The sequence below is a fragment of the Burkholderia sp. S171 genome, assembly GCF_009766085.1.
In the GTDB taxonomy this organism is placed as follows: Bacteria; Pseudomonadota; Gammaproteobacteria; order Burkholderiales; family Burkholderiaceae; genus Caballeronia.
The window spans coordinates 417,846-533,188 of the sequence record NZ_LMUF01000007.1; the positions used below are offsets into that span (position 1 = coordinate 417,846).

97 protein-coding genes (1 of these 97 only partly in view) are annotated in these 115,343 nt (G+C 61.1%); 65 read left to right on the forward strand and 32 right to left on the reverse strand.

What is annotated here, in order from left to right; translation table 11 throughout:
• Positions 1-342: 342 nt before the first annotated feature.
• The 17 genes from ndk to GSQ93_RS04945 all read left to right on the forward strand — a co-directional run bounded on the left by ndk (position 343) and on the right by GSQ93_RS04945 (position 20,293).
• Positions 343-768, forward strand: a complete 426-nt coding sequence (gene ndk / locus GSQ93_RS04865; RefSeq protein WP_089163832.1) for a nucleoside-diphosphate kinase — start codon at positions 343-345, stop codon at positions 766-768.
• Between the two features lie 99 nt (positions 769-867).
• The gene (gene rlmN / locus GSQ93_RS04870) at positions 868-2,010 is read left to right on the forward strand and encodes a 23S rRNA (adenine(2503)-C(2))-methyltransferase RlmN (RefSeq protein ID WP_158934471.1); all 1,143 of its coding nucleotides are present in this window, start codon (positions 868-870) and stop codon (positions 2,008-2,010) included.
• A 213-nt stretch (positions 2,011-2,223) separates the two neighbouring features.
• Complete coding sequence (locus GSQ93_RS04875) at positions 2,224-3,405, forward strand: helix-turn-helix domain-containing protein (RefSeq protein ID WP_158934472.1); 1,182 nt, start codon at positions 2,224-2,226, stop codon at positions 3,403-3,405.
• Between the two features lie 253 nt (positions 3,406-3,658).
• Positions 3,659-4,978 (forward strand): flavodoxin-dependent (E)-4-hydroxy-3-methylbut-2-enyl-diphosphate synthase, encoded by a 1,320-nt coding sequence (gene ispG, locus GSQ93_RS04880; protein ID WP_158934473.1) that lies wholly within the window; start codon positions 3,659-3,661, stop codon positions 4,976-4,978.
• 6 nt (positions 4,979-4,984) lie between these two features.
• A complete protein-coding gene (gene hisS, locus GSQ93_RS04885) occupies positions 4,985-6,331 on the forward strand; it encodes a histidine--tRNA ligase (RefSeq protein WP_158934474.1) in 1,347 nt (448 codons plus the stop codon).
• Between the two features lie 101 nt (positions 6,332-6,432).
• Positions 6,433-7,062 (forward strand): tetratricopeptide repeat protein, encoded by a 630-nt coding sequence (locus GSQ93_RS04890; protein WP_158934475.1) that lies wholly within the window; start codon positions 6,433-6,435, stop codon positions 7,060-7,062.
• Positions 7,063-7,223: 161 nt separating this feature from the next.
• Positions 7,224-8,363: an outer membrane protein assembly factor BamB gene (bamB, locus tag GSQ93_RS04895; protein WP_158934476.1), complete on the forward strand. Its 1,140-nt coding sequence runs from the start codon at positions 7,224-7,226 to the stop codon at positions 8,361-8,363.
• Positions 8,364-8,863: 500 nt separating this feature from the next.
• Positions 8,864-10,201 (forward strand): ribosome biogenesis GTPase Der, encoded by a 1,338-nt coding sequence (gene der, locus GSQ93_RS04900; protein WP_158934623.1) that lies wholly within the window; start codon positions 8,864-8,866, stop codon positions 10,199-10,201.
• A gap of 151 nt (positions 10,202-10,352) precedes the next feature.
• Complete coding sequence (hfq, locus tag GSQ93_RS04905) at positions 10,353-10,589, forward strand: RNA chaperone Hfq (protein ID WP_031356421.1); 237 nt, start codon at positions 10,353-10,355, stop codon at positions 10,587-10,589.
• A 74-nt stretch (positions 10,590-10,663) separates the two neighbouring features.
• A complete protein-coding gene (gene hflX / locus GSQ93_RS04910) occupies positions 10,664-11,899 on the forward strand; it encodes a GTPase HflX (RefSeq protein WP_158934477.1) in 1,236 nt (411 codons plus the stop codon).
• A 47-nt stretch (positions 11,900-11,946) separates the two neighbouring features.
• Positions 11,947-13,434 (forward strand): FtsH protease activity modulator HflK, encoded by a 1,488-nt coding sequence (gene hflK, locus GSQ93_RS04915; RefSeq protein WP_158934478.1) that lies wholly within the window; start codon positions 11,947-11,949, stop codon positions 13,432-13,434.
• A gap of 11 nt (positions 13,435-13,445) precedes the next feature.
• Positions 13,446-14,360, forward strand: a complete 915-nt coding sequence (gene hflC / locus GSQ93_RS04920; protein WP_158934479.1) for a protease modulator HflC — start codon at positions 13,446-13,448, stop codon at positions 14,358-14,360.
• Positions 14,361-14,404: 44 nt separating this feature from the next.
• Positions 14,405-14,596: a DUF2065 domain-containing protein gene (locus tag GSQ93_RS04925; protein ID WP_158934480.1), complete on the forward strand. Its 192-nt coding sequence runs from the start codon at positions 14,405-14,407 to the stop codon at positions 14,594-14,596.
• Between the two features lie 151 nt (positions 14,597-14,747).
• Positions 14,748-15,899: an ATP phosphoribosyltransferase regulatory subunit gene (locus GSQ93_RS04930; RefSeq protein ID WP_158934481.1), complete on the forward strand. Its 1,152-nt coding sequence runs from the start codon at positions 14,748-14,750 to the stop codon at positions 15,897-15,899.
• A gap of 174 nt (positions 15,900-16,073) precedes the next feature.
• A complete protein-coding gene (locus GSQ93_RS04935; RefSeq protein ID WP_158934482.1) occupies positions 16,074-17,420 on the forward strand; it encodes an adenylosuccinate synthase in 1,347 nt (448 codons plus the stop codon).
• A 103-nt stretch (positions 17,421-17,523) separates the two neighbouring features.
• The gene (locus GSQ93_RS04940) at positions 17,524-18,084 is read left to right on the forward strand and encodes a phosphoribosyltransferase (RefSeq protein WP_158934483.1); all 561 of its coding nucleotides are present in this window, start codon (positions 17,524-17,526) and stop codon (positions 18,082-18,084) included.
• A 325-nt stretch (positions 18,085-18,409) separates the two neighbouring features.
• Positions 18,410-20,293 carry a potassium transporter Kup gene (locus GSQ93_RS04945; RefSeq protein WP_367889734.1) on the forward strand — a complete coding sequence of 628 codons (1,884 nt, stop codon included), beginning with the start codon at positions 18,410-18,412 and terminating at the stop codon, positions 20,291-20,293.
• A gap of 129 nt (positions 20,294-20,422) precedes the next feature.
• Here GSQ93_RS04945 and GSQ93_RS04950 read toward each other — a convergent pair whose 3' ends face one another.
• Together GSQ93_RS04950 and GSQ93_RS37580 are read right to left on the reverse strand one after the other, a co-directional pair.
• Entirely contained in the window at positions 20,423-22,780 is a 2,358-nt protein-coding gene (locus GSQ93_RS04950) for a Tex family protein (protein ID WP_158934485.1), read from the reverse strand.
• 156 nt (positions 22,781-22,936) lie between these two features.
• Positions 22,937-23,194 (reverse strand): hypothetical protein, encoded by a 258-nt coding sequence (locus GSQ93_RS37580; RefSeq protein WP_174254572.1) that lies wholly within the window; start codon positions 23,192-23,194, stop codon positions 22,937-22,939.
• Between GSQ93_RS37580 and GSQ93_RS04955 the strand changes: the two genes are divergently transcribed.
• From GSQ93_RS04955 to GSQ93_RS04965, 3 genes are all read left to right on the forward strand, one after another.
• Complete coding sequence (locus GSQ93_RS04955) at positions 23,193-24,023, forward strand: colicin transporter (RefSeq protein ID WP_254073745.1); 831 nt, start codon at positions 23,193-23,195, stop codon at positions 24,021-24,023. The two genes, GSQ93_RS37580 and GSQ93_RS04955, sit on opposite strands and share 2 nt — an antisense overlap.
• 75 nt (positions 24,024-24,098) lie before the next feature.
• Positions 24,099-24,326: a DUF465 domain-containing protein gene (locus GSQ93_RS04960; protein WP_158934486.1), complete on the forward strand. Its 228-nt coding sequence runs from the start codon at positions 24,099-24,101 to the stop codon at positions 24,324-24,326.
• A gap of 183 nt (positions 24,327-24,509) precedes the next feature.
• Entirely contained in the window at positions 24,510-26,732 is a 2,223-nt protein-coding gene (locus GSQ93_RS04965) for an ATP-dependent DNA helicase (RefSeq protein ID WP_254073760.1), read from the forward strand.
• Between the two features lie 123 nt (positions 26,733-26,855).
• Here the strand turns inward: GSQ93_RS04965 and GSQ93_RS04970 are convergent, their stop codons facing one another.
• Complete coding sequence (locus GSQ93_RS04970; protein ID WP_158934487.1) at positions 26,856-27,317, reverse strand: hypothetical protein; 462 nt, start codon at positions 27,315-27,317, stop codon at positions 26,856-26,858.
• A 451-nt stretch (positions 27,318-27,768) separates the two neighbouring features.
• The gene (locus tag GSQ93_RS04975) at positions 27,769-28,554 is read right to left on the reverse strand and encodes an outer membrane protein assembly factor BamD (RefSeq protein ID WP_254073761.1); all 786 of its coding nucleotides are present in this window, start codon (positions 28,552-28,554) and stop codon (positions 27,769-27,771) included.
• Positions 28,555-28,699: 145 nt separating this feature from the next.
• Between GSQ93_RS04975 and GSQ93_RS04980 the strand changes: the two genes are divergently transcribed.
• The 6 genes from GSQ93_RS04980 to phaR all read left to right on the forward strand — a co-directional run bounded on the left by GSQ93_RS04980 (position 28,700) and on the right by phaR (position 36,369).
• The gene (locus GSQ93_RS04980; protein ID WP_158934488.1) at positions 28,700-29,950 is read left to right on the forward strand and encodes an RluA family pseudouridine synthase; all 1,251 of its coding nucleotides are present in this window, start codon (positions 28,700-28,702) and stop codon (positions 29,948-29,950) included.
• Positions 29,951-29,955: 5 nt separating this feature from the next.
• A complete protein-coding gene (gene pgeF / locus GSQ93_RS04985; RefSeq protein WP_158934489.1) occupies positions 29,956-30,849 on the forward strand; it encodes a peptidoglycan editing factor PgeF in 894 nt (297 codons plus the stop codon).
• Positions 30,850-31,239: 390 nt separating this feature from the next.
• The gene (gene phaC / locus GSQ93_RS04990; protein ID WP_158934490.1) at positions 31,240-33,234 is read left to right on the forward strand and encodes a class I poly(R)-hydroxyalkanoic acid synthase; all 1,995 of its coding nucleotides are present in this window, start codon (positions 31,240-31,242) and stop codon (positions 33,232-33,234) included.
• Between the two features lie 315 nt (positions 33,235-33,549).
• Complete coding sequence (locus tag GSQ93_RS04995; protein ID WP_158934491.1) at positions 33,550-34,731, forward strand: acetyl-CoA C-acetyltransferase; 1,182 nt, start codon at positions 33,550-33,552, stop codon at positions 34,729-34,731.
• A gap of 93 nt (positions 34,732-34,824) precedes the next feature.
• Complete coding sequence (locus GSQ93_RS05000; protein WP_158934492.1) at positions 34,825-35,565, forward strand: 3-ketoacyl-ACP reductase; 741 nt, start codon at positions 34,825-34,827, stop codon at positions 35,563-35,565.
• A 174-nt stretch (positions 35,566-35,739) separates the two neighbouring features.
• On the forward strand, positions 35,740-36,369 hold the full coding sequence (gene phaR / locus GSQ93_RS05005) for a polyhydroxyalkanoate synthesis repressor PhaR (RefSeq protein ID WP_158934493.1): 630 nt from the start codon (positions 35,740-35,742) through the stop codon (positions 36,367-36,369).
• Between the two features lie 181 nt (positions 36,370-36,550).
• On the opposite strand, the gene GSQ93_RS05010 is transcribed toward phaR, so the two are convergent.
• Positions 36,551-36,835, reverse strand: coding sequence for a DNA-binding transcriptional regulator (locus GSQ93_RS05010; protein WP_158934494.1), 285 nt, complete (start codon positions 36,833-36,835; stop codon positions 36,551-36,553).
• Positions 36,828-37,142, reverse strand: a complete 315-nt coding sequence (locus GSQ93_RS05015) for a transcriptional regulator (protein ID WP_158934495.1) — start codon at positions 37,140-37,142, stop codon at positions 36,828-36,830. Before GSQ93_RS05015 ends, GSQ93_RS05010 begins: the two co-directional genes overlap by 8 nt.
• 432 nt (positions 37,143-37,574) lie before the next feature.
• Here GSQ93_RS05015 and GSQ93_RS05020 point away from each other — a divergent pair, with 432 nt between their 5' ends.
• The 5 genes from GSQ93_RS05020 (at position 37,575) to GSQ93_RS05040 (ending at position 43,359) form a co-directional block, all read left to right on the forward strand.
• On the forward strand, positions 37,575-38,627 hold the full coding sequence (locus GSQ93_RS05020) for a tRNA-dihydrouridine synthase (RefSeq protein ID WP_158934496.1): 1,053 nt from the start codon (positions 37,575-37,577) through the stop codon (positions 38,625-38,627).
• A gap of 116 nt (positions 38,628-38,743) precedes the next feature.
• Complete coding sequence (gene rimO, locus GSQ93_RS05025) at positions 38,744-40,135, forward strand: 30S ribosomal protein S12 methylthiotransferase RimO (protein WP_158934497.1); 1,392 nt, start codon at positions 38,744-38,746, stop codon at positions 40,133-40,135.
• Between the two features lie 74 nt (positions 40,136-40,209).
• Positions 40,210-41,397, forward strand: a complete 1,188-nt coding sequence (gene bktB, locus GSQ93_RS05030; RefSeq protein ID WP_158934498.1) for a beta-ketothiolase BktB — start codon at positions 40,210-40,212, stop codon at positions 41,395-41,397.
• Positions 41,398-41,423: 26 nt separating this feature from the next.
• Positions 41,424-42,071, forward strand: coding sequence for a hypothetical protein (locus GSQ93_RS05035; protein WP_254073746.1), 648 nt, complete (start codon positions 41,424-41,426; stop codon positions 42,069-42,071).
• Positions 42,072-42,162: 91 nt separating this feature from the next.
• Positions 42,163-43,359 (forward strand): cystathionine beta-lyase, encoded by a 1,197-nt coding sequence (locus tag GSQ93_RS05040; protein WP_158934499.1) that lies wholly within the window; start codon positions 42,163-42,165, stop codon positions 43,357-43,359.
• 132 nt (positions 43,360-43,491) lie between these two features.
• Here the strand turns inward: GSQ93_RS05040 and serB are convergent, their stop codons facing one another.
• Entirely contained in the window at positions 43,492-44,334 is an 843-nt protein-coding gene (gene serB, locus GSQ93_RS05045) for a phosphoserine phosphatase SerB (protein ID WP_158934500.1), read from the reverse strand.
• A gap of 142 nt (positions 44,335-44,476) precedes the next feature.
• Here serB and GSQ93_RS05050 point away from each other — a divergent pair, with 142 nt between their 5' ends.
• The gene (locus tag GSQ93_RS05050) at positions 44,477-45,703 is read left to right on the forward strand and encodes a cytochrome P450 (protein ID WP_158934501.1); all 1,227 of its coding nucleotides are present in this window, start codon (positions 44,477-44,479) and stop codon (positions 45,701-45,703) included.
• A gap of 64 nt (positions 45,704-45,767) precedes the next feature.
• On the opposite strand, the gene GSQ93_RS05055 is transcribed toward GSQ93_RS05050, so the two are convergent.
• The 3 genes from GSQ93_RS05055 to GSQ93_RS05065 all read right to left on the reverse strand — a co-directional run bounded on the left by GSQ93_RS05055 (position 45,768) and on the right by GSQ93_RS05065 (position 47,500).
• Positions 45,768-46,061 (reverse strand): BrnA antitoxin family protein, encoded by a 294-nt coding sequence (locus tag GSQ93_RS05055; RefSeq protein WP_158934502.1) that lies wholly within the window; start codon positions 46,059-46,061, stop codon positions 45,768-45,770.
• The gene (locus tag GSQ93_RS05060; protein ID WP_158934503.1) at positions 46,009-46,314 is read right to left on the reverse strand and encodes a BrnT family toxin; all 306 of its coding nucleotides are present in this window, start codon (positions 46,312-46,314) and stop codon (positions 46,009-46,011) included. The genes GSQ93_RS05055 and GSQ93_RS05060 overlap by 53 nt, the downstream gene beginning before the upstream one ends.
• Before the next feature lie 226 nt (positions 46,315-46,540).
• Positions 46,541-47,500, reverse strand: a complete 960-nt coding sequence (locus GSQ93_RS05065; protein WP_254073747.1) for a LysR family transcriptional regulator — start codon at positions 47,498-47,500, stop codon at positions 46,541-46,543.
• Between the two features lie 120 nt (positions 47,501-47,620).
• On the opposite strand from GSQ93_RS05065, the gene GSQ93_RS05070 reads away from it, so the two are divergent.
• The 9 genes from GSQ93_RS05070 (at position 47,621) to GSQ93_RS05110 (ending at position 60,016) form a co-directional block, all read left to right on the forward strand.
• A complete protein-coding gene (locus tag GSQ93_RS05070) occupies positions 47,621-48,637 on the forward strand; it encodes a zinc-binding alcohol dehydrogenase family protein (protein ID WP_158934504.1) in 1,017 nt (338 codons plus the stop codon).
• A gap of 177 nt (positions 48,638-48,814) precedes the next feature.
• Positions 48,815-49,399: a DUF6013 family protein gene (locus GSQ93_RS05075; RefSeq protein WP_158934505.1), complete on the forward strand. Its 585-nt coding sequence runs from the start codon at positions 48,815-48,817 to the stop codon at positions 49,397-49,399.
• 219 nt (positions 49,400-49,618) lie between these two features.
• The gene (locus GSQ93_RS05080) at positions 49,619-50,545 is read left to right on the forward strand and encodes a Ku protein (protein ID WP_158934506.1); all 927 of its coding nucleotides are present in this window, start codon (positions 49,619-49,621) and stop codon (positions 50,543-50,545) included.
• A gap of 68 nt (positions 50,546-50,613) precedes the next feature.
• Positions 50,614-53,532, forward strand: a complete 2,919-nt coding sequence (gene ligD / locus GSQ93_RS05085) for a DNA ligase D (RefSeq protein ID WP_158934507.1) — start codon at positions 50,614-50,616, stop codon at positions 53,530-53,532.
• Positions 53,533-53,592: 60 nt separating this feature from the next.
• Positions 53,593-53,889, forward strand: coding sequence for a hypothetical protein (locus GSQ93_RS05090; protein ID WP_158934508.1), 297 nt, complete (start codon positions 53,593-53,595; stop codon positions 53,887-53,889).
• Between the two features lie 403 nt (positions 53,890-54,292).
• Positions 54,293-54,892, forward strand: coding sequence for a biliverdin-producing heme oxygenase (locus GSQ93_RS05095; protein ID WP_158934509.1), 600 nt, complete (start codon positions 54,293-54,295; stop codon positions 54,890-54,892).
• Positions 54,889-57,393 (forward strand): ATP-binding protein, encoded by a 2,505-nt coding sequence (locus GSQ93_RS05100; protein ID WP_254073748.1) that lies wholly within the window; start codon positions 54,889-54,891, stop codon positions 57,391-57,393. The genes GSQ93_RS05095 and GSQ93_RS05100 overlap by 4 nt, the downstream gene beginning before the upstream one ends.
• Before the next feature lie 81 nt (positions 57,394-57,474).
• Positions 57,475-57,939 (forward strand): response regulator, encoded by a 465-nt coding sequence (locus GSQ93_RS05105; protein ID WP_158934510.1) that lies wholly within the window; start codon positions 57,475-57,477, stop codon positions 57,937-57,939.
• A gap of 136 nt (positions 57,940-58,075) precedes the next feature.
• Positions 58,076-60,016, forward strand: a complete 1,941-nt coding sequence (locus tag GSQ93_RS05110; RefSeq protein ID WP_158934511.1) for a response regulator — start codon at positions 58,076-58,078, stop codon at positions 60,014-60,016.
• Positions 60,017-60,054: 38 nt separating this feature from the next.
• Here GSQ93_RS05110 and fetB read toward each other — a convergent pair whose 3' ends face one another.
• Positions 60,055-60,867: an iron export ABC transporter permease subunit FetB gene (gene fetB, locus GSQ93_RS05115; protein ID WP_158934512.1), complete on the reverse strand. Its 813-nt coding sequence runs from the start codon at positions 60,865-60,867 to the stop codon at positions 60,055-60,057.
• A complete protein-coding gene (locus tag GSQ93_RS05120; RefSeq protein WP_254073762.1) occupies positions 60,864-61,580 on the reverse strand; it encodes an ATP-binding cassette domain-containing protein in 717 nt (238 codons plus the stop codon). The genes fetB and GSQ93_RS05120 overlap by 4 nt, the downstream gene beginning before the upstream one ends.
• Before the next feature lie 187 nt (positions 61,581-61,767).
• Between GSQ93_RS05120 and GSQ93_RS05125 the strand changes: the two genes are divergently transcribed.
• The 10 genes from GSQ93_RS05125 to GSQ93_RS05170 all read left to right on the forward strand — a co-directional run bounded on the left by GSQ93_RS05125 (position 61,768) and on the right by GSQ93_RS05170 (position 75,672).
• Positions 61,768-64,185, forward strand: coding sequence for an AsmA family protein (locus tag GSQ93_RS05125; protein ID WP_158934513.1), 2,418 nt, complete (start codon positions 61,768-61,770; stop codon positions 64,183-64,185).
• A gap of 249 nt (positions 64,186-64,434) precedes the next feature.
• Complete coding sequence (locus tag GSQ93_RS05130; RefSeq protein ID WP_158934514.1) at positions 64,435-64,707, forward strand: helix-turn-helix domain-containing protein; 273 nt, start codon at positions 64,435-64,437, stop codon at positions 64,705-64,707.
• Positions 64,704-65,981, forward strand: coding sequence for a type II toxin-antitoxin system HipA family toxin (locus GSQ93_RS05135; protein ID WP_158934515.1), 1,278 nt, complete (start codon positions 64,704-64,706; stop codon positions 65,979-65,981). The genes GSQ93_RS05130 and GSQ93_RS05135 overlap by 4 nt, the downstream gene beginning before the upstream one ends.
• A 566-nt stretch (positions 65,982-66,547) precedes the next feature.
• A complete protein-coding gene (locus tag GSQ93_RS05140) occupies positions 66,548-68,173 on the forward strand; it encodes a methyl-accepting chemotaxis protein (protein WP_158934516.1) in 1,626 nt (541 codons plus the stop codon).
• A gap of 18 nt (positions 68,174-68,191) precedes the next feature.
• Complete coding sequence (locus GSQ93_RS05145; RefSeq protein WP_254073749.1) at positions 68,192-68,683, forward strand: chemotaxis protein CheW; 492 nt, start codon at positions 68,192-68,194, stop codon at positions 68,681-68,683.
• On the forward strand, positions 68,680-70,251 hold the full coding sequence (locus GSQ93_RS05150; protein ID WP_254073750.1) for a protein-glutamate O-methyltransferase CheR: 1,572 nt from the start codon (positions 68,680-68,682) through the stop codon (positions 70,249-70,251). The genes GSQ93_RS05145 and GSQ93_RS05150 overlap by 4 nt, the downstream gene beginning before the upstream one ends.
• 106 nt (positions 70,252-70,357) lie before the next feature.
• Complete coding sequence (locus tag GSQ93_RS05155; protein WP_158934633.1) at positions 70,358-71,092, forward strand: chemotaxis protein CheW; 735 nt, start codon at positions 70,358-70,360, stop codon at positions 71,090-71,092.
• The gene (locus GSQ93_RS05160; protein ID WP_158934517.1) at positions 71,089-73,467 is read left to right on the forward strand and encodes a hybrid sensor histidine kinase/response regulator; all 2,379 of its coding nucleotides are present in this window, start codon (positions 71,089-71,091) and stop codon (positions 73,465-73,467) included. Before GSQ93_RS05155 ends, GSQ93_RS05160 begins: the two co-directional genes overlap by 4 nt.
• Before the next feature lie 26 nt (positions 73,468-73,493).
• Positions 73,494-74,510 carry a chemotaxis response regulator protein-glutamate methylesterase gene (locus GSQ93_RS05165; RefSeq protein ID WP_158934518.1) on the forward strand — a complete coding sequence of 339 codons (1,017 nt, stop codon included), beginning with the start codon at positions 73,494-73,496 and terminating at the stop codon, positions 74,508-74,510.
• A gap of 208 nt (positions 74,511-74,718) precedes the next feature.
• Positions 74,719-75,672 carry a diguanylate cyclase gene (locus GSQ93_RS05170; RefSeq protein WP_254073763.1) on the forward strand — a complete coding sequence of 318 codons (954 nt, stop codon included), beginning with the start codon at positions 74,719-74,721 and terminating at the stop codon, positions 75,670-75,672.
• Between the two features lie 1,266 nt (positions 75,673-76,938).
• On the opposite strand, the gene GSQ93_RS05175 is transcribed toward GSQ93_RS05170, so the two are convergent.
• Genes GSQ93_RS05175 through GSQ93_RS05185 form a run of 3 tightly spaced genes read right to left on the reverse strand, consistent with a single transcriptional unit; the run spans position 76,939 to position 82,711 of the window.
• Positions 76,939-78,420, reverse strand: coding sequence for an efflux transporter outer membrane subunit (locus tag GSQ93_RS05175; protein ID WP_158934520.1), 1,482 nt, complete (start codon positions 78,418-78,420; stop codon positions 76,939-76,941).
• Complete coding sequence (locus GSQ93_RS05180) at positions 78,417-81,629, reverse strand: efflux RND transporter permease subunit (protein WP_158934521.1); 3,213 nt, start codon at positions 81,627-81,629, stop codon at positions 78,417-78,419. The genes GSQ93_RS05175 and GSQ93_RS05180 overlap by 4 nt, the downstream gene beginning before the upstream one ends.
• Positions 81,626-82,711, reverse strand: coding sequence for an efflux RND transporter periplasmic adaptor subunit (locus GSQ93_RS05185; RefSeq protein ID WP_254073751.1), 1,086 nt, complete (start codon positions 82,709-82,711; stop codon positions 81,626-81,628). The genes GSQ93_RS05180 and GSQ93_RS05185 overlap by 4 nt, the downstream gene beginning before the upstream one ends.
• Before the next feature lie 393 nt (positions 82,712-83,104).
• Here GSQ93_RS05185 and GSQ93_RS05190 point away from each other — a divergent pair, with 393 nt between their 5' ends.
• Positions 83,105-83,725 carry a TetR/AcrR family transcriptional regulator gene (locus tag GSQ93_RS05190; RefSeq protein ID WP_158934522.1) on the forward strand — a complete coding sequence of 207 codons (621 nt, stop codon included), beginning with the start codon at positions 83,105-83,107 and terminating at the stop codon, positions 83,723-83,725.
• Positions 83,726-83,764: 39 nt separating this feature from the next.
• Here GSQ93_RS05190 and GSQ93_RS05195 read toward each other — a convergent pair whose 3' ends face one another.
• The 4 genes from GSQ93_RS05195 to GSQ93_RS05210 all read right to left on the reverse strand — a co-directional run bounded on the left by GSQ93_RS05195 (position 83,765) and on the right by GSQ93_RS05210 (position 88,770).
• Positions 83,765-84,007 carry a DUF2795 domain-containing protein gene (locus GSQ93_RS05195; RefSeq protein WP_158934523.1) on the reverse strand — a complete coding sequence of 81 codons (243 nt, stop codon included), beginning with the start codon at positions 84,005-84,007 and terminating at the stop codon, positions 83,765-83,767.
• A 70-nt stretch (positions 84,008-84,077) separates the two neighbouring features.
• Positions 84,078-84,353 carry a hypothetical protein gene (locus GSQ93_RS05200; protein WP_158934524.1) on the reverse strand — a complete coding sequence of 92 codons (276 nt, stop codon included), beginning with the start codon at positions 84,351-84,353 and terminating at the stop codon, positions 84,078-84,080.
• A gap of 285 nt (positions 84,354-84,638) precedes the next feature.
• Positions 84,639-86,375, reverse strand: coding sequence for a ClcB-like voltage-gated chloride channel protein (locus GSQ93_RS05205; RefSeq protein ID WP_158934525.1), 1,737 nt, complete (start codon positions 86,373-86,375; stop codon positions 84,639-84,641).
• A gap of 121 nt (positions 86,376-86,496) precedes the next feature.
• The gene (locus tag GSQ93_RS05210) at positions 86,497-88,770 is read right to left on the reverse strand and encodes a cation-translocating P-type ATPase (RefSeq protein WP_158934526.1); all 2,274 of its coding nucleotides are present in this window, start codon (positions 88,768-88,770) and stop codon (positions 86,497-86,499) included.
• An 81-nt stretch (positions 88,771-88,851) separates the two neighbouring features.
• Here GSQ93_RS05210 and cadR point away from each other — a divergent pair, with 81 nt between their 5' ends.
• Positions 88,852-89,283: a Cd(II)/Pb(II)-responsive transcriptional regulator gene (gene cadR / locus GSQ93_RS05215; protein WP_158934527.1), complete on the forward strand. Its 432-nt coding sequence runs from the start codon at positions 88,852-88,854 to the stop codon at positions 89,281-89,283.
• Between the two features lie 92 nt (positions 89,284-89,375).
• Here the strand turns inward: cadR and GSQ93_RS05220 are convergent, their stop codons facing one another.
• From GSQ93_RS05220 to GSQ93_RS05230, 3 genes are all read right to left on the reverse strand, one after another.
• Entirely contained in the window at positions 89,376-90,179 is an 804-nt protein-coding gene (locus GSQ93_RS05220; RefSeq protein WP_158934528.1) for an aldo/keto reductase, read from the reverse strand.
• A 54-nt stretch (positions 90,180-90,233) separates the two neighbouring features.
• Entirely contained in the window at positions 90,234-90,968 is a 735-nt protein-coding gene (locus GSQ93_RS05225; protein ID WP_158934529.1) for a glutathione S-transferase, read from the reverse strand.
• Positions 90,969-91,135: 167 nt separating this feature from the next.
• Positions 91,136-92,221 carry a YeiH family protein gene (locus GSQ93_RS05230; protein ID WP_158934530.1) on the reverse strand — a complete coding sequence of 362 codons (1,086 nt, stop codon included), beginning with the start codon at positions 92,219-92,221 and terminating at the stop codon, positions 91,136-91,138.
• A gap of 106 nt (positions 92,222-92,327) precedes the next feature.
• Here GSQ93_RS05230 and GSQ93_RS05235 point away from each other — a divergent pair, with 106 nt between their 5' ends.
• The 8 genes from GSQ93_RS05235 to GSQ93_RS05270 all read left to right on the forward strand — a co-directional run bounded on the left by GSQ93_RS05235 (position 92,328) and on the right by GSQ93_RS05270 (position 100,058).
• On the forward strand, positions 92,328-93,218 hold the full coding sequence (locus GSQ93_RS05235) for a LysR substrate-binding domain-containing protein (RefSeq protein ID WP_158934531.1): 891 nt from the start codon (positions 92,328-92,330) through the stop codon (positions 93,216-93,218).
• A 224-nt stretch (positions 93,219-93,442) separates the two neighbouring features.
• A complete protein-coding gene (locus GSQ93_RS05240; RefSeq protein ID WP_158934635.1) occupies positions 93,443-94,243 on the forward strand; it encodes a sugar phosphate isomerase/epimerase in 801 nt (266 codons plus the stop codon).
• 55 nt (positions 94,244-94,298) lie between these two features.
• Positions 94,299-95,300: a sugar kinase gene (locus GSQ93_RS05245; RefSeq protein WP_158934532.1), complete on the forward strand. Its 1,002-nt coding sequence runs from the start codon at positions 94,299-94,301 to the stop codon at positions 95,298-95,300.
• Between the two features lie 56 nt (positions 95,301-95,356).
• On the forward strand, positions 95,357-96,655 hold the full coding sequence (locus GSQ93_RS05250; protein ID WP_158934533.1) for an MFS transporter: 1,299 nt from the start codon (positions 95,357-95,359) through the stop codon (positions 96,653-96,655).
• A gap of 45 nt (positions 96,656-96,700) precedes the next feature.
• Entirely contained in the window at positions 96,701-97,669 is a 969-nt protein-coding gene (locus GSQ93_RS05255; RefSeq protein ID WP_158934534.1) for an NAD(P)-dependent oxidoreductase, read from the forward strand.
• Between the two features lie 79 nt (positions 97,670-97,748).
• The gene (locus tag GSQ93_RS05260) at positions 97,749-98,840 is read left to right on the forward strand and encodes a LacI family DNA-binding transcriptional regulator (RefSeq protein WP_158934535.1); all 1,092 of its coding nucleotides are present in this window, start codon (positions 97,749-97,751) and stop codon (positions 98,838-98,840) included.
• Between the two features lie 20 nt (positions 98,841-98,860).
• Positions 98,861-99,688, forward strand: a complete 828-nt coding sequence (locus tag GSQ93_RS05265; protein WP_158934536.1) for a YhfC family intramembrane metalloprotease — start codon at positions 98,861-98,863, stop codon at positions 99,686-99,688.
• 1 nt (position 99,689) lies between these two features.
• Positions 99,690-100,058, forward strand: a complete 369-nt coding sequence (locus GSQ93_RS05270; protein ID WP_089163775.1) for a DUF3022 domain-containing protein — start codon at positions 99,690-99,692, stop codon at positions 100,056-100,058.
• 47 nt (positions 100,059-100,105) lie between these two features.
• On the opposite strand, the gene GSQ93_RS05275 is transcribed toward GSQ93_RS05270, so the two are convergent.
• Positions 100,106-100,543 carry a PGDYG domain-containing protein gene (locus GSQ93_RS05275; RefSeq protein WP_158934537.1) on the reverse strand — a complete coding sequence of 146 codons (438 nt, stop codon included), beginning with the start codon at positions 100,541-100,543 and terminating at the stop codon, positions 100,106-100,108.
• A 209-nt stretch (positions 100,544-100,752) separates the two neighbouring features.
• The gene (locus tag GSQ93_RS05280; protein ID WP_158934538.1) at positions 100,753-101,277 is read right to left on the reverse strand and encodes a Spy/CpxP family protein refolding chaperone; all 525 of its coding nucleotides are present in this window, start codon (positions 101,275-101,277) and stop codon (positions 100,753-100,755) included.
• 391 nt (positions 101,278-101,668) lie between these two features.
• Between GSQ93_RS05280 and GSQ93_RS05285 the strand changes: the two genes are divergently transcribed.
• Both GSQ93_RS05285 and GSQ93_RS05290 read left to right on the forward strand, forming a co-directional pair.
• A complete protein-coding gene (locus GSQ93_RS05285) occupies positions 101,669-102,130 on the forward strand; it encodes an Lrp/AsnC family transcriptional regulator (protein ID WP_031356349.1) in 462 nt (153 codons plus the stop codon).
• 173 nt (positions 102,131-102,303) lie between these two features.
• Complete coding sequence (locus tag GSQ93_RS05290) at positions 102,304-103,413, forward strand: saccharopine dehydrogenase family protein (protein ID WP_158934539.1); 1,110 nt, start codon at positions 102,304-102,306, stop codon at positions 103,411-103,413.
• 103 nt (positions 103,414-103,516) lie between these two features.
• Here GSQ93_RS05290 and GSQ93_RS05295 read toward each other — a convergent pair whose 3' ends face one another.
• Both GSQ93_RS05295 and GSQ93_RS05300 read right to left on the reverse strand, forming a co-directional pair.
• Positions 103,517-104,818, reverse strand: coding sequence for a sodium:proton antiporter (locus GSQ93_RS05295; protein WP_158934540.1), 1,302 nt, complete (start codon positions 104,816-104,818; stop codon positions 103,517-103,519).
• Between the two features lie 95 nt (positions 104,819-104,913).
• Entirely contained in the window at positions 104,914-105,462 is a 549-nt protein-coding gene (locus tag GSQ93_RS05300; RefSeq protein WP_158934541.1) for a cytochrome b, read from the reverse strand.
• Positions 105,463-105,703: 241 nt separating this feature from the next.
• Between GSQ93_RS05300 and GSQ93_RS05305 the strand changes: the two genes are divergently transcribed.
• Entirely contained in the window at positions 105,704-106,600 is an 897-nt protein-coding gene (locus tag GSQ93_RS05305; protein WP_216857576.1) for a LysR substrate-binding domain-containing protein, read from the forward strand.
• On the opposite strand, the gene GSQ93_RS05310 is transcribed toward GSQ93_RS05305, so the two are convergent.
• The 4 genes from GSQ93_RS05310 to aldA form a co-directional block, all read right to left on the reverse strand.
• Positions 106,567-108,231 (reverse strand): GMC family oxidoreductase, encoded by a 1,665-nt coding sequence (locus GSQ93_RS05310; RefSeq protein ID WP_158934543.1) that lies wholly within the window; start codon positions 108,229-108,231, stop codon positions 106,567-106,569. The two genes, GSQ93_RS05305 and GSQ93_RS05310, sit on opposite strands and share 34 nt — an antisense overlap.
• A 15-nt stretch (positions 108,232-108,246) precedes the next feature.
• A complete protein-coding gene (locus GSQ93_RS05315) occupies positions 108,247-109,464 on the reverse strand; it encodes a mandelate racemase/muconate lactonizing enzyme family protein (RefSeq protein WP_158934544.1) in 1,218 nt (405 codons plus the stop codon).
• Positions 109,461-110,792 (reverse strand): nitrate/nitrite transporter, encoded by a 1,332-nt coding sequence (locus GSQ93_RS05320; protein ID WP_158934545.1) that lies wholly within the window; start codon positions 110,790-110,792, stop codon positions 109,461-109,463. The genes GSQ93_RS05315 and GSQ93_RS05320 overlap by 4 nt, the downstream gene beginning before the upstream one ends.
• Positions 110,793-110,867: 75 nt before the next feature.
• Positions 110,868-112,292, reverse strand: coding sequence for an aldehyde dehydrogenase (aldA, locus tag GSQ93_RS05325; RefSeq protein ID WP_158934636.1), 1,425 nt, complete (start codon positions 112,290-112,292; stop codon positions 110,868-110,870).
• 249 nt (positions 112,293-112,541) lie between these two features.
• Between aldA and GSQ93_RS05330 the strand changes: the two genes are divergently transcribed.
• Positions 112,542-113,927, forward strand: coding sequence for an FAD-containing oxidoreductase (locus tag GSQ93_RS05330; RefSeq protein WP_158934637.1), 1,386 nt, complete (start codon positions 112,542-112,544; stop codon positions 113,925-113,927).
• 1 nt (position 113,928) lies between these two features.
• Here GSQ93_RS05330 and GSQ93_RS05335 read toward each other — a convergent pair whose 3' ends face one another.
• The gene (locus tag GSQ93_RS05335) at positions 113,929-114,672 is read right to left on the reverse strand and encodes an enoyl-CoA hydratase/isomerase family protein (RefSeq protein WP_158934546.1); all 744 of its coding nucleotides are present in this window, start codon (positions 114,670-114,672) and stop codon (positions 113,929-113,931) included.
• A 181-nt stretch (positions 114,673-114,853) separates the two neighbouring features.
• Positions 114,854-115,343, reverse strand: the 3' portion of a protein-coding gene (locus GSQ93_RS05340; protein WP_158934547.1) for an MFS transporter. It continues 26 nt past the right edge of the window; 490 of the gene's 516 nt are visible here — the last part of the coding sequence; the start codon falls outside the window, past its right edge — the gene reads right to left on this strand; the stop codon is at positions 114,854-114,856.

The window sequence follows — 115,343 nt, forward strand, 5'->3', positions numbered from 1 at the left end:
CGCCGCCACTGCTGTGCGAAAAACAAGACTTTTATCTGTCACGCGGATTCGCTCGATGATTTGCCGCGAAAACCTTTAGCTGCATTGTACGCTTTCGGCCCGAAGGGCCTTCCCAGGCGAAATATGCGTCTATCTTGCGCCGAATTCAACGATGCTGCTCTGCAGCATCAAGATCGCTAAAATTACCGCGCATTTCATACCCACGCTGCGATCCGCACTGCAATTCATTCTTCGGCTTTATGCTTACGAAGTAGTAAGGTTTCCATCGCAATCATACAACGCTTCGTGCTATAATTGTCGATTCATTTATATTCGTAACCCGTTCATTTTTTGGAGTTTTTCATGGCGATCGAGCGCACCCTGTCGATTATTAAACCGGATGCAGTGGCAAAGAATGTGATCGGCCAGATCTACAGCCGTTTTGAGCAAGCTGGCCTCAAGATCATCGCAGCTCGCATGGTCCATCTGTCGCGCGCTGACGCGGAAAAGTTCTACGCGGTTCACGCTGCACGTCCGTTCTTCAAGGACCTGGTCGAATTCATGATTTCCGGCCCCGTGATTATCCAGGCGCTGGAAGGTGAGAACGCCATCCTGACCCATCGCGACCTCATGGGCGCAACCGACCCGAAGAAGGCTGACAAGGGCACGATCCGCGCAGATTTCGCCGACAGCATCGACGCTAACGCGGTGCACGGTTCGGACGCGGCTGAAACCGCACGACAGGAAATCGCTTTCTTCTTCCCCGAAGTGAACGTCTACTCGCGTTGATTCGGGAGTAGATTTATCGCAGGAATTGGCGCGAAATGGCTGGAACGCGGCTCAGAACGCGTTCCATTTTTCGCTCAGCAAGGAAATGGCAGAATTGAAATGACAGCTGCAACAGTCAACCTTCTGGATCTCGACGCCGCCGGGCTTGTCGCTTATTGCGACAGCCTGGGCGAAAAGCCGTTTCGCGCCAAGCAATTGCAACGCTGGATTCACCAGTTCGGTGTCGACGATTTCGACGGCATGACGGACCTGGCGAAATCGCTGCGTGAGAAGTTGAAAGGGCGGGCAAGTCTTGACATGCCCGCTATCGTGCGCGATCACGTGTCCACCGACGGCACACGCAAGTGGCTGATCGACGTGGGCAATAGCAACGCAGTCGAAACCGTGTACATCCCGGAAGAAAATCGCGGCACGCTGTGCGTTTCGTCGCAAGCGGGGTGCGCTGTGAATTGCCGGTTTTGCTCCACCGGCAAGCAAGGCTTTTCGCGCAATCTGAGCACGGGCGAGATCATCGGCCAGTTGCGCATGGCTGAATTCGCGTTGCGCGCGTCTAAGGCCGGTACCTACGGCGCGCCGAACAACGGCAAGGCTGACCGCGTGGTAACCAACGTCGTGATGATGGGCATGGGCGAACCCCTGCTCAACTATGACGCCGTCGTGCCGGCCATGCGGCTGATGCTCGACGACAACGCGTACGGACTGTCGCGCCGCCGCGTGACCTTGTCAACCTCGGGCGTCGTGCCCATGATGGACCGGCTCGGCGCGGATCTGCCGGTCGCGCTTGCTGTGTCGCTGCATGCGCCAATCGATTCGCTTCGCGACATGCTGGTGCCGTTGAACAAGAAATATCCGCTGCGTGAATTGATGGCCGCATGCCAGCGTTACCTGAAGGTTGCGCCGCGCGATTTCGTTACGTTCGAATATTGCATGCTGGACGGTGTGAACGACAGCGAAGCGCACGCACGCGAGCTGGTTGCGCTGACACGCGATGTACCGTGCAAATTCAACCTGATTCCGTTCAATCCTTTCCCCGAGTCCGGTTTGACGCGTTCGAGCAATGAACAGATCAAGCGGTTCGCGCAGGTGCTGATGGACGCTGGTGTCGTGACAACCGTGCGCAAGACGCGCGGTGACGACATCGACGCGGCATGCGGACAGTTGGCCGGCGAGGTTCAGGATCGTACGCGGCTAGCCCAACGCATGGGCAAGGCCGCGAAGGTGATCGAGGTTCGCGCCGTCTGAGTGTCGGGCGGGATGGTTGCGCTGCCGACCTGCAGCGCCTCATTCGACGGAAAAACCGGAAAATTCGGCAATAAATGCTAGAAGGCGGCACACAATGCCGTGCATTTTGTTATAAAGCCGTCTGCGACGCCGACTCGGTTGTGTCCGCGGTGGCGCTAAGGTCAGCAACGAAGCTGAACAGCGACAAAAAAGAATCAATGCGAGGAAATTGGGATGAGTGAGCCGCAGCACCCGACGCCTTTCGGCGCTCATAAAGGTGGCCAATCAGGCAGTCAGGCCGGAGCTTTGCCCGGAAGTCAGCCCGAGAACGCCGCGAGCGCCGGTAGTACCGCGCCGGGCGGCATTCAGCAGGCAGCGAGTCTTGATTCGGTCGCCGCAGTCGGCGCGCGACTTACGCAGCTTCGCGAAGCGAAGAACTGGTCTCTGGACGACGTGTCCGCGCGGCTGAAGGTGTCGCCGCAGAAACTCCGTGCGCTCGAGAGCGGCGATCTCGGCCTTTTCCCCGACCGGAATTTCGCGACGGGCATTGTGCGTAGCTACGCGAAAATAATGGGCGCCGATCCGGCTCCGTTCACCGCCGCGCTGCGTCAGGCAAATGGTCCGGTCGAGCAAAATTTGTCGTTGCCTGCATCCTCGGGTGCGGGTTTGCCGCGCGGCCGCGTGTCGGTCCCGCTGGGCAGTTCGCCGCGACGCCGGTCCTGGTTGTGGGGCGTTGCTGCCGTGATCGTTGCCGTGATTGCGCTCGCAATGTGGCATACGGGTGGAGATTCAGCCGCGTGGTTTGCCCGGCTGAAGGCCAGTGCTAGCGGCGCAACCCTGGCAACGAACAGCGCAACCAGCGCGAGTTCGTCGGCGGCAGCTACCGATGAAGCAACGGCCAATACGGGTTCGGTCGCGTCGGGTGACGCCGTCACTGAAGCGCCGGCGAATGGAGCTGAAACTCCGCCTGCAACGCAGGCAGGTGCCCAGCCTATGCCAAGCCCGCTAGGTACGAACGCGCTTCCCGCGTCTTCATCCACTATTACGGCCGTGCAGGGCGCCGCCGCGCGTGCGCAAAGCGCGAGCGTGCCGGCGGCGAATGCAGTGAAATCCGTGCCATCCGCAGGTGCGGCTATGACGGCGTCGGCGGCTGCTTCAGCCGGTAGTGGCGCGAACGAACTCGAATTGAAGGTGGCGAAAGACAGCTGGTTCAGCGTGCGTCAAAAGGACGGCAAGGAAGTGTTTTCAGGCCTGGTCAAGGCTGACAGCGTGCAACGAGTGGCAGGCGACGCGCCGTTCAAGATCACGGTTGGAAACCGGGCGGGCCTCGATTCGCTGACGTTCGACGGACAACCTGTTGATCCAGCCAAATTTGGCCCTGCGAAGGGCAACGTCGCCCGTTTTTCGCTGCCTTGATTTCGCAGCCCCGAGTCGCCCAAGCGTTCACTCGCGTGTCATTAAGCCCGCGCCGTTACAGGACGCGGGCTTGAACAAAATACGCCCCACGGCGTGAAGGGCTTTGAGGTCGGTTCTCAGCCTTGACACGGAGTTGTGCGAAGATTTCATCAAGGCGTCGCAAAGGTAGCGGCGCCGCTTTTATGTCCTCGAGTCTTATTCATGTCCAGATACGCGTCACCGTGTGATAGCCGGCGGCGCAAAGGGTCTTTCGATGCAATCCGAAGCTCAACACCCCCTTATTGAAAGCAAGATTTGTTCGTCGGAGCCAGTCTTCGGCGGATCGTGGAAACGGCGGGCGTCGCATGCCGTCGACGTCCGTTGGGGCGGACAACTCGTGACAATCGGCGGCGATGCGCCCGTGCGCGTCCAGTCGATGACGAATACCGATACCGCCGACGCCATCGGCACGGCGATCCAGGTCAAGGAACTGGCGCAAGCCGGATCGGAACTGGTGCGGATCACGGTGAATACGCCCGAAGCCGCAGCAGCAGTGCCGGCGGTGCGCGAACAGCTTGACCGGATGGGTGTGACCGTGCCGCTCGTCGGGGATTTTCATTACAACGGTCATACGCTGTTGCGCGACTATCCGGCTTGCGCCGAAGCGTTGTCGAAATACCGGATCAACCCGGGCAACGTGGGCGCAGGGGCCAAACGCGACACGCAGTTCGCCCAGATGATCGAAGCGGCTGCGCGCTATGACAAGCCGGTCCGGATCGGCGTGAACTGGGGCAGCCTCGACCAGGATCTGCTCGCGCGGATGATGGACGAGAACGCGGCGCGTCCCACTCCGTGGGAAGCGCAAAGCGTGATGTATGAAGCGCTGATTCAATCGGCGATCGGGTCGGCGGAACGCGCGGTCGAACTCGGCCTCGGGCGCGACAAGATCATCCTGTCGTGCAAGGTCAGCGGCGTGCAGGACCTGATCGCGGTGTATCGCGAACTGGCCAAGCGCTGCAGCTTCGCATTGCACCTCGGCTTGACCGAAGCAGGGATGGGATCGAAGGGCATCGTGGCGTCGACGGCGGCGTTGTCGGTGCTGATGCAAGAAGGAATCGGCGACACGATCCGGATCTCGCTTACCCCGGAACCGGGCGGCGCGCGGACCGGCGAAGTAATCGTCGGCCAGGAAATCCTGCAGACCATGGGCCTGCGCTCATTCACGCCAATGGTGATCGCGTGCCCCGGCTGCGGACGCACCACGAGCACGTTGTTCCAGGAACTGGCGTCGCAGATCCAGTCGTATCTGCGCAACTCAATGCCGGTGTGGCGCGATCAATTCCCCGGCGTCGAGAAAATGCACGTCGCGGTGATGGGTTGCATCGTGAATGGACCGGGTGAGTCGAAGCAGGCGAATATCGGCATCAGCTTGCCGGGGTCGGGCGAAAATCCGGCGGCACCGGTGTTTATCGACGGCGTGAAGGTCAAGACGCTGCGCGGCGAGCATATCGCCCAGGATTTCCAGCAAATCGTCAGCGAGTATGTGACGCGGACCTACGGCAAGCGCGAAACCGCGCAGGCAGAAACACTTTAAAGACCGATGACTGAACAGAAGAAAAAGCTCGAGAAACTGAGCGGCGTGAAGGGCATGAACGACATCCTCCCGCAGGATGCCGCGTTGTGGGAATTCTTCGAAAGCACCGTCAAGTCGATGCTGCGCGCATACGGCTATCAGCAAATCCGCACGCCGATCGTCGAGCCCACGCAGTTGTTCACGCGTGGTATTGGCGAAGTGACGGATATCGTCGAGAAGGAAATGTATAGCTTCACCGACGCGCTCAACGGCGAGCATCTCACGCTGCGCCCGGAAAATACGGCTGCGGTGGTGCGTGCGTCGATCGAACACAATCTGCTCTACGAAGGCCCGAAGCGGTTGTGGTACATCGGCCCCATGTTCCGTCACGAGCGTCCGCAGCGCGGGCGGTATCGGCAGTTTTATCAAGTCGGCGTGGAAGCGCTTGGCTTTGCCGGACCGGACACCGACGCTGAGATCATCATGATGTGCCAGCGTTTGTGGGACGACCTCGGGCTCTCCGGCATCCGGCTCGAGCTCAACTCGCTAGGCCAGCCGGAAGAGCGCGCGGCGCACCGGAAGGAATTGATCGCGTATCTCGAGCAACATGTTGATGCGCTCGACGAAGAATCGAAGCGCCGTCTGTACACGAATCCGTTGCGCGTGCTGGATACCAAGAATCCGGCCATGCAGGAGATTGCGCAGAACGCGCCTAAGCTCGTCGATTTCCTCGGGCCGGAATCGCTCGCGCACTTCGACGGCGTTCAGCGGTTGCTGAAGGCGAACAACATTCCGTTCAAGATTAATCCGCGTCTCGTTCGCGGCCTCGATTACTACAATCTCACCGTGTTCGAATGGGTGACCGACAAGCTCGGCGCGCAGGGCACGGTGGCGGGCGGCGGCCGCTATGATCCGCTGATCGAGCAACTCGGCGGCAAGGCAACGGCTGCGTGCGGCTGGGCGATGGGCGTCGAGCGCATTCTTGAATTGCTGAAAGAAGAAGATCTGGTGCCGGCGCCGGAAGGAACTGACATCTACGTGGTTCACCAGGGTGAAGCGGCGGCGGAGCAGGCGTTTATCATCGCCGAGCGGCTGCGTGACACCGGCCTGGACGTCATCCTGCATTGCAGCCCCGACGGCACGCCGGCAAGTTTCAAGTCGCAGATGAAAAAGGCCGATGCCAGCGGCGCGGCATTTGCCGTGGTACTGGGTGAGAACGAGCTGGCGCAGGGCATGGTTGGTGTGAAGCCGCTCCGCAGTGCATCGATTGAGACCACGGGTCAAAAGAACGAGCAAGCCACGGTGCCGGTGGAAGACTTGACCGAATTTCTAATCAATGCGATGGTGGCAACCGCCGACGACGGCGCCGACTGAATTGTCGGGCGGCGCCGGGCGGACAAAGCCGTGCGGCGGCCTGAAACAATGGCGTGCAGCGTTGCGCGCGAACACAAAAGCAGTCAAGGAATACGCTGGGCATGAGCTATCACGAAGAACAAGAGTCACTTGAAAACCTGAAAGCCTGGTGGGCGAAATGGGGCAACTCCACGACCTGGATCGTCCTCGCGGTGCTCGTCGTGGCGGCGGGCTGGAATGGCTGGAATTTCTGGCAGCGCAGGCAGGCTACAGAAGCTGCCGTGCTCTACGATCAGGTGCAGCAAGCAGTGGCATCGAGTGACAAGGCAATGGTCACGCGAGCGGCAACGGACATGGAAGACAAGTTCGGCGGCACCGCATACGCGCAGATGACGGCGCTGGCCGCTGCCAAATCGCTGTATACCGCAGGCGACAGTGCAGGGGCTAAAGCCCAATTGCAATGGGCCGCCGATCACGCGAAAGACGCTGAATACAAACAGATCGCGAAACTGCGGTTGTCTTTGTTGCTGCTCGACGAAAAATCCTATGACGCTGGCCTGAAGGTGCTCGCCGACGCGCCGCTCGACGCGTTCAAGGGCGTGGTGTCGGACCGTCGCGGCGACCTGCTGGTGGCCGAAGGTAAGCGCGATGACGCGCGCGCGGCTTACAAGGTCGCGATCGACACGCTGCCGAAGTCCGATACGTCCGCCCGTCAACTGGTCCAGTTCAAGCTGGACGCACTCGGCGGCTAGCGCTTGCGGCCGGCCTTAAGGGCGGCCAGCCGACCTCGTCCTTATGCAGGCGCGTTGCTCACTAGGTTAAAGTCACCGGTTTGCGGCGGTGAATCCAACCTTGGCAAGCATCACGCCGCACACCGATCAACCGATTTCACTTATTCATGTTGCGTCCACCGATGACCTTTCTGAAACGCTACGCTCTCCCGCTCGCTTGCGCGATGACGGTTATGCTCACCGCCTGCGCCACCAAGGACGAGCGCCGCGTACCGACTCCGCTTGTAGACATCAAGCCGGTTCTCACCGTGGAACAGGCCTGGAAGGCGAGCGTCGGCAAGGCCGGGCGTTACCTGTTCTCGCCGGTGGCAGTCGGTGATTTCGTCTACGCGGCAGGCGCCAACGGCACGGTTGCGAAGATCGATGCCAAGACGGGGCAGGACGTGTGGCGCATCAAGCTCAAAGACGATCTGTCGGCCGGCGTGGGCACCGACGGTAACCTGACCGCGGTCGGTGGCCTGAAAGGCAACGTCTACGTACTGGGACCGGACGGCAAGCAACTCTGGACGGCCACCGCGCCGGGCGAAATCATCTCGCCGCCGCTGGTCGGCAATGACGTAGTCATCGTCCGGACGATCGACGGCAAGGTCATTGCGTTCAACGCGCAAACCGGCGAACAGAAATGGATATTCCAGGCGCGCGCTGTGCCGCTCAACCTGCGTGTGGCTGCCGGCATGACGTTCGCCGCTTCCCAGGCAGTCCTGGCGGGGTTCCCGGGCGGTACCTTCGCAGCAATCAATCTGCAGACCGGCGACGCCTACTGGCAGACGCCGGTATCGTTCCCGAAGGGCGTGACTGAGGTGGAGCGTATCAATGACGTCACCGGCGCACCAACGCTGGTGGGTTCGGAAACGTGCGCTGTGACGTTCCAGGGTCGCATTGGGTGTTTCGATGCGAATTCGGGCCGTCCGCAATGGGAAAAGTCGTTCTCGAGCGACAGCGGCCTGGCGCAAGACAATGAAATAGTCGCAGCCGGCGACGACTGGTCGATCGTCAACGCGTTTAGCGGGATCGACGGCGCACCGCTCTGGAAGAACGACAAGCTGAAGAATCGCATGGTCAGCGTGCCGTTTATCCTGGGCCGGGCAGTCGTGCTTGGCGACTATCAGGGTTACGTGCATTTCCTTTCTACGGCAAATGGCGAGTTCGTCGGCCGGGCCAAGACCGACGGCAGCGCAATTACTGCTGCGCCGGTGCTGGCGGGCGATACCCTGGTTATCTTGACGCATGACGGCGGCCTGTACGGTTTCCGTCCGCGCTGATTGGGTGGTTTGAGTTGATCTGACGTTCTGACGAACGTGCCGGTTTTGCCGGCCGTTCGTGTTTTTTCGGACTTTTTTGTTTTTTGAGTCCGCGCCGTGCGAATAGAATCGATTCATCAAGGCCGCGCGTGAAGGATCATCGTGCGGCAAATAAGCGCACAAGTAGCATATAAAGCAGTACAGAAGCAGTAAAGGCAACGGTACAAGTAACAACAGGCATCGGGATTTTGGCAGCAGCTTTGTGCAAGCCGGTCCACACCTTCGGGTGACGGTGCCCGATCGATCATGTCGTTTGGCGGAGCGCTCAGCGCGTTCCACATGCGCTTCAAACGCCATGAACGTGGAACATCGCTGCACGCCGCGGTCGCTCCGCTGGAACCGTGCTAATTTTCGACACATCGCCGGGCCACGCACACTCGCGGCTCGCCGTTTCCGGACTTTTATCCGGCGCGCGCCGGGCCGGAATCATCCGCCTTGCGTTCAACTGTGAACACCATCTGATGAAACCCGTAATTGCCCTCGTGGGGCGCCCCAATGTGGGGAAATCGACGCTTTTCAACCGCCTGACCCGTTCGCGCGACGCACTCGTCGCCGACTTGCCCGGCCTTACCCGCGACCGCCACTATGGCGAAGGCCGGGTCGGTGACCGGCCTTATCTGGTGGTCGACACCGGTGGTTTCGAACCGGTCGCGAAAGACGGCATCCTGCACGAAATGGCCCGCCAGACGCGCCAGGCAGTGGAGGAGGCCGACGTGGTCGTCTTCATCACTGACGGCCGCAACGGGCTCGCGCCGCAGGACAAGGCGATTGCGGACTACCTGCGCAAAAGCGGCCGGCCGCTGTTCCTCGTGGTCAACAAGGCCGAGGGCATGAAGTACAGCGCGGTCGCCGCTGACTTCTACGAACTGGGTCTCGGTGACCCGCGCGCAATCTCTGCCGCGCACGGCGACGGCGTCTCGGAAATGATCGATGATGCGCTCGAGATAGCGTATGCCGGACAGCCGGAAGAAGACCCCGAGGAAAAGGCGGCGCGGGGCGTGAAAATTGCCATCGTGGGACGCCCGAACGTCGGCAAGTCGACGCTGATCAATGCGTTGGTCGGTGAGGAGCGGGTGATCGCGTTCGACATGCCCGGCACCACGCGCGATTCCATCTATGTTGATTTCGAGCGAAGTGGCCGCAAATACACCCTGATCGATACGGCTGGGTTGCGTCGTCGCGGCAAGGTGTTCGAGGCGGTGGAAAAGTTCTCGGTGGTGAAGACGTTACAGTCTATTTCCGACGCTAACGTGGTGATTCTTCTGCTAGATGCACAGCAGGACATCTCCGACCAAGACGCGCATATCGCGGGCTTCGTGGTCGAGCAGGGACGTGCGCTGGTGGTAGGGGTCAACAAGTGGGACGGGCTGGACTCGCATGTGCGCGAGCGCACCAAGGCCGACCTGACGCGCAAGCTCAAGTTCTTGGACTTTGCTAAATTCCATTACGTGTCGGCGCTGGAAAAGACGGGTATCAGCCAACTCATGAAATCGGTGGATGATGCCTACGCCGCCGCCATGGCCAAGTTGCCCACGCCGAAGCTCACGCGCGCGCTGATCGACGCGGTTGAATTCCAGCAGCCGCGCCGCCGTGGACCGATTCGTCCGAAGTTGCGTTATGCGCACCAGGGTGGACAGAACCCGCCGATCATCGTCGTGCATGGAAATGCCCTCGACGCGATCACCGACACCTATAAACGTTACCTCGAAGGCCGCTTCAGAGAAACTTTTGGGCTCGTTGGGACTCCATTGCGCATAGAGTTCCGTTCAAGCGCGAACCCTTACGCGGACAAAGGCTGAATCCCGCGTGCACCAAGCGTTTCGCCGGGTTTTCGACGGCCGTGGCGCGCTGGTATGAAAATGAAAATCGGCTATAGTGTAGCGATTGACGGCGGATCTCTTTTTCTTCGTCGCAATCACGTCAACCTGCAAAAATAATACGGAGTTTGCTATGAGCAACAAAGGGCAATTGTTACAAGACCCGTTTTTGAACGCACTGCGAAAAGAGCATGTGCCTGTATCGATCTACCTGGTCAACGGCATCAAGCTGCAAGGCAATATTGAATCGTTCGACCAGTACGTCGTGTTGCTCCGGAATACGGTTACCCAGATGGTCTATAAGCACGCCATTTCGACGGTCGTGCCGGCGCGTCCGGTGAATTTCCACCCGGATGCAGAAACGCCCTAAACCTCGTTGCGTCCGGTGTCACGGCATGATTGAACGTGCTAATTCACCGGTCGCTTCAAAATGAAAACATTGATTTGATCAACGCAGCGCTTGTCGGTGTCGACTTCGGAAAAATCGATTTCGATGCCAGTCTCGAAGAACTCAGTCTGCTCGCACAAAGTGCGGGTGCTCATCCCGCCGTCACCCTGACCGGTCGCCGTTCCAGTCCCGATGCCAAGATGTTTGTCGGCAGCGGCAAAGTCGAAGAGCTGCGCCTCGCGTGCGAAGCCAACGACGTGGAACTTGTCATTTTCAATCACGCCCTCGCGCCCGCGCAGCAGCGCAATCTGGAAGGCGCGCTGGAGCGGCGCGTGATTGACCGCACCAGTCTTATCCTTGACATTTTCGCGCAGCGTGCCCGCAGTCATGAAGGCAAGCTGCAGGTCGAACTCGCGCAGCTCACCTACTTGTCCACGCGATTGATCCGTGCGTGGACTCACCTTGAGCGGCAAAAGGGCGGCATTGGCTTGCGCGGCCCGGGTGAGACGCAGCTTGAAACTGACCGCCGTTTGATTGGCGAGCGGATCAAGGCGTTGAAGGCGAAGCTGAAAAAGCTGCAGCGTCAGCATGGCACGCAGCGGCGCCAGCGCGGGCGCAACCGGACCACCTCGGTCTCGCTTGTCGGTTATACGAACGCGGGCAAGTCGACGTTGTTCAATGCATTGACGAAAGCGCAGGCGTATACGGCGGATCAGTTGTTCGCCACGCTCGATACAACCTCGCGGCGCGTCTATCTCAGCGAGGAAGCGGGGCAGGCTGTGGTGTCGGATACGGTCGGGTTTATTCGCGACCTCCCTCACCAGCTGGTCGCGGCTTTTCGGGCGACGCTTGAAGAAACCGTTCAGGCAGACTTGCTGCTTCACGTGGTGGATGCATCGAGCATGGTGCGGCTCGACCAGATCGACGAGGTCAACAAGGTGTTGACCAGTATTGGCGCCGATGGCATTCCGCAGATCCTCGTTTTCAACAAGATCGACGCGGTGCCTGAGTTGGCGGCCCGTGGCGACGCGGTTGAAAGGGATGAGTATGGTAATATTTTGCGCGTCTTTTTAAGCGCGCGAAACGGTCAGGGACTTGACGCGCTGCGCGCCGCCATCGCCGAATTTGCGGCTTCCGAACCCAAAGATAACAACGAGTACACGGAACTTCCGGACGGCACAATCGTGCCGGAGTCCATGGATAGCACATCCGACGACGGAACCACGCTACCGGAAGACCACCGGTCAGCCGACGAAAGTGATGACCGCAAGGTCCCCGAACACGGGCACTGATCTGTTCCGATTTGCATTGACCCGGCTGTCTAATGGTGAATCACCGAGTGAACGACTACAACGAGCGGAGTAACCGGCAGCTTTCGCATGCCGTCTTTTCGATCAACGATCCGCGCTGGGGGCGGGGCGACGGCAATGGCGACGCTAAAACCCAGGACCCGAAGCGTCCGCAGGAACCCAAGCGCCCATCGAAGGACAAGGATGGTGAAGGCCCGCCGGATCTCGACGAAATGTGGCGCGACTTCAACAAGAAGCTCGCGGGCTTGTTCGGCAAGAAACCGGCAGGCGGCGGTCCGCGTGCCGACAACGGCCGTGGCGCCAAGATCGGCCTGGGTATCGTTGTCGGCGTGTTGATTGCGATCTATCTGGGCAGCGGCGTATTCGTCGTACAGGATGGCAATGTGGGTGTCGTGTCGCGCTTCGGAAAGTATGAAGAGTCGGCGGATGCAGGCATTCACTGGCGCCTTCCGTATCCGTTCGAGTCGCACGAGATCGTTAATACCTCGCAGATTCGTTCGGTTGAAGTCGGGCGCAATAACACCGTGACGCAAGCCAACGTTCGTGACGCATCGCTGCTGACGCACGACGCGGATATCGTCGACGTGCGCTTTGCCGTGCAGTATCAGATCAAGTCGGCGACTGATTATTTGTTCCGCAATGTCGATCCCGATCAGAACGTGACGGAATCTGCGCAAGCCGCGATTCGCGAGATCGCGGGTACCCACAGCACCGACGACCTGCTTTTCAAGGATCGCGAAGCATTGCGCGCGAAGCTTGTCGACACCATCCAGGCCTCGCTCGATTTGTACAAGACGGGCTTGCAGGTGACGGGCGTGACTATCGAGAGCGTGCAGGTGCCGGCGCAGGTTCAGCCAGCGTTTGAAGATGCCGCGAAGGTACGTCAGGACAACGAGCGCGCGGTCGACACCGCGAAAGCCTACGCAGATCAGCTGTTGCCGCGCGCGAAGACCGACGCGGCGCGCATGATCGATGAAGCGAAGGGCTATAGCAACCGGGTCGTTTCGCAGGCGCAAGGCAATGCCGAGCGCTTCAAGCAGGTCTACGCAGAATATTCGAAGGCGCCGGCAGTGATTCGTCAACGCATGTATCTGGACACAATGCAGCAGATCTATTCGCGTGCGACGAAGGTGTTCGTCGACAGCAAGAGCTCGAACAACGTGGTGTACCTGCCGCTCGACAAGCTCGTCGAAGCAAACCGCCAGAATGCAAACGCAAACGCAGCCGCCGCTGGGACGGTGCCTCCGGGCGCGTCAGGCGTTGCCGCGGGGACCGTGCCTTCGGGCGCGAATCAGCCCGTTGGCGCCGCGCCTACGGGTGTGATCGGAGGGTCGATTACGCAGGATGCACGCGCCGAAAGCGCGTCGGCGGCTTCGGCCGTGACTGCGCAGGCCGCCGCTCCCGCCAGCGCTGCAGCTTCTGCTGCTGCCTCGGGCGCTGCCGCGCAGTCGTCGAGTGACCCAATGCGCTCGCGCGATGCGTTCCGTTCGCGTTCGCGCGAAGACGACACGCAATGAGGAGCGCGATCATGAATCGAATAATTGCGCTCGTCGTCGCCGTGGTAGTCGTGTTGTTCATCGGCTCGTCCATGATGTTCGTGGTTGATGAACGCCATGCGGGCGTTGTGTCTGCACATAGTGGCGGCACGCCCACGCTTGTCACGCCCGGTCTTCATTTCAAGTTGCCGCCGCCGTTCCAGACGCTGACGCTGATCGACACCCGTACGCTCACGCTCGACGAAGCAGGCTCGGACCGCTTCAATACGTCGGACAAGAACGAGGTGATCGTGAATACGGTCATCAAGTATCGTGTGGCTGATCCGCTCAAGCTGGTCGAAAGCAACGAGAAGAATACGCAGACGGCGCAGGACCGGCTGGCCGCGCTCACGCGCACGGCGTTGACGTCGTCGTTCACCAAGCGTTCGCTGACGGATGTGCTCGGCGAGCAGCAAGCAATTGCGAGCGAAGCGCAGAAGGTGATCGAGCAGCCGGCAGCGGCGTTCGGCGTGGAACTCGTCGACCTGCAACTGACGCGTATCGACTTTCCGCCGGCGGTGGCCGATTCGGTCTACAAACGCATGATCGCGGCGCGCCAGCAAGCGGCAGCCGAGGAACGCGCGAAGGGAACAGCCGACGCCGATGCGCTGAAAGCAAGCGCGGAGCGCCAGCAGGAAGGCATTCTTGCCGATGCCTACAAGGAAGCGCAGACCATCAAGGGTGAGGGCGATGGCAAGGCTGCATCCATTGCCGCCGATGCATACGGCGTCGATCCGCAGTTCTACCAGTTCTATCAAAGCCTCGAAGCGTATAAAAAGACCTTCAATGCCGGCGACGTGATGGTTGTCGATCCGAGCAGCGATTTCTTCCGCTTTATGCGCAGCCCGAACGGTGCTGCGCCGAGCGGCACCGATGCCACCACCCCGGCACTCGCGCGCAAGCGCTGAGTTTGTCCATGCGTCGCGGCGAAAGCCGCGGCGCTTTGAATCGAATGGATATGGCTGCATCGTTACTGCTCGCGATCGCGTTGATGCTGATTATTGAGGGGATGTTTCCGTTCGTCTTCCCAAACTCCTGGCGCGACACGTTCCGCCGGATCGCGCAACGGCCGCCGCACCAGATTCGTATCGGTGGCCTGATCGCCATGGCGCTTGGCGTGATCTTGCTGATTATCGCGACGTGACTCGCAACGTGACGCTTGCAACCTGACGCTGGCGATCTGAAATTTCAAAGCGGGCCGACTTACAGTCTCCAGTCGCCCTTAGACTCAAAGCTTGCGCTTACCCGCGGCGAGAATCCCCGCCGCGCTCAAACGCTCCGTAGGAAACGCATCGATGTCCACCTGGTTACTTCCCGAGAATATCGCCGACGTCTTGCCGTCCGAGGCTCGCAAGATTGAAGAATTGCGCCGTCGGCTGCTCGACCGTTTTCGTTCGTACGGCTACGAACTCGTCATGCCGCCCATGCTCGAGTATCTCGAGTCGCTGCTCACCAGCGGCGGCAGCGACCTGAACCTGCGCACATTCAAACTTGTCGATCAATTGTCCGGCCGCACGCTCGGCCTGCGTGCCGACATTACGCCGCAGGTTTCGCGTATCGACGCGCATTTGCTGAATCGGCAGGGTGTGACGCGCCTTTGTTACGCGGGCAATGTGTTGCATACGCGACCGCGCGGTCTGCACGCTACGCGCGAGCAGATCCAGATCGGCGCGGAAATCTACGGTCATGCGGGACTGGAAGCGGATCTCGAGATCCAGCAACTGATGCTGGATTCTCTGCGTCTGAGCGGCCTCGATAAAGTGCGCCTCGACCTCTGCCACGCTGGTGTTTTGTCGGCGTTGCTGGATCTGGAACCGGCTGCGGCGGCGCTCGGTGAAGCGTTGTTCGACGCACTCGGTGCCAAGGATGTGCCGCGCCTGAACGAACTCACGGCCAAGCTCGGCGATGTCACCCGCGACGCGTTGCGCGCGTTGCCTTCGTTGTATGGCGATGCTTCCGTGCTCGATGAAGCGCGGGCCCGGCTGCCGAATCTTCCGGTGATCGGCCGGGCGCTGGACGACCTCGCGTTCCTCGCGGCCCAGGCAAATGGAGCCGAGCTGATGATCGATCTCGCCGATCTCCGCGGTTACGCATACCACAGCGGCGTGATGTTCTCGGCATACGTTGACGGCGTACCGAACGCGGTGGCGCGGGGCGGCCGTTATGACGACGTCGGCCAAGCCTACGGCCGTGCGCGCCCAGCGACGGGCTTTTCGCTCGACCTGCGCGAAGTCGCCCGGATTTCTCCCGTCGATGCCCGCGGCAGCGCTGTCCTCGCTCCGTGGAAGCATGACGAACCGCTGCTCGCGGCAGTCGCGCAATTGCGCGATGCGGGCGAAGTGGTGATTCAGGCGTTGCCCGGCCACGACCATGATCTCGACGAGTTCGCGTTCGATCGCGTCCTGGTCGAGCGGGATGGAAAGTGGGTCGTAGAGGCCCGTTCCTAGCGGTTTTGCGGTTTGCCGGTGCGTTTTTCATCGACACATTGCGGCAAACCGCAGACAAAACTTCTGCCAGATCTGATCGATGCAAAATCGATACGCGTTCGCAAATACCGGGAAAAACTCGGAACCTTCCGCGAACATAGGTAAAATGCTTTTTTAACCAGCTATCAAATTGACATGTCTGCCAGCGCAGTGAATGTGAACCCGGGGCGCAACGTCGTCGTGGTCGGCACCCAGTGGGGTGATGAAGGCAAGGGCAAGATCGTCGACTGGTTGACGGACCACGCCCAAGGCGTCGTGCGCTTCCAGGGCGGCCACAATGCCGGCCACACGCTGATTATCGGCGGCAAGAAAACCATCCTTCGACTGATTCCGTCGGGCATCATGCGCGCCGGCACCGCCTGCTATATCGGCAATGGTGTCGTGTTGTCGCCTGAGGCGCTCTTCAAGGAAATCGGCGAATTGGAATCGGCAGGTGTGGACGTCCAGAAGCGTCTGTTCATCTCCGAAGCCGCCAACCTGATTCTTCCGTATCACATCGCTATCGACCAAGCCCGCGAAGCGCGGCGCGGCGCGGCGAAGATCGGTACCACCGGACGCGGCATCGGCCCGGCGTATGAAGACAAGGTCGGCCGCCGCGGTTTGCGCGTGCAGGATCTGTACGACCGTGAAGTGTTCGCTGAGCGCCTGCGCGAAACCCTCGATTTCCACAATTTCGTGCTGACCGGTTATCTCGGCGCCCCTGCGGTGGATTACCAGGAAACGCTCGACACCATGTTCGGTTACGCCGAGCGCCTCGCGCCCATGGTGACCGACGTCTCGCGCCGCCTCTATGACGAAAACCATGCTGGCCGCAACCTGCTGTTCGAAGGTGCGCAAGGCACGCTGCTCGACGTCGATCACGGCACCTACCCGTACGTCACGTCGAGCAATTGCGTGGCGGGCGCGGCGACTGCCGGCGCGGGCGTGGGTCCGCAAAAGCTCAACTACATCCTCGGCATCACGAAAGCGTATTGCACGCGCGTGGGCGCAGGCCCGTTCCCGAGCGAGTTGTATGACGCCGACAACGCCAATCGCCAGGAGCAGGTTGGCCTGACGCTCGCGACCGTCGGCAAGGAATTCGGCTCGGTGACCGGCCGTCCGCGCCGTACCGGCTGGCTTGACGCCGCCGCGCTGCGCCGCTCGATCCAGATCAACGGCATCTCGGGCTTGTGCATGACGAAGCTCGACGTGCTCGACGGCCTGGACGAAGTGAAGCTGTGCGTGGGCTACAAGCTCGACGGCAAGGATGTCGACATCCTGCCGCGCGGTGCGTCGGAAGTGGCGCGTTGCGAGCCGGTGTACGAGACGTTCGGCGGCTGGAAGGAAAGCACCATTGGCATCACGCAATGGGACAGCTTGCCGGCCACTGCGCGCAAGTACTTGTCGCGGATCCAGGAAGTGGCGGGCGTGCCTATCGACATGGTGTCGACTGGTCCGGATCGCGACGAAACCATCCTGCTGCGTCATCCGTTCAAGGTTTAAGTAGCCTGGACGGGTAGCATCGACCAAAGTGGCCGCGAATCAGCGGCCACTTTTGCATATTCAACAGACGTACAGTGCTGTACATATTTAATAGAGTTTCACCATGATCGCGATGAAAGATCCGCGCAACGACGACCGGAACCTGTGGGTAGGCTGGGACGAATATCACCGGTTGATCGAACTGCTTGCGCTCACTGTGCATGACTCGGGCTGGAAGTTCGACAATATCCTGTGCCTCGCACGTGGCGGTTTGCGGGTCGGTGACCAGCTTTCGCGCATCTATGACTTGCCGCTTGCCATCCTGGCGACGAGTTCGTATCGCGAGGCGGCCGGCACGGAGCAGGGCACGCTCGATATCGGGCAATACATCACCATGACGCGCGGCGAGCTGTCCGGCAATGTGCTGCTCGTAGACGACCTGGTCGATTCCGGCGTGACACTTTCGCGCGTGCAGCAGCATCTGAAAGAACGTTATCCGGCAGTCACGGCAGTGCGTTCCGCTGTGCTTTGGTACAAGGGCTGCTCCAAAGTGACGCCCGACTATCACGTGCAGTTTCTCGAAACGAACCCGTGGATTCATCAACCGTTTGAAGAGTGGGACACGGTCCGCCCGCACAACCTCGGCGCCTGGATCAAGCGCGGCGTCCAGGACGAGCGCAGCTGATTCGAGGTCTGAGCTTGTTCAAGTCGTGCGCGTGAGCGGTTTACGTGAGCGATCAGTGCTTACGCAGCACAACGAAACTGAAACGAAACGCCGTTCGATTCGCCTATCCGGTGCGATCGCCCGGCGTTTTTTTGCTTATTGTCGGTTAAAGCGGGTTAAAGCCGGAAAGCACCGGGCATGCACCTTCATGGCTTTGCCGCAATGCTAAACTGCCGTCTCGCTCCGGTCGTAGCGGTATCACAACAGGCCGGTCGGGCGCCGCACGCAACGTTAGAATGGCGTTCGTTTTTTCCGCTTCGGACGGCTTCCCGCGTTTATGAACAATATGACTCACGCGCACGAGCGCAAACAGCCGTTACCTGCCCTGGCACTTGCCGCAATCGGCGTAGTGTTCGGCGATATCGGCACCAGCCCGCTATACGCGTTGAAAGAGGCCTTCAGCAAAACGCACGGTATTGAACTGAGCGAAGCCTCCATCCTGGGGGTTATCTCGCTGTTGTTCTGGGCGATCATGATCGTGGTCTCCATCAAGTACGTGCTGTTCGTGATGCGCGCCGATAACAACGGCGAAGGCGGCGTGCTCGCGCTGATGACGCTTGCCTTGCGCACATTGAAGGGGTCCGGACGCGCTACCGGCGTGCTGATGATGCTCGGCATCTTCGGTGCATGCATGTTTTATGGTGACGCGGTCATTACACCGGCCATGTCGGTGATCTCGGCGGTGGAAGGGCTGGAAATCGTTTCACCGGCGCTTGCTGAATGGGTGATCCCCATCACCATCGTCATTCTCGTGATGCTTTTCTGGATCCAGCGTCGCGGTACGTCAGTGGTCGGCAAGCTCTTCGGCCCGATCATGGGACTGTGGTTCCTGACGCTGGCCGTGCTGGGCGTGTATCACATCGTTCAAATGCCCCGTGTGCTGGTCGCGTTGAATCCGTATTACGCGTTTTCTTTCATGGCTTCCCACGTGCTGCAGGCGTATATCGTGCTCGGTTCGGTCGTACTGGTCCTGACCGGCGCGGAAGCGCTATACGCCGATATGGGGCACTTCGGCGCCAAGCCCATTCGATACGCGTGGTATGGCCTCGTGATGCCGTCTCTAGTGGTCAATTATTTCGGCCAGGGCGCGTTGCTGATGCATTCGCCGGAAGCTGCCGAAAGTCCGTTTTTTCTCCTGGCGCCAGAATGGGCGTTGTTGCCGCTCGTCATTCTCTCGACGGTCGCGACGGTGATCGCATCCCAGGCCGTCATTTCAGGCGCGTATTCGCTGACGAGCCAGGCCATTCAGCTTGGCTACGTACCGCGCATGAAGATCCTGCATACCTCGGATCTGGCGATCGGGCAGATCTATATTCCAGTGGTGAACTGGATGCTGTTGTTCGTCATCCTGTGCATTGTGATCGGCTTCAAAAGCTCTGAAAACCTTGCTGCTGCATATGGGCTTGCCGTCACCGCGACCATGCTGGTCACGACTATTCTTGCGTCGGTTGTGATGACCAAGCTGTGGGGCTGGAACAAGTTTCTGGTGGGCGCGATCATCAGCGTGTTTTTTATCGTCGATGTCGGGTTCTTCGGCGCCAGCCTGCTCAAGATCGAGCAGGGCGGCTGGCTGCCACTGGGTATTGGCGGCGTGCTGTTCTTCCTGCTGATGACGTGGTTCAAGGGCCGCATGATAGTCAAGGACCGGACCGCCGCCGACGGTATCCCGTTGATGCCGTTCCTGCAGGGACTGCTTGCACATCCGCCGCATCGGGTGTCGGGGACTGCAATCTACTTGACGGGCAACGACTCGCTCGTGCCCGTTAGCTTGTTGCACAACCTGAAGCACAACAAGGTCCTGCATGAACGGACGATCTTCCTGAATTTCGTCACGCGCGATGTGCCCTATGTCGATGACGACAAGCGCGTGGAAGTGAAGGACGCGGGCGGCGGGCTCTTTCTCGTGAAAGCACAGTATGGTTTTAACGAAACGCCCGATGTGAAGGCGGTGCTCAATGAGATCGGCCGTACCCATGACATGACGTTCGAACTCATGGATACGTCGTTCTTCATGGCACGCGAAACGGTTGTGCCAACGCAGTTGCCGGGTATGTCGGTGTGGCGCGAACGGGTGTTCGCGTGGATGCATCAGAATGCCGCCAAGCCCACTGACTTCTTCAGTATTCCCGCGAACCGGGTGGTCGAGTTAGGGACAAAGATCGAGATTTGATGGGAGGCGTGCGGTGGTTTGTGTTTGAGACCATGCCGCACGCGTTGCCCGACTTGATCCCTCAAGATTGCTAAATAGAAAAAACGGCCCGATGGGCCGTTTTCGTTTAGATCGAAGCGTGTTGCGGGTTCACTTTTTCAGCTTGGCGAATGCCGCAGCCATTGCGCTGGCGGCTTCCGGTTCGCGCTTGCCGCCGTTATTGCCCCGGACATCGCGGGCACTGCCGCCACCACCCGCGCCGCCACGACGGTCTTGCGCACCGCGTGGCTGTTGTTGTGCCTGCCCGCCGTCGGGGGAGAAGTCATCGTCGAGGCGCATGGTCAGCGCGATCCGCTGGCGCTTCACATCGGTTTCGACCACTTTCACCTTGACGACTTGACCGGCCTTCACGACCTCGTGCGGGTCCTTGATGAACTTGGTCGACATCGCCGATACGTGCACCAATCCATCCTGATGCACGCCGATATCGATGAACGCGCCAAACGCTGCGACGTTCGTGACTACGCCTTCCAGGATCATGCCCGGCGTGAGATCGGAGAGTTTCTCGACGCCGTCGCGGAACGTGGCCGTCTTGAACTCCGGACGCGGATCGCGGCCGGGCTTCTCCAGTTCCGCGAGGATGTCGCGTACGGTCGGCAGACCGAATCGTTCGTCGACGAATTCAGCCGGCGACAAGCCCGCCAAGGCTTCACGCTTGCCCATGACATCGGCGGCGTGTTTCTTGATCTTGGCCAGGATCCGTTCGACGACCGGATAGGCTTCCGGGTGCACCGATGAGCGGTCCAGCGGATTCACACCGTTGTTGATGCGCAGGAATCCGGCGGCTTGTTCGAAGGTTTTATCGCCGAGACGCGGCACTTTCTTCAGTTGATCACGCGATGCAAACGGGCCGTTGGCATCGCGGAAATCGACGATATTGCGGGCGAGCGTCGCGTTCAAACCCGACACGCGCGCAAGCAGTGCAACCGATGCGGTATTGGCATCCACGCCGACCGCGTTCACGCAATCCTCGACCACCGCATCGAGCGAGCGGGCGAGGTCGCGCTGATTGACGTCATGCTGATACTGGCCCACACCGATCGCTTTCGGATCGATCTTGACGAGTTCGGCGAGCGGATCCTGCAGCCGCCGCGCGATAGATACTGCGCCGCGCAACGTGACGTCGAGATCAGGAAATTCCTTCGATGCCAGTTCGGACGCCGAATAAATCGATGCTCCCGCTTCGGACACCACGATCTTCTGCAGCTTCAGTTCCGGATGTTTCGCGATCAGTTCGCTTGCGAGCTTGTCGGTCTCGCGCGACGCCGTGCCATTGCCAATACTGATCAACTCAGCCTGCGTCTGCGCGGCGATCCGTGCGAGCTTGGCAAGCGAGCCGTCCCAGTCGCGGCGCGGCTCGTGCGGATAAATCACGTCCGTGGCGAGCAGCTTGCCGGTGCGATCGACTACGGCTACTTTCACGCCGGTACGCATGCCGGGATCGAGGCCGATCACGGCTTTCGGACCCGCCGGTGCGGCAAGCAAAAGATCCTTCAGGTTGCGTGCAAACACGCGAATGGCCTCGGCTTCGGCTTCTTCGCGCAAATTCGTCAGCAAATCATTTTCGATATTCGGCTGGACCTTCACGCGCCAGCACCAGCGGCATACGTCCGAGAGCCATTTATCGGCCGGCCGGCCCTGATTCGCGATGCCTACGTGGCGCGCGATCAGCGCTTCGCCGGGATGCGGCACTTGCGCGTCAAGCTCTTCGCCCAGTCCCAGCTTGACCATCAGGACGCCGGCATTGCGGCCGCGAAACAGCGCGAGTGCCCGATGCGACGGGACGGTCCGGATGGTTTCCGAGTAGTCGTAGTAGTCGCGGAATTTCTCGCCTTCCTCAGTTTCCTTGCCCAGCACGACAGTCGAAATCACGCTGCCTTGCTTGAACAGGTAGTCGCGAACCTTACCGAGAATTTCCGCCGTTTCGCCAAACTGTTCCGAGAGGATGTCGCGGGCGCCATCGAGCGCGGCCTTGATATCGGCGACGCCTTTTTCTGCGTCCACATAACGCGCGGCTTCTGTCTGCGGATCGAGCGTCGGGTCGGCGAGCAGGGCATCCGCGAGCGGCTGCAGGCCTGCTTCACGGGCGATCTGCGCACGCGTGCGGCGCTTCGGTTTGTAGGGCAGATACAGATCTTCGAGCACCTGTTTGCTGTCGGCGCCTTCAACGGCTGCGCGCAATTCGGGCGTGAGCTTGCCTTGTTCGTCGATGCTCTGGACAATCGTCGCGCGCCGGTCTTCCAGCTCGCGAAGATAGATGAGCCGTTCCTCGAGATTGCGCAATTGCGTGTCGTCGAGATTGTCCGTTACTTCCTTTCTATAACGGGCGATAAACGGAACGGTTGCGCCTTCATCGAGAAGCTGCACGGTTGCGGCGACCTGCCGCGGCTGCACATTCAACTCGGTGGCAATGCGCTGGACAATCTTGAGTGCTACGGTTTCCGTCATGGGGGTCTGCGTCAGCCTGCTGGCTCATCAAGGGCTTTTCGTACCGCGCATTTCACTCGCATTTCACTGTAAGCCGCGCGAACACGTTTGCCGGGTTGGTGAAGCGGGGCATTTTGCCATAAATGCCGGAGGGCTCCGGCGCGCGGTGATAGAATTTCAGGATCGTAGAAGCTGCTTTTCCACTACCTTGTCCGTCTCCTTGTTCGTTTCCTTGCCCATCACGCTGGCTATCACGTTGCCGACTTTCCGCCTTTCGCCCGCTTTGCCGACTGCTCCAGTCGATTCGTTCGCCTCGACCGGTCCGGCCGCATCGGGTGGCGGTGTTGCCATCGTACGGCAGGTCTCGCCGTTCGCCCGGTCCGTTGCGGCAATATTGTTCGCGTTAACCTGTGCGGGTGCCGGCACTGCCGCCATGGCGCAGACGCCGAAGCCCATCAACCCGGGTACGTCGGTCACGCAAAGGCCGCTTGACGAAAGCGGCGCGCAGGACAATGGCAATGCCGGACAAGCGGCGTCGGGCGCGCAGGCGGGTCAGATCGGTGCAATCGGTGCAATCGGCGTAAGCGATGCTGACGCAGGGCAAGCTCCTGCCGACCCGAATGGTTTCACCGCGCGCCAGAAGGCGTTGGACGTTCGCAGCGCGGAGAACAACTATCTCTACGGGGTCAAGCAGCACGATTGCTACAGCAATTTTTTCGTCAATCATTGCCTGGACAAAGCGCGCGACGCCAAGCGTGACGTAGCTCAGCAAATTCGCAAGGAACAACTGGCGCTCGACGACGAACAACGTCTGCTGCACGCGCAGCAGCGGGACCAGCAAACGGCGATCAAACGCGCGCAGTACGCGTCCGAGGCGCCGCAGCGCGCGGCGAACGAGAAGGCGAGCGCGGACTCGTTTGCAGAGAAGCAGCGCCAGAATGCCTTGTCGGAGGCGCAGCGAACGGCTGAAGCGCCGCAGCGCGCGGCGAACCAGGCCGATTACGACCGCAAGCAGGCGGATTACCAAAAGAAACTGGCCGATGCCGCCGCGCGCGGCGTGCAGGACGCGAAGGACCGCGAGGACAAGGCAGAACGCTTTGCGGCCAAGCAACGTGATGCTGCCGAGCATCAGACGGAAGTCCAGGCCCGCCAGAAGGAAGCCGCCGCCAAGCAGCAACAGCGTGCACAGCAGGACGCGGCAGACAAGGCGCATCAGCAAGAACTCAAGCAACAGCAACAACAGCAACAACAGCAATCCAAGTAAGCCGGGGCCGGACAGCAACCTCGGGCGACGCCGTCAGTGACCTGAAGCGGCTCGCCGCGACCAGGGGAGGCGAATATGCATGCGTATCCTGCAGCAGCAGTCGACACAGGCACGATCCTCGAACGGATTGGGCAGCTGGAAACGGAGCATCACGGCCTGGATAGTCTTATCGGCAAGATGGCTGAGGTTCCCGGCATCAACGACTTCGAGATCAGGCGCCTGAAGAAGCGCAAGCTCAAGGTCAAGGACACCATCATCCTGCTGCAATTGCAGTTGGAACCGGACGCGCAGCTCAATCCTTGATGCACATGTAATGCACAGGTGATGCAAGCGCGGGCCGGAAGAATTTTTACGCCAGCCGCCCTTGGCGCCTTATCGGCGAGGGTAGCCAAGCCTGGCTTACTGACACGCGTCATAAGCCGGAACACAAGCAGGAACGTCCCTTTGAATTCGCCCGACAATGCCCTCACAGAGAACGCGGAATCCGTGCTGAAGCCGGCCGCGAAGGCGGGTGTCGCCGACACTACGCTTTCCCTCTCGCTGGCACCGAAGCGCCGCACGGAACTCGACGCAATTTTCGCCGCCGAGGGTCTGTTGGCGCGGCAAATTGATGGTTATCGCTCGCGTGCTTCACAGGTCGACATGGCCCGCGCGGTTGCGGCCGCCATGGAGGCGTCCGGGCGCGCCATGCCTGAACCCGCGATGTTCGACGCGCAACGCCGCTCCGCACGCAAGCTCGGGCCATCGGATGCGCCCGTCGTTCATGAGGAAGGTGCGGACGAGTTGGGTGTGGCGTTGGTGTCGACTGGCATCGATGGTGGCGAAAACACGCTGATCGTGGAAGCAGGGACGGGGACGGGCAAGACCTTTGCGTACCTCGTGCCGGCCATGCTGTGGGGCGGCAAGGTGATCGTCTCGACCGGCACGAAGCACTTGCAGGACCAGCTATTCCAGCGCGACATCCCTACCGTGCGCGACGCGCTTGCCGTGCCGGTGTCGGTTGCCATGCTCAAAGGGCGCGCGAATTACCTGTGTCACTACTATCTGCAGCGCACGGCCGACAACGGTCGTTTGCCCACGCGCCAGGACACGTCGCATCTGCAGGAAATCATTCGTTTCGCCAAGATCACGCGCACCGGCGACAAAGCCGAACTTGCGAGCGTGCCCGAGAATTCGCCCGTCTGGCCGATGGTCACATCGACCCGTGACAACTGCCTCGGCCAGGAATGCCCGCAGTACAAAGAGTGCTTCGTGATGCAGGCGCGGCGCGAGGCGCAGCAAGCGGATATCGTGGTGGTGAATCACCACCTGTTTTTCGCCGACGTCATGTTGCGCGACACCGGCATGGCCGAGTTGCTGCCAACCGCAAATACCATCATCTTCGACGAAGCGCATCAGTTGCCCGAAACCGCGACGCTGTTTTTCGGCGAAACGGTATCCACCACGCAGTTTCTCGAACTGGCCCGTGACGCCGTAGCGGAAGGCTTGAGCCACGCCCGCGATTTCTCCGACTGGACAAAACTCGGCGCCGCGCTGGAACGTGCGGCGCGCGACGTGCGGCTGGCGTTTAAAGAAGATTCGGTGCGGATGTCGCTTGGCCAGCTTGCCGATGACCATCCGCTATTTGACGCGCTCGACACGCTTGAAGAGCATCTTGACGCACTCACCGCGGCGCTTGGCGCGCACGCTGAGCGGGCTGAGTCGCTAGGCGCACTGTTGCGCCGTGCGCGCGAATTGCAGGGCTTGCTGGGTGGCTGGACCGCACCGCCGACTGCTGTCGAAAAGGCCGTAGCCGAGGAAGCTGAAGCGGCGGCAAAGGCCGATCCAAACGAGATGGTGCGCTGGATAGAAGTGTTCTCGCATACGGTTCAGTTGCACGAGACGCCGCTTTCCGTCGCGCCTATTTTTTCGAAGCAGCGCGCCGGTGTGCCGCGGGCCTGGATCTTCACATCGGCGACGTTGTCGGTGCGTGGCGATTTCACGCACTACGCTGCGCAAATGGGCCTGAACGCGCGTCGTTCAATGACGCTGCCCAGTCCCTTCGATTACCCGACGCAAGGCTTGTTGTACGTGCCGCGTAACTTGCCGCAACCGTCGTCGCCGAATTTCACCGACGCCGTGTTCGATGGCGCGCTGCCCGTGATCGAGGCATCGAAGGGCGGCGTGTTTTTCCTTTGCACGACGTTGCGCGCGGTCGATCGGATTGCGATGCGGCTGCGTGACACGATCGAGCAGCGCGGCTGGGACTACCCGCTACTGGTGCAGGGCGATGCCAGCCGCACCGAATTGCTCGACCGCTTCCGCTCGTACGGCAACGCCATCCTGGTGGGCAGCCAGAGCTTCTGGGAAGGGGTGGACGTGCGGGGCGATGCGCTGTCGCTGGTGGTTATCGACAAGCTGCCGTTTGCGCCGCCCGATGACCCCGTGTTGTCAGCGAGGCTGGACGCGTTGACGAAGAAGGGGTTGAGCCCGTTCGCTGTGCATCAGTTGCCGCAGGCGGTGATTACGCTCAAGCAGGGCGCGGGCCGATTGATCCGCGCGGAAACGGATCGGGGTGTGCTGATGATCTGCGACACCCGTCTCGTCGATAAACCCTACGGCCGGCGCATCTGGCAAAGCCTGCCGCCGTTCAAGCGCACGCGTGAACTGGAAGTGGTGCGCGCTTTCTTCTCCGATCGGCAAGAGTTGACGGATCAAGACGACGAATGAGCGCGGCGTGTTAAGCGCCGCGCGCCCGTTGAACGTCTTGCCGTGCAATCCGTGGCGCGTTTCTTCCTCGTGAACATGACACCGGATCAGGCCGCGTTAATCAAAACCTGACCCGTTACGCAATCAGCCGCCGGGCGGTTGAGCCGGCACCGTCTGCCAACCTCCGGGACAGGCCTTGACGTACGGATAATAGCCGTCAGGCTTCCTGCAGTAATACCAGGAGCCTGCTTGCTGCGCGCCACTGCCCCCGCCAGTCATGTTCGCTTGTTGACCCTGCTCGACATACTGCGTCGGCAAAGCGGGATCAGCGACCGGCACCGGCCCGTAAGCGTAGTAGCTTGGGTAGTATCCGGAGTAGTACGGGTACGGATAGCCACCGACAAAACCCGGGCCGAAATAGACCCCGACTGACGTGCTGCAGCAACCACCGTGATAGTACCCGCCGCCGTGGTAATAGCCGCCGCCATGATAGCCGCCCCCCCAGCCACCGCCGCCACCGTGATAGTAGCCGCCGGCCGTGGCTGCGCCGCTCGCACCCAGGGCCGCCAACACCAGCAATAGCTGGCACGCTCTACGCCCATTCATGATGATCACCTCGACTGTCCGCGCTATTTCAGATTTGATTCGCCGAGCCGGATCTCGCACAGGGCAGGCTGTCCCGAATCAGGACCGGCTATTCACAAGTGTATGAATTTCGGAGACATTTTTCCGTCTTTGTGTAACGGCACATGACACGTGCCCCGGTCGCACCCGACAACAGAGTTGTTATTTCTGCTTGCCTGCGGCTAATCGTACGCCAAGCGTGCTTTTCATGTCAGGACGCAATGCGCTATCTCTTTGAGAGAGCGGCACTCGCAAGGCGTTGCCTGCGTGGAACCCGGTTCAGCTAGTGACGAGTGTGTTCGAAAAAAAGCCGCGCTCCGAATGGGCGCGGCTTCTTACAGGATCTAACTGAACTGCATGACGGCTTTCGCTGAGTGTTTTCGTTGCAGCAGTCAGCATGACCTTCAGCTTGACCTTCAGCGTGGAAAACCGCTTACCAGATCTGCCACCACGATTTGTTTTCCTTACCCGGGCGCGATTTGCCGGTGACATACGGGCTGTCGGGGAACGTAGCAGCCAGCACGCGCTTCGTGTCGCCTTCCAACTGCGGCTGGTCGAGCTTGCCGTACGACAGCATCATGATATGCAACGCGTCTTCCGTCGCAGGCGCATTCCGATATTCACGGATAGCGAGCTGCGCACGGTTGATGGCAGCCACATAAGCGCCACGCCGATAGTAATAATCCGCAGCGTGCACTTCGTGCGAAGCCAGCGCGTTCACAATGTAGCGCATGCGTTGAGCCGCATCGGGCGCATACTTGCTTTGCGGATATTTGTCGACCACGACCTTGAACGCGTCGTACGATTCGCGAAGCGACACCGGATCGCGCTCGCTCATGTCCTGGCCGGAAAAGCGGCCGAACAGTCCGAGGTCGTCGTTGAAGTGGATCATGCCTTTCAGGTAATACGCGTAGGCAATGTCCGGGTGATCCGGATGCAGCTTGATGAAGCGGTCGATAGCCGAATCTGCGGAAGCGGTTTCACTGTCTTTCCAGTCGCAGTAAGCCACGTTGATCTGCGCTTGTTGCGCAAAATGACCGAACGGGTCGCGACCTTCAAGGTTCTCGAAATACTTCGCACATTTGCCGAAGTCACCGCCCGTTAGCGCATCTTGCGCCTCCGAGTATAATTTGCCGTTATTCCACGTTGCCGTTTCGTCGGTTTTCTCGGGCAAACCATGACAGCCCGCAACAATGACGGCACTCGCAGCCAGCGCCATGACCTTGACAGACGTGTTCGACGATAGTCGGACCAGTTGACGGACAGGGTTCAAAACGGTTCTCAAAGCTTGATTCACGGCTCGCATCAGTGCTTGCATTTTCTAGCTCATGCCTTTCTGGCTAATTCCCAGCTTTTCAGTCTAAATGACCCGCTCAAGTACAAGTCGTACCAAAGATCGCAGCAAAGATTATAGCCCAAGCGCATCGGCCGACGACGCACGTCCGGACGATTTGACCGAACCGGCCGCTGCGCCGGACGCGGCAAGCGAAATTCACGGCAAACCCGTGCCCACCAACCTGCACGAGCGCCGCGCCGACGCTGAAACGCCGCGCACGATTCTCGTCCCCGACGAGTATGCCGGCGAGCGCCTCGACAAGGTCATGGCGCGGTTATTCCCGGAATTTTCGCGCAGCCGGTTGCAGACCTGGATCGACGCGCAACGCGTGGTGGTGGACGGCGCGCCCGCGAAGATCCGGCAGCCGGTGCCGCTCGGCGCGACCATCACGCTGATTCCTGATCTGCTGCCCGAACAGCTTGCGTTCACGCCGGAACCGGTGCCGCTCGAGATCGTCTATGAAGACGATGCGCTCGTGGTCATCAACAAGCCGGCGGGCATGGTCGTGCATCCGGCTGCGGGCAACTGGAGCGGTACGCTGCTCAACGGCTTGCTGTACCGGTACGGCGATGCCGCCGCCGGCTTGCCGCGCGCGGGTATCGTGCATCGGCTGGATAAGGAGACGTCGGGGCTGATGGTGGTGGCACGCACGCTCGAAGCGCAGACAATCCTCACGCGTCAGTTGCAGGCACGCACGGTGAAGCGCCGCTACGTCGCGCTGGTGTGGGGGACGATGCCAGACGAAGGCACGATCGACGCACCAATTGGCCGCGATCCGCGCGACCGCACGCGCATGGCGGTGGTGGAGAGCGCATCGGGAAAATACGCCCGTACGCACTACCGCACCATCGACCGCGCGATGTGGAATCAGCAGCCCGTGTCCGCGGTCCATTGTGATCTCGATACCGGCCGCACGCACCAGATCCGCGTGCATTGCGCGCATATCCGCCATCCGCTGCTAGGTGATCCGATTTATGGCCATGCGCGCGGCAAGCGTTCGGTCCAGCCGCTGCCGGATGGGTTCAATCGTCAGGCGCTGCATGCCTGGCGGCTCGGACTGATCCATCCGACCACGGGTCGCGACATCAGCTGGCGCGCTGACGTACCCGAGGATATTGAAGCGTTGGCGGCGGAACTGGGCCTGGGTCGCGACGAAGCGACGGATCTCGATCCGGAGGACGAGGATTTCATCGATGAAGACGATGGTGGCGTTCAGGCGCGCGGTGGCTGGGACGAGTCGCAGCCAATCGAATACGACGACGATGACGACGAGGAATGACGCCCATGGTGACGCCATCCGCGACTGATTTTGCGACTGACCCCGCCGCGAAATTTGCGGCTTACCCGCCGCTTCGCAACGACGATTGCCTGTGGCCCGGCTGGTCCATCGGTCCCAATGTGGTTTCGCCACGCGTGAAGGCGCTGGCGACCACACGCAATGGGGGTGTCAGCGCCGCGCCGTATGGCGGTGCGAACGGCCGTGGCGGCCTAAACCTCGGTCTGCATACGGGCGATGTCCCCGAAGCGGTGATGGAAAACCGTCGGCGCGTGGTGGAACTCACTGGCGCTCCGGTTGCGTGGCTCGAGCAGGTGCACGGCGCACAGGTCGAGGATGCAGGTGCGGTGATCGACCGCTGCGTCGGTTCTCCCGCGACGGTGGTGAAGGCGGACGCAGCGGTGACCGACCGCGCGGGAGTTGTGTGCGTGGTGATGATCGCTGACTGCCTGCCGGTACTTTTCTGCGATGCTGCCGGCCGGGCCGTCGGCGCGGCGCACGCAGGCTGGCGTGGACTTGCGGCTGGAATCGTGGAGCAGACGGCGCAGCGGGTCGCACATCTCGCGGGCGCCCAGACCAGCACGTTGCACGCGTGGCTCGGTCCGGCGATTGGCCCGGCAGCGTTCGAAGTGGGCGAGGACGTGCTCGACGCGTTCGCCGCAGCGGCCGATCCTGCATCTTGCAATGCGACCATTGCCGCTTTCGCCAAACGTGAAGAGAAACATAAATATCTCGCCAATCTCTATACGCTCGCGCGTTTGCGCCTGCAACGGGCTGGCGTGACGACCGAGAATATCCACGGCGGGACGTTTTGTACGGTGACTGACGAGGACCGGTTCTATTCGTATCGACGGGACCGGACAACGGGGCGCATGGCCGCAATGATCTGGCTAGAAGACTAGACCCGGACCTGATCCGCGCAAAGCGACTCAACCCGCCCATGACCTGATGTTCGCCTATGTCGTAACACACGCTTTTAGATGCTCAACTTAAACGTAGCTGGGCCACGACGGGCACGTTTTATGTTGCGCAACAATTCTTGACATTCATCATCGCGTCACATCGGGAAAACGATGATGACTAAAATATCGCACTGCGTCAAAATCAAGGCGACGCATTGACACGCCTCGCACCGTGGAGCAAGAATGTTTCACAAAAGCGCACGGCGTGGCAAGGTCACATCATCGCGGTCGGGCGTTTAGCAGCCCGGCACGACGATCACGACGACGCGGCTCCACGTCACGCCTGCATCAGCAACTCAGTCTCTCGGGACGCTTAGGTCAAACGCGGATATGGCTGCCTCCAGATCTTCATCTTCATCGTCACCGGGTTCATCACGTCCATCTGCTGCCAAGGCAGCGCCTGACGTACCGGGTGCACCGGGTGCGCCTTCTGGAATGGCCGCCGCCGATCCGGCAGCCGTGCAAAACATGTTCGAGCAATGGCTCAACACATGGCGCGCGGTATCCGATCCCGCGCAGTGGCAAAAACTTGCCGCGCAGGCAAATGCGGGACATACGGAATCGGCAGGATCCTCGCCGGTTAATCCGTTTGCGGCGCTGGGTGGTTTCCCTAACTTTCCGGGGTTTTCCGGTTTTCCAGGTATTAATGGCATTAACGGCGGCAGCGGCGGCGTTAGTGGCCAATTGCCCTTCGCGATGCCTGCGATGCCGAATATTCAGACCGCCGCTATCGCGCCGCAGCGCCTGCAGGAACTGCAGGCCAGTTTCTCGCGTGAGGCCGCGGAGCTGATCAAGCAGGCCAGCGATCAAAGCATCGACCTGGCGACGCTGAAAGATCGCCGCTTCAGCACGCCCGCGTGGCAATCCGCACCCGGTTTCGCATTCGCCGCTGCGTGGTATGTGCTGAACGCGCGTTATCTGCAGGAGCTTGCAGAGGCTGTCGAAGGCGATCATAAAACCCGTGAACGAATCCGCTTCGCGGTACAGCAGTGGGCAGCAGCGGCATCGCCGAGTAATTACATCGCGTTGAATCCCGATGCGCAAAAGGCGCTGATCGAAAGCCGTGGCGAGAGTCTGCAAAAAGGCATGCTGAATCTGCTCGCCGACATGCAGCGCGGCAAGATCCAGCAAAGCGATGAAGCCGGTTTTGTGGTCGGCAAGAACATTGCAACCACGCAAGGCTCGGTCGTGTTCGAGAACGACCTGCTGCAACTGATTCAGTACACGCCGCGCACCGCGACCATCAGAGAACGGCCGCTGTTGATCGTGCCGCCGTGCATCAACAAGTTCTACATTCTCGACCTGCAACCGGAAGGCTCGCTCGTCGGCCATGCGCTTGACGCCGGCCATCAGGTTTTCATGATCTCGTGGCGTAATGCAGATGCATCGATCGCGCACAAGACCTGGGACAATTACATCGAGGAAGGCGTGCTTACGCCTATCGATGTAGTCAAGCGGATCAGCGGCCGCGAGCAGATCAACACGCTCGGTTTCTGCGTGGGCGGCACGATGCTCGCAACCGCGCTGGCGGTGCTGGCGGCGCGTGGGGAACATCCCGTTGCATCCATGACGCTGCTGACCGCCATGCTCGACTTTTCTGACACGGGCGTGCTCGATGTGTTTATCGATGAACAGCATGTGAAGATGCGCGAGCAGACCATTGGCGGCAAGGATGGAAAAGCGCCTGCGCTGATGCGCGGTGTCGAGTTTGCCAACACGTTCTCGTATCTGCGCCCGAACGATCTGGTGTGGAACTACGTGGTCGACAATTACCTGAAGGGCCGCACGCCACAGGCGTTCGACCTGCTTTACTGGAACAGCGATTCAACCAATCTGCCAGGCCCGATGTTCGTCTGGTATCTGCGTAACACCTATCTGGAAAATCGCCTGCGCAATCCTGGCGAATTGACTACGTGCGGTGAGCCGGTGGATTTGTCGAAGATCGATGTGCCGACGTTTTTGTATGGATCGCGCGAGGATCACATCGTGCCGTGGACGGCGGCCTATGCGTCCGCACCTTTGCTGACCGGGCCGCAGACGTTTGTGCTTGGAGCATCGGGACACATTGCAGGTGTGATCAATCCGCCGTCGAAGAACAAGCGCAGTTTCTGGGTTCTCGATAACGCGGATAAAACCCTGCCTGAAGATGCCGATGCCTGGTTCGAAGGCGCGACCGAACATCCGGGTAGCTGGTGGCCCACGTGGACGCAATGGCTCGATGGTTACGCCGGCAAGAAGGTAAAGCCGAAGCCAGCGCCGGGGTCCGTCGATTTCCCGGTGATTGAGCCGGCGCCGGGACGTTATGTCCTGAAGCGGGATCAATGAAGTTTGCGCGTGACCTGCACGGCTGAATGACTTTTCAAATGACGGCCAAAGCGGGTCATGCGGATCGGACCCGATTGCATTTCGGGCGCGATCGGTCAACAGTATCCAACGCATCGTTTTATTGCAGTTGCTGAAACCCGAAGCAACCTGAAGAAACCCGAAGTAACCGTAACGCCAGCGCTGTTGAGAGCGTCACCTGCACCGGTTGAAAAGGGCGCAGGCAAACAAGGGGCAAGCGCGAACACGCATCCAGCCGGCCACGCAGTCCGCCGGCTAAAACCGGGCTACCACTTTCGATTCTCAAAGGAAACTGAAATGACAGACGTAGTGATCGTATCGGCCGCACGGACGGCCGTCGGCAAATTCGGCGGGTCGCTGGCGAAAATCGCCGCGCCCGATCTGGGCGCAATCGTGATTCGCGCGTTACTCGAGCGTTCGAACCTCAAGCCCGAGCAGATCAGCGAAGTGATCCTCGGGCAGGTCCTGACGGCGGGCTCCGGCCAGAATCCAGCCCGTCAATCGCTGATCAAGGCAGGCTTGCCCAGCGCGGTGCCGGGCATGACGATCAACAAGGTGTGCGGATCGGGCCTGAAGGCCGTGATGCTGGCGGCAAACGCGATTATCGCGGGCGATGCCGACATCGTGATCGCGGGCGGCCAGGAAAACATGAGCGCGGCGCCGCACGTGTTGCCGGGCTCACGCGATGGTTTTCGCATGGGTGACGCGAAGCTGATCGATTCGATGATCGTGGACGGCCTGTGGGACGCGTTTAATTCGATCCATATGGGCGTCACGGCGGAAAACGTCGCGAAGGAATACGGCATTACGCGCGCAGCGCAAGACGAATTTGCGGCGTTGTCGCAGAACAAGGCGGAAGCGGCGCAGAAGTCGGGCCGTTTCAACGATGAAATCGTGCCCGTCGAAATTCCCCAGCGCAAAGGCGAGCCGCTGCGTTTTGCCACCGACGAATTCGTGCGCCATGGCGTGACCGCCGAATCGCTCTCCGGCCTGAAGCCGGCGTTTTCGAAGGAAGGCACCGTGACGGCGGCAAACGCCTCCGGTCTTAACGATGGCGCGGCGGCCGTGATCGTGATGTCGGCGAAAAAGGCCGATGCGCTGGGCCTCACGCCCATCGCGCGCATCAAGGCGTACGCGAACGCGGGCGTCGATCCCAAGGTGATGGGCATGGGTCCGGTGCCGGCATCCAGGCGTTGCCTGGAACGCGCGGGCTGGGCCGCGTCGGACCTCGACCTGATGGAAATCAACGAAGCATTTGCAGCGCAGGCCCTGGCCGTCCATCAGCAGATGGGCTGGGACACGTCGAAGGTGAACGTGAACGGCGGGGCGATCGCGATCGGTCATCCGATCGGTGCGTCCGGCTGCCGGATTCTTGTCACGCTGCTGCATGAAATGCAGAAACGCGATGCGAAGAAAGGACTGGCGTCGCTGTGTATCGGCGGCGGTATGGGCGTGGCGCTCGCAGTAGAGCGGCCGTAGGGAGACAGTGTGCGACAAGCACCGCGCGCCGTGGCACGGGCTGGCAGAGAAGCCCGGCTCGCCGGGCGCGCATAACGATAAACGGAGCGAGCAATGACTAAACGAGTAGCGTATGTGACGGGCGGCATGGGTGGCATTGGTACGAGTATCTGCCAGCGGCTCTATAAGGATGGCTACACGGTCGTCGCGGGCTGCGGACCGAACTCGCCGCGCCGGGTCAAATGGCTCGAAGAGCAAAAGGCGCTGGGTTATGACGTCATCGCCTCCGAAGGTAACGTGGGCGACTGGGAGTCGACCAAGAACGCCTTCGACAAGGTCAAGGCCGAAGTCGGTGAAGTCGACATCCTGGTGAACAACGCGGGCATCACGCGCGACGTCGTGTTCCGCAAGATGACGCACGAAGACTGGACGGCGGTCATCGATACCAACCTGACGAGTCTCTTCAACGTGACGAAGCAGGTGATCGACGGCATGGTCGAGCGTGGCTTTGGGCGCGTGATCAATATTTCGTCGGTGAATGGTCAGAAAGGGCAGTTCGGCCAGACCAACTATTCGACCGCGAAGGCCGGCATTCACGGCTTCACGATGGCGTTGGCGCAGGAAGTGGCGACCAAGGGCGTGACGGTCAACACCATTTCGCCGGGGTACATCGGGACGGATATGGTGAAGTCGATCCGCCCGGACGTGCTGGAGAAGATTGTCGCGACCATTCCGGTTCGCCGGCTTGGGCGGCCGGAGGAAATTGGCTCGATCGTGGCGTGGCTGGCATCGGAGGAATCGGGCTTTTCGACGGGCGCCGACTTTTCGCTGAATGGCGGTTTGCACATGGGGTAGGGGTGTTTCAAGCGGCGCGCCATCTGACTGTGCGCGCCGCGCATCCCGTGTCGGAGCGGGACGTTGCAACTGGATGCCGGATCGTCGGCACCGACTACGAACCGGCGGCTTGCGTCGCTTTCAATCACGCGGAGTCCGTCGGCACAGTTTGAGTTTTGCGTTTAAAGGCGTTACATGACCACTACAAAGAAATCCGCCGAACGACTCATAAAAAAATATCCGAATCGCCGGCTCTACGATACCGAAACCAGCACCTACATCACGCTGTCCGACGTCAAACAGCTCGTGCTCGACCAGGAAGAGTTCAAGGTGATGGACGCCAAGTCCGCCGAGGACCTGACGCGCAGCATCCTGCTGCAGATCATTCTGGAAGAAGAAAGTGGCGGCCTGCCGATGTTTTCATCGGTCATGCTTTCGCAGATCATCCGCTTCTACGGCAACGCGATGCAGGGCATGATGGGCACGTATCTGGAGAAGAATATCCAGGCGTTCATCGATATCCAGCACAAGCTCACCGACCAGTCGAAGGGGCTGATCGACGGTAATGCGGTGCCGCTCAATCCTGAAGTCTGGTCGCAGTTCATGAACATGCAGGCGCCCATGATGCAGGGGATGATGACGAGCTATATCGAGCAATCGAAGAACATGTTCGTGCAGATGCAGGAGCAGATGCAGACCCAGGCGAAGTCGATGTTCAATACGTTCCCGTTTCCGACGCCGGGGACTGCTGGGGCGGCTGCTACGACCGCAACGCCGGCTACCTCTACGGCTACTCCGCCAGCCGGCACGCCGGAGAAGAAATAAGCGAGGCTGGCGCGGCGTTGGTCTGAAGCAGAGTTGCCGACGGCCTGGAAAGCCGCGCGGGTCGGGGTTGAACGGGCGACTTTTGAGCGCGCGGAAGTCAGCTTTGTTTCGTTTGGATCGAGAACGGAACGCCAATACATCGGCGCCTTCACTTTCAACCGAGCCTGGCTCCGCATTCCCATCACGCTGTTTGTAGGTCTCGCAATGCTTCCGGATGGAGAGCCGCGACCCGCAACAGCGTCTGCGCGGCCCCGGTAGGTTCGCGTCGACCTTGCTCCCAATCTTGCAGCGTTCGCGTCGATACCCCGAGCAGAGCGGCAAATGCGCTCTGTGAAAGTCCTACCTTGGCGCGGGCCAATGACGCCGTTGTCGGCGCGACTTTGGTGGTGCGTCCAGCACGTCCCGCTTTCATCTCGCGGACCGACTTCAACAAGTCCGCTTGGAATTGCTCCATTTCCTTATCCATTCTTCACCTCTTCACGCAACTGGTTTAGAAACGACGCTGGCAGATTGTCGAACTTCGCCTTTGTATACGCGATCAGCAACCAGATACAGCCGTCATCGAGCAGGTTGTAGTAAATCACACGTGCGCCGCCACGTTTTCCCATTCCGGGCCGTGACCACCGTACCTTGCGTAAGCCGCCGGTACCCGGAACGACATCCCCGGACAGAGGATTATTGGCAAGCCAGATGATAAACGCCTCTCGCTCTGCGTCGCGCCAGACGTCCGCAGCATAGCGCTGAAAAATTTCAGTTTCGATGATCGTATACATCGGACTGAATTATACGGCAATGCCGTATAATTCGCAAGAATGCCCGCGCGGCATTCGGGGCTGGAATCACTTGGACCAGAAGGTCCGGAAGCGTTCGGTTAAGGCTGGGTGCACGGCATTCCCCGGCGTTTGGTCACGGTACAATGTCGTTTTGCAACGTAGCGCCCAAGGCGGATCCTTGCCCTATGGCGGATGTCGCGCAGTTTTTCGCTTTTGAAACGTCTTTTGTCCATTTCGAGGGGCGACGCCGACGGCAGCATGCGCCGCTGCGCTCGTTAGCTTCGTGCCTGCCGGTGCCCAAACGCCGACTGGCACTTAACATCGCCAGAACACAACATGTCCCCTATTGCCATGCCCGCCGCTCATAAAGTCGATTTTGTTTCGCTCGGATAACCGTAAGTTTCGCAAAAGCAGCTCAGGCGCCGTTCTCCTATGAGCCGGCTGTTTCTTGCGCCCATGGAAGGGCTTGCGGACTACGTGCTGCGTGACGTGCTGACCAGCACGGGCGGTTTCGACGGCTGCGTGTCTGAATTCGTCAGGGTGACGGGCTCAGTGCTTCCCCGAAGTGTCTACGAGAGAGATACCCCCGAAGTTTTCCACGGAGGCCGTACATCCAGCGGCACGCCGATGGTGATCCAATTGCTCGGCAGCGATCCCGAATGGATGGCGCTGAATGCGGCTCAGGCGGCCAGTCTGTCGCCGCATGGAATCGATCTGAACTTCGGCTGCCCCGCGAAAATCGTCAACCGGCACGGTGGCGGCGCGATGCTTCTGGCACACCCTGAACAGCTGAACCGGATCGTATCGGCGGTTCGCGCAGCGGTGCCTGCGGGCATCGACGTGACAGCAAAAATGCGGCTTGGTGTATCCGATACGTCGCTCGCTATCGATTGTTCCACGGCGCTCGCCGAAGGCGGCGCCGCCTCTCTTGTGGTGCATGCCAGAACGCGTGAGGACGGCTACCGGCCGCCGGCCCACTGGGAGTGGATCGCGCGTATCGACGCCGCCGTGGACGTGCCGGTCGTGGCCAACGGAGAAGTCTGGACCGTGGCCGACTGGGAACGATGCCGGGCGGTCAGCGGCTGCGCGGACGTGATGATCGGGCGGGGTGCTGTCTCGGATCCGTTCCTGGCCTTGCGCATCCGTGGACTGATGGACCCGACGCCTTCCGGCGAGGAATGGCCGATCGTGCTCGGTCAACTCGCCGATTACCTGAGAAAACTCCAAGTCCGTGTCGGGGTCCGTCACGAGCACGGACGCGTCAAAATGTGGCTCAGCTATCTCAAGCGGACTTGGCCGCAGGCCACCGAGCTGCACGCAGCCATCCGGCGTCTGCATGATTCGTACGAAATTCTTGAAGTGATCGAGCGCGCTCCGGCTTTCAACGACTCGATACCGGCACACCAACGCGCAGGTTTCGGCATGCTCGATGCGGCAACGCCTTGCCGCTTCACCGGCTATGCCGCCGCCAGCGCGGTACAATAAGCGGTTGCGTGCGCGGGACGCTGTCCGGGCCGTGGTCCTTATGGACATCGGACCCTTAGCCTTGCCGCACCGTCCCCATTTGTCGCCATCGCCACCGCTATACGCCGGATCCACCTATGTCGCAGACCATTTCCCCCGCCGTACCGACCGCTTCGGCGCCTAAAGTCGGTTTCGTTTCGCTCGGATGTCCAAAAGCTTTGGTCGACTCCGAACAGATCATCACGCAATTGCGCGCGGAAGGGTACGAGATCTCCGGCTCCTATGACGGCGCGGATCTCGTCGTGGTCAACACCTGCGGTTTTATCGATGAAGCCGTGCAGGAAAGCCTCGACGCCATTGGCGAGGCGCTGCACGAGAACGGCAAGGTGATCGTGACCGGTTGTCTCGGTGCGAAGAAGAGCGCGAGCGGGACAGGCTTGATCCAGGAAGTGCATCCGAAAGTACTGGCCGTGACCGGGCCGCACGCGACCGCCGAGGTCATGAGCCACGTGCATCTGCATTTGCCCAAACCGCATGACCCATTCATCGATCTCGTGCCGCCTGCCGGCATCAAGCTGACGCCGCGGCATTACGCGTATCTGAAGATATCGGAAGGCTGTAACCACCGGTGCACGTTCTGCATCATCCCGTCCATGCGCGGCGATCTGGTGTCGCGCCCGGTGGCCGACGTGATGCTCGAAGCCGAGAACCTGTTCAAATCGGGCGTCAAGGAACTGCTCGTGATCTCGCAGGACACGAGTGCGTATGGCGTCGATGTCAAATACCGCACCGGTTTCTGGAACGGCAAGCCGGTGAAGACGCGCATGACGGAGCTGGTCGGCGCGCTGGGCGAGCTCGCCGTGCAATACGGCGCATGGGTGCGCCTGCATTACGTGTACCCATACCCGAGCGTGGACGAAGTCATTCCGATGATGGCCGAAGGTCCGTTGAAAGGCCATGTGCTGCCGTATCTGGATGTGCCGTTCCAGCACGCGCACCCCGAAGTGCTCAAGCGCATGAAGCGCCCGGCGAACGCCGAGAAGGTGCTCGAACGCGTGCAGAAATGGCGCGCGATGTGTCCCGACCTGACGATCCGGAGCACGTTTATTGCGGGCTTCCCGGGGGAAACGGAAGAACAATTCCAGACGCTGCTGGACTTCATTCGTATAGCCGATCTCGATCGGGTGGGATGTTTTGCTTATTCGCCCGTGGAAGGCGCAACGGCGAACGAACTCGATGGCGCGCTGCCGGACGAAGTGCGTGAAGACCGTCGCGCGCGTTTCATGGAACTGGCGGAAGAACTCTCGGCGGAACGCATGAAACGCAAGATCGGCAAGACGCTGAAAGTGCTCGTCGATGAACTGAGCAACGAAGGCGGCGTGGGCCGGACCGCGGCGGATGCGCCGGAGATCGACGGCGTGGTGTATATCGAGCCGGCAAAGAAGGCATCGAAGCGTTACAAGGCGGGCGATTTCGTGTCGGTGAAAATCACCGGCGCCGACGGCCATGACCTGTGGGGCGAAGTCTGAGCGTCTGGTTGTGATTTCTCGCTCGGCGCAACGGTTTGCATGGCAGGCAAAACAACTGAGACGAAGGAGCTTTCATGGCGCAACGTGAAGTGATGGTGGTCAGCGGCGTGCGGACCGCAATTGGCGATTTCGGCGGTGCGCTGAAGGACTTCAGCCCGACGGACCTCGGTGCACGCGTGGTGCGGGAGGTGTTGTCGCGAGCAAACGTGTCGGGTGAGGACGTTGGCCATGTGGTGTTCGGCAATGTGATCCAGACCGAACCCAAGGACATGTACTTGGCGCGTGTCGCCGCGTTGAACGGCGGCGTGGCGCAACACGCGCCCGCGCTGACCGTCAACCGCTTGTGCGGTTCGGGCCTGCAGGCAATCGTCTCGGCGGCTCAATCCATTCTGCTTGGCGACACCGATGTCGCCATCGGCGGCGGTGCGGAAAGCATGAGCCGCGCGCCGTATCTCGCGCCGTCGGTGCGTTTCGGACAGCGCATGGGCGACGCGCGTCTCGTCGACATGATGCTCGGCGCGCTGCACGATCCCTTCGATGCAATCCACATGGGCGTCACGGCGGAAAACGTCGCCTCTAAGTACGGCATTTCGCGCGAGACGCAGGACGAGCTTGCGCTCGAATCCCATCGGCGCGCGGCTCGGGCTATCGAAGCGGGATATTTCAAGGAACAGATTCTTGCCGTCACGCAGGCATCGAAGAAGGGCGACATTGTCTTCGATACCGACGAGCACGTCCGTCTGAACGCGACGCTCCAGGATTTCACGAAGCTCAAGCCCGTGTTTGCCAAGGAAAACGGAACGGTGACCGCAGGCAATGCGTCGGGCATCAACGACGCGGCCGCCGCCGTCGTGTTGATGGAACGCGGCGCGGCCGAAGCGCGTGGGCTGAAACCGCTCGCGCGGCTGGTTTCGTATGCGCACGCGGGCGTTGATCCGAAATACATGGGTATCGGCCCAATTCCGGCCACACGCAAGGCGTTGGAGCGCGCGGGCCTGAGCGTTGGCGATCTCGATGTGATCGAAGCCAATGAAGCGTTTGCGGCGCAGGCTTGCGCGGTATCTAAAGAGCTGGAGCTGGACCCCGCGAAGGTCAATCCGAACGGCTCGGGCATTTCGCTCGGCCATCCGATTGGCGCAACCGGCGCGTTGATCACCGTGAAGGCGTTGTACGAGTTGCAGCGCGTGGGCGGACGTTACGCCCTGGTGACCATGTGCATTGGCGGCGGGCAGGGCATCGCGGCAATATTTGAACGCGTATGAGCAGGGTAAGGACAGGAAACTATTCGATGACGCAAATGAAAGTGGCGGCGGTGGCGGCAGCGCTGTTGCTCGCCGGCTGTAATTCGGCCATGCCGCCCGACGGCTCCCGAGCGGTGTCGGCGGCACGCGCAGCGGCTACGCCAGGCGATCTCGGCCTGCAGGCGCCGGGTACGGCCGAAGCCATTGAGACGCTGGCGCTCCCGCCCGCTAAACCACTGACGCCGAATCCGGCGTATGCGCGTTTCCCGACCTATGTGGGGACGCTCGGCGACAAGCAGATCGAGATGAAGCTTGGCGCAAAAACGGATGAGCGCACAGGGGTGCACGGCGAATACCGCGTCGCGGGCGCGTCGACGGTGATTGTGGTCGCGGGCGACCGTGACGGCGATACGCTTGAGATCGAAGAGTCGAATGACGGCACGCATATCACGGGTAATTGGGTCGGCAAGTTTGCAGCCGATGGCAGCGTGTCAGGCGAACGCATGAATGCTGACGATTCCAATCCGCTGCCGTTCGACCTCAAGCCGGTTGGCTCAGGAGTTGTGCCTGCTGCGGGTACGGTTGCGCCGAAAGCGCCGCAATCCGTTGCGCCTTCGCTTGAACCCGCGCCGCCCGCTCCGCCGGCCGCAGGCCGCGCGTTGGGCGGAACCAGCAACGTAACGATCGGCGAGTGAAACACGAACTCGCCGTTCGATGTAACACGGCGTCATCGGCTTCCCGCGATGACGCTTTTTTTTCTTATAGCCTCGAACAAGCAGGACACTCATGACCGACTCCAGCAACTCGTCCAGTACGCGCAGCTTGCAGACCCGCATCGTTCATCCGGACGATCAGCTCAGCCCCGGTTTCGACTCGTTCTCGGTGCCGGTTGCACGGGCGTCGACCGTGGTGTTTCCGGATCTCGCCGCCATGCGCGCGCTCGTCTGGAGCGACGACAGTCAGTGGCGATACGGCCTTCACGCCACGCCCACGTCGCTTGCGTTGGCGCAGCGGCTGGCGGTGATCGAGGGCGGCAAGCATGCGTTGCTGCAACCGTCGGGTTTATCGGCTATATCGAACGTGTACTTTGGCTTGGTGAAGGCCGGCGATCACGTGATGATTCCCGACAACGCGTACTCGCCGAATCGCGATCACGCCGACTGGCTGGTCGCCGATTTCGGCCTGGAAGTGACGTATTACGATCCGCTGATCGGCGCGGGCATTGACGCGCTGATCCGGCCGAACACCAAGCTGATCTGGCTCGAAGCGCCGGGGTCGGTGACCATGGAAGTGCAGGACGTGCCGGCGATCACGAAGGTTGCTCGGGCACGCAAGATCCTGACCGCTATCGACAATACGTATTCGGCGGGTCTCGCATTCAAGCCGTTCGACCATGGCGTCGATATCTCGGTGCAGGCGCTGACGAAGTACCAGTCCGGCGCGAGCGACATCCTGATGGGCGCGACGATTACCGCCGACAAAGCCATCCATATGAAGTTGAAGAGCGCGCGAATGCGCATGGGAATTGGCGTGTCTTCGGACGACTGTTCGCTCGTGCTGCGCAGTCTGCCGACCATGCAAATCCGTTTCGATGCGCATGACCGGACGGCGCTTGCGCTGGCTCACTGGCTCAAGACGCGGCCGGAGATTGAAGCGGTGTTGCATCCGGCGTTGTCCGATTGCCCGGGCCATGAATTCTTCAAACGCGATTTCACGGGGGCGGGCGGATTGTTTTCGGTGGTCTTCGATAAACGCTACAGCCCGGCGCAAATCGATACCTTCGTCGAGGCGCTGGAAAACTTCGCGATTGGCTGGAGCTGGGGCGGTGCGAATAGTCTCGCGATGCCGTACGACATCAAGTCGATGCGCACGGCTGGCGACTGGCCGCATGAGGGCGTGTTAGTGCGGTTTTATATCGGCCTGGAAGATCAGGCGGATCTGCAGGCGGATCTGGAGCGGGCGCTGGCGGGGTTGGAGGGGTAAAGACGCCTTTGCTCGTTGACGCGTGCCGGCGCGTCGCCTCCTGAATTTCCGATGGGAGCATTCTGTAATGACAAGATTGTTCTTGCTGATCTTGGGCAAGGCGGTTAGCGAACTGCGCGTTCCCCGCCCCGCTCAAAACAGCCGCAGCAATCCGTCCAGCCCCACGAAGTTCAACGCCAGCCCAGCCGCTTCGCGAACCACCGGCTTCGCCCGGAACGCGACCGACAAGCCCGCTTCCGCCATCATCTTCAGGTCGTTCGACCCGTCGCCCATGGCGATTGACCGCTGTGGATCAATACCCAGTTGCGCGCAAGTTTCACGCAACGTGCGCGCTTTGACATCAGCGTTGACGATCTCCCCGGTCACCCTCCCGGTCAGCTTGCCATCGACTATTTCAAGCGTATTCGCGCGCGTGAAATCCAGCCCGAGCCGTGCCTTGAGCTTTTCGGTGAAGAACGTGAAGCCGCCCGATACCAGCAGGGTTTTCAATCCCGCCGCCTTCGCCCCCGCCAACATGATTTCCGCGCCCGGCGACAACCGCAGCCGTTCCTCATAAACCCGTTCCAGCGCGCTTGCGTCGAGTCCCTTCAGCAGCGCGACACGTCGCGTCAGGCTCTCGTTGAAGTCCTTGATTTCGCCGCGCATCGACGCTTCGGTGATTGCCGCGACCTCTGCCTTCAACCCGCAAAAATCGGCGATCTCGTCGATACACTCGATGGTAATCAACGTCGAATCCATGTCCATGGCGACGAGGCCGAAGTCACTCAGGCGCCACGCCGGGTCGATGAACGCGTAATCCAGCCGATGCGTGCCGCAATACGCATCGATATCCGGCCGCTGCAGAGGATCGGCGCCGCGCAGCTGCAACACCCGGCCGGCGTCCGCGCGGTCAGTATGCTGCGAGCGGGCGAGGGCGGTGAGCGGTTTCAAATGGGACTCGGCGATCGGATCGAGGCTTTGGATGACAAGGTTCATGACGGGCGGAGAGCGAGAAAAATAGCGATGGGAAAAATGCGAGACCCGCAGTGCGTGACCCGTCATTGTAATGGTCCCGACCGATGGCGGACGTGCGCGCCGCGCCGCTATGATGGCTGTCGATAAAACGACGGAGACACGCATGACCCCAACCGAACGCGCGCTCGGCTTCGATCTGCGCAAGCTCGATGCCGCGTTTTACGCCGACCCGTATCCGGTCTATGACGCGCTGCGCACCCAGGAGCCGATCAAGACCATGCCCGACGGCTCGCTGTTTCTCACGCGGTATCGGGACGTTCAGGCCGTGTATCGCGATCCGAAAACCTTCAGTTCCGACAAAACCGTTGAATTTGGCCCGAAGTATGGCGTCCATACTCCGCTGTTCGCGCATCACACGACAAGCCTCGTATTTAACGATCCGCCGCGGCACACGCGGGTGCGCAAACTGATCGCGGGGGCACTGACCGCCCGTGCGATCGCGGCAATGGAGCCGGGTCTTGTACGTCTGATCGATGGCCTTCTCGACCAGGCTGCGGTACGCCGTGAGGTCGATTTGATCGATGATTTTGCTTCGGCGATTCCAGTTGAAGTGATCGGCAATTTGCTCGACGTGCCGCACGATGAACGCGCGCCATTGCGCGAATGGTCGCTCGCGATTCTCGGCGCGCTGGAACCTTCGCTAAATCCGGAACAGGAAGCGCGGGGTAATCGGGCGGTAGCGGATTTCATCGACTATCTGGTGACGCTGGTTGCGCGGCGTCGGGCGCATCCCGGCGATCCGCAGCATGACGTGCTGACGCGGCTGATTCAAAGCGAAGCCAACGGAGAGCGTCTGGACGAAGCTGAACTGCTGCACAACTGCATTTTTATCCTGAACGCGGGGCACGAGACAACGACGAATCTGATTGGGAACGGCATCGTGCTGCTGGCGCAATGGCCGGAGCAGCGGGCGCGATTATTGGCCGATCCTGCGTTGATCGAGCGTGCGATCGAGGAATGTTTGCGCTACGAAAGCTCGAACCAGCTTGGCAACCGGATCGCGACGGCGGATACGGATATTGCCGGGATACCGGTGCCGCGTGGGACGCCGGTGACGTTGTGCATTGGGGCGGCGAATCGCGATCCGGAGCAGTTTGAAGCAGCGGATCAATTCGATATTGCTCGCGACCCAAACCGGCATCTTGCGTTTGGGTTCGGGATTCATCAGTGCGCGGGGTTATCGCTGGCTCGGCTGGAGGCGCGTATAGCAATAGGGCGATTGATTGCGCGCTTCCCGGATTACGGACTCGCGGGAGAGCCGGTGCGCGCGTCCCGGGCGCGGTTTCGAGGATTTGTGAAGGCGCCGGTGAGGGTGGTTGAGGGTGGATGAGGGTGGAGAGGGTGGTTGCAGGCGCCCTGGATGGCGCGCCTTTGCTCAGCCACTCATCCATCTTTCACCGCATCAATCCGTGCGATTTCGCGTAGTCGCGCAACGCGGCGTTCATTCGCGTTTGCCAGCCTTCGCCTTGGGCTTTATAGGCGTCGACCACGTCTGGGTCGATGCGCAACTTGATGGGTAACTTCGGATTGTCCAGCTTCGGTCGTCCGCGCGGACGCAGAATTTCCGTCGCTCGCTCTTGCCAGTACAACTCCGGCAAGACTTCCGACGCCGGTCGTGCGCGGGCGAATTCCGCCTCACCCCATTCGGGGTTCTCGTCCAGCACTTCTTCCTTGCTCTGCTTGCTCATACCGCTTTACCTCGCGAAGGTTCGCCTTCCGTAGACTAATAACGTGAATCTTGTTGCCACGTGGTGTGAATACCAGCATATGTAGCCGGTCGGCTATTAAACCGAGGGCCTGAAACCGGCGCTCGACATAAATGTTGCGACAATCCTCGACGATCAATGCACTCGCCATGACAAAGTCGCGAACCGCCTCGAACGACAGGCCTCGTTCTTGAATATTTGCTTCACTCTTTGGGGTGTTATACGAGATGCTCATGAATAATGTACCCCCAAAAAACAGTGAGTACAAGGATTATTTGTACACCCAAAATTTATAAGTGCTGTTGGCTGAAAAGCCACAAACACGAGGACAGCAGGATGAATTGCCGAAGGATGCACACGATTGGGCGCGCCGGCTCCAATTCGTCATTGCATTGCAATAATCCCGCTCCCGCAAGATTTTAAGAATACGTAAATTCCTATTTGCATTTACGGGATGACAACTACCGCATGACTCTTTGCGGGTCCACGTCCCAGTAGGGCGGATCGCCGAAATGCTCGGTCAGGAAATCGACGAATGCCGTCGTTTTTGGCGGCACGAATGCGCGGCTCGGATACACCGCCCAGATCGCCACCGTTTCTGCGAGCGGATAGCTATCGAGCACGGTCACCAGTTCGCCGCTGTGCAGAAACGGCGCCACGCTCCAGGTCGATTTCAACCCGATGCCAAAGCCGGCCAGCAATGCATCGCGGATGACTTCGCCGTTATCCGTCTCAAGCCGGCCGGACACGCGCACGTCGATAGTCCCGGTCGGCGTGACGAACGCCCAGTCGCGTTGGCCGGACAGAATCGCGCACTCGTGCTGAGCGAGATCGGCGGGGTGGCGAGGCATGCCGTGCTCAGCGAGATACGCCGGCGACGCGCACAGCACGCGCCGGTTGCTGGCGAGTTTTCTTGCGACGAGCGTCGAGTCCTTTAACGCGCCAAGACGCACCGCCAGATCAATGCCTTTATCGACGAGATCGACTATCTGGTCGGTGAGGCGCAAGTCGAGGCTCACGCCCGGATAGCGGCGCAGGAATTCAGGAATGGCCGGCGATACATGCTGACGCCCGAGCGAAGACGGCATCGTCACGCGCAAACGCCCCTGCGGTTGCTCGAACGCGCGTCCGACCGAAGCGCGGGCAGCATCGGCGGCGTCGAGCAACGCGCGGGCGTGCTCGATAAAAATCTCGCCTTCCTGCGTGACGCTGATGCGTCGTGTCGTCCGATGCAAAAGCCGCGCGCCAAGCTGCCGTTCGAGTTGGGCGAGCCTGGCGCTCGCGACGGCGGCGGACAACCCGAATTCCCGTCCCGCCGCAGACAGATTCGATAAAGCCGCCGATCGCACGAACAACGCGACGTCCAGCAGGTCGAGCTGCGCTTCATACGGTAATTCGCCCTGAACGTCCATTTTCGTCATCTTCGTGATTTTCAATAAAATGTTTCAGCGATTATGACGGTTTCACGCGAAGCTGAAAGCCCTTAACATCGGGTCCATGCATTGCATCAGCAACGCCTGACACCCCTGAAGGAGCTTTTTATGAAAGCCATTGCCCTGACCCGTTACTTGCCCATCTCGAACCCGGAATCGTTGATGGACGTGGAGATCGACAAACCTACGCCGGTTGGCCATGACCTGCTGGTGAAGGTCGAAGCGATCGGCGTGAACCCCGTCGACACGAAAGTGCGTGCGCCGAAGGACAAGGTCGAAGACGCGCCACGTGTCCTGGGCTGGGATGCATCCGGTGTGGTCGAAGCGGTCGGTCCGGACGTCACGCTCTTCAAGGTGGGCGACCCCGTCTTTTATGCCGGCAGCATCACGCGGCCGGGTACGAACAGCGAGTTCCATCTGGTCGATGAACGTATTGTCGGCGTCAAGCCCCAATCGCTCGACTTCTCGCACGCCGCAGCCTTGCCGCTTACCACGATCACCGCATGGGAAGCGCTGTTCGCCCGGCTGGGCGTATCGGCACAAGGACATGACGCCGGCAAGTCCGTGTTGATCGTGGGCGGCGCGGGCGGCGTGGGTTCGATCGGTATCCAGCTTGCGAAAAAAGTGGCGAAGCTGACGGTGATCGCGACCGCGTCGCGGCCGGAATCGGCGAAGTGGGCGACCGAACTGGGCGCGGATCATATCGTCGACCATTTCGGGGATATGCCCAAGCAACTGAAGGACGCAGGTTTCGAGCAGGTCGACTACGTGCTGATTTTCAATGACACGGACAAGCACTTTCCCGCCGCAGCCGCAGTCATTGCACCGCAAGGGGGCATCTGCTCGATCGTCGAAAACGACAAGCCGATTCCCGTTGAATTGCTGAAGGCGAAAAGCGCCGCGTTCCATTGGGAGTTCATGTTCACGCGCTCGATGTTCGGTACGCCAGACATGCTCGAACAACACAAGCTGCTGACTGAAGTGGCGCGACTGATCGACGCAGGCACGATCAAGACGACGCTGGGCCGCGACCTCGGCAAGATCAACGCGACGAACCTGCGTGAGGCGCATCGCCTTTTGGAAGAAGGGCGCGCGATCGGCAAACTGGTGCTGACGGGGTTCTGATTCGCCGGGCGGTTCGATCGCCCAATCCGTTGCAAGCTGCGCGCGCGCCGCGGGTTTCCCATGAGAAGCCCGTGGCGCGCGTCGCGCTAGACTGATCGCGCCACACGCGCGGCGCGGCCACCCCGGCGCCGTTGCTGTATGCCCGGCGTGACGGCTGCAAACGGAGGGGGTTTTCGCATGATCGATCGTTCGGGTTTTATTCAGGTTGGCTGGTCTACGCAAGCTCGTGTGATTGCTGCAGGCGCTGTCATGGCGCTGCTGGCCTGCGTGGTTGAACCGGCAGCTCATGCGACACCCAGCATCAAGGTGCTGTCGGAAGTCGCCAACGACGGACCGATCAAATATACGGTGAAGATGGCGTCGAAGAACTGGGGCAATGCGCAGGAAACGCGCACGATCCGCTCGGGCCAGACGGATGACTTCACATGGCAAAGCAAGCCGGCCGGCGGTTCGCAGAACGTCCCGGATGCATGTCCGGACGTGGATTCCATCCGCAACGCAAGCGGCACGACGGTGCGTCAGGTGAAGATCCGTTTCGCGGCGGTGGTCGCCAATAGCGGGGACGCCGACGTCCAGTTGAGCTTCCAGGGCCACACGCCGCGCCCGGCGAGCGCCGTTACCGTGGGCGGCAAGAAGCTTCAATGTCCCACCGATAACTTCTTCAGCCAGCTCGTCCATTTCACGATGCCCACCGGTGGCGCCGACAAGAGCGTCACACTCAGCGACGGTACGAAACTCACGATCAGCGCAAGCCGCAAGTAGCGTCGCTTGGCGAGGTTAGCGGGGTTGACAATTCGCATCTGCAATTTGAGGCTGCGCAGCGCGTGTTGGAACGCGCTCGCTCCAGCCGGTCCGCGCCTTTCCCATCTGGCACGTTTTCTGCAACGCGATAACGGCCATGCGTCTATCGGCGCGTGTTAATCGTTGTTAGCCGTTTATCCCGTGACGCCGTCTGAGCGGCTTTCGGAAAGGTCATTCGCGATGCCACACATGATCTGGAAAGGCGCGATCAGCTTTGGGCTGGTCCACGTCCCTGTGCAGCTGTATCCGGCGACGCAGTCGGAGAAGGTTGGCTTCAACCTGCTCGACAAGCGCTCGATGGACCCTATCGGCTATAAGCAATTTAACAAGAACACCGGTAAGGACGTCACGCGTGACAACATCGTGCGCGGCTTCGAGTACGAGAAGGGTAAATACGTCGTGATGAGCGACGCCGAGATTCGCTCGGCCAATCCTGAATCGACGCAGACCGTGGACATCCTCGCGTTCGTCGAAGCGCCCGAAATTTCGTTTCTCTCCCTCGATACCCCTTATTACCTCGCACCCGATCGCAAGGGCGAGAAGGTGTATGCGTTGTTGCGCGACGCGCTGAAGGCGTCGGGGAGAGTCGGGATAGCGAACGTTGTTCTGCACAACAAACAGCATCTGGCCGCGCTGATTCCGGTGGGTCCTGCGCTGGCGCTCAACACGTTGCGCTGGGCGGATGAAGTGCGCGAATTCGATGACTTCAAGTTTCCCGATGAGAACTCCAAGAAGGCGGGGGTATCGCCGAAAGAACTTGAGATGGCGCAGCGATTAATCGATGACATGAGCGATACGTGGAACCCGCACGATTATCACGACACGTTCCGCGAAGACATCATGGCGCTCGTCAACAAGAAGGTTAAGGAAGGGCATACGGAGGAAGTGTCGGAGGTCGAAGAGGGCTCGCCGCGCAAGGCATCGGCGGAAATTCTCGATTTGTCCGAACTGCTGAAGCGGAGTTTGAAGAAAGGGAAGCCGACGAGACGCGGCGCTAAAACCGGCAACAGCGCCGGCAGCGCCGAGGACGACACGGCTGACGCCGATGCTGCGGAACCGGCGGCCAAACCCGCACGCAAGACAGCAACGCGCCGCAAACGCGCTTGAACCTGTAGTCGCGCGTTGTGTCGCGCGTTGGTTCACCCTCTACACGCACCCCGAAAAGCGATCCGCCGATGGCCGATAAACTGGATACCTATCAGCGCATGAGGCGCTTCAACCAGACGCCTGAGCCATCCGGTCAGGCGGCTGATAAGGCCAAGACCCGGCGCGCTTCGAAAAAGGCTCAGGCGAATGCGCTTTCGTTCGTCATCCAGGAACACGACGCCCGGCGTCTTCATTACGACTTTCGTCTCGAACTCGACGGCACGCTGAAATCCTGGGCCGTACCGAAAGGGCCGAGTCTCGATCCATCGGTGAAACGGCTGGCCGTGCATGTGGAAGATCATCCGATTGATTACGGCTCATTCGAAGGCAGTATTCCCGAGGGAAATTACGGCGCGGGCAGCGTGATTGTGTGGGATCGCGGGACGTGGGAGCCGCAGGCCGGCAGCATCGACGAAGCCCGTGAAACGTATGCGAAAGGCAAGCTCAAGTTCATCCTGCACGGCGACAAGCTGCACGGCGGCTGGACGCTCGTACGCAGCAACATGCGTGGCAACAGCGACAAAGAGCAATGGCTGCTGATCAAGGAGCGCGACGATGAAGCTCGCAACGAGGCCGACTACGACGTGCTGCTCAAGCAACCCGGCAGCGTAATGAGCGACTCGCTCGGAGCGCGTACGAAGAGTGGTGAAGTGCGTGAGAGGACCGAGCGAAAGACCGCTGCCAAGGTGAGCAAAACGACGAGCAAAACCAAGGCCGCACCATCCCCGAAGCGGCCCGCGGTGAAGGATCAAGGCAACAGCCCTGAGCGGCCACGGCCGGATATCGTGGCGAACCGCAGCGGGGAATCGCTGCGAACGCTTGCTGACAACCCCGCAATCCAGGACGCTGTACGCGCCAAGCTTCCTGCAACCATGAAGCCACAACTCGCGACCCTCGTGGACACCGCGCCATCGAGCGATGACTGGTCGTACGAAATCAAATTCGATGGTTATCGGATCCTCGTGCGCATCGATCGCGAGGCTGCATCGAAAGGGACATCCACACAGATCTTCACGCGCAACGGCCATGACTGGACCAGCAAGTTCAGCCGTCAGGTCAAGGCGCTGAGCCAGCTCGATGTGGAAAGCGCGTGGCTCGACGGCGAGGCGGTCGTGCTCGACGACAACGACCTGCCCAGCTTCCAGAAACTGCAGAACGCCTTCGACGCCAATCGTCCGCAAGATATCGCCGTCTATTTCTTCGATATCCCCTACCTGAACGGCTACGACCTCCGCGGCGTGCCGCTGGTACAGCGGCGCGCGATCTTGGAGGCGCTGCTGGAACCGGTCGATGACGACGCGCTGCGCTTCTCAGCGGATTTCGAATTCAGCGTCGATGATCTGCTGAAGAGCGCTTGCGACATGGCGCTGGAGGGGATTATCGGCAAGCGGCGCGACAGCACTTATACGCCGGGGCGGAGCAACGCATGGATCAAGCTTAAATGCCGGCGCCGGCAGGAGTTCGTGATCGGCGGGTATTCGGAGCCGTCGGGCAGCCGGGGACAGTTTGGCGCCTTGCTTCTGGGTGTTTATGACGCGAACGGCAAGCTGCAATACGCCGGGCGCGTGGGCAGCGGCTTCGATGCATCGACTCTACGCGATGTCAAAAAGCAACTCGACGCACGCGAGGTCAAGACAATGCCGTTCGCGAGCGCGCCGAAAGAGCGTAGCCGGACACCGGTGCATTGGGTCAAGCCGGACCTCGTCGCTGAATGCAATTTCGCTGAATGGACGTCTGAGCGGATTGTGCGGCAAGCGTCGTTCGTCAGTCTGAGGGACGACAAGCCGGCGCGTGAGATCGTCAAGGAAGTGCCGAAATCGACGAAGGAGGTTGCGTTGGACGATGACAACGATGAGGACAAAAAGCCAGCGAAAAAACCAGCGGCGAAAGGCGCCGCGAAAGCGACCCGTGCAGTGAAAGCGGCGACCGAGAAAACCTCGGCAAAGACCGCCAATACGGAGAAACCAAATGGCAAATCGAAGCTGGCTTCCGGGACACCATCAGCGAAGACGGCATCAAAAACAGCCGCTAAAAAAACCACGCGCAGTCCCGCCGGTACCGAGCTGGTAGCAGGCGTGAAGATCAGTCATCCCGATCGTGTGATCGATCCCTCCACAGGCACTCGCAAGCTCGATCTCGCCCTCTACTACGAGTCCGTCGCGCCGTGGATGCTGCCGCATCTGAAAGACCGGCCGGTGTCGCTGGTGCGTGCACCGGAGGATATCGGCGGCGAGCTGTTCTTTCAGAAGCACAGCGAGAAGCTGACCATTCCTAACGTCAAGCAGCATCCGGGCATCGATCCGGGTCACCCGGCGCTCATCACGATAGAAAACGTCGGCGCGCTGGTGGGCGCGGCGCAAATGGGCACGATCGAGATGCACACCTGGAATGCGCTGGCGGCCAAACTTGAGAAGCCCGACAGGATGGTCTTCGATCTTGATCCAGGCGAAGGCCTCGGCTGGGACCGGATGCAGGAGGCCGCGCGTTTGACGCATGAATTGCTGACCGAACTCGGTCTCGAATCTTTCTGCAAGACGAGCGGCGGCAAGGGCCTGCACGTGGTCGTTCCGCTTACGCCTCAGGCTGGCTGGGACGAAGTGAAGGGGTTCTCACAGGCGGTCGCGCAGCATATGGCCAGCGCGCTGCCCAAGTATTTCTCCGCGAAGATGGGCAAGCAGAATCGCCGGGACAAGATATTCGTTGACTACTTGCGCAACAACCGGGGGTCGAGCACGGTCGCCGCGTTCTCGCTACGCGCGCGGCCTGGCATGGGGGCGTCGGTTCCTATCGGCTGGGATGAACTCGATGCCACCACGAGCGGCGATCAGTGGAATATCGGCAACCTGCATAAGCGCCTCGACGTACTCAAAACCGATCCGTGGAGCCAGTACCCGAAAACTCGGCAACGCATCACCGCGGCCATGAAGAAGCGGCTCGATATCAAGTGAACGAAGGGCAAGATCACCGCATAACGATCACCGCATTACGCTGACGACAACGAGGTTGCAATGACCCATCAAGGTAAGACATCAAACGCCGACGCCGACACGCGCCAAGGTCCGGCGCAGGACGGACGTGAACTGCAAAGCAAGCATCCGGCCCAGCAAAAACACGATGACGGAGCGGCCGCGCCGCTGCCGCACGAGACCGATCAAAGTCCCGCGTCGCAGCAGGAAGAGGAACCGCGTGAAGTCGGCGAGCAGGCGCATGAAGACCTGGAGCGTGGCTTACAGGACACGGACCGGCGCGGCGGCGCGGAGTATCAGGAGCGCACGCAAACCGGCGGTCGCCCGGGACCAGAGTAGCAAGCGCAAGCCGTGACGTGGCGGCGCCGATCGTTGCCCGTGGTCAACAAAGCGCCTCTTGCGTAGAATGGGCGCGCGGCGTTGGAGAACTGTGCGGCCTCGTGCGAGCCAAGCTGAGAAAGGCGTTCACTCCTATCGGCTGCAGTTGTTTCTACCATTTTTGCGTGCGTATCGACCGGCGTATCGGTAATCGATGCCGAACCGGCGCGGAGTTCAGCGCGAGCCACGAGTGCTCGATGTCCCGTCTGCCGCAGTGCTGTGCCGGTCTACGCCGCAGCCACAACGACCTGTAGCAACGCCGTACGCCGGGTTCACAGTGGTTCCCGGCATCCGGTATCCGGCATTCGGATCAACATTGCGGCATTCGCGCGGCCAAACCCGCGGAAAACCTATTGAATGGATCATGCAATACGATCTCCTGTCCCGTCTGAAAAACGAAACTGCCGAGTGTCATACACGGCTGGAAAACGCACTGGATCTGATGCGTCTTGAGTGGTCGCGGGAGGACTATGTGGCCTTGCTCGAGGGCTTTTACGGATACGTCGCGCCCTGGGAGGATGCGGTGGCGACTTTTCTGCCCGAGCGTCTGCGCGACTTTTTCGAAGAGCGTCGCAAGGCGTCGCTGCTCGCGTCGGACCTGGCGCTCCTGAGCGGCGATAACGACCGCGCGAGCAGCGTGACGAAAATTGAACAGCTTCCTGCGATGGACGGCATCGGCCGCGTTTTCGGTTCCATGTACGTGATGGAGGGATCGACGCTAGGAGGGCGCTTTATCGCGCCACACGTTGCGGCATTGTTCGGTCTGCAAAGCGGCTCCGGCAATGCTTATTTTGAAGCTTATGGATTGCGCACGGGCAGCATGTGGAAAGCGTTCCGCGAGACCGCGAGCGCAAACGTGCCGCCTGAGCAGCACGACGAAGCGGTGGATGCCGCGATCGCCACGTTCGACGGGTTGCACGGCTGGCTCGGGGAAGTCCGCACAAGCTGCGGGGCGACGGCATGAGCAGTGGGGCAGAGCCAATGGCACCGGACCCGGCGGCCATGCGCGGGCAAGATGATCCCGGCGTATCGAGTCCGGATTTGAAGGGCGCCGCACCTGCGGATCGGGACGCGCTATCCGCCTCAGAAACGGGCCGCCGGACATTCACGGCGGGCGGGACGGGCGCGGCGAACGCTCAGTGCGATGCCGAACCCATCCACATTCCCGGCGGGATCCAGCCGCACGGTTATCTGTTGTGCCTCTCCAGCACACTTACCATCGTCCAGGCCAGCGAAAATGTCGCGGCGCTCGTGGGCTGTCCAGTGGAACAAGTGCTGGGCAAACCGGTGAATGTGGTGATCGGCGCTCCCGCGGCGGCGCGGGTCGCACACGCCGCAACCACGGCCATGCTGGATGAGGCGCCGCTCTATGTCGGCGTGATGGGGAACCCGCTCTTCAGTTTGCGTGAAGCCGCACAGGACCACTTGGCCACGGAAGCAGACGGCCCTGAACTCGACATCACGATGCATCGGCACGACGGCAACCTGATCGTCGAACTCGAAGTTGCACGGCATTCGAACGCAGACGTGTTTGCATCGATGTATCCGCTTGTGCGTACTTTCACGCGCAGCCTGCAGGACGTCGGGACCTTGACCGAACTCGGTGACCTGGCCGTGCGCGAAGTGCACGCAATGACGGGTTTCGGGCGCGTGCTGCTCTACAAATTCGATGACGAGGGCCGTAGCCAGGTGCTGGCCGAGCATATCGAATACGGTTACGCGTCGTTCCTGAACCAGTTGTTCCCCGCCTCCGATATCCCGCGCCAGGCGCGAGCGTTATATGTGAAACAGCGCGTGAGGCTCGTCGCGAACGCGCACGCGAAAGCCGCGCGGCTCGTACCTGCCCTGAACCCTGTGACCGGCCGCCCGACCGACCTCACTTATGCCGCGCTGCGCAGCTTCTCGCCAATCCATCTCGAGTACATGCGCAACATGGGCACGCATGCGTCGATGTCGGTGTCGCTCGTCGTGCGCGGACAACTCTGGGGCCTGATCTCCTGCCACGACCACGACGCGCGTCTGGTGCCGTTCGAGGTGCGCGTCGCTATCGAGCACCTTGGGCAGATCGTGTCATTGCAGATCGAGGCAAAGGAGGAGCGGGCCGAGACGGCGTATCTGCTGAGGTTACGACGCACGATGTCGCGTCTGTTGGGCGCCCTGGCCGAGCAGGACGACTATCTTTCCGCTCTTAAGTCGTCGCCTGACGATTTGCTGTGCTTCGCCGGATCGACGGGTGCCGCGATCGTAGTGGATGGGAAAGCCACGCTCGTGGGTTCCACGCCGGACCCGGAAACGGTGCTCGCGCTCGCGCAGTGGTTGTCGTCGAGCACGTCGGGCGTCTACGCGACCGACGCGCTGTCGGAAGCCTGGCCGCGTGCGTCGGGTCATGCGGATACAGCAAGCGGCATCCTGGCCGTGCCAATCTCGCAGATTTTTCGCAACTACGTCCTGTGGTTCCGCCCCGAAACCACGCGCACGATCACGTGGGCGGGCGAGCCGGTCAAACGGGCGTCGAGCCAGGACGGCAGCGTGGCGCCGCGCAAGGACTTTGCGCCGTGGCTTGAAACCGTGCGCAACCGCTCGATTCGCTGGCACCCGGTGGAAATGGAAATTGCGGGTGAATTCCGGCTGGGCATGCTCAACATCGTGCTGCGTCACGCGGAAGAACTGGCGGAACTCGCGAACGAATTGCGTCGCGCGAACAAGGAGCTCGAAGCGTTTTCGTATTCCGTTTCGCACGACTTGCGCGCCCCGCTGCGGCATATCGCCGGCTATGGGGATTTGCTGCGGGAAAGCGAAGGCGACAAACTGTCCGAGCGCAGCAAGCGTTTCCTCAACAACATGCTTGAGTCGGCGCGTTTCGCCGGCGTGCTGGTGGACGACCTGCTCACGTTTTCGCAGATGGGCCGTGCCGCGTTGCGCCCCGTGAACGTCGATCTGAACCAGTTGGTGAGATCGGTCGCGCAGGAATTTGGCGCCGAGACAGCGAACCGACAGGTCGAATGGATCATTCCGGAGCTGCCGACGGTGCCCGGCGATCCGGCGTTCCTGCAGATCGCGTTGCGTAATCTGTTCTCGAACGCGGTGAAATATACGCGCACACGGGAATCGGCGAGAATCGAGTTGTCGGTGTATTCGACAGCCGATGAATACATCGTCAGCGTGCGCGACAATGGCGTTGGTTTCAATATGAAATACGTGAACAAATTGTTCGGGGTGTTCCAGCGGCTGCATCGCGCTGAAGAGTTCGACGGCACCGGCATTGGCTTGGCGAATGTGCGCCGGATCATCGAGCGGCACGACGGCCGGACTTGGGCCGAAGGCCGCGAAGGCGAGGGCGCCGCGTTCCATTTTTCGCTGCCGAAGGTGTTCAGGGCCGACACTGCCGCTACCGACGCTGCGGCCGGCAAGCCGCGCAGGCCGGGGCCGGCGGCGCCGCCATTACCGCCATCGCCGCAAAACTGAATGGGTCGGGCGTGACTGATTGCCGAGCGATTGCGAGCGACCGATCCCGCCACCTTTCATTTCAACCCGTCATATCGGACCATGCTGAAACCCATTTTGCTTGTCGAAGATAATCCCAGTGATCTCGAACTGACACTCGTGGCGCTTGGCAAAAGCCAGCTTGCCAATGAAGTGATCGTGGCGCGCGACGGCCAGGAAGCAATCGATTACCTGCGTTGCGAAGGCGAGTGGAGCAGCCGCAATCCAGGCAACCCCGCAGTCATCCTGCTCGACTTGAAGCTGCCGAAAATCGACGGCCTGGAAGTGCTGGAAACCATCCGCTCCAATGAAACGCTGAAGGCGGTTCCGGTAGTCATGCTGACATCGTCGCGCGAGGAGCAGGACCTCGTGCGCAGCTACGCGCTCGGCGTGAACGCTTATGTGGTGAAGCCGGTCGAGTTCAACGAATTTGTCCAGGCGATTGCCGATCTCGGCGTGTTCTGGGCCGTGCTCAACGAGCCACCGCCCGGGTCAATGCGGGTTCGCCGTCAGTCCGCGCCGGAATGAATCTGGTGCACACTGGCATATTCCTCCTGCACGGTGCCCGGCGTAACGGCCTGGGTCCGCTGGTCCTTTCGTTGTTTTGCCCGATGCGACCTGCCCGGCAGTATCGCGTGCGCTGGTTCGCCTGAGTGCCCTGACCATGCAGCCTTTGCATCTGCTCCTCGTAGAAGACAACGCGCTCGACGCGGAACTGACCTTGACCCAGTTGGAGCGCGCCGACTATGCGGTCGACGTGCAAATCGTCTACACGGAGCAAGGTTTTATAGCGGCGCTCAACACATCCAGCTTCGACGTGATCCTCGCGGACTTCGTGATGCCGGTGTTCTCCGGCGTCGAAGCGTTGGCGATCGCCCGCGAGCGCGTGCCGCATACGCCGTTCATTTTCGTCTCCGGCGTGCTCGGCGAGGAGCATGCCGTCGACATGCTCAAGCGCGGCGCCACCGACTATGTCCTCAAGCAGCGCCTGCAGCGTCTGCCTGCCGTCGTGCGGCGCGCGTTGACGGAAAGCACCGAACGCCAGCAGCGTATTGCGGTCGAACGCGCGCTGCGGGAGACGGAAACGCACTTCCGTTTGCTGGTCGATGCGCTGAAGGATTACGCCGTCATCACGCTCGATCAGGAGGGCAGGATCCGGACGTGGAATGCGGCGTCGGAGCGAATTCTCGGGTTTGCGGCGCAGGACGTGGTCGGCCAGTCCGCCGAGGTGTTCTACGGCCAGGAAGATCGCGACACCCATGTGTTCGCGCAGGAACTGGAGACGGCGCAAGTCGATGGCAGTGCAAGCGACGACCGCTGGCTCTGGCGCCGCGACGGGCGCTCGTTCTTCGCGTCGGGCGTGACGACAGCGATTCGTGCCGATAACGGCGAGCTGATCGGCTATTCGAAGATCATCCGCGACGTCACCGAAGAGCACATGGCCGCCGATGCCTTGCGCGTGGCGAAGGAACAGGCCGAGACCGCGAATCGGGCGAAGGATCATTTCCTGGCGGTGTTGTCGCACGAATTGCGTACGCCGTTGACACCGATCGTTGCCGCCGTGCGTTTGCTGGAGATACGTTACGCGCTGCCGTCCGATGCCCAGGCAACGCTCGAACTGATCCGGCGCAACGTGGAGCTGGAGGCGCGCTTGATCGACGATCTGCTCGACCTGACCAGCATCGCGCGCGGCAAACTTTCGCTTAACTTTGCGAATGTGGTGCTGGAGACGCTGATGTCGAGCGCGCTCGATATGTCGGAGTCCGATCTGCGCGGCAAGGGCTTGATGCTGGAAACAACGTTGGGTGCTACCTCCACGCTGGTTTTCGGCGATGCCGCCCGCTTGCAGCAGATCGTGTGGAACCTGATGAAAAACGCGGTGAAGTTCACGCCGGCGGGTGGGCGTATTGCGGTGCGGATGTGGAATCCGGATGCGTCGACTATCGCGATTTCGGTCACCGACAGCGGTATCGGGATTAGTGCCGAAGCGTTGCCGCGGATCTTTTCGGCCTTCGAACAAGCCGACGATTCCATCACCCGGGCATTCGGCGGGTTGGGGCTGGGCTTGGCTATCGCCAGCACACTGGCGTTGAAGCATGGCGGAACGCTGACCGCCCAGAGCGATGGGCGCGACCAAGGAGCCCGCTTCACGCTGACGTTGCCGCTCGTAAAGGCGGGGCCGGAAGATGAAACTTCGCCGCGCGCCGCGCAGGACCCGGATGAGATCGTGCGGTCGTTGAAGGTGCTGCTCGTAGAGGACAACGAATACACGTCGTCCGCCATGGCGCAGGTGCTGGAGGTGCTGGGACATCAGGTCGGCGTTGCCACGACAGTCGCCGAGGCGCTTGCTCTAGCCCGAGGCGAAGTGTTCGATCTGCTGGTCAGCGATATCGGCCTACCCGATGGCAGCGGACTCGAGGTCGCGCGCGCGTGGACTGACTTGCAACCGGGAAAACCGTCGGTTGCCATAACAGGTTATGGCATGGACGAAGATATCCGCCGATGCCGCGATGCCGGCTTTATGGATCACCTGACAAAGCCGGTCGACTTCGCCCGGCTAGAGTCGCTGATTCACGCTTTGGCCAGGCGGCCGGGCGGCGCGTAGTTCGCCAGCTCTCGCGGGCAACGCTTTGCCCTCGTCTTTCATCCGCGCTTGGGCTTTTCCCTCTCCACGAGCTTCGACGCCATGAACCGGTGTTCCGTCGAGAACAGCCGCCGGTAGGTCAATAAGACCGCGCCCACCGTTCCGAGAGCCGACGAGGCCGCGATAAAAAACATGATGACGATCTGATAACGGACCGCTTGCAGTGGCGATTGCCCAGCCAAAACCTGGCCCGTCATCATGCCCGGCAGACTCACCAGTCCCACGACCGTCATCTGGTTCAACGTCGGGATCATGCCCGCCCGCACGGCTTGGCGCGCCGGCCCTTGCGCCGCCTCCCACCGCGTTGCACCGAGCGCGAGCGACATTTCCACCGCGCCGCGTCCTGCCGTCAGTTCCTCCGTCATCCGCTCGATACCCAGCGACACGCCCGTCAACGTGTTGCCGAGAATCATGCCGAGGATCGGTATGGCGTATTGCGGCTCGTACCACGGATGAATCCGGATCACGACGAACAATCCCACCGCGGCCACCAGCCACGAACTCACCCAGATCGACACGACGCTATCTACCCGCTGTCCAAGGTAGGTGCGCCGTCCGCGATTCGATGCCGACAGTCCCGCTATCAGCGTCATCAACGCCATCAGCGGCAATACGACGTACCAGCGTGAAAACTGGAAGACCCAGCCGAGCACGTATCCGATCGCGAGCAGTTGCACGACACTGCGCACCGCCGCCCACGCCAGCTTGCGTTCCAGATCGAGCTTCAACGCAACCGATAACGCTCCGTTTACCACGATCAACCCGGCAGCGATCGCAATGTCGAACAAGCTCAGGTTCTGATAGCCGCTCATGACAGGGTACCCGCGGTCATGACGAGCTGGCGCTCGCCTACACGTTGCGCCTGAGCCGGGTCGTGCGACACCCAGATGCTGGCGCGTTCTCCCGGGCGATCATCGAACCAGGCACCGACCAGCGCTTCTATTTCCAGCGCGGAAGCCGGATCGAGCGACGCCGTTGGTTCGTCGAGCAGCAGCACGTCGGGGTCGACTTGCAGCACGCGTATCAGCGCGGCAATTTGCGCTTCACCGCCTGATAGCTCGCTCGCGCGTTTATCGAGGAAATCGGCTTCACGGCCTGCCCGGCGAGTCAGCTTGATCACACGCTCACGATCAAAGCGCACGTCGCGATACACCTTCAGCGAAAACGGGTAACGCAGGTTGTCTTCCACGCTGCCATCGAGCATGGCCGGACGTTGTGCAATGTAAGCCACGCGTCGCCGGTACGCCGGAATACCCGTGCGCGCGATGGTGTTGCCGCGCCACTGGATCGCACCGTCATCGACAGGGTCGAGCAGCGCAAGCGCACGCAGGAACACGCTCTTGCCCGAGCCCGACGGCCCGGTGATAACCGCGCGCTGGCCCCCGGACAAGCTGAACGTGGTCGGATGCAGCAAGACAGCGTGGCGCACCGGGTCGTAGCGGGTGAGCTCGGTCGCGCGAATCAGGGGCGTGTCGGCTTGCATGGACATGGCGAAGACAGGCTCGGAATGATCTTGGAGCGCCATCATAAATCAACGCCGCTTAGGCGATCCTTAGAGTCGTGGCGCGTAGGGGTGCGCGAGTCTTGATCGGGCGGTTCGGGCGTCGAGCACTGCGGAGCACCGGTCTTGCTCTGCACAAGGAACTGGCCGGTAACATCGCCGGGCACGCGACGTGCTGTGCCGTGTTTCAAGAAAAACAGAGGGAGCCACTATGGCGCTTGGCCGGAAAATCGGAAAAATAGTCGCCTGGATCGTCGCGGTTCTGATCGTCCTGATCGCTGTGCTGGTCATCGTTTTCCTGACCTTCGACTGGAACCGGGCCCGTCCCTGGGTCGACGATAAAGTCTCGCAGGCTATCGGCCGGCAGTTCCAGATTACCGGCGACCTGAAGGTCGGCTGGCAACGGCCGCCTGGCGAAACCGGCTGGCGCCGCTGGGTTCCGTGGCCGCGTTTCTCGGCTGAAAAAATCACGGTCGCGAATCCCGACTGGACCAAGCAGAAGTTCTTCGCGACCCTGGACGAGATCGATTTCCAGGTCGAGATCCTGCCGCTGCTCGCGCACAACATTGTGATTCCATCGATCAACCTCGTGAACCCGTCGGTCGATCTCGAGCGACTCAAGGACAACCGCGATAACTGGACGTTCAAGTTCAAGCAGTCCACCGAACCGTCCGCCTGGAACCTTCAACTGCATGACATCGCGCTGAACAAAGGCACGATTGCCTACGCGGACGAGATCACGAAAGCGGACATGCAGGCGGTTGTGAATACGCTCGGCCAGATGATTCCCATCGGCGATGTCATGAAGCAGCAGGAAGCGGCATCGCAGAAATCATCGGCGCAGATGGTCGGCAAGAGCGGCGCGACCAAGCTGAACCAGCAAGTCGATAAAGCGGCGGCATCCGAGGCCGCTGCTGCCTCCGCAGCGTCGGCTGCTGCCGCTGCGGCAGCGAGCGCGCCGAACCCGGCAAGCGTCTCGGCGAACACCAGCATCACCACGAAGGAAGGGCCGAAGCCGCCCGTGCCGCCTTATGGCATCGGCTGGTCGGTGAAGGGTAAATACAACAACGTGGCGGTGTCCGGCGACGGCAAGGTCGGCGGTGTGCTCGCGCTGCAGGACGCCATGCGCCCGTTCCCCGTGCAGGCGGATGTTCGTATCGGAGACACGCATATTGCTTTTGTCGGAACCGTGACGGATCCGGCTCACCTCGCGGCACTTGACTTGCGGCTTTGGCTGCAGGGCGTGAGCCTTGAGCACTTGTATCCGATCGTCGGCGTGACGCTGCCCGCGACGCCGCCGTATGCAACGGAAGGGCGGCTCGTCGGCCAGTTCAAGGCTGACGGCAATGTCTTCAGGTACGAGAACTTTACCGGGCGCGTGGGCGGCAGCGACCTGAATGGTTCGCTGACATTCGTGGGACGCAAGCCGCGGCCCTTGCTCTCGGGCGAACTCGTTTCCAACCTGCTGCAGTTTTCCGATCTTGCCCCGATCATCGGCGCCGATTCGAACGCTAGCAAAGCTAAGCGCGGCGATACGGAGAAACAACCGTCGTCGAAGGCGCTGCCGACCGAGGAGTTCAAGACGGATCGATGGAAAGCGATAGATGCCGACGTCAAGTTCACCGGCCGGAAGATCATCAAGGACCCGGCGCTGCCGATCACCAACCTCTATACGCACGTGATCATGACGGACGGCGTGCTGTCGTTCGAACCGCTGTCGTTCGGCGTGGCGGGCGGGACGTTATCGTCGAATATTCATCTCGATGGCAGCAAGGAGCCGCTGCAAGGCCGTTTCTCGACTTCGGCGCGCCATCTGAAGCTCAAGGAGTTGCTGCCGACCGTCAAGACGATGCAATCAGCGTTAGGCGAAGTGAACGGTGACGCGGCGTTATCGGCGACGGGCAATTCCCCCGCCGCACTCGCCGGAACCATGAACGGCGAGCTCAAGACGCTAATCACCGACGGCACGGTCAGCCGGCTGTATATGGAAGCGGCGGGGCTGAACGTGGCGAACGCGGTCTATGAAAAGCTCTTCGGCAAACACGATGTGAAGATCAACTGCGCGGCGGCGGATTTTGTCGCGACCAATGGCGTGCTGGAATCGCGCGTGTTTGCCCTCGATACCGACGACGCCGTGATCAACATGGACGGCACCGTCAATCTGAAGACTGAGGAGATGAACCTGAACATTCATCCGCACACAAAGGGTTTCCGGGTGTTTTCGCTGCGCTCGCCTCTGTATGTGAAGGGGACGTTCAAGGATCCGCATGTGGGCGTGAATGCCGGGGCGCTGGCGGTCCGCGGTGCGGCGGCGGTCGGACTTGGTCTGCTCAACCCGTTTGCCGCACTGATCCCGTTGATCGCGCCGAGTAACAACAAACCGCTGCCCTGCACGCAAATGCTTGCCGACATGCGCGCCGCGCCGTCCGCACCTCCGCCGGGGCAAAAGCAAAATGCGAAGGGTGCGCCCGGGTATATGGAACCGGGGGTGGCGAATCCGGCGGCGGCTTCGTCTCCGGCGTCGTCTTCGTCGTCTAATAGTGGCAAGGGTGCGAAGGGCGCAAGCGGTGGCCCGGCCCGTCCGGCGGTATCCACGCCGGCCAGTGCGGCGCTTTATCGCGGGAGTTGATAGCCGGCGATAGATTGCCCACTGCTTGCGTTTTTGCACAAAGCCCCGCGAAGCGGGGCTTTGTGCTTTAGACGTCAGCAACCTCGGTTTCTTGGGATCGATTTGCGCATTTTAACGCGCAAACGCAAAAATAATAGGTAGTTTGCGCAGTATGATGCGCATTTTACATCGGTTGCCTACCAAAAAATTGGTCAATAAAAATGCGCATCATACTGCCCAAAACATTAAAAAAGCCTACAATTGCGCATCATGACGCGCAAATACACCGACCCCATCAGCAATTTCGAGCGTGTGGCAGCGGAGCTTCGCTCCCTCCGGCGTGAGCGACGCATGAGTCAGCAGACGCTGGCTGATCGCGCGGGCGTGTCCCGGCGCACAATCACCAATGCGGAGGGCGGGCAGAACGTCGGCCTTCATGAGCTTTGCCGGATCGCCAACGCGCTCGGCTTCGACCTCACGCTGCGTCCGAAAGATACGGTGGTCTTCGAAGATCTGGATTTCTTCTTCCGGGAGAACGAATGAACACGCCGTCGTCGCTTAAGCCTGCGCCGCCATTCGATCTGGAAAATCTCTTCGACAAAATCCGCCGGCTCGACGTTCACACGCCCCAGGGCATGGCCGGCCTGCTGGCGAAGGAGAGCACCTTCGTCTTCAACTACGGAGAAGTCGAGCCGGACGCGGCCGTGTCGCTGACCATGCCCGTGCGCCGCAAAAGCTACAGCAGCGGTGCGCTGATGAACGTATTCGCGATGAATCGCCCGGAAGGTTACTTGCGATACATCATCGAAGAACGGCTGGCGCGCTTCGGCACCCCTAGCGACATGTTCCTGCTGTTCCTCGCCGGGCGAAACCAGATCGGCAGGCTCACTTACGCGCTGCACGGCCAGACCGTGCCAGAGGGTGAGGGCGAGCGGCTTGACGAGTTGCTGTCGTCGCCATCGGGACAATTGTTCGAGCGGCTGGTGAGCAAATATGCGCTCGGCTCGGGCATTTCAGGCGTGCAGCCGAAGACGGTGGTGCCGCTTGCTCCCGAGATTCCCGCCGGCGCGTCCACCCTCGACGCACACGCGACCTTGGCACTGACCACGGTCATCGTGAAGGCAGAAGGCGATGACTATGAGGGGATCGCCCGCAACGAATTCCTGTGCATGTCGGTGGCGCGCGAGGCGGGTTTCGACGTGCCTGATTTCTGGCTCTCCAACGATGGCCTGCTGTTCGTCATGGCGCGTTTCGATCGTGCGCCGGACGGCACGCCGCTTGGCTTCGAGGACATGAGCGTGCTGACCGGCAACGACAAATACCGCGGCAGTTACGAGATGATCGGGCGAGCGGTGGAGGTCTACACCGGCGCTGATTTTCGCGCGCAATCGCTGCGGCTTTTTGAACGTGTCGCGCTGTCGTGTTTTCTTCGCGATGGTGACGCGCACATGAAGAACATCGGCATTCTCTATGCCGATCCTACCGGGCCGCGCCGGCTCTCGCCCATCTACGATGTTGTCTGCACGGGCATCTATCCGTTGCTCGACGGCCGGATGGCGCTGAACCTGAACAAGTCGAAGGTTTTCCCCGTGCCCGGGCAGCTCATTGCATACGGCGAGCGCCTGGGGCTGAAGCGCGCCGAGGCGGAAGCGATCCTGCTGCGTATCGACCAGGCATTCGATACCGTTGCCGAGCGGCTCAGCCAGGACGCCCGATACCAAGCCGACGATCTGCTCGAGCGGATTCGAGACGTCATCCGTCGCACCGGCGCCATTCCTGTCGCTCGGGCGAAGCGACCGGCATTCCGTCTGCCCTGAAACGTCTGGCACGCACAACACGCTTTTGAGTCACCGCTATTAATCCGTTCTGCATCAGCGACTTAAGCGTTGAGCCCCGTGCTTATCAACAAGCCTGCCCACAATTACTGGGGATAACTCGCCGGTCGTACTGGCTTGGCAACGCGCCGGATAACACGCAACGCGTGGATCAAAACGGGTCGATTTGAAACTATGTTTATTTATCAAAGACTTAAGAAGATAACCTCACGCTTGTCCACAGGTCCTTCAACAGATTGTGTGCACAACTTCGCTGGCTGAAACGGCCCGATCCGCATGCAAGTCGCACTTTGAAGCGGCGCCTGAAAATCGTTTCCGTTCAACGCGTTCCCGGGTTTGTCAGAAGGTTGTCAACAGGGTGGTCCCCAATTTCTGTGCACAACTTTGGACTGCGACGCCGTTCGATTAGCAGCCGTCAGACAAAACCCTGTATTTATCCGCAAAACGTTTTGTTTTCCGTCTTAAAATTGCGCCGCACCCTTTTTTGATCCGGGTGCCGTGCGCCCATTGCCGGCGCTGACGCCCAACCCTACTGAAAAGGTTCATGCGTGAAGCAGTTAACCATTCGAAATCGGATTCTTGTGAGCTTTGGCGTGATCCTCGCGCTGATGTTGGTGATGGCCGTCTGTTCATACATCCTGCTCGGCGCGATCGACCGGGATGCGCGCAGCCAGGAAGAAGACTCGTCGCCGGGCGTTTATCTCGCGACGACTATCCGTGCGGCGTGGTTCGAAAACTACACGGTGACCCAGCGGCTTATTTTTATCGATACCGCGCCTGACCAGGTCCGCCGCGACACCCAGCGCATTGCCGAAACCCGCGACTCGCTCGACAAGCTGATCGACCAGTACGCAGCCACGGTCTTCGACGACACCGACCGACGTCTCTTCAGCGACTTCAAGCAGCAACGCTCCCTCTACGCGCCGATCCAGGAGCAGATCCTGGCCGACGTAGCGACCTCGAAGGCGGCAGCAGCAAGCGCCTTCAACACCCAGCTCACGCCGGTCTGGGAAACGGGGCGGACCGTGGTGCGGGCACTGGTCGAGCGCAATAACGAGCAGCAGACGCGCTCGTCGAAGAGCATTCGTGACTCCGTCAGCAAGGCCGAGATCACGTTGCTGGTGGTCGTGCTGGTGACCATTCTGGTGGCCGCATGGGCGGGATACTTGCTGCTCCGGGCGATCGCCGTGCCGATGCAGCGGCTGGTAGAGGTCGTCGATGCAATGCGCACCGGTGACCTGTCGCAGCGCCTGAACCTGGAGCGCGGCGATGAATTCGGCGCGCTGGGAGCGGGATTCAACCGCATGACCGACGAGCTGACTGGCTTGGTTGGTCAGGCGCAGAAGTCGGCGGTGCAAGTCACGACATCGGTGGCTGAAATTGCTGCGACTGCCCGCGAACAGCAAGCCACGGCAAGCGAAACCGCCGCGACGACGACTGAGATCGGCGCCACGTCGCGGGAGATCTTTGCCACATCACGCGACCTCGTGCGCACGATGAACGAAGTGTCCGGCGTGGCCGAACAGTCGGCGCTGCTGGCCGGCACAGGGCAGGTAGGCCTGACGCGCATGGAAGACACCATGCGGCTCGTGATGGAGGCCGCGGGTTCGGTGAACGGCAAGCTCGCCATCCTCAACGAGCGCGCGAGCAACATCAACCAGGTGGTGGCCACTATTACGAAGGTCGCCGACCAGACCAACCTGCTGTCGCTGAACGCGGCGATCGAAGCGGAAAAAGCTGGGGAATATGGGCGCGGTTTTGCGGTGGTCGCGACGGAGATCCGTCGTCTTGCAGACCAGACGGCGGTTGCCACTTTCGATATCGAACAGATGGTGAAGGAGATCCAGTCGGCGGTCGCGGCGGGCGTGATGGGCATGGACAAGTTCTCCGAGGAAGTCCGGCGCGGCATGACGGATGTGCAGCAGGTCGGCGGGCAACTGTCGCAGATCATCCAGCAGGTCCAGACGCTCGCGCCGCGGTTTGTGATGGTCAATGAAGGCATGCAGACGCAGGCGACCGGCGCTGACCAGATCACGCAGGCGCTCGCGCAATTGTCCGAAGCCGCACAGCAGACGGCTGAATCGCTGCGCCAGTCGACGCAAGCGATCGACGATCTCACGCACACCGCCAATGGCCTGCGCACCGGCGTGTCACGCTTCAAGGTGGCGACGTGATGACCCGCACGCTTGCCAATGCGTCTTCCGGCGGCTGAGACCATGCTCTTCGTCCAGTTCACGCTCGATAACGACCGCTATGTGATCGACAGTTCGCAGGTCGAGCGCATGCTGTCGCTCGTGCCGCTGAAGGTGATGCCCGGCGTGCCGGACTGGGTCGCGGGCGTGCTGGATTACGAAGATCTGCCGGTGCCGGTTATCGACCTGGCTGCGCTTGCGCTCGGCCGGCGTTCGCATGAACGATTGTCCACGCGCCTGGCGCTGGTCTACTACCCGCACGAAAGCCCGACGGGCATCGAACATAAGCGCCTCGGCATCTTGCTCGAGCGCGCCACGCGCACGCTGACGCTCGACGCCGCCGCGTTCAGGCATGCCGGTGTCGAGGCGACTGACGCGCGCTATCTCGGGCCGCTTGCACGCGACGCTCAAGGACTCGTTCAATGGGTCCGCATTGAGCATCTGTTGCCGCAACACGTGCAGGCACAACTCTTTACGCCAGGCGAAGCATGAAGCACGTCTCTATTTCCGATCAGGCCCGTCGCGCGGCGGAGGCGTTTCACAAGATCCACGAGATGCATGAAAGCCGTCGCGAGCCGCTTCCGCACGCGCAGGTCGCGCAGTTCGCCGGGCTTCTGCAACGGACGATCGGTCTGGACCCATCGTCGATTGGCGAGAAAGCGATCGAACGAGCCGTCTCGGACCGGTTCGCCGCCTGGTTAGCGGCAGGTGCCGATGGTCTGGATGAATCGCGGGCCAGCATCGACGCGTTCTGGCTTGTGGTGAACGGCGTGCCGGAGCAATTGCAGGCCTTGATCGAAGCGGTGGTCGTACCGGAGACCTGGTTTTTCCGCGACGCCGAGGCGTTCAACGCGCTGGCCATGCTGGCGCGTGTGCGGCTGCTCGATCAGCCGTTCAAGCCGGTGCGGATCCTGAGCATGCCGTGCTCGACGGGCGAGGAGGCCTACACCGCCGCCATGGCCATGCTCGACGCGGGTATTGCACCCGAGCGCTTTTCCATCGATGCCCTCGATATCAGCGGCCGCGCGCTCGACTTTGCACGCCACGCGCACTATGGCAGCAACGCGTTTCGCAGCCGCGCGCTCGGATTTCGCGAGCGTTTTTTCGCACAGGCGGGCGATCAATGGCGGTTGCTGCCGGAGGTGACGGAGCGAGTGCGGTTTCGCCAGGCAAATCTGCTGACGCTCGATTCACAGACGTTCGAGCCCTTCGATTTCGTTTTTTGCCGCAACGTGCTGATTTATCTTGGCCGGCAGACACAGCACACGGCCATGCGGGTACTGGACGGCCTGCTCGCACCAGACGGGACGCTGTTTGTCGGGCCGGCGGAAACGGGGTTGATGATGCGCGAGGGCATGGCGTCGGCGAAGCTGGCGCTGGCGTTTGCGTTCAGACGGCCGGAGGGTGGACTATCGGACAAGCTGTCGGGCGGAGCCCCGCCGACGCTTACCGGTGAGCGGAGCTGGGACGAGCAAGGTTTGGGCGTTCGGCCGCGCGCGCTGTTCGCTGCCATCGCCAGCGCGGAGCGGGCCATGGAAATTGCCGCGCGAGCAGCGGCGCCCAAGGCGCCGGTTGCGGGTTCCAGCCTGGCCAATACGTTCGGCCAGCGAACTGCGTCGGCGATGAATCTGAACGATGCACTTAACCGCTCGTTTTCATTCGGCTCGCCTGCGGCTGGCACCCCGCGCGCAGCACTCGACACGGCAGCGAACGCACAGGCTGCCGCCATACCGGGCACGCTTGAACAAGCCCAGGCACTTGCCGATGCCGGCGCCTTGCCTGACGCCGCCGAGATGACGCGGACCTATCTCAAGGCGCATCCGGCCAGCGCCGACGCCTACTATTTGCTCGGCGTAATTGCGGATGCGCGAGGCGAGCAAAGCGAGGCGAGAGGTTTTTACAAACGCGCGCTTTATCTTGATCCCGGGCATGGTGAGGCGCTGACGCATCTTGCCGCCGTGCTCGGGCTGGAAGGCGATCGTGCGGGCTCGCAGTTGTTGTTGGCGCGCGCGGAACGTGCTGAACGTGCTGAACGTGCATCACGAGGCCGCCATGAGTGATCCGCGCGACCAGCAGGACGCGAGGTTTGACGTGGATGAAACCGCCGGGCGTCTTGAAGCAGTTTCGGCTTCAGCCTCGGACGGACCGCCGTCATTGCTTGCCGAGATGGAGGGTCCTATCGACGACTGCTGGAACCGCATCGGCGTTCGCGGCGACGGTTCGTGTCCGCGTCTGGAAGACTACATTCATTGCCGCAATTGTCCTGTACACGACGCTGCCGCGGCGCGCGTGCTGGACCGTGAACAATCCGCCGATGCGGTGATTATCGGACAAGAGGTCCTGCACCGTCCGACAGCGCAATCGATGGGCAAATACGCGGCCCGCGAGGCCGATGCCACGTCGTGGCTCGTGTTTCGCATCGGCGATGAATGGCTGGGTTTGCCCACCACGATCTTCCAGCAGGTCGCCCAGTTGCGACCGATTCACTCGCTCCCGCACCGGCGTCATCGCGCGGTACTTGGCGTGGTGAATATACGCGGGAGGTTGCTCGTCTGCGCGTCGCTGGCGCGCTTGTTCGGGATCGCATCGGCGGTGGGTCAGGATGGGCGCAGGCCGGAGGAACATAGCGGCCAGCAGGGTATCGATGCCCGCGATCTCGCGCGCTTGCTGGTCGTCGAGCCGGGCGGCGATGTGGGCGAGCGCGGCAACCCGATCGTGTTCCCCGTTGATGCCGTCGATGGCGTGCATCGTTTTGCGCGCGCGGATTTCCAGGCGGTGCCGACGACCATAGCGAGCATGTCGGCTTCCCACGCGGTGGCCGTGACGGCGTGGAAGGGCGTGACGGTGGGCCTGCTCGACGCGGCCAAACTTTTCGAGACCTTGAACCGGAGCCTCACATGAGCGGCGCTGAAACAGGCCAGGGGCCAAGCCGAGGCCAGACATCGCTCATCGACTTGTTTCGTGAGGAAGCGCGGGCGCAGGCGCAGATCCTTAGCGACGGCCTGCTCGCGCTGGAACGCGCCCCGCGCGACCCCGTGATGCTCGAAGCCTGCATGCGGGCAGCCCACTCGCTGAAGGGCGCGGCGCGGATTGTCGGCGTACCGGACGGCGTGAGCCTCGCGCATGTGATGGAAGATTGCTTTGTCGGCGCACAACAAGGGCGCGTCAACGTGGATGCCGGCATGATCGACGTGCTGCTGAGCGGTGTCGACCTGATCTTGCGGATCGGCCAGGGGTCCGGCGACGAAACCTTGTCGCAGACGGATGTGGACACATTCGTCGACTCCCTGAATGCACGCATGAACGGCCCGACCGCTGCGCCGTCCTCATCGGTGTTTGAAGCGCCACAGTCTGACGCTGACCTCGATTTATCGAATGAACTGACGCTCCCCGCGCCGGTGGTCGAGGAAACAGAGGAAACGCAAGAAGCACAGGAAACCGTGGAAGTCGCGTCGCCGCAGCCGGCCCGCTCCGTCGAACTGCGCGAGCCGGCTCGCATGCTGCGTGTTCGTGCCGACACCCTCGACCGCTTGTTGAGCCATTCGGGCGAATCGCTGGTTGAATCGCGTTGGCTCAAGCCTTTCGCGCAATCCATGCTGCGCGTGAAGCGGATTCAGCGCGACGCCAGCCGGGCGCTCGATTTCCTGCACGAATCGTTGACTGAGGCGGCTACCTCGGCATCGAGTTCATCGGCTGCGCCGACTGCGGCGCTCGACGCGCGCACGCTCGATGCGCTGGACGAGGTCCGCCGTCTCAACGCGCAAGCGCATCGCCAGCTCGGCGAGCGCCTGGCCGAGCTGGAAAACTACGACCGGCGCTCGACGCATCTGTCGCAGCAACTCTACGACGAAGCGCTCGAATGCCGGATGCGGCCGTTCGTCGATGCCACCGGCGGTTTTGCGCGCATGGTCCGCGACGTTGCACGCTCGCTCGATAAACAAGTGCGCTTCGTGATTGCCGGAGAAGCGACGGAAGTGGACCGCGACATCCTCGACCTGCTCGAAGCGCCGCTGGGTCATTTGTTGCGCAACGCGGTCGATCACGGCATCGAAGCGCCGTCGCTGCGCGCAGCGCTTGGCAAGCCGCCGGAAGGCACCATCACGCTGGAAGCCCGCCATAGCGCGGGTTCGCTTTTCATCAGCGTCAGCGACGACGGCGGCGGCGTGGACCTCCCCGCGCTGCGCCGGGCCATCGTCCAGAAACGCCTGGCCAACGAGACCACGGCCGCGCGTCTTTCGGATACCGAACTGCTGGAATTCCTGTTCCTGCCCGGCTTTTCCATGCGCGATACCGTCACCGACGTTTCCGGCCGCGGCGTTGGCCTGGACGCGGTGCACGACGTGGTACGGCAGGTGCGCGGCAACTTGCGTGTCACGCAGGAAGCGCTGGTCGGCACGCGTTTCGTGATGCAGTTGCCGCTGACGCTGTCCGTGATCCGCAGCCTGATTGTTGAAGTGGACGGCGAACCGTATGGGTTGCCGCTCGCGCACGTCACGCGCACGCTGGTCCTGCCGCGAGCATCCATCGATCTGCTTGAGGGGCATCAGCATTTCGCGTTCGAAGGGCGGCGGCTTGGCATCGTCACCGCGCACCAGATCCTCCGCTCAGGCACCTTCGAAACCATCAGCGACACCCTCAATGTCGTCGTGATCGGACAGGGCTCGGCGAGCTACGGCGTGGTCGTCGACCGCTTTCTAGGCGAGCGCATGCTGGTCGTGCAACCGCTCGACAAACGCTTGGGGAAGGTACCGAACATCGCGGCGGGCGCGTTGATGGAAAACGGCGACCCGCTCCTGATCGCTGATCTCGACGACTGGCTGCGCGCGGTTGAAAAGCTGGTTGTCGACGGTGAACTCGGCCGTGTCTCATCGGGCACGGTGCGCGTGGTTGCCGCCGCGAGAAAACGCGTGCTGGTGGTGGACGACTCGCTGACCGTGCGCGAACTCGAACGCAAGCTGCTGGCGGGGCGCGGTTACGACGTGACCATCGCCGTCGACGGCATGGACGGCTGGAACGCAGTGCGCAGCGAGCGTTTCGACCTGGTGATCACGGACATCGATATGCCGCGTCTTGACGGTATCGAACTGGTGACGCTGATCCGCCGCGATTCGCAACTGCGCGAGACGCCGGTGATGATCGTGTCGTACAAGGATCGCGCGGAAGACCGCCAGCGGGGGCTGGATGCCGGCGCGGACTATTATCTGGCGAAAGGCAGTTTCCACGATCAGACCTTGCTCGATGCAGTGCGGGATCTGATCGGCGAAGCGCAGTCGTGAGAAAACACTAAAAAGAGAGGCGAGCGATGAAGATCGGGATCGTGAACGACATGCCGCTGGCGGTGGACGCCTTGCGAGGAGCGCTTGCGACCCGCCACGACTTCGAGGTGATCTGGGTTGCGATCAACGGCGCGCAGGCGGTCGACTACTGCAGGGCGCAAAAACCCGACGTCGTGCTGATGGACCTCGTCATGCCGCAAATGGACGGCACGGAAGCCACGCGGCGAATCATGCGCGAGACGCCGTGCGCGATCCTGATTGTGACAATCGATGTGGGCGCGAACTCGTGGCGGGTCTACGAGGCAATGGGCGCGGGCGCGCTGGACGCCGTCGACACCCCCGTGCTGGCAGGCCCGGACGCAAAACGCGGGATCGCCGCGCTGACCGCGAAGATCGACCAGATTGCCGCCCAGCAGGCCACGAAAGCAGCCGCGAATCCGATCCCAGCCGCGCCACGTATTACCTCGGGCAGCGACTTGCTCGCGATCGGTGCGTCGGCGGGCGGCCCAAGCGCGCTGGCGACGCTCCTGGCCGGGCTGCCGGCCAGCTTCGCGCCGGCCACGGTGATTGTCCAGCACGTGGACCAGTCCTTTGCGATCGGCATGGCCGACTGGCTCAACGAACAGTCAGCGTTGCCGGTGCGCGTGGCGCGCGAGGGCGATCGACCGGAGCCAGGCTGCGTGCTGCTCGCGGCGACCAACGACCACCTGCATTTCTGTGGCGGTGGGAATCGGCTCGGATACACGAAAGAGCCATTGGCGACGCCGTACCGGCCGTCCATCGATGTGTTTTTTCAAAGCGTGGTCGCGCGCTGGAGCGGCAACGCGGTCGGCGTGCTGCTGACCGGCATGGGCCGCGATGGTGCGGCGGGCCTCGCCGCCATGCGTGCCAAGGGTTATCACACGATCGCGCAGGATGAAGCGACATGCGCCGTCTACGGCATGCCGAAAGCAGCGGCCGCGTTGAATGCGGCGGTAGCCATCCTGCCACTCCCGAACATCGCGAATGCCGTGCAAAAGGCGTTTGCATCGTTGCGCAAATGAGGCGCTCGAACTCGACACAGAACAGGATTGAGTCATGGAACATCGAAATGCAGATCCGTTGGCAGAGCGCGCGCGGCGCGAGCAGGCCGGCCCCGAATCCCGTCCGGAAAACCCGGCGAGGCCCCTTGACGATACAGGCGAGGAGCGTTCAGCCGCCGATCTTTTTGCCGATGCGCTGAATGCGCCAAGCGCCGCCGACAGCGCGGTCATGGTGTTGCTGGTCGACGACCAGACCATTGTCGCGGAAGCGGTGCGCCGCGCGCTGGCGGATCAGCCGCGGCTGGATTTTCACTACTGCGCCAATCCCGAGGATGCATTGCGCGTCGCGCAGGCCACGCGGCCGACGGTGATCCTGCAGGATCTGGTCATGCCGGGCGTGGACGGGCTGACGCTGGTGCGTCAATATCGAGAGAACGAGGCGACCCGCGATATTCCGATCATTGTGTTGTCGACGAAGGAAGAGCCGCGCATCAAGAGCGCCGCGTTTGCCGCGGGCGCCAACGATTATCTGGTGAAGCTGCCGGATACCATCGAATTGATTGCGCGGATCCGCTATCACTCACGCTCTTATCTGAATCTGCTTCAGCGTGACGAGGCTTATCGCGCGTTGCGGCAGTCGCAGCAGAAACTGCTCGAAACCAACCTGGAACTTCAGCGCCTGACCAACTCGGACGGGCTGACGGGTTTATCGAATCGCCGGTGTCTCGACGACTACATGAACGCCGAGTGGAAACGCGCGGCGCGCGAACAGTCGCAGCTCGGTTTCCTGATGATCGATGTGGACAACTTCAAGTCGTACAACGACACCTACGGCCATGTGGCGGGTGACGATGTGCTGAAGCTCGTCGCGCGCGCGATTGAATCGGCCCTGAACCGTCCCGCCGATCTTGCCGCCCGCTTTGGCGGCGAAGAGTTCGCTGTGGTGCTGCCGTCCACGTCGACTGGCGGCTTGCGCCTGCTCGGTGAAAAGATCCGCATGGCGGTGGAGGCGCTTGCCGTGCCGCATACGGGTTCAGCCAGCGATCGGCTCACGATCAGCGTAGGCGGCGTCATGCAGGTGCCGCAGCGGGGCGAAGACATCAAGCAGATGATCGAAGCCGCCGACCTGGCTTTGTATCGGGCCAAGCGTGACGGGCGCAATCGGGTGGAAGTCGCGAATTAAGCCGGGCCGCGAAGAGCGGTTCCATTCACCGCGCCGGCGGCGCCGTTTACCGATGCCGCGCGCTCGCCGAAACTGAACGGCACCATGCGGGCCTCGGCGCTCTCGTCGCCCTTGCGCGTTTCGTCCCCGAGGATCGGGGCGAGCTAGAGGTGCAGTGAACATTCGGACGGGTTCGTCGATGCATCGGCCGAGCGGCTGCCAAAACCGTCGGCGATGCCTCAGCAGATAACACGCCTTGAGCCTCGCTGACGCGCGACAGGCCGACGTGGGGCGTGACCACGAGACTCGCGTGCGAGCTGGCGTCGAAGGCAGTAGCAGAAACCGCCGGGGCAGGTGTCACAACATCGTTCGATGCAACAAGGCCGGTCAATGGCGCGCTCCACTGATCGGCGGGCGGAGGCGGCGCACTGCGAACCGGCGCTTTCGCCGGTTCGCTCGGTTCAGCGACGGGCGTGGTGCGCTTGAGCCACGCGTCGTGGGATGCAATCAGACCGGGCGAACGTCCACGCGGTGTTTCATTCCAACCGGAACGATCCATCACGAGGGCGGAAGGCGTTTCCTGGACGGTTGTTGCTTCCAAGGCTGGCGCACTCTTCGCCGCGGCTGGCCAGGGCACTTGTGCTGCTGCCGGCGTTGGTGACGCTAGTGACGCGGGCGATGCAATCCGATCTGCGGCCCGTGCGCTCCAGGCATCGTCAACTGCGACGCTTGCTGCTGCGGGGTTGCTCCATGGGTCATCGGCTGTGGGTTGAGGCGCGGCGTGACTGCTCCATTGCTCCCCCGCGGGCACGCTGGCCGGTGTTGACTCCCCCGCGCGGGCGGTCGCGTGCATTAAACCCAAGGCAGCGCACGCCAGCGCGACTTTTTCCAGTCCTGAATGAACGAGCCGAAACAGGTCACGGAGCGGTGAGCGAGACATGGCATTTCCTCTGAATACACGAAAGCTCGCAGCCTATGGGAAAGTGCAGTTCAAAATAACGCGATTTATCTGAATAGTGAAAGGTTTCGGTGAAGAAGTCGGGTTGATGAGCGCTATGGGCGCGTTTGCATGGCAGTGGATGGTTCGCCGACGCTCGATTGTGACATTCGATGTCTTTGATCCCAGACTTTCCTCAGCGATGCGTGGACGGTCCCGCCGTCCTGATGAAGTACAAAGAGCCGTTCCGACTAACGTCGGAACGGCTCTTTGCGTACGGCGCTCGTTTCAGCTTCCGCTCATCCGGTGAGACAGAACCGGCCGAGCGGCAGGCGATCGGACAGCGACGGTTATTTCGCTGCCTCCGTCTGCGTCGCTTTCGCCGCAGACGCAAGATTCGCCGTGCTGCCAGATGGAGAACCCATTGCCTGAAACAGCAGCGCGGTGTCGCTGAGCCGTGCGCTTTCATAGCGGATAGCATCGAGTCGAGCATTACGATACTGGCGTTCGCTCGCCCGTGTTGCCGAAGGCGGAATCGCCCCGAGCCGCTCGCGCGCCGCGGAATCCGTGAACGCGCTCATTGAAGTGCGGCTGGCGGTATCGGCGAAACTGAGTGCCTGGTTGTCCTGCTCGAGCGCTGCGAGTGAATCCGCCACGTTGCGGAAGGCGCTCAGCACTGTCTGCTTGTATTGCGCCACGGCCGCTTCGTAGCTCGCTTGCGCGGCGCGCTTCTGGGCGAGCAACGCGCCGCCATGAAACAGCGGCTGCGACAGCGATGCACCTATTCCCCAGATCGCGCCTGCTCCGGACAAGGCGTCAGGCCAGCTAAAACCTGCTTTTCCCATCGATGCCGACAGCGTCAGGCTCGGGTACATTTGCGCCGTTGCGACGCCGACTTGCGCCGCGGCCGCTTTGAGGAGCGCATCGGCGGCCTGGATATCCGGGCGGCTGGCAAGCAGTTCCGACGGTACGACCACCGGCACATTTCCCGGCACGGTGAGCGACGCGAGATCGAGGTCGGGCGGCGCCTGATCCGGCGTGCGGCCAAGCATTACGGCAAGCGCGTGACGGGTTGCAAGCCACTGGGCCCGCAGCCCCGGCAGCGAAGCGGCGAGCGCGGCGGCGTTCGATTGCGCGTTGAGCGCGTCCGCGCGCGACGCCGAACCGAGTTCGTAGCGGCGCTGTGTTTCTCGCGCGTCTTCGTTGGCGAGGACGATCAGCCGCCCGGTCGTATCGATTTGCGCACCTAACGACGCCGCACCGATAGCGCCCGTGACAATGTTCGCGGCGAGCGCGCGGCGGGCGGCATCGAATTGCCAGGCCTGGCTGTCCACCTGCGCGGCCAACGCTTTGTCCGCCAGTCGCGCCGCGCCGAACAGGTCGAACGTGTATTGCGCCCGGATCTGCCCGACAAAGAGGTTGTAGAGCACAGTGGGCGGCCCGAAGTTAGGCACGCCGATCGCGCGCTCCCGGTCCGTCTGGCCGCCGAGGTCGATGCTCGGCAGCATCGACTCGCCGACTTGCGCCCGCAGTTGTTCGCGCGCCGCAGCGAGGGTCTTGTCCGTCGCGGCGAGGCTCGGGCTGTTGCGCAACCCTTCATCGACCAGCGCGTTCAGCGGTTCCGAACGATAGAGCTTCCACCACTCGGGCACCGGTTTCGCAGCGGCATCGAAACTCTGCGATACCCCTTCGGCCGTTACAGTGCGAGCGGGTTGCGCGTCGGTGCCGTAGTGGGCCACCGTCGGCATGACGGGCGGTTTTCCGTCCGGGCCGAAAGAGCACGCTGAAAGGGCGGCCGTGAAGCCGAGAGCAGTCAGGTAAGAGCGGTTCATGACTGACCTCCATTGCGGGCATCGGGCGTGGAAGGCGTGGAGGGCGCGTCTGGATCTTCAAACCCCGCGCGCTCGTTACGCCGCACCTTGAACGAAGCCGCATATAGCGCCGGCAAGTAAAACAGCGTAAGCACGGTCGCGCTCGTGATGCCGCCCATCAGCGCGGTTGCCATCGGGCCGAAGAAGTTGCTGCGCAACAGCGGGATCAGCGCGAGCACCGCAGCGGCGGCGGTCAGCGTGATCGGCCGGAAACGCCGCACCGTGGCGCCCACAATGGCGTCGAAGCGAGGATGCCCCGCGGCAATGTCCTGTTCGATCTGATCGACGAGAATCACCGAGTTGCGCATGATGATCCCGAACATGGCGATCACCCCAAGCATGGCGACAAACCCAAACGGTTTGTTGAACAGCAGCAGCGCGATCACCACGCCAATCAACCCCAGCGGCGCGGTCAGCACCACCATCATCACGCGTGCGAAGCTCTGCAACTGGATCATCAAGAGCGTCAGCACGACAATCGCCATGATCGGCATTTGCGCGTTGATGGACGACTGGCCCTTCTCGCTTTCCTCAACCGGTCCGCCCACTTCTATCCGATACCCCACCGGCAAGCCCGCGCGCAACGTCGCGAGCTTCTTCTCAATCGCGTGTGTCACGTCGATACCCTGCGCGCCGGCCTTCACGTCCGACTGCACGGTAATGGTCGGCTGACGGTCGCGTTCCCAGATCACACCGTATTCCAGATCGTTCACCACATGCCCGATCGTTCCGAGCGGCACGGGTCCGTTAGGAGTCGGCATCGCAAGCGTCGCCAACTTCGCCGGATCGACCCGTTCGCTTTTCGGTGCACGCAAATCGACGCTGATCAGCTTGTCGTGTTCACGATACTGCGTGACGGTATAACCGGTCAGTTGCATCGCGAGGAAATCCGATACGTCCTGCGAACTGATTCCGAGTTCACGCGCCTTCTTCTGGTCGATATCGAAGCGCACCGAGCGCTCCGACGGTTCGTCCCAATCGTACTGGACATTGGCCGTACCGTTGTCCGCACTCATTTCCGCGAAAACCTTTTCAGCGATACCGCGCACCGTCGGCAGATCGTCGCCGCTCACGCGGAACTGCACCGGATAGCCAACCGGCGGGCCGTTTTCGAGTCGCGACAAACGCGTACGCACGGCAGAGAACTTCTCACGCAACACAGGTTCGAGCCAGCGTGCGAGCTTCTCGCGATCCTCCACGGACTTTGCGGTGATCACGAATTGCGCGAAGTTCGGTTGCGGCAATTGCTGATCGAGCGGCAAGTAAAACCGCGGTGCACCAGTGCCGACAAAGTTCACTATATGGTCGACCTCAGGCCGTCCCTCCAGCACTTTCTCAAGACGTTTGGTCTCGCGCAGCGTGGCGTCGAACGAGGCGCCTTCCTGCAGCCGGACATCGACGAGCAATTCCGATCGGTCCGAACTCGGAAAGAATTGTTGAGGAATAAGCGTAAAACCTGCCAGCGCAATCACGAACAGCACGAGCGTGATGCCGAGCACGACGAAGCGCCGCTCAATACACCATGTCAGCCAGCCGCGCAGACGGGTGTAGAACTTCGTGTCGTAGATATCGTGTTCATGATCGTGGGCGTGATGCGCCTCGCGCTTGCGCTCAGGCAGCAGCTTGTAGCCGAGCAGCGGAATCAGCACGACCGCCGCGAACCACGACGCGATCAACGCGATGGCCGACACTTCGAAGATCGAGCGCGTATATTCGCCGGTGCTGGATTTGGCCAGCGCGATCGGCAGGAAACCGGCGACGGTAACAAGCGTGCCCGTGAGCATGGGGAACGCCGTGCTGGTGTAGGCGTAGGCCGCGGCTCGCGAGCGGTTCCAACCCTGCTCGAGTTTCACCGCCATCATTTCGACGGCGATGATCGCGTCGTCGACCAGCAGGCCCAGCGCGAGGATCAGCGTTCCGAGCGAGACCTTGTGCAGGCCGATATCGAAGAGATACATGAAGAGGGCGGTGACCGCGAGCACGACCGGAATCGAGATCACGACCACCATGCCTGTCCGCACGCCCAGCGACACCAGGCTCACGATCAACACAATAATGACGGCTTCAGCGACTGCTTCGAGAAAGTCATCGACTGACTTCGATACCGCATGCGGCATGCTCGACACTTCGTTTAGCACGAGGCCCGCGGGGAGTTGCGCACGCAATTCGGCGACTTTCGCGTCCAGCGCCTTGCCCAATTGCACGACGTCCTGACCGGGCTGCATTGTGATACCAATACCCAGCACCGGCTTCTCGCCCGCGCGCATTTGAGTGGCCGGGGGATCGAGATAACCGCGCTTGATGGTTGCTATGTCGCCAAGACGAAACGACCGCCCGTTGACACGGATCAGCGTATTGGCGAGCGCGGCCATGTCGGTGATCTGGCCGGTCGGCCGCACGAACACGCGGTCGTTGGGCGTATTCAGCGTACCGGAGGGCGCAACCGCATTCTGACCGTCAATCGCTTGAGCAATCTGTTGTGGCGAGATGCCGAGCCGCGTGAGTTGCGTGTTCGCTATTTCGATATAAACGCGCTCGTCCTGGTCGCCGAAATAATTGACCTTCGCCACACCGGGTACGCGCAACAAGACCGTGCGCAGCGAGTCGGCGTAATCGTGGAGTTGCACCGGCGAAAAACCGTCGCCTTCCAGCGTGTAGATGTTAGTGAAGACGTCGCCGAACTCGTCATTGAAGTACGGACCCTGCACGCCTCTCGGCAGCGTGTACGCAATGTCCCCGACTTTCTTGCGTACCTGATACCACTCTTCAGGCACGTCTTTCGCGGGTGCGCCGTCCTTCATCGTGAAGAACAGCAGTGACTCGCCGGGGCGCGAGTAGCTGCGCAGGAAATCGGTAGCGGGCGTCTCCTGCAGTTTTTTCGCGATCTTGTCGGTGACCTGTTCCTGCATCTGCTGTGCCGTGGCGCCGGGCCAAAAGGTCTGGATGACCATCACGCGGAACGTGAACGGCGGATCCTCCGATTGCGCGAGCCGGGTGTACGCGAGGATGCCAAAAATGGTCGCCATCGCGATCAGGAAGACGACCAGCGCCTGATGGCGCAAGGCCCAGGCCGAGAGATTGAAACTGCCTTCTTCGTGACGATAATCGCCCGACGCCGCAGCGGCAGCGTTGGCAGCGGCTTTCGCTGATTCCCGTTCGTGGTCGCTCATGACGCGAAATCTTCCGGATGCAAGGGCGCAACCACGCGAACTTTCTGGCCGGCAGAAACGGTATGGACTCCTTGCCACACCACGCGGTCACCGGGCGCAATGCCACTGGAAACCGTCACGGTGCGCTCGCCGTATCGCGACACGTCCACGCGCCGCAATTCAAGCGAGTCGTCCGCCTTCACGATCCAGACCGCCGGCAGTTTGCCGGCGTGGAACAGTGCGGTGGAGGGTATTATGAAGGCCTGGCTTGATGCGGCGGACGCCCCCGATGCAGGCGCTTGCGCGAACGCGACGTCCGCGGTCATGCCAAGCCGGACGTCCGGCGTGGGGGCTTCAAGCGTCATCCTCACGCGATAGGTACGGCTTTGCGGATCAGCGGCGGGCGACACTTCGCGTACGCGGGCTGCGAACGGTTTGCCTCCCAGCGCGGCAAGCCTGACGGTGGCTTTCTGGCCGACCGCGAGCGATCCGAGCGTGGTTTCCGGCACGTCCGACACCACGTCGATATCGCCGCTCCACGCGAGGTTATAGACGGCTTGTCCCGCCGATACGTTCTGTCCCGTGTCGGCCTGTTCAGCCGTGATGACACCGGCGCGGTCGGCAACAAGCGTGGTGTATTTCAACTGATCGGCCGACAGCGCGGCCTGTGCCTGCGCCTGGTTGCGCTGCGCAAGTGCCGCTGCGTACGCGTTTTCGGTTTGCTCGAGCTGCGTGCGCGCGATCAGGTTTTCCTGCGCCTGGGCACGGTCGCGCGTGACTTGCTGCTCGGCATACGTGAGCTGATGCTGGGCGGCCGACAGTTGCGCCGCGGCGCTCGCGGCGTTTTTGGCGTTATCGGCGGGATCGAGTTTCGCCACGATCTCGCCGGCTTTCACGCTGTCGCCCAGACGCACCCGGCGCTCGATGATCTTCCCGGCCACACGAAACGACAATGGGGTCGAGTAGCGCGCTTCGATCGTGGCGGGCAGCGATGACTGCACCGCGTGCGTGTCGGCGACGGCCGCCATGGCGACCACGGGCCGCAGCGCCACGGGGGGCGCCTCCTTCTTGCCGCATGCGCTGAGCGCGACGACTGTCACCACGCCGACCGACCAGGCAAAGGTTCGGCGAGCGCGAAAAGATCCCGACCCGGACAACGTGAATGACAGTAACCGCGATCGGAGCGATGACAATGACAATGAGGGCAACAACGTGCGGCGACAGACTTGCAGAATCACGGATGACCTCGACGCAAAGGCTCGCCGTGCACGCCAGGGAATGGGCGGGCACGGCCGGTGCGCAGCGTCGACACGGCCTGTCGCTGCGCATTTTCAAGATGTGGCGCTATCCGGGGCACGATACTCGAACAGGCGGCAGGCCACGGCCACCAAGCTTTCCAGTACCTCTTCGCCAGATACACGATGAATTCTAATACAACTATGGATCTGAAATCAAAGCCGTATCATAATTCAATTTTGAGATGCTAAACTCAGCCGATGAAACGAATTCGCCTCACCCGGGAGCAAAGCCGTGACCAAACGCGTGAGCGTTTGCTGGACGCCGCGCAAACTGTTTTCATGAAGAAAGGGTTTGTTGCCGCCAGTGTCGAAGACATTGCGGCGGCGGCGGGTTATACGCGCGGAGCGTTCTATTCGAACTTCGGCAGCAAGTCTGCCTTGTTTCTGGAACTGCTCAAGCGCGATCACGACGGGATCATGAGCCGGCTGCATTCCATCTTCGATGGCGAAGCGAGCCGGGCCGACATGGAAGCCCGCCTGCTGCAGTATTACAGTGAGTGCTACCGCGACAACAAGTGTTTTCTGCTGTGGGTAGAAGCGAAATTGCAATCGAGCCGCGATGCGAAATTTCGCGCGCAATTCAATGCATTCATCCGGGAATTATTGCAGACGACGACCGCTTATATCGTCGCGTTTTCAGAGCGCGCGGGGACCCCGTTGCCTATGCCGGCGGAGCAGTTAGCGCTGGGGCTGACGGCGTTGATTGATGGAATGCAGTTTTTTTATACGTCGGATCCGCAGGCTTGCGGCAGCGAAATGTCTGAAGCCGTCCTGGCGAAGTTTTTCAGCCGCGTGGTGTTTGGGTCCGACGTCGCGTGAGAGAGGCGCGTACAAAGTGCCCGCTAAGCCTGAGATAGCTCAGATAGAAATCCCCGATCCGCCGTTACTGCCTAACAATTGTTCCACCGCGTCGGCGTTGGCGTAATCCTGTTCAGGCAATCCATCGAACACGGCGACCACATCGTTGCTCGCGCCTGCGGCGCGCGCCGCATCGACAATGCCATCCTTGTTGGTCGGAAACTTCAGATCACGCAAGACCTCTGCGATTTCGTCGTTGATCGGTTCGTCATTCAAGCCGGCATTCACATGCGTATCGGTCATTGGTGCCCTTGGTTGTTTTAGGTGGCCTATCCGTCTTTATCCGCCGGTTCGCGATGCTAACGGCTCAGCTTCACGTCTGCACCTCTATTACCTGGCTCGCCATGCCGTGGCTGGGAGAGCGAGACTTCGGTAACTCCACATGAGACCAATGCGCGTGATCGAGTTCCTGTGCACGCACTTCCGGCGCGGGCGGCGAGACCGGCGGGGCATTGGCGCGAATGGCGAGCGTCGCGCGCATGGCCTCAGCTTGGCGGGCAGCGTAGATCGCCGCATCGTCCGTATGGATCGGCGCGGCATAACACGACACGGATACCAGAACCATCAATAAAGCTGTTGAGGTTTTCATCGCTCAACCCTCCAGACACTGAGTACACAAGCTCACGCAAGTGATACACGAGCAGCACAAACACGAGGCCGTACGGAGAATAGTAGCGAGGATTTGAGCAAACGCTATGCCAATCGATCAGTGCTGTTTTCCAGCGGTTCACCTGATGAATGATGCATGCGTGCGGCGCCTTATTTTAAACGGCGCAGGCCGCCGTTCTTCGAGCGATTTCTAGAATAGGCTGGTAAGCGGGCGCTTCATGGGTGACCTGGAACCGCCGTGCAATATTGCACGCATCGAGCAATTTCAGCGTGATGCCGGGTTTAGACGGAAGTAAGCATCGAGAAGCGATGTCTTGTAGACGACGCCTAGTAACACCGGCCGGGTCGGGCAGTCGATGACCGGCAAACGCTCGCCCTGGAACGCCAGGAAATGCTGCAACGCTTCACCCAGCGACATGTTCGGTGTAAGGACATCGAAATGAGGTTGCAGATAATCTTCTGCCGTTTTGACGGCGGTGTCGCGTTCATCCAGCAGATCGGACGTGATGTCCTTCAGCGCCACCACGCCGCGAAATTGCCCGTCCGCATCTACGACGTAAAGGTACTTCACCGGATATTCGAGAAACACCCGCGTCATGGTCTTCACGTCGGCATCGAGCGGGACCACGGTGTCGGCCGGTTTCACCAGCTCGCGCATTTGCGTGGCGGCGAGCCGCGAGCGCTCTTTTTCATCGCGATTACGCCGCAGCGTGACCTCGTACATCGATGTCTGCGCCGACGCCCGCGCAATGAAAAATGCCACCACGCACGAGAGCATCAGCGGCAGCATGACCTGATAGCTCAGCGTCATTTCGAAGATCATCAGGATGGCCATCAACGGCGCGTGCGTGGCCGCAGCGAGAAACGCGCCCATGCCGACCATCGCGTAAGCAAACGGCGCGGACGTGGAGTGCGGCCAGATCGCATGCGCCGCCAGCCCGAACAGGCAGCCGACGACCGCGCCCACGAAGAGCGTCGGCGTGAAAATCCCGCCCACCGCGCCGGAACCCGCGGTTGCCGCGGTCGCGACGATCTTGAAGAACAGCACCGCTGCCAGCGCTTCCCAAGTCCACGAATGATGGAGGATCGAGTTGACGACTTCGTAGCCGTTACCCCAGACCTCCGGGTACCAGATCGAGATCACGCCGACAATCAGGCCGCCGAATCCGAGCCGGATGGGCAACGGCAGGGGCAGCTTGGCGAAGCGTTGTTTCGATGCCGCCAGCAGGCGCAGGAAATAGGGCGCCAGCACGCCGCAGAGCAATCCAAGCACGACAAACAGCAGCACTTCGACACCGGTGACTGTTGGGAACACCGGCATTTCGTAAGGCGGCCGATAGCCGGCAAACTCGCGCATGGTGATGTTCGCAACCACCGAGGACACCACGATCGGCCCGAAGCTTTCCATGGCCATGGAGCCGAGCACGAGCTCGGTCACGAAGAACGCGCCGGCGATAGGCGCGTTGTACGCCGAGGTGATACCGGCCGCCGCGCCGCAGGCAACGAGCAGGCGCAGGCGCGGGGGATCGAAGTGGACCCAGCGGCCGATCAGCGACGCGCACAGCGCCGCAAGCTGCACCATCGATCCTTCTCGTCCGATGGACCCGCCGCTCGCGATGGTGAACAGCGACGAGATGCTGCGCCATAGGCTTTGCCAGACCGGCACGACACCGTCGCCAATGGTCACTGCTTCCATGTAGTCGGCATTCGCCTGACCCGAGCTTCGACGCCGGGCGATCAGCAGGCACAGCCCCGCGATCAGCCCGCCTGCTGTCGGCAATGCGACCCGCACAGGCCAGGGCAGGCGCGTGGCCATCTCGACGAAGTTACCGTGATCGCCGCCAAAAAGCCGCTGCAATTCGTCGATGCCGAAGCGAAACGCCGCAGTCGCGAATGCGCCGGCCACGCCGACAATCACGGCCCACACGAGCATGGAGTGGGATTCGGAGAACCGGAACCGGATCTGTGCCCGGGTGCGAAGTTTAAGCAGGAATGAAAGCACGTGAGCTTGAATGTCGGAGCGGGTCGAGGCCAATGGTGCGGGGCAAGGATATCACCCGCAAGGGGCCTCGGGGCAGTGCTCGGACGTAGATGTGCCTGCTGAGTTGCTTGGCACAGGCTGGTTATCGGCGCAATAAGCGAAGTCCGTTGGCAACGACCAGCAAGCTTGCCCCTACGTCGGCGAGAACAGCCATCCACAGGGTTCCCGCACCCGTCAGCGCGAGCACGAAAAATACGGCCTTGATCCCCAGCGCCAACACGATGTTTTGTATCAACACCGCGTGCGTCGCCTTTGAGAGCCGAATGAAAGCCGGGATCTTGCGCAGGTCGTCGTCCATCAACGCGACGTCGGCGGTTTCAATGGCGGTGTCCGCGCCCATTGCGCCCATCGCAAAGCCGATGTCCGCGCGTGCGAGGGCGGGAGCGTCGTTGATCCCATCGCCCACCATGCCTGCCGCCGTGCCGTCTGCCGCACGTTTTGCCACGGCATCTGCCACCGCAGCGAGCTTGTCGGCGGGCAACTGGTTGCCGCGGGCTTCATCGATACCCACCGCTGTCGCTATGGCCGCCGCCGTATGCGAATTGTCACCGCTCAGCATGACGGTGCGAACGCCAAGCGCATGCAGGTCGCCAATGGCGGCGCGGCTGGATTCCTTGACCGTGTCCGCGACGGCGAACAAGGCGAGCACGCCTGCTTCACCGATCAGCAGGACGACGGTTTTACCCGCACGTTCCAGCGTGTCGAGCTTGGCTTCCAGGCTGGCGGAACAACGTCCGAGCTCTTCGACGAGGCGATGATTGCCAAGCGAGTAAGGTTTGCCGTCGATCGTCCCCTGCACGCCGCGCCCGGGCAGCGCTTCGAATTCATCCACGGGTAAATGGGCGATGTTGTCCGCGTTGGCGGCACGCGCGATCGCTTGCGACACGGGGTGATCCGAGCGTCCGGCGAGGCTGGCAGCAAGCTGCCGGCACCGGTTGATGTCGGTATCGGCGAGGACGTCGAAATCGGTCTGCGCCGGTGTTCCATGCGTGATCGTGCCGGTCTTGTCGAGCGCGAGCCAGGTCAGCTTGCGGCCCCGTTCGAGGTAGGAGCCGCCTTTGATCAGAATGCCCTTGCGCGCCGCGGCAGTGAGGCCGCTGACGATGGTCACGGGCGTCGAGATCACCAATGCGCACGGGCAGGCAATCACCAGCAGCACCAGCGCCTTATAGATCCAGTCATGCCAGACGCCGCCAGCCAACAGCGGCGGCAGGACCGCGACGAGCACCGCTAGCGCGAATACAACCGGCGTATAGACACGCGCGAACTGGTCGACGAAGCGTTGCGTCGGCGCTTTCGAGCCTTGCGCCTCCGACACCGCGTGAATGATGCGGGCGAGCGTTGTGTCGCTGGCGAGTGCCGTCACGCGATACTCGATCGCCCCGGATTCGTTGATCGTGCCAGCGAACACCGAGTCGCCGGGTGCTTTATCGACTGGCAGGCTTTCGCCCGTAATGGGCGCCTGATTGACAGAAGAGCGTCCGGCACTCACTACGCCGTCGAGTCCGATCCGTTCGCCGGGTTTGAGGCGCACGATGGCGTTTATCGATACCGATTTGGCGTCCACGTCTTGCCATGTGCCGTCGGGTTGCTGGACGGTCGCGCGCTCGGGCGCAAGCTGCATCAGCTTCTGAACGGCGTTGCGCGCACGGTCGAGCGACTTCGCTTCGATCAGTTCGGCGAGGCTGAACAGGACCATGACCATGGCTGCCTCGGGCCACTGGCCAAGCACCAGCGCGCCCGTGACGGCAATGCTCATGAGTGCGTTAATGTTGAGATTGCCGTTGCGAATCGCGACCCAGCCCTTTTTGTAGGTTCCAAGGCCACCGGCAATGACAGCAAGCACGGCAAGCGATGCCGCGATCCAGCCGGGGAGTGCAGCGAAGCTGACTATCTCCGATGCAACCGCCGCGGCGCAGGCCAGCGCGAGCGGCCAGTGGGAGTCTTTCCTGGCGACGGCAGAGGTTCCACCTTGCGGCATTGATTTGGGTAATTCAGCGGTGAACCCCAGCGATCGAATGGCCTGCGCAATCGCCTCGCGCTCAAGCGGCGAGTGGTCGACGGTGAGCAAGCGTTGCATCAGGTTGAATTGCACGTTCTGCACGGAAGGCATGGCCGAAAGCTTCTTGCGTATCAACGCTTCTTCCGTCGGGCAATCCATCTGCGCGATGAGAAACACCGTGCGTTCGCCGCCATTCAAAGGCTTTTGAGGAGCGGCGGCGGGCTTAGCCTCGGCGTGCGAATGTGCATGTGTATGTGAATGCGCATGGTCGGACAAATGGTCATGACCGTGGCAGCACGGTGAGCGCGTTGGGGCTTCATCAACCGTGTGATTCGTTTCGCTGAGTGGGGACATCGTGGCTTCCTGAAGGGATCTATGGTTTAGTAGACGCCCTGAAGTCACTTCAAGGTCAAGCGTTGGCCGGGAGCTCAAGCAATGAAAATCGGTGAATTGGCCAAAATGGCTCAGTGCACGACTGAAACCATCCGCTTTTACGAGAAAGAAGGCTTGATGCCGCAGGCCGGCCGGACAGATTCGAATTACCGGAATTACACGGAGGCGCACGCGGAACGTCTGCGGTTTATCCGCAATTGCCGGGCACTGGACATGACGCATGACGAGATCCGCCATCTGCTCAGCGCGACCGATGCGCCTGGCGAACCGTGCGGTTCAATCAATTCGCTCGTCGATGAACACATTCTTCATGTAGACAGGCGGATCGACGAATTGACGCAACTCAAGTTGCAACTGGTTGCGTTGAGGGGCCAATGCACGACGGAAGAATCGGCGACGGACTGTGGCATTGTCCAGGCGCTTTCAACGGACAACGTCGCGCCTGCACGCGAGAAGCGGACCCATTTGGGCTGAGTAGCGGAGCGGAGCGGAGCGACCGGGGTCTGACAACCCGGCCTCGTCATACCGAAGCCGGGTTGTGTTCTTCGTTTCGTTAAACTACTCAATCACCACTTCGGCGCAAACGGTGGCTTTGCATTTCGCTGGCCTTCGTCGAGCGCATCGATCTTCGCGATATCGTCGGCATCCAGTCTGACCTTTTGCGAGTCCCAGTTGAGTTCTTGATGTTCTGGATTCGTCGATGCCGACAGCACCACGATATCGCGCGACAGCAGCCACGCAAATGTCACCTGAGCGGGCGTCACGCCATGCTTCTTGGCGATGGCAGCCAACGTAGGATCCTTGTGCGCGCGCCCTTCGCCCAGCGGCATATACGCGGTCACTTTCACGCCGAGCTTCTGCGTGGCCTCGACCAGCTTGCGGTTCGCGAGGAACGGGCTGATTTCGAACTGGTTCGTCACAATGCCCTCGCCACCGGGCGCGTTCAACGCTTCCTCAAGCAACGGCACGGTAAAGTTCGACACGCCGAAATGACGAATCAACTGCTGCTTCTGCGCGTCCTGAAAGCCCGCAATCGACTCGGTGATTGGCACCACGCTATCCGGCGAGGGCCAGTGAACCAGTGCGAGATCGATCGTGCCGATGTTCAGCTTCTTGTGGCTTTCCACGAGGCTTTTCACCACGTCGTCACGACGCAGCCGGTCGTGCCAGACCTTTGTCGTCACCCAAATATCGTCGCGCGGAACGAGCGAATCGCGCACGCCTTTACCGACGGCTTCTTCGTTCTTGTAGAGCTGCGCGGTATCGATATGGCGATACCCCAGTTGCAGCGCGCTCGTGACAGACTTGGCGGTTTTCTCCGCGTCCACGCGAAAGGTGCCGAGTCCGAAGGAGGGAATTGTTTCGATCATCTGATGCTCCTTTTGAATACGTTTATCCGATACAGACCGGCCGGTTCAGGGATCCTAGGCATCCTGATCCAGTTCCGGGTAATGACGGAAGATGCCGGATTCGTTGAATGGAAGCCGGCGTTCCGAGTCCACATAAGCGGCGATATTCGGTCGCTCAAGCACGGCATCGTGCAATGCCGCCACGCGCGGATACAGGCTGCCGAATTTTTTCATCGCGCGGGGAAAGGCGTAGTGCAGGCCGTCAACAAGTTGAAATATTGACAGATCCACGTACGTGGTCGTGTTGCCGATCATCTGTTTATCGCCGTGAGGATTCTGCGCTAGCACCCGCTCGAAATAGCCGATGAACTTCGGAACCCGGTTCTCGATGAAATCCTTCGAGCGCTGCTTCGCGGCGTCCTTCTGGTCTTCGTAATACAACCCGCTCGCTAGCGGATGATGGGTGTCGTGGACCTCGGTCACCACGTCCGCGATCGTCAACTGCAAGCCGTGCGCGACATAACGCAGGCTTTCGTCCTTCGGCGCGAGACCGAGCTTCGGCGCGAGATACTGCAGGATATTCGCCACGTGCGGCACCATCAGTTCGCCATCCTTCAGAAATGGGGGCGCGAAAGGAATGTGCGGCTCGGTCTTGCTGTTGATGATCTTCATCATGGCGGCGGTGCCTTGCCCATCCTTCTTCGCGCCGCGTGCAACGTCGACGTACTCGGCGCCGGCGTCTTCCAGCGCGAGCCGGACGAATTCCCCCCGGCCTTGAAGACCATCCCAGTAATATAGTTCGTAGGCCATCGGCAATATCCTCGCGGTGTGATTGCTGGAAACCCAAAGACAAGAGGGTAGCAACACGCGTGCCGTTGCGCTTGGATGGCGTGGACATCGCACTTGTAATGCCACTGGAAAGTAAAAGCCCCGCATGCGGGGCTTTTGTCTTCATGCAAGCGGCACCTCTACGAACCTTACCCGAGCAAGCGCTCTACGCCCATGGTTATTGCGAGTCCTCCCCCAATCAGCCAGGCATAGACGATCGCTCCAGTCACCAGCGCGCGTGGTCCCGCCTGGCGAATTTGCGCGATGCGCGTTTCGATACCCAGTGCAGTCATCGCCATGGTCAACGCGAAGGTATCGAGCGTGTTCAGCGTGTGGGTAGCGGAACCCGGCAAAACGTGCAACGAATTCACGATAACAAGCGCAAGGAAGCCGAGCGCGAACCAGGGAATGGCCAGCTTGCGCTTCGTGCCGCTGCCGTCGGTTTGAGCGTTGTTACGCGAGCGGTTCACCCACATGCCGATCACGAGCAGCACCGGGACGAGCAGCATCACACGTGTCATTTTCACGATAGTCGCGATATGCGTCGCTTCCGGGCTCACGTTGCTGGCCGCGCCCACCACCTGCGCCACTTCGTGGATCGTGCCGCCGAAAAACAGGCCGACGCCCAGCGTGTCCAGATGCAGCCAGCCGAGGTGCAGCGCGAGCGGATAGAGGAACATGGAAAGCGTGCCGAACAGCACGACGCTGCCCACCGCCATCGCGCTCTTATGCGGCTCGGATTGCAGCGTCGATTCGAATGCAAGCACCGCCGCGGCGCCGCAGATCGCGCTGCCGGCTGCGGTCAGCAATGCCGTATCGCGGTCGAGCTTCATCAGCTTCATGCCCGCCCATGTGCCGATGGCGAGCGTGCTCACCACCACCAGTACCGACACCGTCAGCCCAGGCAGTCCGACCTGAGCGATTTCCTGCAGGCTCACGCGCAGCCCGAAGAAAGCGACTGCGATACGCAGTAGTTTGCGAGCGGAGAAGTTCACGCCCGACGCCCAGCTTTCCGGCATGCCATCACGCAGCGCATTACCGTAAATAGCGCCGCCAACAATGCCGACGATCAGCGGACTGAGTCCCAGATTCGCGATAAACGGCAGCGCGGCGAGTTGCGTGACGGCGGCGGCAAAGAGCGCGACAAACAAAATGCCGTTGAGTTGACCGCGCGTTTGACCAAGTGGAGCGGTTGGGGCCGGACGAGATGCGACAGGAGTGGCGAGGGTATTCACGGTTTTTCCGTTTTGGTTCGATGTGGCAATCCTATATTTGATATATCGATATGAGAAATCGTCATTTAGGATGTAAACTATCCGTTCAGCCGATAGTTGAACGCCAATGACCGCAGACCAGCTTATAACTTTCGCCACCGTCGCCGAGCACGCCAACATTAGCCGGGCAGCGCTCGCGCTGCATTTGTCGCAGCCGGCCGTGTCCGGGCAACTGCGCCAGTTGCAGGACGAATTCGGCGAGCCTTTGTACCAGCGCGCCGGCCGCGGCATCCGGCTAACCGCCGCCGGCGAACAGCTCGCGGTTTATGCCACGCGCATCCGCGAGACCGTCGGGCAGGCGCACGCCTACCGGAATGCGCTACGGGGGCTTGAGCGCGGCACGCTGAGGATTGGCGCGAGCACGACGCCAGCGAGTTACCTGCTGCCTTATCTGATCGCGGAGTTTCATCGGCAGCATCCGGATGTGACGGTGCACACGATCGACGGGAATACGACTGAGATTGTTGCTGCGCTGGATTCGCTGGATATAGCGATGATCGAAGGGCCGGTGGGCGCCGATCTGCCGCCGGGAACCGAAGTCACGGCGTGGCGCGAGGACGAGATCGTGGCGATTGCGCCGAGCGGCCATCCGCTGGCGGCTGCCTCCGGCGGGGTGACACTGGAAGCGGTATGCGCTCATTCGCTGGTTTTGCGCGAGGGCGGGTCGGGCGTGCGCCAACTGGTCGAGCGCGCGTGCGCCCGGGCCGGCGTGCCAATGCGGGTGGCGCTGGAGATCGCGGGCGTGGAGGGCGTGAAGGAAGCGGTGCGGGCGGGGATGGGGATAGGATTTGTATCGGCGATGTCCATGCGCCATGAGGACGGCGCGCTGCAGCGTTTGCGAATCGGGCCGGAGCCGTTGACGCGGCGGTTTTCGATCCTGATGCCACATGGCGCGGCGGCGTCGCGGGCGGCGGCGAGCTTTTACGCGCTTTGCGTGGCGGATGGGGTTGAAAAGTGATGCCTCGCCCGGATTCACAGCCTCGAGCACCCCAACTTTCCATCGGCGCGAGCAAATCGCCCATCCTTAGGGAATTCCAGAATAGCGTCCCTTGATCCCCAGGCGCATGATGCGAAATCATTCCGACGCAATACGCGTCTTTTTTGAAATTCGTTCTTGGAACCGGTTCCATTGGCCGGTTAAAGGCAAATTCCACTGTGGAACACGGTAAATCTGGAAATCTGATCAAAAATACCCGGGCTAACGCAAACGTCCCGGTCGTGATTGTGGCGAGCGCATTTGGCGCGGAAACGATCCGCCGCGACGGCCACGCAACCTGGGCGGAAACCGCGGCAAAAGCAGGCGCGGCCGGTTTCGAAGTCCGTCGCGAATTGTTTTCCTATCAGGCCCAATCGCAGCCTGCTGCCTTGTACGAACTCGGTCAGCGAATCCGGGCGGCCGGCATCTGGCCCGTCTATTCCACGCCCGCGACGCTTTTCGACGAAACCGGCGCCCTCGACGAATGCGCGATGGAGCAGACGCTGGACGAAGCGGCTGCGCTCGATGCGCGTATCGTCAAATTTCAGCTCGGCGGGTCAGAGAGCGCCGGCGCGGCGACGGATTCAGCGACGCTCGATCGCCTGATCGCCGGGATCCGGAATTCCAAGGCGCAGATCGTCGTCGAGAACGGTCAACTGCAAGCGGGCGGTACGATCGATGCGTTCTCCGCGTTGTTCGACGCCCTGGAAAATCACTCACACACGCTCTCGATGACCTTCGATACCGGCAACTGGCGATGGGTGCAGCAAGATCCGCTCGAAGCGGCGCAGCGCCTGGCCAAATACGTGGGTTACGTGCACTGCAAGGCGGTGGAGGGTGAAGGCGCGCGACGTTTTGCAACGGCTCCCGCGACGGATGACGCTTACCTCGCCGCGTTGCTGGCTTACTTGCCGGCTCACGTCCCGCGCGGTATTGAATTTCCATTCGATCAAAACAATCTCGCCGCCGACGCTGCACGCTACGTCAAACAACTTGCATCGGCTTGAAAGTCGGCCTGAAATCGGCCTGAATGCCCCCTCAATGAATGACGAAGGACCGCTTATGAAAACCCCTCTCGATGTCGTGACCTACGGCGAAGCCATGACGATGTTCGTCGCCGCCGAGACCGGCGATCTCGCGAAGGTCGGCCAGTTCACCAAGCGCGTGGCCGGCGCGGATCTGAACGTCGCGATCGGCTTGTCAAGGCTCGGTTTCCGGGTCGGCTGGATGAGCCGCGTGGGCCACGATTCATTCGGCCAATACGTACTCGATGTGCTCGCGAAGGAAGGAATCGACGCAGGTTGCGTGACGATCGACGAACGTTATCCGACTGCTTTCCAGCTCAAATCGAAGAATGACGATGGTAGCGATCCGGCGATCGAATATTTCCGCAAAGGCTCGGCGGCGAGCCATTTATCGCTCGATGATTATGTAGCCGATTACGTGCTGGGCGCGCGCCACTTGCACCTGACGGGCGTTGCACCGGCCATCTCGGCGACCTCGCGTGAGCTGGCATTCCATATGGCACGGGAGATGCGTAAATCCGGCAAGACCATTTCCTTCGATCCGAACCTGCGGCCGACGCTTTGGCCGTCGCGCGAAGCGATGGCGGAGGCGTTGAACGCGCTCGCCGCGCTGGCCGACTGGGTGATGCCGGGTGTCAGCGAAGGCAAGATCCTGACAGGTTTCTCGAAGCCCGAGGACATCGCGCGTTTCTATCTGGATCAGGGTGCGAAGGGCGTGGTGGTCAAGCTCGGTGCGCATGGCGCGTACTTCCGGACCGCGGATAACGACGAGGGCACGGTGCCGGCGATCCCTGTCAAAAATGTCGTCGATACGGTCGGCGCGGGAGATGGTTTCGCCGTCGGCGTAGTGAGCGCGCTGCTGGAAGGACGCGACGTACGGCACGCGCTGACGCGCGGCAACCGCATCGGCGCACTGGCGATCCAGGTGATTGGCGATAGCGAAGGCCTGCCGACCCGCAGCGAACTCGATGCGCTGGAACAAGCGGGCGGCAACGGGACGCAAACCAGCACCGCGCCGCTTTATAGAGACGCTTCATAGCGCCTTGATAGCCCCTCAGCAATCACATAGAAAACGAGCCAAGGACGGAGACAATCATGCAGCCAGCCAGTGCCAATAACAGTAAGCCAGCGCTCGCGGTGCGCCGCTGGTGGACGATCATGCCGATCGTGTTCATCACCTACAGCCTCGCGTATCTCGACCGTGCGAACTTCGGCTTCGCTTCGGCGGCCGGTATCAACCACGATCTCGGCATCAGCAAGGGGCTGGCATCGCTGATCGGCGCGTTGTTTTTCCTCGGTTATTTCTTCTTCCAGATTCCCGGCGCGATCTACGCGGAACGTCGCAGTGTGAAGAAGCTCGTGTTCGTCAGCCTGATCCTGTGGGGCGGGTGCGCCGCGCTGACCGGCGTGGTTACCAACATTCCATCGTTGATGGTGCTGCGTTTCATGCTCGGGGTCGTCGAAGCGGCCGTGATGCCCGCGATGCTGATCTTCATCTCCAACTGGTTCACGAAATCCGAGCGCTCGCGCGCCAACACCTTCCTGATCCTGGGCAACCCGGTGACGGTGCTGTGGATGTCGGTGGTATCGGGTTATCTCATCAATTCATTCGGCTGGCGCCACATGTTCGTGGTGGAGGGCGCACCGGCCATCATCTGGGCGGTGATCTGGTGGTTTATCGTGCAGGACAAGCCGGCGCAAGTTCAATGGCTTTCCGAGCAGGAAAAACGCGATCTGGACAATACGCTGCGCGCGGAACAAGCAGCGATCAAACCGGTCAAGAACTATGGCGAGGCGTTCAAGTCGCCCGCGGTGATCAAGCTGTCCGCGCAATATTTCTGCTGGAGCATCGGCGTGTACGGCTTCGTGTTGTGGCTGCCGTCGATCCTCAAGAACGCGTCCACGTTCGGCATGGTCGAGACCGGGTGGCTGTCGGCCGTGCCTTATCTCGCGGCAACTATTGCGATGATCGCGGCGTCTTGGGCGTCGGACAAACTCGAGCGCCGCAAGTTGTTCGTGTGGCCGTTCCTGCTGATCGGCGCGTTCGCTTTTGCGGGATCGTACCTGCTTGGATCGACGAGTTTCTGGGGCTCTTATGCGCTGCTCGTGATCGCGGGCGCCGCCATGTATGCGCCTTACGGCCCGTTCTTTGCGATCGTGCCCGAGTTGTTGCCGAAGAATGTGGCGGGCGGCGCAATGGCGCTGATCAACAGCATGGGCGCGCTTGGATCGTTCGTCGGCTCGTATGTGGTCGGATATTTGAACGGCGCGACGGGGTCGCCGGCAGCGTCGTATGTCTTCATGAGCGCCGCGCTGGTGGCGGCCGTCATACTGACGCTGATCGTGAAACCGCAGCCGGTCGCACCCGCCGCCAAACTGGCCACACGTGCTTGAGATAATTGAGGCACCAACCTTCTTGACCCCACAGGACCTGTTTCGATGAAAAAGAAAATCGTCGCGTATAAGCCGTTGCCCGCGGACGTGCTTGCATACCTTCAGGAACACGCGGACGTTACGACCGTCGACCCGAAGCAGCACGACGCGTTCGTTGCAGCGTTGAAAGATGCCGATGGAGCGATCGGTGCGAGCACGCAGATTACGCCCGCCATGCTCGAAGGGGCAACGAGGCTGAAGGCGTTGGCGACGGTTTCCGTGGGTTTCGATGCCTTCGATATCGCCGACCTGAACAAGCGCGGCATCGTGCTCACGAACACGCCGGACGTGCTGACGGAATCGACCGCGGATACGGTCTTCGCCTTGATCCTGGCAAGCGCGCGCCGCGTGGTGGAACTTGCTGAATGGGTGAAGGCGGGCAAGTGGACGAAGAGCATTGGCGAAGAGTCTTTTGGTGTCGATGTCCAGGGCAAGACGCTTGGTATTATCGGGCTGGGACGGATTGGCGGTGCAGTGGCGCGGCGCGCTTCGCTTGGCTTCCGCATGAATGTGCTGTACACGAACCGCAGCTCGAATGCGCAGGCTGAACGCGACTATGGCGCGAAGAAAGTCGATCTGGACGAGTTGCTCGCCACTTCGGATTTCGTGTTGCTGCAAGTGCCGCTGACTGCTGAAACGCGCAACCTGATCGGCGCCGAGCAGCTGAAAAAAATGAAGCGCAGCGCGATCCTGATCAACGCGTCACGCGGACCGACGGTGGATGAAGATGCGCTGATCCAAGCATTGCAGGACGGCACGATCCTCGGTGCGGGCCTCGATGTGTTCGTGAACGAGCCGCTGCCTGCCGACTCGCCGTTGCTCAAGATGAAGAACGTCGTGGCGCTGCCGCATATTGGCTCGGCCACGCACGAAACCCGCCACGCGATGAACAAGAACGCCGCGGAGAACCTGATCGGCGCGTTGAATGGCACGCTGACGAACAACATGGTGAATCCGGAAGCATTGAAGCGCTGAGCGGGTTGAAGCCAAGCTCGCTGCATTGAACAAAGCGCGCCTTGGCGCGCTTTGTTTTTATCGGATGTCGAACGAGAACATGGCAAGAGACAACTTTTCGAATGACCGGCGCGCGACCATCACCGACGTCGCGCGTGAAGCCGGCACCGGCAAGACCAGCATTTCGCGTTATCTGAACGGCGAGACAGGCGTGTTGTCGACGGAATTGCGCGAGCGCATAGAGGAGGCGATCGCGAAGCTCGATTACCGCCCGAACCAGATGGCACGCGGGCTGAAACGCGGCCGCAACCGGCTGGTCGGGATGCTGGTCGCAGACCTGACGAATCCTTACACCGTCGAGGTGCTGCAGGGCGTGGAAGCAGCCTGTCACGCGTATGGTTATATGCCGCTGATCTGCCACGCGGCGAACGAGGTCGATCTGGAGCAGCGATACCTCCAGCTGCTGAGCACGTATCGCGTGGAGGGCGTGATTGTGAATGCGCTCGGCGTGAAGGAGGAGACGCTGGAAACGCTCGCTCGCGGCGGTGTGCCGGTCGTGCTGGTGGACCGCTCGGTCGAAGGGCTCGTGACCGATATGGTCGGGCTGGACAACACGGAAGCGGTACGGATGGCGATCCATCATCTGGTGAGCCAGGGTTTCGATGAACTGCTGTTTGTCGTCCAGCCATACGCGCAGGTCAGCTCGCGACGCGTGCGCGAAGCGGCATTTCGTGACACTATCGGCGCGCTCGGCGTTTCTGGCGTTTCCGGAGTGTCAGGCGCCACGATCGTGCTCGATCTGGATAATGACGAAACCCTCGCCGAAATTGATGCGCGTATCAACGCCGCGCATCGGCAGAATCGAAACGTGGCGCTGTTCGCGGCGAATGCACCGGTGGCGTTGCGGGTCGCGCTGCATCTGAAGGAGCTTCATGGCGCTGACTGGCAGCGGCAAGTGGCGCTGATGAGTATCGATGACTCCGAGTGGGCCGAGCTCGCCGGCATGACGACCGTGCGCCAGCCGACCTATACCATAGGCGAGCGCGCCGTCGAGTTCCTGCATGAGCGCATAGAAGGCGCGGTTGTGGCGGCGCGAGAATGCCTTCTGCCGGGCGAACTGATCGTGCGGACATCGACATCGGCATCGAGTTCGACACTAAGGTCTGCACCAACACATAACGGCGGCACATAGTTTTTGAGGAAATTTAATTAATGGTAAGTGCCTTGACGCTGGTCTGTCTCACCATCGCGACGTTGCTGATTGCCGCGTTGCCCATCTGGTTGTATCGCAAGACGAAACCGCGGTTTGGCTTCGAGCGTCGTGACGTGATTGTCGGGATCGCCGTCTTCGCCCTATTTTCGATGGTGATCGAACGCGGTCTGCACGGACTCGTCCTGAGCAACGCGACCACGGTCGGCCTGCTGATGAATCCGGCCATTTTCGTGATCTACGGCGCGCTTGCCACGGGCATCTGCGAGGAAGTCGGGCGCTACGCGGGCATGAAATGGCTAATCAAGCGCGATCCCGCTTCATTGCAACGCCCGGGCACGGCACTGGGCTATGGAATCGGCCATGGCGGCGCGGAAGCTTGGCTTGTCGGCGTGCTGGTGCAACTGCAGTGGATCCTCTACGCGCTGCTTGCCGATCGCGGCATGCTCGATCAATATTTCACGAGCGTCCCGGCCGAGTCACTGCTGCGGCTGCATGCCGTGCTCGGCAGTCTCGCGCCGGAATCCGCCGCGTTGTTCCTGGTCGAGCGGGCAGCGGCGTTTGTGTTCCAGGTGGGATTGTCGGTGGCAATGTGGCACATGCTGCGTGAGCGTTTCCGCTTCACGCTGCCGTTCATGATCGTCGCGCACGCGCTGATCGCGTTGCCGGTCGCGCTGTATCAGGCGCGCTTGATTCCGCTGCTCGCCGCCGACGCCGTGTATCTCGTGTTCGGCTTAATCGTGATGCGTGCGCTGCGGCGCTATTTCCTGGGCGTGGCGGCCGCTGCGAATCGAGCGGCGCGCACGGCGCGTGTAGAGGCCGGAGACTGAGATGGACGACGAATATCAATACGACTGCCCGAGCGCCGATATTGAATTGCTGGCGCGCGTGGTCAGCGACCTGTTCCCGGAGCAGACGCAATTCTCCGAGCGACCGGGTGACGACGGCCAGCTTTCGCTCGTGATTCATTACGTGGCAATGCGCTTTGGCGCAACGGCGCGCCGCATAGCTATCGATATCCGCTTCGATCCCGCCGCGCTCGCGCGTTACCGGGCGATGCCGCCGCGTTTGCACGCGCGCAGTTATGCGGTGTTGCGCGCCTATGTGGAAGCCACGCTCGGTTCGCTCGAGGAGATGTATGCGGGTGGGGAAACCGTGCCGCGCACGGTGGAGATCGATATAGGCGAAGATTTTGCGTGAGGCTGGGCACAGAGTAGCCCGGCCTTGCGTTGCCTGCGCGCTTACGCTTATGAAACGCGCTTATAAACCTTCGCGAAACGGGCTGCCTTGACTACGCCGTAGTCGCCCGGCGCGTATTGCATGACCCAGTCGCCGGCTTCGCCGTGAAGCACATCGCCGGCTTCAGAACGCGCGATTGAAAACACTTCTTGCATTTGCTTCGCGAGGACTGCGACCGGCACGTTCCGGTACGCACCGGCATGGCCATGCGTGACGCCGTCGTGCGCCGCGTACTTTGCATCGAACCGATCCCGCGATACCACCCAGCGCTCGCCGGTAGCGCCCGTGATCAAGGCGTCGCCGGGAGCAAAGCGGTTCGGGCCTTCCAGGCTCATCAGCGAGCCGGGTTCTTCAGCAAACTGGACCGCGACCGTTTCGTCTTTCACTACGCGATGCGCGGCGGGGTCGGCGGTGAGGTCGAGGTGAGTAAGGGTGATGGGTGTCATGCGAATTGGGTGGCAGCACTGAAACGTTAATGATCCGGGATCGTAACGCCTAGCTCAGTATTATGCATACCGCAATGTGAAAGCGCCCGCATCGAAACCACGATGCGAGCACTTTTTCATGGGACTGATCCCCCCGCTTAAGCCATGCAACCAGACGCAAAGCTCAGTCCCGTCTAGCCCAGCCTTCAGATCAGGCCGTTACCGCAAGCTCAGGGCTTGGTGGTCGATGCACCGTCTGCCGCGGCTGCCGGCGCCTTGCGATGCGGAGCACGGCCTTTATGCGCGCCCGGCTTGCCCGACTGGTGGAAGCTGGCGTCGGCGAGTTTCTTCTGCTCGGGTGAAAGGCTAGCGTACAGCGGCTCGAAGGCATCGACCAGATGCTTCGTACCGTCCGCGTGCGCTTGCGTGATTTGCTCGTACTGCTTCATGTCGTCGAGCGCGCTCGTGTTGTCGCCCAGCGCCATGCGTTGACGGTACAGATCGCCCATTGTGTGGCCGTTGTCGCGCATGACGTCCGCGAACTTGTTCCATTGCTCGTCCTGCGCAGGAGTGATCTTGAGCTTGGCATGCAGTTCCGAAATGCGTTGCTCGACGCGTGCTTCACGCGCCTGGCCACGGGCCGTATCCGGTGCCGATGCGCCTGCGGGCGCAGCGGGCGCTGCAGGAGCGGACGATTGGGCGAAAGCCGTGGAAAGGGCCAGCGAGGCAGCCAATGCAACGAATGTTTTTTTCATGGGTGACACCTTGGGTCCATTGAGAAGGGGCAAGCAATACACGGCAAAGATAACGTGTGATGTTTGGCCGACGCCGCTATTAATATCACGTTAGCACGCGGCGTTGCTCTGGTTGCCACAACTGCTTACAACCGATACGTCTGCGAAAAAAAACGCCTTGAGGGCGTAATCCCGGGGCAAGCCGGTTTCGCAGCCGTAGGAGTGTAACCAACAAGCGAGGGCAGCCGCAGTTTGATGCGCTCGTGGTTTAATCGCTTTGCATGTTTCATGCATTTGTCACGCGCATCAAGTCCTGCATGACGTCGTGCATGAAGTCGTGCATGAAGTCGCGTATGACCTCATGCCGTTCTTTCGATGGCTTAAACAAAATTAAACAAAAGGATCACGCCCCATGCGACCGCCGCGCCTTGATCAGCTCGACGATATCGACCGGAACCTTGTCGCGTCTTTGCAGGTGAACGCCCGTGAAAGCGTGTCCGAACTTGCGCGTCAACTCGGCATTGCACGCACGACGGTGATCGCGCGGCTTGCGCGCCTTGAGAAGACCGGCGTGATAGCAGGATATGGCGTGCGGCTCGGACAAGACGTGCTCGATGCCAGTATCCAGGCCTACGTGGGCATCAAACTGGCGCCGAAGTATGGCCGCGATGTGCAGAAGCGCTTCGCCAGGATGCCCGAGATGCAACTGCTCTGTGCAGTGAGCGGCGAGTTCGATTATGTCGCGTGGCTGCGGGCGGATTCCCCGGACCGGCTGAACGATCTGCTCGATGAAATCGGTGGTCTGGAAGGCGTTGAACGCACAACGACCTCGATCATTCTTGCGCGCAAGGTGGATCGTGGCGGCCTGGGTTAAAAGCCTCATTCGGCGAGGTTAGCGGAGTGATTTCATGCAATTTGTCGTGTGAAGTCGTCAAAACGTCGAAATTGATAGTCGATTCGCATCATTTTGTGTCTTTTATCAATATTCATGCGCTCCTAAACTGGGGATCGGAGATTGCCTCTCGACCGCCCATCCAGGAGATAAACATGAAAATTGCCCTCATCGGCGCCGGCCTGATTGGCCAGAGCATTGCTCATTTACTGCGTGAAACCGGCGACTACGACGTGGTCGTTTTCGACCGCGATGCCCACGCGCTCGAACTGCTTGAAGCGCAGGGTATTTCCACCCGCCGCGTCGATTCCGCCGATGCGAATGCGCTGCGTCTCGCGCTGCAAGGCTTCGACGCACTCCTCAACGCGATGCCGTATTACCTCGCCGTGACCGTCGCAACGGCGGCGAAAGCGGCCGGCGTTCATTACTTCGACCTGACCGAAGACGTGCGGGCGACGCACGCGATCCGCGAAATCGCCGACAATTCCAGCCACGCGTTCATGCCGCAATGCGGCCTGGCGCCGGGGTTCATCGGTATCGTGGCGCACGATCTGGCGAAGCGCTTTGCCGAGGTACGCGAGGTCAAGATGCGGGTTGGCGCATTGCCTGAGTTCCCGACCAACGCGTTGAAATACAACCTGACCTGGAGCATTGATGGCTTGATCAACGAGTATTGCCAGCCGTGCGAGGCTATCCGCGAAGGCAGTACGCAGTGGGTGCAGCCGCTGGAAGGGCTGGAGCATTTTTCGCTCGATGGCACCGAGTACGAGGCGTTCAATACATCGGGCGGCCTTGGTACGCTGTGCGAAACGCTGGCCGGCAAGGTGGAAACGCTGGATTACAAGTCAGTGCGTTATCCCGGGCATCGCGAGCTGATGAAATTCCTGCTCGACGACTTGCGCATGTCGAGTGATCGTGACGGATTGAAGGCGATGTTGCGGCGTGCCGTACCGGCTACGGTGCAGGACGTGGTGCTGGTCTTCGTCACTGCTACGGGGATGCGCGACGGGCGCCTTATGCAAGATGTATTCACGCGGAAGATCTTCGCGAAGAATATATGCGGCGTGCCAATGAGCGCGATCCAGATCACGACCGCCGGCGCGATCTGCGCGGAACTCGATCTGTTCCGTGAAGGCGTGTTGCCGCAGAGCGGTTTCATCCGGCAGGAACAGGTGCCGCTGGAAGCGTTCCTGGCGAACCGGTTCGGACAGTTGTACGAAGGCGCGAGCACGCTGGGCGCTGTCCGGCAACTGCAGGCCGCCTGAGATTCCTCTCGCGAGGATGCTCCGCGGTCGGCTGGTTTCGGGCGCGGGGCGATGCGAGCGGTCAACTATCTTGTTTGCTGACCAAGGACATCGGCCGGGCAGATCAACTTCTCCCGTATCGATTCATCAGCGGCGTTGACGTAATGCCATGCAGGATCACCGACGCTGCGATCACGCCCAGCACCAGCGGCGCAAGCGGTTCTGCAACGCTGCGAGGCGCATGCTCCAGCGCATACATCAGGTAATAAAACGACCCGACGCCGCGAATCCCGAACCAACTGGTGAGCAAGCGCTGCGAGCGCGTCGCCGATGACCCCAGCAACGAAGCCTGCACCGACACCGGCCGCGCCACGAAAAACAATAGCCCGATCACCGCAGCGCCTTGCCACGTGAACAGCCGATCCCAAACATTGGCGAGAACACTGCCCACCATCAGCATGATCGCGACTTCCGCGATACGTTCGAGTTCTATCGTAAAGCCGAGTACCCGTTCCGCGACAAACGCATGCGCACGGTCGGGATCGGACGCGGTTGCGCTAACGTCCTCGGTATCGATGACACCCACCGCTTCATGCGCCGACTTGTCACCGCTGGCCTTCTGTTCGACGCGCCGCATCGCGAGGCCCGCTGCGAACACAGCGAGGAATGCATACGTGTGGATCAATTCGGCGACACCATACGAGAGCGCGATCAAGCCCAGCGCGTAAAAACCTTCGGGCCCGAGAGCGAGACCATGGCGACTGCGCAGCCAAGCAATCAGCCGCACGGCGAGATCTCCGAGCAGCCAGCCCACAGCCAATGCGCCGGCGACGCCCCAGAGGGCATCGCTGGCGAAATGCCAACTCAACGCCTGCTGTGGCGATGTCTCGTAGTTGCATACCGCGATTCCCAGCAACGCAAACGGCAGCGCGATGCCGTCGTTCAAACCGCCTTCGCCGGTGAGCGAAAAGCGCAGGAGGTCGACATCGCCGGGAACCTGTACTTGCACGTCATGCGCGAGCACGGGATCGGTCGGGGCGAGCATTGCGGCGATGAGTAGCGAAGGTCCCCAGTTCATATGCAGCAGATAGACGCCTGCCAGCGTCATGATGGCGACCGTTGCCACCATCGCGACAATGCCGAGGCGCACGGGCAATAGCCAGATCCGGTCAGTGGGCGGGACGCGCAGGCGCAGCCCGATCGCGAACAGCGACACGAGCATGGCGACTTCGGTAATCCGGCGCAGCAGGGTGGCTTCGCCCAGCAGATCGATCTTCAGCAGGCCGATCCCAAACGGACCCAGCCCGAAACCGATGGCGAGATACACCATGGCGCTGCTGATCGGCAGTTGTTTGAACGTCGAACTGGCAAGCCCCATGAAAATGAGAACACCGCCAACGACGAGAAACCATATCGTTTCGGTCATGAGAGCCTGAGATGAATGCAGCGTGCCCGAACAGCAGCAAGAGGCATGCCACAGGCATCGCTGTGACTTCATCGCTGCAACGCTGCGGCCCTGCGTTACAGTATGCGCCGCAATGTGCCGTCCTTGAGCACCACATGATGTCCGATCGCCGCTAATGCGTGTGCGCCGATGACCCAGTAAAACAAATTACCCAGGAACTCATGCGCTTCCTTGATGATGGGCCGTGCGACCGGATCGGCGCCCACGAGTTGTATTTGCCAGCCCAGCCCGGCGAGCGTCACCGGATGACCGCCCAGGTTGATCATCAGGATTCCGAGTAACGGCTGCGCAAAAATGAACATATACAGCGCGAGATGGACCAGGCGGGCAAGGAAAGTGAGCACGCGGGCGTCGGCGATCTCCGCAGGCGCGCCGTGCCACAAGCGCCAAGTCAGGCGAAGGACCGCCAGCGATAACACCAGCGTGCCGCACCAGAAATGCACGTTGCTCCAGAAAATGCGGCTGTCGCTGCCTTTGGGTCCACGGATCTCGATGGCGAAATAAGCCAGCGCAATCAGGACGACAATGGCCCAATGAAAGAAAATCGAGGGCTTCGAATAGCGTTCCAGGTCGAGCGTAGTTGGGGTGGTTGATCCAGCAGGCATGCAGTTCTCCGGTATGTTTCATTGAGCGGTTCAGCCCGTGGCACGAGCATGCAATGAACGGATAATGGCGCACTTGTATTCCATCGATTCTTCCATCGATTCGGCACAAGGATGTCAAATCGCTACAGTTCGAGCGGATGGCTGAGTAAGATCACGCGAACGCACGCTCAACTGACGCTCGCCGCCCGCGGCTCACGTACCAACGAGACAACGAACTTTCCGATCCGCCGTGAAACGTAAAATGCCCGCGCTGAATGCGCTCAAAGCCTTCGAGGCGGCCGGTACCACCGGCAGCTTCACCCGTGCAGCTGAACTGCTCAACGTCACGCAAAGCGCGGTCAGCCGGCAGGTCCGGCAACTCGAGGAGCAGCTCGGCGAGACGCTGTTTTCCCGCCGTCATCAGCATCTCGTCCTCACGCCGAGCGGCCGCGTGTTGTTGCGTGCGTTGCAGCAATCCTTCGACAAGATCGAACTGACGGTCCGCGCGATCGGCCAGAAAAATGACGTCAACCGGCTGCGTATCAACGTTCCGCCGACCTTCGCCGCGCGCTGGCTGGTGCCGCGCCTCGGGCGCCTGCGCGGAGCGTTTCCGCAACTCGACTTGAGCATCACCACGCGCGTGGACGATGGCATCACGGATTCGAACCGGCTCGACTGCGCGGTGCGTTTCGGCGATGGCGAATGGAATAACCTTGAAAGTACCTTGCTGATGCACGAGCGGCATATCGCGGTGGCGTCGCCCGCGTTGCTGGATCGTGAAGGCGTGGATACGCCGGTGGAACTGAACCGCTTCACCTTGCTGCATGTTCTATCGGGCGAAGATCAGCGGTACCTGACCTGGCAACACTGGCTGGACGCCGCGCGGATTGAAGGGGTGGACACGGACAACGGTCACGAATTCGACCTGCTCGATTTATCGATACAAGCGGCCATTGACGGCATGGGCATCACCATTGCCGATCGCCACATGATTGCGGCCGAACTGGCGTCCGGGCAATTGCGGCAAGTGCTGGACGTGGAGGTGGAAGGGCGCCAGTCATACTGGTTCGTGCTGCGTCCCGAGCAGCGTGCAAGCGGGACGCAGCGCCTATTCCAGCAGTGGCTTCAGGCCGAGGCGGCGGCCAGCGCTTCGCGTTGAACGAAACTGGGCGCGGCGGCATCGTCGAGAATCATTTGCGCGGCTTTTTCCGCCACCATCATCACGGGCGCATTGATATTGCCGGACGTGACGTTCGGGAAAATGGACGCATCGACAATCCGCAAAGCCTCGATGCCATGCACACGCAGACGGTCATCCACCACCGCGGTCAGCGGGTCCGGGCCCATCGCGCACGATCCGCACAGGTGATAGATCGAGCCGCTGTTCTCGCGGAAATACTGCAGCATGGCGGCGTCGTCGCCTTCGGGCACAACTGACTCGCCCGGCAGCGTTTCTTCCACCGTGACCGCGCGCAATGCCGGGGCCTGCATGATCGATCGGATCAGCCGGCTGCCCTGGATCACTTCGTCTATATCCTTTTGCGTCGTCAGATAGTTGGCGTGAATCAACGCGGCATCGTTTGCGTTGGCCGATGCAATCTCGATCGATCCGCGGCTCGTCGGCCGGCAAGGATTGAACGCGAGCAGGAAGCCGGGATACGGCTCAGGCGTGAGCTGCGAGCGGTTCGATTTCGGAATCCGATACGACAACGGATTGAAGTAAAGCTGCAGGTTCGCGAGCGGGCTCGCCGGGTCGGTGCTGAAGAAACCACCGGCCTGATTCACGCTCATCGCAAGCGGCCCTTTGCGTGTCAGCAGATACTGCAGGCCGAGTTTCAGCTTGCCGAGAAGCGACCCGAAGTCACCGTTCAGCGTAGGCATGTTCGCGCGATAGTAGTAGCTCGCGCAGAGATGATCCTGCAGGTTCTGGCCGACGGCGGGCAGCGCATGCAAGACGGGAATCCCGTGGCGTTCGAGCAGCGCCTTCGGGCCGATACCGGACAGTTGCAGCAGCTTGGGCGTATCGACCGCACCCGCACACAAGAGCACTTCGCGCGAGGCGTGGAAAGTCTTCTTGACGCCGTTCTGCGATACCTCGACCCCCTTGGCGCGCAGTCCATCGAACAGTACGCGCGATGTCAGCGCGTGATGTTCGATATGCACATTCGAGCGCTTCAGCGCCGGTTCCAGATACGCCACGTTACTCGACGCACGCTGGCCCTTGTGCGTGTTCACATCGTAGACGCCGGCACCTTCGATCTTCGCGCCGTTGAAGTCGTCGTTGCGCGGAACCTTGAGTTCATCGCAGGCATCGAGGAAGTGACGCGTGATCGCGTGGATGCCGCGTTTCATCGACGTCACGTGGATCGGGCCGCTTGCGCCATGGACGGCCGTGTTCCCGGCCGCGTGTGTTTCCAGCTTGCGGAAATACGGCAGCACGTCCTTATACGACCAGCCCGCGTTTCCTGCCGCTGCCCAGTCGTCGAAATCGCGAGGCGCGCCGCGTACGTAGATCATCGCGTTGATGGAGCCCGATCCGCCTTGCACCTTGCCGCGCGGCGCGTAGATTTTCCGGTCCGCCAACTCTGCTTCCGGCTCGGTGTAATACATCCAGTTGCAACTCGGATCGTAGTAGGTCTTGGCGAACCCGACTGGAATCTTGAACCAGAACGAGTTGGCCTTGCCGCCCGCTTCGAGCACGAGCACGGAGTATTGTCCCGACGCGGACAGTCTCTCGGCGAGAATGCAGCCGGCCGATCCCGCGCCGACGATGATGTAGTCGTAAGTCATGTTATGTACTCAGCCTCAGCCTTTGGCCGGGGACGAATCCCGGACATCGGCAGGCTTGGACGCCATCTGCAGATGCAGACGATCGCCGGTGTAAGGGGAATGGGCACGTACCACGTCCATGTTCAGTTCAACGCCCAGCCCCGGCGCCTTCGACGGCACGATATAACCGTCTTCCCATTGGATCGGCGTCTTGAGAATCTCGGCGTGAAAACCGTCCCACGTGCCGATGCTTTCCTGGATCAGGAAATTAGGCGTGCAGGCGGCGAGCTGGATGCTCGCGGCGGCGCCAATGGGCCCGTTGTACAAGTGCGGTGCGATCTGTGCGTAATAGACTTCGGCGAGGGCAGCGATCTTCTTGCCTTCGAGCAAGCCACCGCATCGGGCAACATTCAATTGCAAAATAGACGCCGCACCCGCTTGCAGCAGCTTGAAGAACTCATACTTGGTCGTGAGCCGTTCACCTGCCGCAATGGGGATGCTGGTATGGCGGGAGACTTGCGCCATAGCCTCTTCCTGACCGGGCGGGACGGGCTCTTCGAACCACAGCGGATCGTACTTTTCGAGGCGTTGCGCAAGCCGGATAGCGGACGACGGCACCATCTGCCCATGCGTGCCGAACAGCAGGTCGCATCGGTTGCCAACTGCTTCGCGAATGCGCTTGCAGAAGGTCTCGCAGCGTTCCAATACGTCGAGCGAAAGCTGATGACCCGAGTACGCGGTGTACGGACCGGCAGGATCGAACTTGACCGCAGTGAAGCCGCGATCCGCGTTCTGCACGGCACATTCAGCGGCGAGATCGACGTCGTCGTAGTCGTATTCGCCCGCGGCGTTCTTCGGATAAAGGTACGTGTACGAACGCAGCCGTTCGTTGACCAAGCCGCCCAGCAGTTCATACACCGGTTTGTCCGCTGCCTTGCCGATAATGTCCCAGCACGCCATCTCAAGCCCGCTGACGACGCCCATCATCGTGAGGTCGGGGCGTTGCGTGAAGCCGCTTGCATACGCTTCGCGGAAAAAACGCTCGACGTGATGCGGATCGTGGTCTTGCAGATAGCGGCCGAACACGTCGTCGATAATGTGCGCCATCGCTTTCGGATGGAACGTCGCCGAATAAATTTCGCCCACACCTTCAATCCCGCAAGCCGTTTTCAGCTTCACGAAGATCCAGTACATGCCACCCAAATGCGGCGGCGGCACGGCGACGAAATGCGTTTCGAGAGAGACGATTTTCATTGGAGGGCGTCCTTTGCAACGGTCGTGCGCATGCGCTTGAGTGCGAGTGCGGCGATGCCGCCAATCACGCTGATCGCAGCGATGTAGGAGAAATAGAACTGGTAGCCGAGGAGGCCAGGGAAATGCTCAGTAGTCCAGCCGTTCACGAGCGGCAGGAACACGTCGGGTGAATAACCGATCAGCGAAACGAGGCCGATTGCCAAGCCCGTTATACGCAATGGAATGCCGCATTGGTCGAGCAGCGACCAGTACAGCCCGCGAATGGCGTACGTCAGGATGCCGATCAGGAGCACTACGACGGCGATCATCGCAACGCCTGCACGCGGATCGATATGGCCGAGCGTGGGCAGCACGACCAGTGCGACCAATCCAAGCGCTGCGAGAAAAAGGGCAGTGGTCAACACGCCGAGCGTGGAGAAACGATCGCCGAGATAGCCGCCGCCAATGCCGCCAATTGGGCGCATCCAGAGCTTGAGCGTGGTGAGCGTACCGGCCATGACCACGGTCATCTTCAGGTCACCCACTTGCAGATAAGCCGAGAAGCTATAGGTGGCCCAGAAGATCTGATAACCGCAGAACACAATGGCCGCCATCAACCACAGTTGCGGAATGCGCATCAGCGTGAGGAGATCGCGCCACAGCGAGTTTTTTTGCTTGAGATTGTCCGCTGCTTCCTGTTGTTCTCGCGCGGTTGCGGGCGGTTCTTTCACCAGGGCCATCAACAATCCCAGCGCGATACAAACGCCCGAATAGAGGTAGACGACGTATTTGAAGCCTACGTCGGTCGGCAGACCATGCTTCTCCGTGGCGGTCGCGAAGATCACCAACGCGACAGTCGCGAGCAACGCTTCGATCAGACCGCGTCCGCCGTCGAGCAAGCCGAAGAACCGGCCTTGTTCGTCGTGCGCGGCGATCGTCTTCACGCGCTTCAGGATGGATGCCCAGAAGGTCAGCCCTGTTGTCAGGCCCCAACAGCAGAACACGGCGAGCAAAATTGGAAAGCTGGGTGCGGTCGAATAAACAATTCCCAGCCCGCCGGTCGCGATCAACGAAAAGCAGATCAGGAAACGCGGCGCGATGCGGTCGGCAAGCCAGCCGCTCGGCAAATAGCTGATCAGAAAAACGGTGCCGAGTATCGAATACAGATAACCAAGCTGGCTATTGTCGATATGAAAAAACTCGAGCATCGGCGTCTGGTAGACCTGACGCAAATACAGCAGCGGATAGATCGCGCCCGCGGCGATCACCAGCAGCACGAGCTGCATGTATCGCTGCGCACGCGTTGTATCGGCGATTGGCGGGGTGATGCCGGTCAAGGTCTTTTCCATAAGAAGTCTCCTTCGGCTGCTCGTCACGAGCGCCGTTTTTATAAATGTTCGAGTGGGTGTTGATGTGTTGAGGCGTCAGTACTTCATGACGACAAGACGCGTCTGCGTGAATTCGAGCATGCCGTGCTTGCCGTCGTCGCCGCCGAGGCCTGAACGTTTCCAGCCGGCATGAAAGCCTTGATACGGATCAGCAGGCGTGCGGTTCACGTACAACTCGCCGGCTTCAATCTCGTTGGCCACATGCATCGCGGTGCGATAGTTCTCGGTGTACAGCACTGAAGACAAGCCGTATTGATGATCGTTGGCCATCGCGAGGGCGTCGTCGAGCGTGTCGTACGAGATAACCGGCAGCACCGGTCCGAAAATTTCTTCGCGGACAATTTCCATGTCGTGACGGCAATTGACCAGCAGCGTTGCCGGATAGAAATAGCCCGGGCCGTCGGGCAACACGCCGCCGGTGGCGATCGTCGCGCCCTCGGCAACGGCGCGTTCGACCATCGCATGAATGTTGCGCTGCGCCGAGCGGCTGACGAGCGGGCCCATCTTCGATGCATCTTGCGAGCGATCGCCGGAACGCACCGCCTGCATCTTCGTGCGCAGCAGTTCGACGAAGCGATCGTGCACGCTGGCATGGACGTACACGCGTTCCATCGCGGTACACAACTGTCCGCAATGCGTGGTCTTCGATGCCACGATAGCGCTTGCCGCCGCTTCAAGATCAGCATCGGGCTCGATGATCGCGGGCGCTTTGCCACCGAGTTCCAGCGAAGGCTTCGCTATGTTCGTCTTGCAATACTCAAGCACGATGCGCCCGGCGCTCACGCTGCCGGTCAATGTGATCATGCCCACTGCCGGGTGCGTGCAGACGGCGCCGGCGGTGGCGTGGTCCATCGCGAGCACGTTGAAAACGCCCTCGGGCAGGCCCGCTTGAAGCGCGGCTTCGGCGATCTCGAATGCGGATGCCGGCGTGTTATTGCTCGGCCGTACGACGACTGTATTGCCCGTGATCAGCGCGGGCGCGATCTTGCGCAGAAGGGTGTACACCGGGTAGTTGAACGGAATCAGGCAGGCCACCACGCCAATCGGTTCACGATGCAGCACGAGGTTTTCGTTCGGGGTATCGCTGGGAATGACTTCGCCTTCAATCCGGCGCGCCCATTCCGCGTGATACCGCGTGATGTCGGCGGCGTAGCGGGCTTCGTTCTCCGAATCGGCCACGCTCTTGCCAGACTCCAGCGCGAGCGCCGCACCAATCTGCGGGGCACGCTCGACGATGGCATCGGCGAAACGGCGCAGATGCTCGCCACGCTCAATCGCCGTCAGTGCGCGCCATTTCTTCTGCGCACGCGATGCGGCTTCTACCGCGCTCAGCGCGTCGTCCTTCGAAGCGAGCGTGACACGCGCGATGACGGCCGACGTGGCGGGATTATCGACATCGGAGAAAGCGGTGGATTGCGACTCGACAAAACGGCCATCGATGAAATTACGGTAGGTGCGCATCGTGATTGCCATGAAAGGTGAAGCGCCGCGGCCGTCCGCGACGTGAATGGCGGTAGTTTTATCGGCGTGACACTCGGCCACAAGCGATTAAAACTCGACCCGCCCATGCGTAAAACGCACTGAAAGGCGGGTGTATCCATGCAGCGCGATAGCCGATGGCGAGCTACCATGCAAAAACGCCATGTTTGTTCACTGTTTCGCGTTGATCCGGCCCGACCATTCACTGGGGAGACTCGCATGTCAGAGCAAATGTCACAGCACTTCGACGCTATCGTGATCGGCACCGGACAAGGCGGTGGCCCGCTGGCAGTCAGGCTGGCCGAGAGCGGCCGGCGGACCGCCGTGATTGAACGGCATCTGTTCGGCGGCACCTGCGTGAACGTGGGCTGCACGCCGACCAAGACCTACGTGGCAAGCGCGCGTGCGGCGCACGTCGCGCGTCATGCCGGCGACTACGGGGTGATTGTGGAAGGCGAGGTGCGAGTCGATCTGGCGCAGGTCAAGGCGCGTAAGGACGGCGTAATCGCGGAGTCACGCAATGGCGTGGAGAAGTGGTTGCGCAGCACGCCAGGGGTAACAGTGTTCAATGGCCACGGCCGCTTCACCGGCCCGCATTCGATCAGCGTGACAGGTCCCGGCGGCCAGCAGCAGGCGCTCGACGCGGACGCGATCTTCATCAACACCGGCACGCGTGCAACCGTGCCGGAAGTCGATGGGCTGGCCGGCGTTTCACATCTGACGAATTCCACGATTCTCGAATTGACCGAGTTGCCGGCGCATCTCGCGATTGTCGGCGGAAGTTATATCGCACTGGAATTCGCGCAGATGTTCCGGCGTTTCGGCAGCCGCGTGACCGTGCTCGTCAGGGGCGATCGCGTGCTGGCACGTGAGGACAAGGATTTCGCCGAACAGGTCCAGAAGGTCCTATCGCGGGAGGGCGTGGAATTCTTGTTCAACACCGAGGCGTCGAAGCTCGAACCGGCAGGCAAGGGGATTCGGATCACGTTCGAAAACCAGACAAGCATCGAAGCATCGCATTTGCTGTTCGCGACGGGGCGCACGCCGAACACGGATGACCTCGGGCTTGAGCACGCGGGCATCGTGTTGAACAAGCACGGTTTGATCGATGTGGACGGGCAGCTTCGCACCCGGACAGAAGGCATCTGGGCGCTTGGCGATGTCAACGGTCGCGGCGCATTCACGCATACGTCGTACAACGACTATGAAATCATCGCGTCGAACGTGGTGGACGGCGAAACGCGCAGTGTGGATTCGCGCATCATGTGTTACGCCGTTTTCGTCGATCCACCGTTCGCTCGTGTAGGCATGAGCGAGACGGAAGTACGCAAGGACGGCCGGAGCACGCTGATCGCCACCATGCCGATGTCGCGCGTTGGCCGGGCACGCGAACGTGGCGAGACAGATGGCTTTATGAAAGTGCTGGTGGATGCCGAAACGAAGAAGATCATCGGCGCGGCCATGCTTGGTATCGAGGCCGATGAAGCCATCCATACGTTCATCGACATCATGAATGCCGACGCGCCGTACACCATGCTGCAACGCGCGATGCATATTCATCCGACCGTCAGTGAGTTGATTCCTACGTTGCTCGGCATGCTGAAACCGCTGACGTGATTTACGCCCGGCGTTGCTTGATGCGTTGAGCGATAACCGGACTTTGAAGCGATCGCTCATAAGCGGTTCTGTCGGCGCTGAGCGTGGTGTCACCCTCGGCGATGGCGATGAGTTGGCGCTTCATCGATCGCACGGTATCTGGCACGCAAGCGCGAAGTGCATCGATATATTCCGCCGTGCGCGAACTCAGTTGCTCGGGTTTGACGAGCTCGGTGAGGAAGCCGACGCGCAGCATCTCGGGCGCATCTAGCGTCATGCCCGTAAGAAAGAGCCGTTTCGCCTGAGCCAGTCCCAACTCGCGAACGTATCGACGCATGCCGTCGGGGTAGTAATGCAAACCGATACGCGCAGCCGGCATGAACATGCGCGTGCCCTCTACGCCGATGCGCACATCGCAGCACAGCGCAAGATCCGTCGCCCCGCCATAGACGCTGCCATTGAGCGCGCAGACCGTGGGAAGCGGGCAAGCTTCGAGCTCGTTCAGGAAGCTTTCGAACGAATCGTCGATATTGCCCGCGGCCAATTCGGACAACGTATAACCCGAACTGAATGTGGTCGCGCCGGTTCCTGTGACGACTAGCGCTATCGCCGTTTCATCGTTTGCCGCCGATGCAATCGTTTCCCTAAGCCCGGTCAGATCAGCCGGATCGATACGGTTATGTTGCTCCACACGCGTGAGCTGGATCGTGACAACGCCTTCGTGCCGCGAACAGGAAAAACCTGGGATGGTGCGGGTATTCGTCATGTTTTTCAGTGTGCCAAAGATCAGTCGGGCAACGGTTGGCCGCGTGTTTCAATCGCCCACCGCAGCGTGATGATTCCAACAATGAATATGCATGCGGTCAGCGCAATCGGCATGCCGAGCGTTCCAAAATGGCTCACGGCAACACCCAGGCACAGACTGACGCCTGCTGCAAAAAACCGTCCTATCGACGTGGAAAAGCAAACGCGGTAGCGCGGATCGAGGTCGGATATTGCTCGGGCAACCATAGTGCATACATGGCCGCGTTACCCCCGTCCAGGCCGATAAAAAACGACAGCGCCATGAACGGAACAAGCCCTGCATGAAAGTAGAACGCCCAGCCGAATCCTGCAACCAGGAACAGTGCTGCGGTGGCGTAATAAGCGGCGAGCGTAGGGCGGCGGCCGTAGCGATCGGCGAGAAACGGCAATATCAGATAACCGATGATCGTACCGATCGAATAAATGGCCGTGGTCGCAGAGGCCAGTTGATTGCGGTGATGGCATCGATTCCTTGCCGCTCCGCCAACTGGATGACCGCTGTCGGCAGATAGATCGAGCCGCCCCACAGCCCGAGAATGGCGACCGTCACCAGCACTGAATTGACAATGGTCCGCTGCCTGTAGGGCTTGGAGAAGATATCGCGCAAGGGCTGTTGGCTCGGCGCCGCAACGG

Coding starts and splice junctions, on each gene's coding strand:
- ndk (WP_089163832.1), top strand. CDS start 343: ATGGCGATCGAGCGCACCCTGTCGATTATTAAACCGGATGCAGTGGCA.
- rlmN (WP_158934471.1), top strand. CDS start 868: ATGACAGCTGCAACAGTCAACCTTCTGGATCTCGACGCCGCCGGGCTT.
- GSQ93_RS04875 (WP_158934472.1), top strand. CDS start 2,224: ATGAGTGAGCCGCAGCACCCGACGCCTTTCGGCGCTCATAAAGGTGGC.
- ispG (WP_158934473.1), top strand. CDS start 3,659: ATGCAATCCGAAGCTCAACACCCCCTTATTGAAAGCAAGATTTGTTCG.
- hisS (WP_158934474.1), top strand. CDS start 4,985: ATGACTGAACAGAAGAAAAAGCTCGAGAAACTGAGCGGCGTGAAGGGC.
- GSQ93_RS04890 (WP_158934475.1), top strand. CDS start 6,433: ATGAGCTATCACGAAGAACAAGAGTCACTTGAAAACCTGAAAGCCTGG.
- bamB (WP_158934476.1), top strand. CDS start 7,224: ATGACCTTTCTGAAACGCTACGCTCTCCCGCTCGCTTGCGCGATGACG.
- der (WP_158934623.1), top strand. CDS start 8,864: ATGAAACCCGTAATTGCCCTCGTGGGGCGCCCCAATGTGGGGAAATCG.
- hfq (WP_031356421.1), top strand. CDS start 10,353: ATGAGCAACAAAGGGCAATTGTTACAAGACCCGTTTTTGAACGCACTG.
- hflC (WP_158934479.1), top strand. CDS start 13,446: ATGAATCGAATAATTGCGCTCGTCGTCGCCGTGGTAGTCGTGTTGTTC.
- GSQ93_RS04925 (WP_158934480.1), top strand. CDS start 14,405: ATGGATATGGCTGCATCGTTACTGCTCGCGATCGCGTTGATGCTGATT.
- GSQ93_RS04930 (WP_158934481.1), top strand. CDS start 14,748: ATGTCCACCTGGTTACTTCCCGAGAATATCGCCGACGTCTTGCCGTCC.
- GSQ93_RS04935 (WP_158934482.1), top strand. CDS start 16,074: ATGTCTGCCAGCGCAGTGAATGTGAACCCGGGGCGCAACGTCGTCGTG.
- GSQ93_RS04940 (WP_158934483.1), top strand. CDS start 17,524: ATGATCGCGATGAAAGATCCGCGCAACGACGACCGGAACCTGTGGGTA.
- GSQ93_RS04945 (WP_367889734.1), top strand. CDS start 18,410: ATGACTCACGCGCACGAGCGCAAACAGCCGTTACCTGCCCTGGCACTT.
- GSQ93_RS04950 (WP_158934485.1), bottom strand. CDS start 22,780: ATGACGGAAACCGTAGCACTCAAGATTGTCCAGCGCATTGCCACCGAG.
- GSQ93_RS04955 (WP_254073745.1), top strand. CDS start 23,193: ATGGCGCAGACGCCGAAGCCCATCAACCCGGGTACGTCGGTCACGCAA.
- GSQ93_RS37580 (WP_174254572.1), bottom strand. CDS start 23,194: ATGGCGGCAGTGCCGGCACCCGCACAGGTTAACGCGAACAATATTGCC.
- GSQ93_RS04960 (WP_158934486.1), top strand. CDS start 24,099: ATGCATGCGTATCCTGCAGCAGCAGTCGACACAGGCACGATCCTCGAA.
- GSQ93_RS04970 (WP_158934487.1), bottom strand. CDS start 27,317: ATGAATGGGCGTAGAGCGTGCCAGCTATTGCTGGTGTTGGCGGCCCTG.
- GSQ93_RS04975 (WP_254073761.1), bottom strand. CDS start 28,554: ATGGCGCTGGCTGCGAGTGCCGTCATTGTTGCGGGCTGTCATGGTTTG.
- GSQ93_RS04980 (WP_158934488.1), top strand. CDS start 28,700: ATGACCCGCTCAAGTACAAGTCGTACCAAAGATCGCAGCAAAGATTAT.
- pgeF (WP_158934489.1), top strand. CDS start 29,956: ATGGTGACGCCATCCGCGACTGATTTTGCGACTGACCCCGCCGCGAAA.
- phaC (WP_158934490.1), top strand. CDS start 31,240: ATGGCTGCCTCCAGATCTTCATCTTCATCGTCACCGGGTTCATCACGT.
- GSQ93_RS04995 (WP_158934491.1), top strand. CDS start 33,550: ATGACAGACGTAGTGATCGTATCGGCCGCACGGACGGCCGTCGGCAAA.
- GSQ93_RS05000 (WP_158934492.1), top strand. CDS start 34,825: ATGACTAAACGAGTAGCGTATGTGACGGGCGGCATGGGTGGCATTGGT.
- phaR (WP_158934493.1), top strand. CDS start 35,740: ATGACCACTACAAAGAAATCCGCCGAACGACTCATAAAAAAATATCCG.
- GSQ93_RS05010 (WP_158934494.1), bottom strand. CDS start 36,835: ATGGATAAGGAAATGGAGCAATTCCAAGCGGACTTGTTGAAGTCGGTC.
- GSQ93_RS05015 (WP_158934495.1), bottom strand. CDS start 37,142: ATGTATACGATCATCGAAACTGAAATTTTTCAGCGCTATGCTGCGGAC.
- GSQ93_RS05020 (WP_158934496.1), top strand. CDS start 37,575: ATGAGCCGGCTGTTTCTTGCGCCCATGGAAGGGCTTGCGGACTACGTG.
- rimO (WP_158934497.1), top strand. CDS start 38,744: ATGTCGCAGACCATTTCCCCCGCCGTACCGACCGCTTCGGCGCCTAAA.
- bktB (WP_158934498.1), top strand. CDS start 40,210: ATGGCGCAACGTGAAGTGATGGTGGTCAGCGGCGTGCGGACCGCAATT.
- GSQ93_RS05035 (WP_254073746.1), top strand. CDS start 41,424: ATGACGCAAATGAAAGTGGCGGCGGTGGCGGCAGCGCTGTTGCTCGCC.
- GSQ93_RS05040 (WP_158934499.1), top strand. CDS start 42,163: ATGACCGACTCCAGCAACTCGTCCAGTACGCGCAGCTTGCAGACCCGC.
- serB (WP_158934500.1), bottom strand. CDS start 44,334: ATGAACCTTGTCATCCAAAGCCTCGATCCGATCGCCGAGTCCCATTTG.
- GSQ93_RS05050 (WP_158934501.1), top strand. CDS start 44,477: ATGACCCCAACCGAACGCGCGCTCGGCTTCGATCTGCGCAAGCTCGAT.
- GSQ93_RS05055 (WP_158934502.1), bottom strand. CDS start 46,061: ATGAGCAAGCAGAGCAAGGAAGAAGTGCTGGACGAGAACCCCGAATGG.
- GSQ93_RS05060 (WP_158934503.1), bottom strand. CDS start 46,314: ATGAGCATCTCGTATAACACCCCAAAGAGTGAAGCAAATATTCAAGAA.
- GSQ93_RS05065 (WP_254073747.1), bottom strand. CDS start 47,500: ATGACGAAAATGGACGTTCAGGGCGAATTACCGTATGAAGCGCAGCTC.
- GSQ93_RS05070 (WP_158934504.1), top strand. CDS start 47,621: ATGAAAGCCATTGCCCTGACCCGTTACTTGCCCATCTCGAACCCGGAA.
- GSQ93_RS05075 (WP_158934505.1), top strand. CDS start 48,815: ATGATCGATCGTTCGGGTTTTATTCAGGTTGGCTGGTCTACGCAAGCT.
- GSQ93_RS05080 (WP_158934506.1), top strand. CDS start 49,619: ATGCCACACATGATCTGGAAAGGCGCGATCAGCTTTGGGCTGGTCCAC.
- ligD (WP_158934507.1), top strand. CDS start 50,614: ATGGCCGATAAACTGGATACCTATCAGCGCATGAGGCGCTTCAACCAG.
- GSQ93_RS05090 (WP_158934508.1), top strand. CDS start 53,593: ATGACCCATCAAGGTAAGACATCAAACGCCGACGCCGACACGCGCCAA.
- GSQ93_RS05095 (WP_158934509.1), top strand. CDS start 54,293: ATGCAATACGATCTCCTGTCCCGTCTGAAAAACGAAACTGCCGAGTGT.
- GSQ93_RS05100 (WP_254073748.1), top strand. CDS start 54,889: ATGAGCAGTGGGGCAGAGCCAATGGCACCGGACCCGGCGGCCATGCGC.
- GSQ93_RS05105 (WP_158934510.1), top strand. CDS start 57,475: ATGCTGAAACCCATTTTGCTTGTCGAAGATAATCCCAGTGATCTCGAA.
- GSQ93_RS05110 (WP_158934511.1), top strand. CDS start 58,076: ATGCAGCCTTTGCATCTGCTCCTCGTAGAAGACAACGCGCTCGACGCG.
- fetB (WP_158934512.1), bottom strand. CDS start 60,867: ATGAGCGGCTATCAGAACCTGAGCTTGTTCGACATTGCGATCGCTGCC.
- GSQ93_RS05120 (WP_254073762.1), bottom strand. CDS start 61,580: ATGGCGCTCCAAGATCATTCCGAGCCTGTCTTCGCCATGTCCATGCAA.
- GSQ93_RS05125 (WP_158934513.1), top strand. CDS start 61,768: ATGGCGCTTGGCCGGAAAATCGGAAAAATAGTCGCCTGGATCGTCGCG.
- GSQ93_RS05130 (WP_158934514.1), top strand. CDS start 64,435: ATGACGCGCAAATACACCGACCCCATCAGCAATTTCGAGCGTGTGGCA.
- GSQ93_RS05135 (WP_158934515.1), top strand. CDS start 64,704: ATGAACACGCCGTCGTCGCTTAAGCCTGCGCCGCCATTCGATCTGGAA.
- GSQ93_RS05145 (WP_254073749.1), top strand. CDS start 68,192: ATGCGTCTTCCGGCGGCTGAGACCATGCTCTTCGTCCAGTTCACGCTC.
- GSQ93_RS05150 (WP_254073750.1), top strand. CDS start 68,680: ATGAAGCACGTCTCTATTTCCGATCAGGCCCGTCGCGCGGCGGAGGCG.
- GSQ93_RS05155 (WP_158934633.1), top strand. CDS start 70,358: ATGGAGGGTCCTATCGACGACTGCTGGAACCGCATCGGCGTTCGCGGC.
- GSQ93_RS05160 (WP_158934517.1), top strand. CDS start 71,089: ATGAGCGGCGCTGAAACAGGCCAGGGGCCAAGCCGAGGCCAGACATCG.
- GSQ93_RS05165 (WP_158934518.1), top strand. CDS start 73,494: ATGAAGATCGGGATCGTGAACGACATGCCGCTGGCGGTGGACGCCTTG.
- GSQ93_RS05170 (WP_254073763.1), top strand. CDS start 74,719: ATGGTGTTGCTGGTCGACGACCAGACCATTGTCGCGGAAGCGGTGCGC.
- GSQ93_RS05175 (WP_158934520.1), bottom strand. CDS start 78,420: ATGAACCGCTCTTACCTGACTGCTCTCGGCTTCACGGCCGCCCTTTCA.
- GSQ93_RS05180 (WP_158934521.1), bottom strand. CDS start 81,629: ATGAGCGACCACGAACGGGAATCAGCGAAAGCCGCTGCCAACGCTGCC.
- GSQ93_RS05190 (WP_158934522.1), top strand. CDS start 83,105: ATGAAACGAATTCGCCTCACCCGGGAGCAAAGCCGTGACCAAACGCGT.
- GSQ93_RS05195 (WP_158934523.1), bottom strand. CDS start 84,007: ATGACCGATACGCATGTGAATGCCGGCTTGAATGACGAACCGATCAAC.
- GSQ93_RS05200 (WP_158934524.1), bottom strand. CDS start 84,353: ATGAAAACCTCAACAGCTTTATTGATGGTTCTGGTATCCGTGTCGTGT.
- GSQ93_RS05210 (WP_158934526.1), bottom strand. CDS start 88,770: ATGTCCCCACTCAGCGAAACGAATCACACGGTTGATGAAGCCCCAACG.
- cadR (WP_158934527.1), top strand. CDS start 88,852: ATGAAAATCGGTGAATTGGCCAAAATGGCTCAGTGCACGACTGAAACC.
- GSQ93_RS05220 (WP_158934528.1), bottom strand. CDS start 90,179: ATGATCGAAACAATTCCCTCCTTCGGACTCGGCACCTTTCGCGTGGAC.
- GSQ93_RS05225 (WP_158934529.1), bottom strand. CDS start 90,968: ATGGCCTACGAACTATATTACTGGGATGGTCTTCAAGGCCGGGGGGAA.
- GSQ93_RS05235 (WP_158934531.1), top strand. CDS start 92,328: ATGACCGCAGACCAGCTTATAACTTTCGCCACCGTCGCCGAGCACGCC.
- GSQ93_RS05245 (WP_158934532.1), top strand. CDS start 94,299: ATGAAAACCCCTCTCGATGTCGTGACCTACGGCGAAGCCATGACGATG.
- GSQ93_RS05250 (WP_158934533.1), top strand. CDS start 95,357: ATGCAGCCAGCCAGTGCCAATAACAGTAAGCCAGCGCTCGCGGTGCGC.
- GSQ93_RS05255 (WP_158934534.1), top strand. CDS start 96,701: ATGAAAAAGAAAATCGTCGCGTATAAGCCGTTGCCCGCGGACGTGCTT.
- GSQ93_RS05260 (WP_158934535.1), top strand. CDS start 97,749: ATGGCAAGAGACAACTTTTCGAATGACCGGCGCGCGACCATCACCGAC.
- GSQ93_RS05265 (WP_158934536.1), top strand. CDS start 98,861: ATGGTAAGTGCCTTGACGCTGGTCTGTCTCACCATCGCGACGTTGCTG.
- GSQ93_RS05270 (WP_089163775.1), top strand. CDS start 99,690: ATGGACGACGAATATCAATACGACTGCCCGAGCGCCGATATTGAATTG.
- GSQ93_RS05275 (WP_158934537.1), bottom strand. CDS start 100,543: ATGACACCCATCACCCTTACTCACCTCGACCTCACCGCCGACCCCGCC.
- GSQ93_RS05280 (WP_158934538.1), bottom strand. CDS start 101,277: ATGAAAAAAACATTCGTTGCATTGGCTGCCTCGCTGGCCCTTTCCACG.
- GSQ93_RS05285 (WP_031356349.1), top strand. CDS start 101,669: ATGCGACCGCCGCGCCTTGATCAGCTCGACGATATCGACCGGAACCTT.
- GSQ93_RS05290 (WP_158934539.1), top strand. CDS start 102,304: ATGAAAATTGCCCTCATCGGCGCCGGCCTGATTGGCCAGAGCATTGCT.
- GSQ93_RS05295 (WP_158934540.1), bottom strand. CDS start 104,818: ATGACCGAAACGATATGGTTTCTCGTCGTTGGCGGTGTTCTCATTTTC.
- GSQ93_RS05300 (WP_158934541.1), bottom strand. CDS start 105,462: ATGCCTGCTGGATCAACCACCCCAACTACGCTCGACCTGGAACGCTAT.
- GSQ93_RS05305 (WP_216857576.1), top strand. CDS start 105,704: ATGCCCGCGCTGAATGCGCTCAAAGCCTTCGAGGCGGCCGGTACCACC.
- GSQ93_RS05310 (WP_158934543.1), bottom strand. CDS start 108,231: ATGACTTACGACTACATCATCGTCGGCGCGGGATCGGCCGGCTGCATT.
- GSQ93_RS05315 (WP_158934544.1), bottom strand. CDS start 109,464: ATGAAAATCGTCTCTCTCGAAACGCATTTCGTCGCCGTGCCGCCGCCG.
- GSQ93_RS05320 (WP_158934545.1), bottom strand. CDS start 110,792: ATGGAAAAGACCTTGACCGGCATCACCCCGCCAATCGCCGATACAACG.
- aldA (WP_158934636.1), bottom strand. CDS start 112,292: ATGCGCACCTACCGTAATTTCATCGATGGCCGTTTTGTCGAGTCGCAA.
- GSQ93_RS05330 (WP_158934637.1), top strand. CDS start 112,542: ATGTCACAGCACTTCGACGCTATCGTGATCGGCACCGGACAAGGCGGT.
- GSQ93_RS05335 (WP_158934546.1), bottom strand. CDS start 114,672: ATGACGAATACCCGCACCATCCCAGGTTTTTCCTGTTCGCGGCACGAA.